Origin of the sequence: Geothrix terrae (assembly GCF_022808775.1) — a bacterium.
Classification (GTDB): Bacteria; Acidobacteriota; Holophagae; order Holophagales; family Holophagaceae; genus Geothrix; species Geothrix terrae.
In genome coordinates, this window is record NZ_JAKZLA010000004.1 from 1 (window position 1) to 110,414 (window position 110,414).

The following is a 110,414-nucleotide window of genomic DNA, read 5'->3' on the forward strand; positions in this document are numbered from 1 at the left end:
TGGTGCTGCCTGAGGCTCCCGCCGTGAACGTGATGCTGGTCGTGGTGGCACCGGCCGTGATGCTTCCATTCGTGATGGTCCAGGCATAGGTGCTACCTGCCTGAGCCGGAATTGACGCGGTGTAACCGGCCTGGCTGGCAGTCACATTGGCTGGGGCCGTGACCACCGGAGTCGCCGGCGCGGCCACGATGGTGCTGGTGGCTGTTCCCGCAGTGGAGGCCGTGCCGGCCGCGTTGGTGACGATGCAGGACGGGATGGTGCTGCCTGAGGCTCCCGCCGTGAACGTGATGCTGGTCGTGGTGGCACCGGCCGTGATGCTTCCATTCGTGATGGTCCAGGCATAGGTGCTACCCGCCTGAGCCGGGACCGACGCGGTGTAACCGGCCTGGCTGGCAGTCACATTGGCTGGGGCCGTGACCACCGGAGTCGCCGGCGCGGCCACCACGGTCACGGTCACTGGCAGAGTGACGGCGGCGCCCGTTGCGTTGGTCACGGTCAGGGTGAAAATCGTTGTGGTCGCCAAATTGCCCGTGGGCACGGCAACACCGCTGGTCACGGCACCGATGCCGTGGTCCACGGTGCCCGTTCCGCCCGTGAACACGGCCGTCAAGGTCGTGCCGGTTCCCGTGGTCGCGGGACTCTTGGCCGCGACGAAGCTGGCGATGACAGGAGCCGCGATCACAGTGAGCGTGGCCCCACTGCTGTTGAGCGTTCCAACGGCGTTGGTCAAGGCACAACGATACTGGGTACCGGTGTCGCTCAAGGCGGTGGCGGCTGTCGTGTAGCTGGCGCTCGTGGCGCCCGTGCCACCGGACACGTTCGCCCAGGTGGTTCCGTTCGTGCTGGATTGCCATTGGTAGGTAGCGACCGGGCTGGCATCCGGTACCACGGTAAAGGTGGCCGTAGCACCGGCCGTCACACTTGCGTTGGCGGGTTGGGTGGTGATGGCGAGCCACCGTACGGTCAGTGTGGCGGCTGTGCTGGTGGCATCCGGACTAACTGCGTTGGTGGCCACCGCACGAAACTGGGCGGCATTGTCCGCCTTGACCGTGGCGGCGGTGGTATAGGTCGCGCCGGTGGCACCGGGGATCGCTGTCCAGGTGGTGCCACCGTTGTTGCTGCGCTGCCAAGTGAAGGTGGGCGCAGGCGTGCCACTGGCTGCAACCGTGAAGATGGCAGTACTGCCCGCGTTCACGGTCTGGCTCACTGGCTGGGTGGTGATCAGGGGAGCAGTGTTCGGGGTGGTAGTTCCGCCTCCACCTCCGCAGGCCATGGTCAGGATGAGTGCCGCCTGGGCCAGAAACAGCCCCGCGGAACGCCAGGAGAATGGTGATGAACCACTCTTGGTGGATAGTGGTGGCCTCTGCGCTGCCATGCACATAACCGGCTCCTGGTTTGTTGAATACAGTGAATTCCGGCTGGGTCCTCGTCAAGGAATGTTAATAAAATTAATGATTTATCGACCATGTAAACAATTCATACCCCTGAAGTTTTTTTCATGTAGCTGTACCCAAAATGATCTCAAATTAATAGTTGAGCCTTAACCGTAGAGCCTGAATCAACAACCATTGAGGTTGATATTCAGGATCCTGAATGGCTGTACCGAAGGGAAGTTCGTGGATCTTTGCAAGACTTCCTGACTGAAGATCCATATGGATCCAGCGAGAAGTCCCATGCCCTGCTTAGGTTTGACGGGAATGCGAGTGCTTGGATTCTGGCTACAGGGCGGGGTTGAAGCGGAGACCCGGAAGCCCCTATCCCCCTGCGAGGATCCGGTCACGAAAAGGTGGCGTGTGGTGGGGCCTGGCCTCACCCCACAAAGCGCTCCGGTTTGCACTGTGCGACGACCGCCAGGATGTCACCGTGTCACACACACCGAATCCAAACGGGCTCAAGACCCCGAACTGTTGTACTTGTTCTTCTGGTTTCGCGACCTGCCCGAACCCGATGACACTCCTGGCCGGAAAACCAGGTGGCCTGGTTTGGGAAATCACAGATCAGCAGGAAAGGCCGCTTCGAGAGGTTCCGAAGCCTTGGCCCACGGCTCACTGAGGTGCAAGGCAAGAGCCAAGAGGGCCGGCACCAGGATCAAGACACAGACACCGGCCCAACCTCCTGCCATCCATGCAGGCCTTGCCAGAGCCGCTCCCAGGGCTTGGCCCACGAAGAAGGAGCTGGTGAACAGGCCATTGATGCGGCCGCGCGCTTCGGGTCGGACCATGTTGACCGCACGACGGCCCAGAGCCTGGTCAGCGATGACACCGGTGTCTAGAAACATGGCCGCAACGGCCATCAGCCCAAGCGGGATCCACCACGTCCCAATTGACCCCACATAGGTGTTCGTTGAGGTTCCTGCGTATGCGGCCAGGATGGCTCCCGCCACCACGGCCGAGTGGGCCCATATCGTGGCGGATCTCGTGAATCCGCGGTCGCCTGCCTGGCCGGCAACTGGGGCAATGATGGCGCTGCCGACGGCAACGAAGGCGAATATCGCGATGCCCCGAGGACCCAGCGTAAACGGCGGCTGGACCAATCGCCACGGGATGGAAGTCCAAAAGGCGCCGAAGGAAACCATGATGGTGGCCTGATAACAGGCGCGTCGCCTCAGGATGGGCACACGAGTGAGCAGGGGCCCTAGCGATTTCAGGGACTCCAGATAGGGCAGAACTGCGGTGGGTTGGACAGCCGGCAGCATCCGAAACAGCGCCAACAGCAGGGCAGCCGAAAAAATGGCCAGGGTCAGGTACACGTTCCGCCAGCTCGAGGCCGCAGCAAGGAGCACTCCAGCAGGCCGGCACAGCAGGCCCCCGACCATGACACCACTCATCACGGTGCCCACGACCTTTCCTCGCTCCGATTCGTCGCAAAGGGTCGCCACCATGACGACGGCCATCTGTAAGGTGCAGGAGGTCACTCCAACAAGGAAGATGGCACAAAGGAAGGTTGCGGCCCCACGGGCATACGAGGCTCCTAGAAGGGCTAGGACCGAGGTAGCCAGGGTCCCCAGCATCAGCCTTCGGTTCTCCAGCCGATCAGTCAGCGGCAGCAGAAAGACCAGGCCGGTTGCGTACCCGAGCATGGTCAGTGTGGACACCAGGCCCGCCCATCGCGTCGGCATGCCGATTGATGCACTGATCTCTGCCACGATCGGCTGAGAGGCGAAGAGATTCGAAACGATGACGCCGGCCGACACCGCCAGCAGGAATAGAAGACCAGGTGTTATTTCATTCTTTTTTATTGATTTTGAAAGGCTTGAAACGTTTGCCGAAAGAGTCTGCATCACTCCACTCCTAGGCCAAGGGTTGCCTTGGAGGTTCAGCTTAAAAATTCGTTTGTCATGCGTCTATTGAATAATTAGAATAATACATATGAGGATTACGCATGAATACCCGAGACCTTGAAGCCTTTGTCGCGGTGGTCGAATCCGGTTCAGTCGTGGCGGCATCCACGCGCCTGAACCTTACTCAGCCAGGTGTGACCCGCCGAATTCAAAGTCTCGAGCAGCTCCTGGATGTTCAGCTTCTGGAGCGCCTGTCGAAGCCACTGCGGCCGACCGAAGCTGGGCGCCGAGTCTACGAACTCAGCCGGAGGGTGCTTCGCTCGATCGAAGACCTGCGCGCGTCCGTCGTCCAATCGAATGCCTTGACTGGTGAGTTGAGGCTGGGCATTTCTCAATTCGTCGCCGAGACCGCGCTTGCCGGGCCTCTCGATGAGTTGCGGACCGCCTTCCCCCTACTGACCGTGCATGCCACTTCCGCGTGGTCACCCGAGCTTGTGGAACAGGTCCGTCGCAGCCAATTGGACGCCGCGGTGGTGTATTTGCCACATGATGAGAAGCTCCCGATTGGCCTTCATTCAGAATCCGTGGGGGAGCAGGCGGTCGCGGTCGTGGCCCCGCTGGACAGCCCTTTGCCCGACCGGGTGCCGTTGAAGCAGCTGCGCGACATGCCTTGGGTGCTGAATCAGGAAGGATGCGGCGTCCGCAGGATGATCAGGCGAGCGCTTGAGCGGGCCGGACTTCCATTCGAGATCTCAGTCGAAGCCAGGAGTGAGGATCTCCAGCTTTCCCTCATATCCCGCAAAGTCGGGCTTGGCATCGTGCCCCTGCGTATCGCGCAGGCGTCACCGTGGCGGGATCTGGTGCGGGTGATTGACGTGCCTGAGCTGAAGAAGGCGATCGGTATTTCGGTTGTTTACACGTCACCTGAAGGCTGGCTCTCACTCCCGATCAGGCACTTTCGCGATTCGCTGGTGGCTGCCTACGCGAAACCGATCGAGGTGGGGGGCCCAAATACCTGACGTTGCTCCAACGGGTCAGCCAAGGCTCGAGGCCGGGCCACCCACGGCTCCTCCGACGACAGCCGCCTGAGCACGCGGCAGGCCTCCTCCTGACCTGCGCGCAGTCCCGGAAGCAGGCGTATGAGCCATTTTCGAGCTGTAGGCGACTTCGCCCAGTTGCCTCGCCCGGGCCTCGACACGTGGGTTCCATGCGGACAATCAGCTCTTCGAGATGGTCTAGCAGCTATTTCAAAAGTGGAACTTTTTCATAGACCAAACAACTGGAGACTTGGGAGGTGACCTGGTGGTCCAACTTCCCAAGGATGTTTATGCGCAACATTCCGCCTACCACTTTTGTGGACACCACCCAGATCGGTTGGATTCCACTCTCCAAGGGGTTGTCCTTCAAACCTATTTATATATTCCCGGACCTCAGTGGTTGGCAGCTCCTGCTTCGGCTGGAACCTGGAACGGTCATTTCCCGCCACCGCCACACCGGAGAGGTCCACGCATTCAACCTTTCTGGCACCAGGCGGCTGGATACCGGCGAGATCGTAGGTCCCGGCATGTACGTTCACGAACCTGCGGGGAATGAGGATAGTTGGGAGGCCATCGGCGATGAACCCTGCATTGTTCACATCGAAGTGAACGGCCGGAATGAATACCGGGATGTGAAGGGGAATCTGATCCGAGTCGCGGATGCGCTTGGTGCTCGCCAGGATTATCTGAATTGGTGCCGCACCGAGGGCGTGGAGCCGCTACCAGCCCTCGCGGGGGAAGCGTGAGCCAGGGTAACCAAACAAGAGCAACCGGCCTGGGCTTGTCGGATGCATTGAACCGGTCCATTGAATTTATCCCTCCCATCGGGGCGCTCGTTTATCCATACGTACTCGTGGGATTCCACACGTCCTTGGAACACAGAGGAGGTGGATTCGGCTTGGTCCCAGCCGCCTTACTATTGCTGGCCTTCCTCATGCCTGTCGCAGCTCTGCTCGCCGCCATGCACCTCGGAGGAATTCAGGCACCCAATTTGGCCGAACTGAGGGCCCGCAGAGTGGCCCTGCTTGCAGTCGCCTCGCCCGCCATTTTCACCCTGACCAGTGTCGCCCTCTACATGGTCGGCTGCCCCCAAATCTGCAACTGGCTATTGAGCCTCATGTGGGCCGGCTTCGCTTTCCTGATCGCCTTGAGCGATCGGACGCAACCCGTGACCTTGCTCTCTGCGCGCCCACGCATCAAGCTGCGAAAGTTCCACGGATATACAGCCCTTGGAATCCTCCTGGTTTTTCTGGGAAGTCATCTGGCCAACCATCTCCTCGGTCTGATCGGACCAGAGGCTCACGCTGCGATGATGCGGTCCCTGCGCCATATTTACCGATCATCGGTGGTAGAACCGCTCCTTATGATTGGTTTTTTCGCCCAGATTGCCACGGGAGCCATTCTTGGATGGCAATACACGAAATGCGCCACCGGCCGGTTTCGGACCTTCCAGCTCGCATCGGGAATCTATCTCATCTTCTTCATCATCAGCCACAGCAACGCTGTCTTCATCCTGGCTCGCAGAATCCTCAACATTGACTCCGGCTGGGGGTTCGCCACCGGAGCCCCTTCGGGGCTGATTCATGATGCGTGGAACATCCGTCTGGTCCCACTTTATTGGCTGGCAGTATTCTTCGTCCTTTCTCATTTGAGCAGCGGCCTTCGGGCCATCATGCTTGCCCATGGAGCACGGAGGGAATTGGCGAATGGCGTGGTGGTCTGGGGGGCCGTAGCCTCAGCCCTTATCGCTACCGCCATTCTGCTTGGCATGTGCGGCCTGCGACTCCAGTTCCTTTGAGGGGGCCGCTCTTGGTTCCTTTGACCTCGATTGTTGGCTTCTCCCGCAGGCGGGGCCGAGGTCAGCTCAACTCGGGCTTCGTCCGGCAACAGAGGCTGGTTAGGAGGATCGACATCCATGCATCTGGTTAGCGGGCTTTCTCTCGAGGAAGCCGGTCACGTTTGTATGCACCATTGCAGGGCCATGTGCTGCCGTGGTCCCCAGTGCCTTCGACTGACCTCTGCAGAAGTTGCGGCGCTTAGGAACCAAGCCGTCCATCTCGGCGTGGCGATCCACATCATCGAATCCCCTGATGGTGCCGGAATAGTCCGGTTTCTCGACCACCCCGGTGAACACTGCCCAATGTTGGATCATTCCACATCCGCGTGTCGAATCTACTCAAGCCGACCCTCGCCCTGTCGCGAATTCCCCGAGAAACTGCGGCCGGGTTGCGCAATCTCAGGCGGGTAAGTGTGGATCCGCATCCCATGCCTGCCTAACCTCCCGCTCAGCTCGGACCCGGCCTGCATGGCCCTGGCGCTTGATTCGGCTGAAGCCTTGATTGGCCTTAGCTATGCCCGAATCCGTGAGGGAAATCGCCATGAAATGAAGCAGCTCTTTACAGATAAGAAATTATCGGATGTCACATCTGCCAGCACGCCCTTCAATCCCTGGAATTCCCTCCAATGTTGCCTTCCAGGCAGACTTTCCTTGGGCCACATAGACCATCTGGAATCATGGAGCAGATATTGAGAACTTTACTTATTCTATTGCTGCCAATCCTGCTCGTGGCGGCCCCGCCTTCCAAGGCCGTTCACGAGCATTATGAGCAAAGCCTAGCGCCTCGGTTGATTCCACTTCTTTCTGAAATCATCCGATTCCCTACCGTCGCAGGCGCCGCAAAGGCCTGGGAAGATCAGAAGACCTGGATCATGAGGCAAGCCAAGGACCTGGGCTTCTCAACGCGGGATGCGGGCAAGATTTTGGAAGTGGACCTCCCATCCTCGACGGCAGAGCCAGGCATGGCTCCCGTCATCGGGCTCCTCGTTCATGGGGATGTGCAACCGGTTGGTACCAACTGGACCATTCCACCCTTCGAAGGTGTTGTTAAAGACGGCATGGTGCTAGGCCGAGGTGCCGCCGATGACAAGGGGCCTCTGATCCAGGCTCTTCTCGCCATGAAGGCGCTTAAGGAGGCGGGGCCGATTCGTACGAGCACCATCCGGCTTCTCATCGGCAGCGATGAAGAGAGTGCCAATACAGACATTACCGACTACCTGAAGTTGAACCAACCGCCCTCATACAGCCTGGTGCTCGATTCCAATTTCCCGGTGGTCGTTGGCGAAAAAGCGTGGAATGAGATCAGGGTCGGGTCCACTCGAATCACGGTTCCGACGAAAGAGAAACCGTGGACGATCGAGGATCTGGAGGCGGGTCTTTCACCGAGCATTGTCCCGGATAGGGCGACCATTCGGCTGGGTTGTCCGGAAGGAGAAGGGCCCCTCATGGATCTTCGGCGCCGGTTGGAAAAGGTCAGATTGGATCCTGGTTGCCGGGTGACGTTCGAAATGGGGTCCGATCCCGTGAAGGCTGGGGCCTTCCTCAACATAACGGTCACCGGTAAGGCCGCTCATGGAGGCATGAACCTCGAGGGTGGACGGAATGCCCTAGTGGCGCTGGCAAGGCTGTTGGCTGAGGAACTGCCTCCAGGTGGTCCGGATGACCTGCTCGCTTTCGCGCGGGTTGCGGGAAGCGACCTATACGGAACCGGCCTAGGCCTTGTGGAAGCAGATCCGCTATGGGGGCGTTGTGCGGTGAATGTTGCCACCCTGAAGCCAGATAGGAAGGGCTGCCCCACGCTGACCATTAATATTCGTGTGACTCCAAAGCTGTTTGGTCCTGCCCTCGAGGCACATCTGCGACAAGTAGTCGCAGATTTTGCGGCACCCCGGAAGGCCTCATTCACGGTGGGAGGTTCTTATGGTGATGTTCCGCTTGCCTTCGATCCCCAGGCGCCGTTAATTAAGAGACTTATGGCCAGCTACACCCGAATCACAGGAAGGTCGCAGAAACCCGCCATTTCCGGTGGGGGAACCTATGCAAAGCGTATGCCTCACGCCATCGCATTCGGCATGTGGTTTCCAGGGACCCCGTACCCTGGGCATGACGTGGACGAGCAAATATCCGTGGCTGACCTGCACCTAGGCACTCACGTGCTCATCGAGGCCTTGTTCGACCTCGCATGTGGGGTTCCGCTTAAGAATGCTTTCAACGAGGGCTCGCCTCATGTCCGACCCGATTCTCCTCGATCTTCCTTCACACATTGAGACACCCCGTCTCCTGCTCCGGGTTCCGCAAGCCGGAGATGGCCCGGCGCACCTTGATGCCGTGTCTGAATCATTGCCCGAATTGAAGCTGTTTCTTTCATTTTTGCCCTGGGTCGCAAACGAGCCCACACCCGAGTCCTGCGAGGCACGCTGCCGTACGGATCAGGCCAATTTTCTTGCACGAAAAAACTTGGTATTCCTGATGTTCGAGAAAAGCTCAGGACAGCTGCTTGGTTCAGTTGGCCTGTATCGAACCAACTGGGAAACGCCGAAAACGGAGGTGGGCTATTGGTGCCGAACTTCACGATGCGGCCATGGGTTTGCCCGTGAGGCGGTGGCTGCGCTTACCGACTACGCTTTTTCTCATATCCATGCAGTGCGCGTTGAACTCATCACAGACTCAGAAAACTCGGCGTCGCGGCGGGTTGCTGAACGTTGCGGCTTTTCGCTTGAGGGTATTCTTCACAACGAGTTTCGTGCGCCAAACAACTCGCTCCGGCATACGTGTGTCTATGCGCGTGTGCCGAGTGCGCCCTGACCTCTGGGCTCGCCCCGCACCCTTCTAGCTCCGGCCTCTCTCATCTGTTGGCTGCCCCGTATTCCATCAAGTCCCATCCCTTGGCCAGGTGTTGTTGAGGTTTTATTTAATTATCGATTCGAGTGAGGTTGGATCTTGATGCTTCTCCTCCCTGCACCCCATTTCCTCATACCGAGCATGGCTCAAGCGTCTCGAATCTCGGCGGAGGAAGTATTGACCAAAGCCAAAGCCGCCATGGGTGGGAACGCCTGGAACAGCGTGATCCACCTTGAACGCAGGGGCCGATTGAAGACTGGTGGATTAACTGGCACTTTGCACGAATGGGAGAGCCTTCTGGATGGACGATCCACCAGCCAATATGACCTCGGGGTGACCAAGGGGGCCCAAGGATTCGACGGGAAATGCCAATGGTTCCAGGACGCGACTGGTGACCTCAGGACGGAACCTGCGGAGGCTCCAGGAAATCAGGCCTACATGACTTCCCGGGCGTATTGGTTTCCAGAGCGAGGCCAAGGGCAAATCGCTTATAAGGAACTATATGAGGGCCGTTACCATGTAATCACCCTCAAGCCAGACGGCCTGGATGCTATCGAACTTTGGATCGATGGCCGCAACTGGCTGCCCGACCGTGTGGTGACAAATCCAGGCCCTGCCTCCGAGACGACGTTCTTCCAAGACTATCGAAACGTTTCGGGAATGATGATGCCATTCCGTCTATATACGCCAAAGCCGGATCCAGGGCAGGAAACGGTGATCGAGTACACATCGATTTCCGTGAATCCCAAGCTCGCGAAGGGGGTTTTCTCCCGCCCCGTGCCCAATCTTCTGGATTCGGGTGTTGAAGGAGGAGGAACCTCCACATCTGTGCCTCTCGAATACCTGGCCGATCACCTCCTCATCATGGCGACGCTGAACGGCAAGGGCCCCTTCCGATTCTTCCTGGATACCGGTGGGGTGAATGTTCTGAGCCCTGGCACCCTTAAAGCTCTTGGGCTACACGCAGCCGGCGCAGTTGAGGGAACTGGAGCCGGAGAAAAGGCAGAATCGTTTGGATTGACCCATGTTTCCCGTGTTCAGGTCGGTGCTGCCTGGATGAAGGACCAGAGTTTCTATGTGGTCCCCAGTTTAGAGAACATTAATAAGGTCATGGGCGTGGAGGTCGCCGGCATTCTTGGGTACGAGCTCCTTCGACGCTTTGTGGCACGGATAAATTATCTTCCTGGACGTCTGACACTGACGATTCCAACCGGATGGACCTACCAAGGGCCTGGGGTGGGTGTGCCATTCACATTCAACGGGCATCACCCGCGCGTGAAGGGCGAACTCGATGGGATACCCGGACTCTTTGACATCGATACCGGCTCCGGAGCCACGCTCGACGTTTACACCGCTTTCGCCAGCACACATGGGCTGAAAGAACGAGCAAGCCGGAGCATCACACTCATGGCCGCCAGCATGGGCGTTGGGGGTAAGGTCACGAGTCATATGATCCGCGCCAAGGAATTGAAGCTGGGTGGAGTCCGCATGAAGGCTCCAATCGTCGGCCTCTCCACCAGCACGGCAGGTCTATTTGCCGACGCGAAGGCGGCGGGTAACGTGGGACAGGGTTTCCTTCGCCGCTTTGATCTGACGTTCGACTATGGAAATCAGATGATCTATTTCGAGCCGAACAAAAACGGCGAAAGGCCCGATCGGTGGAATCTGACCGGATTGATTCCTGACCCATTGGATTTGGGCCGTATCGCCGAGGTCATTCCGGATTCCCCAGCCTGGGAGGCAGGCATCAGGAAAGGTGATCGCATCCTGATGATCGATGGCAAGCCCATGGATCGCTGGACCCTCATCACGCTCCGGAATCATTTCGCCGAACGTGTTCCCGGCGATCACCTCTCAATCACCGTGAAATCGGGCAACCAGGATCGCCGCCTCAGTTTGCTACTCCGAGACCTTTTATAGATCGGAAGGACATCTCCCCGCATCGGCCGCCGAGTCGTCAGGCGCCTCCCGGGATTCCTTCGCTTCCGGCCAGGAGGTCCGCCCACTCGGCCTTCTTGGCCTTCAGCGATTCCTTGAGGATCAGGGGGCTCATCTCTTCTTCGAGGACTTCGAGGATGACGTACTCGAAGGCGGCTTCGCCGTGCTGGTTCCAGGCCGCCTGCAGCCCGCGATCGAGGTGGCGGCCTTCATTCAGCTGATGCCACAGTCCGTTCCGGGTGGTGTCGAGGTTCGGATTCGCGCCGGCCCACGCGCGACCCGACGCCAGGTGGCGCACCGCATAGATGCCGGGCCGCGGCTTCCGCTCCTTGTAGGCCCGAAGCGCCGCTTTCCGATCGAAAGAACCGTCCATGTCCTGCCCTCCCGTCTCCCAGGTCCGCGCCCTCAGGGCTCGGACACGAATGCCGCCTGCGCGAGCTTCCGGGCATGCTCCCGGATGTCCTCCGGCCATGGCTGGATGTGCGTCTCGAAGGCCGTCGCATTCCCGGCGTAGAGCGCGCGCAGGGCTTCCTCGTACCCGGGGGCATCGCCGGCCATGGCCGCCATGAAGCGGTAGGCGCGCTCCTGGGCCAAGCGTCGGCGCTCGCTGGCCGTCCCCGTCCGGCGGGCCTCTTCCACGAGCTTGCGCAGGGCCACCGAAGCCCCGCCGGGCTGGGCGCTGAGCCACTCCCAATGCCGCGGGAGGAGGGTGACCTCCCTTGGCACGACGCCAAGCCTGGGCCTGCCCCTTCCCCGCGGCTTCTCCGGCTGCTCCTGCGGGATGCCGAGGCGGGCGACCACGTCCTCGGGCGTCCCGCGCAGGTCGAGGTCGATGACGCGGCCCGTTTCATCGTCGAACACCAATACACTTTGCCCCAGGCCCTCCGCCCGACCCCCAACCTGACCTTCTGCCTGACCCTCTGCCTGGCCGCCATCCACGCGGGCCTTCACGGCCACGGCCACCTGTCCGAGCGGGCCAGAGGCGAGGCGGCGCGGGCCGTCGAAGGCGGTGCAGGGCGCCATCGTGCGATCGAGCATGGGTGGTTCCCTTTCCCTCGCTGTCTATTATTACCCGTATTAAAATCACTCGACAATAACATCCGTATAAAATTAATCTCACCGGTTTTTGCCAGATCACCCCAAGAGTGGCCGCAAAAAAGACGGCTCCCCTCGAAACTCACCATGGCGTTCGCCGGGTGACTCGGACACAATCCTTGCCGCCATGGACGCCATGACCTTGCATGTTCCGGGATTCGGCCCGCTCCTGCTGGAGGGAGAGGACGGCCGGACCTGGCATTTCGGCCGCTCGCACCAGAACGAGGTCGTGATCGCCGATGGGGCCCTGAGCCGGCGCCACGCCCGGGTCGTGATGCACCGGGGCATCCCCTTCCTCGAAGATCTGGACAGCCGCAACGGCACCTTCATCAACGGCGAGCGGGTCCACGCCCCCCGTCCCCTGCGCGGCGGGGACGAGGTGCACCTCGGCTCCGTCCACATCCGGGTGACCGGCGGAACCCTCGGTCCCGAGGTCCGGTTCCGCGACGAGAGCGGATCCTCCCCCCAGTCGAGCGTGGTCCTTCCCATCGACGAGGCCTGGAGGACCTGGCTGCCCTCGGGCGCGCCAGACCGCATGGGGGCGGTGATCCGGGACCTCCAGGACCTCAGCCTGGAGCTCATCAAGGACGTGCCGCCCGGGACGCTGCTCGACCACGTGCTGGATCACCTCTGGAACCAGCTCCATCCCTGGCGGGCGGCGATCCTCCTCTCGGGCCCCGGCGGGAATCTTAAGCCCGTGGCTTCCCGCGCCAGCGAAGGACACGCCACCATCAGCCTCTCCACGCATCTGGTGGAGTCCGCCCTGGCACGGCGGCAGGCCGTGCTCTTCCGTGATGTCGAGGCGGGCACCGGGAGTCCTTCCCTGCTCCTCAGCGGCATCTCCACGGCCATCGTGGCGCCCCTGGAATTCGAAGGCGCCATCCTCGGCCTGCTCTACCTGGATGCCAAGGCCCCGCGCGCCCCCTTCACCGAGCAGGACCTGGGCCTCGCCAGCACCTTCGCCCACCTGGCCTCGGCGAAGCTGGAGCAGGTCCGCATGCAGGAGGAGGCCCAGAGACGGCGCTCCCTGGACCAGGAGCTGGACCTGGCCAGGCACATCCAGCAGGGCCTCCTTCCGGGCCTGCCTCCGGAGATCCCGGGCTACGAGCTCCATGGCAACAACCTGCCCAGCCGCCAGGTGAGCGGCGACCTCTTCGGATGGTGGCTGCGGGAGGATGGCCGCTGGCTCCTGGCCCTGGCCGACGTCAGTGGGAAGGGCCTGGGGCCGGGGCTCCTCATGGCGAGCCTCTCCGCGTTCCTCGAAGCCTTCGGCGAGCGGGACATCGCACCGGACGACCTCGCCTTCCACCTCTCTCGCGCCCTGGCCCGGCACACGGACGGGAAACGGTTCGTGACGGCCTTCCTGCTGCTCTTCGAGCCCGCCACGGGCGAGGTGACCTTCACGAACGCGGGTCACAACCCGGGCTATCTGGTGAGCGCCGACGGGACTTTCCGGGCGCTGGAATCCCAGGGGCTGCCCCTGGCCATGCTGCCGGGGCAGCCGTACGGCTCCGGCTCCTTCCGCCTGGAGCCCGGCGATCTCCTGGCCCTCTACACCGACGGCATCACGGAAACCGCGGCGCCGGACGGCGAGGAGTACGGCGAGGATCGCCTCCAGGCCTTCCTGCGGAGGAGCCAAGCCCTCGGGCTCGACGCCATCGACGCGGGCCTCATGGCGGACCTGGAAGCCCACGCGAAGGGGGGCCCATTCACGGACGACCGCACCATCCTCCTGCTGCGGCGGGCCGCTAGCTCTTCTGGATGAAGGGCCGGAACAGCTCGCTGGGCAGGGGGATGAAGCTGGTGGTGTTGTGCTCGCTGGAGATCTCCACCATGGTCTGGAGGAAGCGCAGCTGGAGCGAGATGGGCTGCTCCGCCATCATGGCGGCGGCCTGCACCATCTTCTCCGCGGCCTGGAACTCGCCCTCGGCGTTGACGACCTTGGCGCGCCGCTCCCGTTCGGCTTCGGCCTGCTTGGCCATGGCGCGCTTCATCCCATCGGGCAGCACCACGTCGCGCACCTCCACGGTGCTCACCTTCACGCCCCAGGGCGCGGTCTGGCGGTCGATGATCTCCTGCAGCTGGACATTGATCTTTTCGCGATGGGCCAGGAGCTCGTCCAGCTCGGATTGGCCGAGCACTTTGCGCAAGGTGGTCTGGGCGATCAGGGAGGAGGCCTTGAGGAAGTTCTCCACCTTGACCACCGCCGACTCCGGATCCACCACCCGGAAATAGACCACGGCATCAACCGTCGCGGGGACGTTGTCGCGGGTCATGACCTCCTGCTTGGGCACGTCGATGGTCACCACGCGCAGGTCCATGCGCACCATGCGGTCGATGAAGGGGATGAGGAAGATCAGGCCCGGCCCCTTGGCGCCCCTGAGCTTGCCCCAGCGGAAGATCACGCCCCGCTCGTACTCGCGCAGGATTCGGGCGGCCTGGGGCAGGACGATCAATCCCAACGCCACCAGCACGACGATCCAGGGTCCCAGGTACATCACGTAGGCGTTCATGGCCGCTCCTCCTCGGAAGTCCCCGCGGGTTTCACCGTCAGGGTCAGGCCGTTCAGCGCCACGATCTCCACGATCTGCCCCGCCGCGATGGGCACGGCACTGACGGCATCCCAGTATTCGCCTTCGAGGAACACCTTCCCCCTGGAGGCGTCGATCGGTTCCACGGCCGCGACGGCCCGGCCCAGCATCGTCTGGGCGCCGGCCCTGGCCGGGAGCCGCTGGGCGCGGATGCCCGCGCCGGCCACGAAGATGAAGAACAGGGCCGTCACGGCGGTGGCCGGCACCAGCCACATCAGCGAGAGCCGCAGGAAGGGCTCGCTCCGATCGAACAGCATGAACAGCCCGAGGAAGAACGCGATCACCCCGCCCCCTGTGAGCACCCCGTGGGTCGGCGCGAAGGCGTCGATGGTGAACAGCACGAGGGCCACCGCGATCAGCGCCAGCCCCGTGATGTTCAGCGGCAGCACCGAGGACAGGTACAGCAGCAGGAGCAGGGCGATCACACCGACCACGCCCGGCAGGATCGCGCCGGGGCTGGTCAGCTCGCCGATGATGCCGTACACCACGACCAGCATCAGGATCAGCATCACCTGGGGATGCGCGAGGCCCTGGAAGGCCCTCTCCCGCAGCGACAGGGGAATCTCGACGACGGTCGCCCCGGCCGTCTCCAGTCGCCGGGTCCCGGCCTGCCGGCCATCCAGCCGCCGCAGCAGGTCGGGCAGATCGTCCGCGAGGAGGTCCACCACGTTCAGTTCCAGGGCCTTGTCCGCCGTGATGGAGGCGCTCTCGCGCACCGAGGCCCGAGCCCACTCCACATTGCGGTGCCGCTTGCCCGCGATGGCCTCGAGGTAGCTGGCCGCGAAGTTCTCCAGTTTCTGCTTCATCACCTCGTCCTGCTTCTCGCCGCCGCCGATCCCCACGGGATGGGCCGCCCCGATGCTGGTGGAGGGCGCCATGGCCGCCACGTCGGCGGCCATGGTGATGAAGCAGCCCGCGCTGCCGGCCCAGGCCCCCTGGGGGGAGACGTAGACGACGGTGGGCACCGGCGAGCGCAGGAAGCTCTGGATGATCTCCTTCGTGGAATCCAGGAGCCCGCCCGGCGTATCGAGCTGGATGACCAGGCACTGGGCCTTCTGGCCCGCGGCCTCCCCGATGGCCCGCGCGACGTAGGTCGCCGTGGCCGGCCCGATGGTGCCCTGGACCCGGGCCACGCAGACCCGCCGATCCAGCGTCTCGGGAGCCCGCAGCAGCGAGGCGGTCGGGACAGCGAGCGCCAAGACGATCAGCCCGCGGAACCAATCCGCCAAGTACGCCGGGAACCCTATCCTTCCGCGACCAGTTCGCACAGCGACCTCGCGGGAACACACCAAGTTTAATCCCCCGTGTCCAGCCGGCCTCATACTCGTCCCATGTTCGTGGCGGTGGGTCGGATTCCTGGAACTCCCGAGGCCGTGGCCCGGGCGGCGCGGCTGGCGGGCCTCGCCCTGCCGGATGCGGCGCGGATGCTGGCAGGCACCCTGCCCCGGATCCTCGTCCGGGCCACGCCGGACGGCGAAGGCCTGGTGGCGGCCCTGACGGCGGAGGGCTTCCTCGCCTGGGCGGCCGAACCCTCCGCCGTTCCCACGGATGGAACCCGCGTGGTGGTGCGGAGCCTGGACTGGGAGCCGGGAGGCTTCCGGGCCGTGGACGCGAAGGGCCAGATCCACCCATGCCCCCTGGGCGCCGTCCGCCTCCTGCAGCGGGGGGCCCGGACCCAGAGCACCACCGAGATCCTCAAGACCAAGGAGACCCGCTTCGATCTGGGGAAGGCCGTCCTCAGCGGAGGGCTCCTGCTGACCAAAAAGGTGGAGAAGGTGGAGGCGCGCACCACCCACGCCAAGGAGCCCTTCCTCCTGGTCCAGCGCGGGGATGGCCGCCCGGACCTGATGGTCTATGAACACGCCATGGACTACCGCTGCCTCGGCGCGGACATGCGCCCCGCGACCCTGGCCAACCTCGCCCTGCTGACCACCCGGTTCCAGTCCATCTGCCCGCAAGCGCCCCTCGATGACCGGGTGGGCCGCCCCGGTTTCGTGGCTGGGCTGCCCCACCTTCCCCTGGACCCGGTGGACCTGGCCCTGGACCTCGTGTCCGAGGCTCGGCGGAGGGGCTGCTGAGTGCGCTACGACGAGCCCCTCTTCCGCCCGCCCAGCGAAGCGGAGTCGTTCATCCTCCAGGCGACCCTGGGGTGCTCATGGAATGCCTGCACCTACTGCGCCATGTACCGGGGGAAGCGGTACCGGGAGCGGCCCCTGGAGGACGTGCTGGCCGACATCGCCGAGGCCGGGGCCCGCTTCGCGGACGACGTGCGGCATGTCTTCGTGGCCGACGGAGATCCTCTGGCCATGGACACGGACCACTGGGAGCCCATCCTCCGGGGCCTGGCCGTGGCCTTCCCCCGGCTGCGGCGGGTCAGCACCTACGCCACCGCGCGCAACCTCCTGGAGAAGTCCGCCGGAGAGCTGAGCCGCCTCCGGAAGCTGGGGCTCTCGCTCCTCTACATCGGCCCCGAATCGGGAGATGACGAGACCCTCCGGCGCCTCGCCAAGGGGGCCACGGCAGCCGAACATGCCGAAGCGGCCCTGAAGGCCCGTGAGGCCGGGATGGAGCAGTCGTTGATGTTCCTGCTTGGCGCGGGCGGACGGGAGCGCAGCGAGGCCCATGCCCGCGCCTCGGGGCGGCTGGCGACGGCCATGGATCCCCGGTTCCTCTCCACGCTGACCCTGACGGTGGTCCCCCGCACGCCTTTGGCGGCACTGGAGGACCAGGGGCGCTTCGAACTCCCCGACCTGCGGGGGCTCCTGATGGAACTGCGCTGGTTCCTGGAGGGTGCCCATCCCGGCAACGCCATCTTCCGGTCCAACCACGCCTCGAACTACCTGCCCGTGGGCGGAAGGCTGCCCCGGGACCGGGAGGCCATGCTCGCCCTCCTCGACGCGGCCCTTGAAGGCAAGGTGCCCCTGCGGCCCGAGTGGGCGCGGGGGCTCTAGGCCCTCAGCGTCGCCGGGCGGCGGGACAGCCGCCGGAGCTGCAGTGGGAACAGGCGTTTCCCGCCTTCAGGTCCTGGTAGGCGCCCCGCAGGAAGTAGAAGGCCGACCAGCTGACGGCGGAGGCGACGAGGACGATCTGGAGGTTCATGGGCACCTCACGCGAAGCCGAGGGCGCGGCCGGCGGCCACGGTGACCCAGGCCAGGCCCCAGCCCAGGACCAGGCCGTAGGCGATGGTGAAGCCCGCCCAGCCCCAGCTGCCCGCCTCGCGGCGGATCATGGCGACGGTGCCCAGGCAGGGCGTGTAGATGAGCGTGAACACCATGAAGGCCAGGGCCGTGAGGGGGCTCAGGCCCGAGTTGTCGCGCAGGGACACCTGGAGCGGGCTGAGGCGCTCGCCCGGCTTGGGCTCGTCGCTGGCCTGGTGGATGACCGCCATGGTGGAGACCACGATCTCCTTAGCGACGAAGCCGGCGGTGAGGGCGATGACATCCTTCCAGGCCTCGGCGCGCTTGTGGTCCGGATCGAGGATGGGCCGGAGGAGGGGGGAGGCCTTCTGGCCCAGCCGCGCGGCCAGGCTCGTGTTCACGATGCGGCTCTCGTGGGCGAGTTGGAGGGCCCTGAGGCGGTCCTCCTCCTCGGCCCCGGGCAGCTTCAGGGCGGCCACGGCCTGCCGCTGCTCCTGGTACTGGGCCGTCCACTCCTGGTTGGCGATGCCGGGATAGCGCGAGAGGAACCAGATCAGCGTGGCGCCCGCGAAGATGGTCGTGCCGGCGCGGGTGAGGAAGACCGAGCCCTTCTCCCACATGTGGATGAGCGTGGCCTTCAGGACCGGCAGCCGGTAGGGCGGCAGCTCCATCACGAAGGGCGAGCTGGGACCGGCGAACAGCGCGCTGCGCAGGACGCGGCCCATGAGGACGGCCAGGCCCAGGCCCAGGAAGTGCATGGCGATGATGGCCAGGGCCGCCTTGAAGGGCGTGAAGAAGGTGCCGGCGATGACGATGTAGACCTGGAGGCGCGCGGAGCAGCTCACCAGGGGCGTGACGAGGATGGTGATGAGGCGGTCCTGCCGGCTCTCGATGGTGCGGGCGGCCTGGATGGCCGGCACGTTGCAGCCGCTGCCCATGATGAGGGGGATGAAGCTCTTCCCGTGGAGGCCCATGACATGCATGAGGCGGTCCATGATGAAGGCCGCCCGGGCCATGTAGCCCGTGTCCTCCAGGAAGGCGATGCAGCCCATGAGGATCATGATCACGGGCACGAAGACGATCACCGCGCTCACGCCGGGGATCACGCCGTCCACCAGGAGGCTGGTCAGCTCGCCGGCGGGCAGGTGGGCTCCCGCGAAGTCCGACAGCGCCTTGAAGCCCTCGGCGATCCAGTCCTGGGGGATCTTCCCGAGGATGAAGGACACCGAGTACACCAGGGCCAGGATGCCCACGAAGATGGGGATGCCCAGCCACCGGTGGGTGAGCACCGCGTCGAGCCTGGCGGTGGGGGTGCGGCCCTCGTCCGGCGCCGTGGCCACCTCCTTCACCAGGCCGTGAGCGAAGCCATAGCGGCGCTCGGCGATCAGCGTCGCGCCATCGGCGCCCAGGTGGGGTTCCAGGAAGGCGAAGCTCTTCGTGAGCTGCTGGCTGATGGCTTCGCTGGCGTGGCTCTCCGCCACGCGCCGCTTGGCCTCGGCATTGTTCTCCAGCAGCTGCAGGGCCAGCCAGCGGGGCGGCATGGTCGCCTCGAGCTTCTCATCGCGGCAGATCTCCGTCTCGAGCTTGGCCAGCTCGCCCTCGATGTCGTGGCCATAGTCCACGGTGATGCGGCGGCAGCGGGTGGACTCTCCGCGGGCCAGGACCGCCAGGAGGGCCTTGAGCTCGGGAATGCCCTGGGCCCGGTTGCCCACAGTGGGGATGACCGGGCCGCCCAGCAGGGTCTCCAGGGCCGCCACGTCGATGTGGACACCCCGGTTTTCGGCGTCATCCACCATGTTGAGGACGAAGGCCACGGGCTTGCCCAGCTCCAGCAGCTGGGTGCTGAGGTAGAGGTTGCGCTCCAGGTTGGAGGCGTCCAGCACGTTCAGGACCAGGTCCACCTCCGGGGAGGCCAGAAACTGGGCGGCGACCCGCTCATCCTCGCTGCGGGCTGCCAGGGAGTAGGTTCCGGGGAGGTCCACCACCTCCAGGGACAGGCCATCCTGCTCGAAAGCACCGCTGCGTCGTTCCACCGTAACGCCGGGCCAGTTGCCCACGTGGTGGCGGGCCCCGGTGAGGGCGTTGAACAGCGTCGTCTTGCCGCAGTTGGGATTGCCCGCCAGGGCGATGGTGAGGGACATCAGGCCACCCGGTGGACGAGGATGCAGGCGCTCTCGTCCCGCCGCAGCGACAAGTGGTAGCCCTTGATCACGAGTTCCATGGGATCCCCCAGGGGGGCCAGCTTCTCCACCCGCAGGCGCGCGCCCCGGATGAAGCCCATCTCCAGCAGGCGCTGGCGGATCTGACCCTGCGCCTGGACCTGGATCACCTCCCCCTGGTCCCCCGGTTGGAGGTCGCTCAGCGGGATTGATGGATTCTGAGTCATAATCTCAACTCCAAACCATAGTCTAACTCCCCATTAGGGTGCTACAAGGTCCAAGTCAAAGGATGTGATCTCCGTCTAAACTGGATCCGATGCCCACAACCAGCCCCCTGACCCTGCCCAACGCACTGACCCTGCTGCGGATCCTGGCCATCCCCTTTTTCGCCATCGCAGTCTGGTACGGACATCACTGGCAGGCCTTCATCATCTTCGGGGCCGCGGGGCTCACGGACCTGCTGGATGGGCTCATCGCCCGGGTCTTCGACCAGGGGTCGGACCTGGGCGCCGTGCTGGATCCGGCTGCCGACAAGCTGCTCATGACCACGGCCTTCGTGCTCCTGGCCTGGCGCACCCAGGGCATGACCGCCCCCATCCCGGTGTGGGTGGCCATGCTCGCCATCACGCGGGACCTGGTGATCTCCTTCTATGCCTTTGCCTCCGTGGACCGGCTCAGCGACAGCAAGTTCCACCCCAGCCTCCTGGGCAAGGTGAGCACGGCGGCGCAGCTCGTGGCCGTCTCCCTGGGCCTGCTGTTCAATGCCCTGGGCTACCGGCGCTGGATGGACCCCTTCCTGCCGGAGATGTACTGGGTGGTGGCGGCGCTGGTGCTGGCCTCGGGCATCCACTACTTCGTGCGGGCCACCCGGACACCGGCCGCGGGATGACGGAGCGGGGCCGGATACCCCTCCGCTTCGCCCTGGCCGCGACGACCGCCCTGCTGGCCCTCTGGCTGCTGCGGCGGGCCCTGGCCCCCTTCTTCTTCGCCATGGTCCTGGCCTACCTGCTGGGCCCCCTGGTGGACCGCCTGGCAGGGCGACTGGGCCGGCCCTGGAGCGTGGTGGCGGTGCTCAGCGGCTTCGTGGTCGCGGTCGCTGGCCTCCTGACGATCCTGGTGCCCTGGCTGGTGGACCAGGGTGAACGCCTCGCCGCTTCCCTGCCGGGCTGGAAGCAGGCCCTGGAGGCGAGGCTGCTGCCCTGGTTCCAGGCCCACCCGGCCTGGCAGGCCCGCCTGGAGCGCGGCCTGGAGGGTCTGGACCCGGGTCTGCTGCTTCGCGGCCTCCACGCCACGGGTGGCGGTCTCCTGGGGTGCTTCCTCGACCTGCTGGCCCTCATCCTCGTGCCTCTGATCCTCTACTACCTGCTCCTGGAGGGCCCCCGGCTCGTGGCCAGCCTCCGGAGCCTGGCGCCCCCGCGGCACCGGGAGCGCATGGACCGCATGGCCGGAGCCATCCACCAGCGCCTGGGAGGCTACATCCGCGGCCAGGCCGCCGTGGCCGCCGCCATGGCCCTGCTCCAGGGGCTGGCCTTCACGATCCTCGGCGTGCCCTACGCCTGGCTGCTGGGCCTGGTGGCCGGCGTGTCCAACGTCGTGCCGTACTCCCCCTACCTGACCGCCCTGCCGCCGGCCCTGGTGCTGGCCTATCTGGACGGGGGGCGCACGGGGCATCTCGTGACCCTGGCCCTCGTGTTCATCGCCGTGCAGAAAGCCGAGGCCTTCTACTTCACGCCCGTCTGGGTGGGGCGCGCCAGCCGCCTGCATCCCCTGGAGGTGCTGCTGGCCCTCACGGCCTTCGGCTTCTGGTTCGGCGTGCTGGGACTCATCTTCGCGGTGCCGCTGGCGGTGGTGCTGAAAGTGGCGGCCGAGGAGCTGCTGGCGGACTACCGGGCCCATCCCTGGTTCGGCGAGGAAGCCTGATAGACTGGATCTTCCGCGTCGGGAGACGCCGAAGGAGCCGCCATGAGAAAGCCCGCCCCGAAGGGGCCCCGCACCGCGCCCGCCACCCGCAAGCCCGCCGCCGCCCGGCCGGCCACAGGCTCGGCCCGGCCAACAGCATCAGCCCGACCAGCTACAGGCTCGGCCCGGTCATCCTCGGCCTCCCGCCCCTCCTCGATCTCCCGCCCGTCCTCGGGTCCTGCCACCCGCTCGGCTTCTGGCGCTCCCACGCGGCGGCCGGTCATCGACAAGACCCGGCCCGCGGCCAAGCAGGCCCCGCGCAAGGCCGCGACGCCCCGCCCCGGCGGAACCTCGCCTCGCCCTCCGCAGGCCGGCCAGGAGCGCCTCCAGAAGATCCTCGCCGCCGCCGGCATCGACAGCCGCCGGGCCTGCGAGCAGATCATCCTCGACGGCCGCGTGCAGGTGAACGGGAAGACCGTCGCCGAGCTGGGCGCCCGCGCCGATCCGCGTCGGGACGAGATCACCGTGGACCTGATCCCCATCCACAAAGAGGCCCCGGTCTACATCCTCATGAACAAGCCCAAGGGCTACGTCACCACCGTCAAGGACGATCAGGGCCGGCCCACCGTGATGGCCCTGCTCAAGGGCGTGCCCGGCCGCCTCTACCCGGTGGGGCGCCTCGACTTCAACTCCGAGGGCCTGCTGCTCATGACCAACGACGGCGCCCTGGCCCAGGTGCTCATGGGGCCCGAGCACGAGATCCCCAAGGTCTACCTGGTGAAGGTCCACCGCACCCCGAAGCCCGAGCTGCTGAAGGAATTCGAGGCCGGCTTTCTGCTCAGCGGTCGGCGCCTGAAGCCCTGCCACATCGAGATCGCCGAGAAGGGCGACAACCCCTGGCTGAAGGTGACCCTCACCGAGGGCAAAAATCAGCAGATCCGCCGCATGTTCGCCGCCGTGGGGCATCCCGTGAGCAAGCTGCGCCGCGTGCAGTTCGGCCCCCTGTCCGACCCGCTGCTGAAGCCGGGGGCCTGGCGCTTCCTGCACCCCCAGGAGATTGCGGCGATCAAGAGCCTATAGAGCTACAGCAGCGACGAGATCGCCCCGCCATCCACCGCCAGGGTGCTGCCGGTGATGTAGGAGGCTCCGGGTCCCGAGAGGAAGGCCACGGCCTCGCCGAATTCCCTCGGCTCGCCGTAGCGCCCCACCGGAATGCGGGCCCCCTGCTCCGCCCGGATGTCCTCCATGGTCCGGCCGCTGGCCTTCGCGGCTTCACCGTCCAGGAAGCGGACGCGGTCCGTGAAGATGCGCCCCGGAGCCACGCAGTTCACGGTGATGCCGTCCTTCGCCACCTGCCCGGCGAGGGTCTTGGCCATGGCGGTCACCGCGGCCCGCAGCGAGTTGGAGAGCACCAGCGCGGGGATGGGCTGCTTGACGGCGCTGGAGGTGATGAAGAGGATGCGGCCCCAGCCCCGTTCCTTCATGCCGGGCACCACCGCCCGCGCCAGGCGCACGGCGGGCATGAGGAGGCTGTCGAAGGCCCCCTGCCAGGCGGCGTCGTCGAAGGCCATGAAAGGCCCCGGTTGCGGCCCGCCCGTGTTGGAGACCAGCACGTCCACGTGGGCGTAGGCGGTCAGGGTGGCTTCCACCAGCCGCTGGACATCCTCGGCGCGGCCCAGGTCCGCCACCACCGGCAGGACCGCCCGCCCCGTGGCCCGGCGGATCTCCTCCGCCGCCTTCTCCACCGCCGCCTGTTCCCGGCCGCAGATGGCCAGGTCACAGCCGGCCCGCGCAAGGGCCTCGGCCGAGGCCCGGCCCAGGCCCTTGCTGGCCGCCGTCACGAGCGCCACCTTGCCTTCCAGTTCCTGCCCCATGGGTGCCCTCCTGCGGGGCATTGTGGCATCCGGAGGCGGGGAGAGGTCAGCGAATCAGGCCAGGTGCAGGCTCCGCACAGCCAGGAGGATCTCCCGCAGGAAAAACACCAGGGCCGCCACGAAGGCCGCCATGGCCAGGATGAAGAGCAGGGCCACGGGCACGGCCACGCTGGCCTTCAGCACGGCCCCCAGGAACACGGTGGCGATGCTGACGCAGACCAGCAGCGCCGCGGTGGTGCCGGAGGTGATGGCCAGGTTGATGAACCGCCTGCGATGCGCCAGGGTGTGCATCTCGTCGTGGATGGCCGGGTGCCGGCGTTCCGGCGCCTGCTCCAGTAGATCCTTCAGGGCCCGGGCCCGGTCCACGATGCGCGCCAGCCGGGTGGACAGCACCCCGAGGATCGTCCCGATGGACGTGAGCAGGAAGACCGGCGCCACCGACAGCTGGATGACGTGGGAGATATCGGTGATGGTCTGGGCGGAGACGGGGGGCGCGGGAACGGGCATGGCTCTATAGCTATCAGCTGTCAGCTGTCAGCTGTCAGAAAAAAATGCCGCGCCCCTCTTGAGCCGAAAGCTGAGAGCCGATAGCTGACAGCTCCTACAGCGCCTCTTCCTCGAAATCCAGCATGTGCCCGCTCTTGCGGGCCTTGGTCTTGAGGTAGCGCAGGTTGTGGGGGTTGGAGGCCAGCTGGTGGCGCTCCCGCTCGACTTCGATGCCTGCGGATTCCAGGGCCCCGATCTTGCGGGGGTTGTTGGTCAGCAGCTTGACCTTGGTGATGCCGAAGAAGTTGAGCATCTCCACAGCGCAGTCGTAGGTGCGCAGATCGTCCGGGAAGCCCAGGGAGTGGTTGGCCTCCACCGTGTCGAGGCCCTGCTCCTGGAGGGCGTAGGCCTTGAGCTTGTTCAGGAGGCCGATGCCGCGGCCCTCCTGGCGGAGGTAGAGCACCATGCCGCCGTGTTCGGCCACGTGGCGGAGCCCCTCCTCCAGCTGCTGGCGGCAGTCGCACCGGAGGCTGCCCAGCACGTCGCCGGTCCAGCACTCGGAGTGGATGCGCACGGGAATGCGGCGACGGGCGTCGATCTCGCCGGCCACGATGGCCAGGTGCTCCTTGCCCGTGGCATGCTCCAGGAAGCCGTAGACCGTGAACTTGCCGAAGATGGACGGCACATTGGCCTTGGCGATGAAGGGGACCTTCTCCGCCTGGAGCTTGCAGAACAGTTCGAGTTTCGGGGCGCTGCTGGGATCTTTGGGCGACATGGGGGTCCGGGAGAAAGTGCGGCTGATCCATTGGATGCCGCCCGGGAGGAAAATGAAGTCTGGGGCCTGTACTTTTTCGGGGCAACCGGTTCCCGGCCCGTCCTGCACTAGACCATATCGCGGTCCATCTGGGCCAGCACCGCCGTCTCCACCTGGGCGATGAAGGTCTCTAGGGGCATGGCCGCCTTGGCGCCGGAGGCCAGGCGGTGGCCCCCACCCCCGAACAGGCGGCAGACGGCGTTCACGTCCACCTTCTCGCGGGAACGGAGGCTCACCTTGGCGCGGCCGTCCGGGGCCTCGGAGAACAGGGCGGCCACCTCGACGCCCTTCAGCTTCCGGGGCTCCTCCACCAGCTCGTCCAGATCCTCGTGGGTGGCGCCGCAGGCAGCCAGGTCGGTCCTGGTCACGGCCACGTAGGCGAAGCGGCCCCTGTCCCGCAGTTGGAGCCCGCCTATGGCCCGGCCGAAGAGCTTGAGCTTGGCGGGGGTAGCGGTCTGGTAGAGGGCATTGTAGGTGCGCGCCGGGTGGACCCCCTGGGCGATGAGGTCGGCCGCCGCCTGGTGGATCTTGGGCGTGGTGTTGGAATGCCGGAAGTTGCCCGTGTCGCTCACCATGCCCGCGTAGAGGGCCTGGGCCATCACCGGGGGCAGGTCGCCGCCGATGCGGGGCCGCACCAGGTCGTAGACCAATTCCGTGCTGGCGCTGGCGGTGGGATCCGTGAACTCGTCGTCGAAGCCCTGGGGGGCATCCTTCAGGTGATGGTCCAGGCAGGCCCGTTCGGCCCTCGTGCCCTCGAAGGCGGCATAGAGCGCCCCCATGCGGTGGGGTTCCGACGCGTCGATGAGCAGCCAGGCATCCGGCCAGGCAGCCAGGTCCGCATGGGCGCCCGCCGGGTCGTAGGCCTCGATCCAGCCTTCGGGATCCAGGAACCGCAGATTCTCAGGCAGGACAGGCGCCACGACGATGCGCGCCTCCTTGCCCTGCCCTTTCAGATGCGCGGCCAGGGCCACGGCGGCACCCACGCCATCCCCATCCGGGTTCTCGTGGGTGGTGAGAAGGACCTTGGCGTGGCCTTCGAGAAAGTCGGCAAAGCGATCGAGCATGAATCCTGACCTCGGTAGTCAGGATATCAGAGGTGTTTCTTCTCCTTGGTATCGGCTTCGTCGATACGCGAGACGGTGCCGACCCATCGGAGCCTTACAGGTGCTCCTTCTTACTCTCCAGGCTGCCCGGCTTGAAGGCCTTCAGCTCGTGGACCACTTCCGCCAGCAGGGCCCGCTTGAGGGCATAGGGCAGGAAGGCGCTCTTGAAGCCCATGATGATGAGCTCCTTGATCTCCTCCAGGTTGAAGTTCAGCTCGTCGTGAATGACCTGGAACTCGCGGCTCACCGTGGTGTTCGTGACCATGCGGTTATCCGTGTTCACGGTGACGCGGAGTCCCAAGTCGTAGAACAGGCGGATGGGGTGGTCGGCCATCTTCTTCACGGCCTTGGTCTGCACGTTGCTCGACGGGCAGCACTCCAGCGGAATGCGGTGGTCGTTCACGTAGTTCAACAGGTCGCCGTCCTCGATGAGCCGCACGCCATGGCCGATGCGGTGGGCGCCGCAGAGGTGGATGGCCTGGTGGATGCTCTCTGGGCCGTAGGCTTCGCCGGCGTGCAGGGTGCAGTTGATGTTGTTCTGAAGCACGCGGCCGAAGGCGTCCTTGTGGCGCTTGGCGGGGAAGTTCTCCTCGGCCCCCGCCAGGTCGAAGCCCACCACGCCCTTGTTCTTGAAGGCCACGGTGAGGTCCGCCAGGCGCAGCGAGATGTCCGGCGAGATGTGGCGCATGCCGCAGAGGATGACGCCGGTCTTGATGTTGTACTGCTTCTCCGCCTGGGCCAGGCCCTCCAGCACGGCCTGCACGATGGCGTGGAGCGTGAGTCCCTTCTGCTGGTGGAGGATGGGACTGTAGCGCACCTCCATGTAGCGCACGTTCTCCTTGGCCGCGTCCTCCGCCAGCTCGAAGGAGGTGCGCACGAGGCTCTCGTAGGTCTGCATCACGGAGAGGGTGACGTCGAAGGCCTTGAGGTACTCGACGAGGGACTTGCACTCCTCACCCACCTGGACGAAGGGCCGCAGACCCTCAGGCGTGTCCGCGGGCAGCTTCACCTTCTGCTGCTCGGCCAGGTCGAGGATGGTGGTGGTCCGGAGGCTGCCGTCCAGATGGACGTGCAGGTCGGTCTTCGGAAGGCGCTGGAGATCCTGGATCGTGAGTTTCGGCATGGCCTAGCCTAGCGCTTCGCGAGGCGGGCGACCATCCGATGAGGACCTTGGAATAAGCAGAAGCCCGGCTTCGCCGGACTTCTGCGCGGGGGCCCGGGGGTGTGCGCGCAGCGCGGAACCCCCGGAAAGCATCACACGTTGAGCTGGCTCATCCGATGCGCGAGCGTCGGCGCATCCGTCTCCCGGCTCTGGCACTCCTTGCACAGGCCGAAGATCTGGTGGCTGTGGTGCATGGGCCGGAAGCCGTATTCCCGGCAGATGGCCTCCTGGAGGGCCTCCAGGTCGGGGCGGAAGAACTCGATGATGGCATCACAGTTCAGGCAGATCAGGTGGTCGTGGTGCTCGTTGCTGCGCACAGCCTCGTAGTGCGCGTGCTGGTCGCCGAAGCTGCTCTTCCGGACCAGGCCGCACTGCACCAGCAGATCCAAGGTGCGGTACACCGTGGCCCGGCTGATGGCCTTGCCCTTCTGCTTGAGCGCCATGTGCAGCTGGTCTGCGTCGAAGTGGTGGACCTGGCCGAAGACCTCCTCCACCAGCTCCAGGCGCTCGCCGGTCAGCTTCAGCTGGCGCGACCGCAGGAAGGTTTCGAAGCGCTGCTGTTCCTCGGGGCGTTCGATCTTGGGTTTGCGCATGGAATCCTCGGTGGCAAGTCTAACCGGTCCAGTCGACAGATCGTATTTTACAGATGAAAACCCAAAGCGTATTATGTATCAACCGTATGCATATTGGAGTTCCCATGGCCATCGTTATTATCCAATCCCCCAATCTATCATCGGAACAGAAATCTCGCGTCGGGGAGCGGATCATCACGGCGCTCCAGCAGGAAGGCCTGCCGCCCGGCTCCGTGGTGGTGCTCTTCCGCCCCGAGCGCGGCGACATCTACCTCGATGGCCTGCTGGTGCAGGCCCAGACTCCGGCGCCAGTCCAGGCCGCGGCTCCCCCCGCGCCCAGGCCCGCCGCCCCCGCGCCCGTGGCCGCCCCGCCGGCCTTCAAGACCAAGGCCCGCCGATCCAAGCCCGAACTGGAGGATCTGAAGGGGGACCTGATGCGCGCCCTTCAGGACAAAGGCTCCCTCAGCAGCTTCGAGGCCCAGGTGGCCCTGGACCTCAAGGATTGCGACTGGGCCCCGGCCACGCTCCGCCGCCTCTTCACCGAGCTGGAGGAGGCCAAGCTGATCACCAAGAGTGGCCAGAAGCGCGGCACCCGCTACGTCTGGAAGGGCATCGTCAACACGCCCCAGTCCACGCCCATCGTGAAGCTCGTGAAGGCGGACACCGACGAAGCGTGATGCTCTCCGGGGGTCCCCCGCACAGAGGGCCGGCTCAGCCGGCCCTCTGCTTTTGCCCCGGAGCCCTGCCACACTCGGGCCATGGACTGGTTCGCCTGGGACTTCGACCACCCCGCCTACTTCCAGATCTACGCGGACAAGGACGCGGAGGCCGCCACCGAAGGGCCGGCGCTCGCGGCCTTGCTGGACCTGCCTCCGGGCAGCCGGATCCTGGATCTGCCCTGCGGCTGGGGCCGCCTCCAGCCCCACCTGGTGGCCCGGGGCTGGGAAACCGCGGGGGGCGACCTCAGCCGGCTGAACCTGGACCGACACAGGAAGGACCACCCCGCCGCCCTGACCCGCCTCGACCTCCGCGCCCTCCCCTTCCGGACGGGCTGCGCGGATGGCGTCTTCTGTGCCTACACCAGCTGGGGCTATTTCGCCACGGACGCGGAGAACCTCCGCCAGCTGGCCGAGTTCGCCCGCGTGCTCCGGCCCGGTGGCGCCCTGCTCCTGGATCTGGTCGGTCGCTCCTTCCTGCGGCGCGCCATCGCGGAAGTCGAAGGGCAGTGGCTTGAATTCCCGGATGAAGGCTACGAGGAACGCGCCACCTGGAGCCCGGACGGCCGCCGCATCCGCACGGAGCGCCGCTGCCAGGGCGAGGCCTTCCGCCACGACATCTGGATTCCCACGGACGCCGAGGTCCGGGCCGGCCTGGCGGCCGCAGGCTTCGGATGCGTGGCGGCCTACGGCGGCCTGGATGGCCGGCCCTGGTCGGAGGAGGCGGAGCGCTGGATCTACCGGGGGATCAGGCGCTGAGGCTCCGCGTGGCCAGCAGGTAGGCGCCGAAGCCGAGCCCCGAAAGCCCCATGGCCAGTGGCAGGCCCAGTCCCTGCACCAGGGCGCCACCCACCAGGGGACCCACCATCAGGCCCACGGAGTACGCCAGGTTCAGGATGGAGAACGCGGAAGCGAAGCTCTGGCTGCCCTGGCGTTCCACCTGGTCGGCCACCGCGGGACTGCAGGGGCTCATGATGAAGCTGGCCGTGCTGCCCAGCCCCATCATGGCCAGCACCACCATCCAGGGCCGGGGCAGCAGCACCGGCAGGGGGATGAAGACCACCGCCAGCACCAGCCCCATGCGGAGCACCCGCACCCGCCCGATGCGGTCCGAGAGGGCGCCCATCAACGGCGAGGTGAACGTATGGGCCAGGGCCGCCGCCGCGAAACAAAGGCCGATCTGGGTCGGCGACTGGCCCAGGCGCCGATCCAGGTCCAGCGGCAGGGTGGATTCCAGCAGGGCCCACAGGCAGGAGCCCAGGGCCATGGCGCCGGCGAAGACCCGGATGGTCGGATTGGACAGCAGCTGGCGGAAAGGCAGCTGCAGCCCCTGGCCGGAGCCGGTCTCCGGCAAGAGGAAGGCGCGGCCCGCCGCATCCAGGGCCACCAGGATCGCCCCCAGCACGAAGGGCGCGGTGGGGCCCGCATGCTGATCGAGGAAGCCGGAGAGCGGGGGCCCGATCAGCACGCCCAGGTTCGCGGCGGCGAATGCGGTGCCCATGGCCTTGCCCCTGGATTCGCTGGGAAAGATGTCCGCCAGCAGCGCCATGCCCGGAAGCCAGGTGGCCGCTCCCGCCACGCCCTGGAGGAAGCGGGCCAGCACCAGCAGCCAGTACTGCTTCGACACGGCGAAGACCAGAGTGGTGACCCCCAGCCCCGCCAAACCCCAAAGCATGGGCGAGCGGCGGCCGAAGCGGTCCGTGAGGAGGGCCACGGGAAAGGTGGCCGCCAGCAGGGCCACGGCGTAGCTGCCGAAGAGGATCCCCACCTCCATCTGGTTCAGGTGGAGATCCCGCGCGTACCTGGGCAGCAAGGGCACCAGCAGGTAATAGAGGAGCATGTCCACGTGGAAAGCCAGGGCCGTCACGAGGAGGGCGGCGGTGGGGGGAGCGGGGCGGCGCATCCCCCCACTATCGCATCGGGTCCTCAGCCCCGCGCCATCTCCACCTTGGGGTAGGCGGCCCGGAAGCCGCAGGCCTCGTAGGACCGCTGACTGGCCGTGCCCGGGGCCGTGGAGGCGCAGGCGAGGTTGCAACCGCATGCCCGCGCAAGGGCCAGCCGCGTGCCGATGAGGGCCTTCTGCAGGCCGCGGCCCCGGAAGCGGGGCAGCACCGCGTCGCCCGAGAGCAGGGCCACGCCCTCCACGACTCCCAGCATCCCGCCTCCGGCCAGCTCCCCGCCCTGGAAGGCCAGGAAACCCCAGGCGTCCGGCACCTCAAGGGATACCTCGAAAGGCGGCGCCAGGTCGTGCCAGTCGTCGCGCTCAAGAAATCCTGCCGCGACCACTCGGTTGAAGATCCCGGCTTCGTCGGGCCGGGCCGGTCGGACCAGGCCTTCCGAACCCACGGCAGATGGGTCCTCCAGGGATCGTACCCACAGCTGCTGGAAGGCGTGGAGACGGTAGCCCCGGCGTGCCAGCAGGGACCACAGGGATGGATCGGCACCGGGACTCAGCTCCAGCACGGTGGGCACGCCAAGGAAGGCCTCGACGGCCTCCAGCTCGCGTTCAGAGATCGGATCGATCAACCCCAGCGCCTGGTTGAGGGGGTGGGCCTCGCCGCGGAGGTGTGCGAAACCGCTGCCCACCGGCAGGCTGCGACCCCCGGCGGCCTGATTGAACCGTTCGTTCTGAAGGGCCTGGGCGCGCTCGAGACGGCGCGCCAGGCAGGTCAAGTCATGGAACATGGGAATCTCCGAAAAGGGGTGATCCGCCCGCCCGGAGGCGCGGCGGCAGGCACAGGATCGCGTCCTTGCGTCAGCCCAGGCGCAGGCCCCCGGCGCCAAGTTCAGGCGCGGGACCAACGGAATGACGGAAGCAGGTCAGAGGCCTATCCAGAGAAGCCACCAGCATATCTGAATCTTCGACGGCCCCCCGGAGGACATAAGCGAAGCCCGGCTTCGCCGGGCTTCGCGCGGGGGCCCGGGGGTATGCGCGCAGCGCGGAATCCCCGGAGGACATAAGCGAAGCCCGGCTTCGCCGGGCTGAGCGCGGGGGCCCGGGGGTATGCGCGCAGCGCGGAATCCCCGGAGGACATAAGCGAAGCCCGGCTTCGCCGGGCTGAGCGCGGGGGCCCGGAGGTATGCGCGCAGCGCGGAATCCCCGGAGGGCATAAGCGAAGCCCGGCTTCGCCGCGCTGAGCGCGGGGGCCCGGGGGTATGCGCGCAGCGCGGAATCCCCGGAGGGCATAAACACGGCCCTCTTTCGAGGGCCGCGGTGGATCGGTAAGCCGGGTTCTGTCGTGGGACGTCATTCCTCTGGGATGGATGTCGCCATCCAACTCAAGCGACCTACCCGCCGGCTCGGTCGGGTCAACCCTCGCCGCTTGCGCGGTGCGCCGGCCTATTTGGTCTTGCTCCCTGGGGGGTTTACCGTGCCCGTCCTGTTGCCAGTCCGGCGGTGGGCTCTTACCCCACCGTTTCACCCTTGCCTGTGATCCGAGGATCCATCGGCGGTCTGCTCTCTGTTGCACTTTCCGTCGGGTCGCCCCGCCCTGGTGTTACCAGGCCCAGCACCCTGTGGAGCCCGGACTTTCCTCTGCCCTTGCGAGCAGCGACGCCCTGATCCACAAGGGTCGAGGCTAGCACGATCCAAGAGGTCGTACCAAAACCCCGCAGCTAGGTGCCCTCCGGAATGGCGATCAGGGCGGGCAACGCTTCCGGCCGGCCCGCCTTGACGGCGTCGAGGACACCCGTGGCCCGGTGGAGCGGAAGCGAAGGGTGGACCCGGAGCACCACCTTCCCGGTCGTCGCGTGGATCCGCGCGGGCAGTTCAGCCAGCGTGATCTTCACGCCGTCCAGGTCGAGGGAACCGTCCGCCGCGAGGGTGAGGCGGAGGAGCGGTCCCGGAACCCCGGCCCCGGCGCCTCCGGGAAGGGAGGCGTCGAGGGCCCGGGGCAGGACCGGAACGAGGGTGATGAAGACGATCAGGAGCACCAGGACGATGTCCACCAGGGGCGTGATGTTGATGTCGCTGCGGATCTTCGTGGTCATGGCGTCCTCACCTCAACCGGAAGTTCAGGGTGAGCCGGAAGCTCGCCACCACCGGGCGGCCATCCATCTGGGCGGGCTCGAAGCGCCACTGGCGCGCGGCCTGCAACGCGGCGTCCTGCAAGGCCGGATGGCCGTCCAGCACCCGCACCTGCATGGGCACGCCCGACTCGTCCACCACCATCATCAGCACCACCGTGCCCTGGACATGGGCCCGGCGGGCCAGATCCGGATAGATGGGATCCACACGCCGGAGGATCGCCGGTGCGATGGCCGTGAAATCGTGGATCACCGGACCGGAAGCAGGCCCCGCCGGCACGGAAGTCGGGACGGCAGGCCCTGGAAGCGCGGGGCCACCCGCAGGGACCTCCGAGGAACGATCAACCGTGGGAAAGCCCGCCGCGGCCTCATCCGGATCCGCCCTCGCGGGCGCGCCGGAAGGGGCTGCGAGGGTTCCGCTTCCAGTGCCCCCTGCGACCGTGGGGAGCATCCGTTCGACAGGACGAGTGCGCGGGGGCCCGTCAAGCTCCACGGGTCTCCAGGGAGGCGCGGGCGGGAGCACCGGCGCCAGGACGGCCTTCGGCCCGAAGGACGCGAGGATCACCGCGCCGCCGGCGAGCAGGAGGTAGGTCAAGGCGGACAGCGAGGCCGCGCGGAAGGTATCGGAAGGCGGCGCCGAAGCGAGAACGGCGTGGGGCTGGAGGGTGGGCGGCAGGTCCGGGAAGGCAGGCCCCCGGCCGCGCCGGAGCGCGAGGATGGACATGGGATCTCCTGTGGGCGGCGACTGTGGCCTTCCGCAGAACCCACGCCCACCGCAAGCGGCGGACGTCAGGTTGGTGGCAATCCCGGGCCCTGGATCACACACCGTCTGGAGGAGGTCCAAAGATCGCTTGAATCAGGTATCGGCGGCGGAGCACTGCTGTCAAGGCACCTACCTGGATTAGGTCTGGGAACCCTCCAGATCACTCCGCGGAGGGCAGCGGCAGCACCCACCCCTTGCGCTGGAGATCCTCCAGCAGCTGCCAGGCGGCCCGGTACGGATCGGGGCTCTGCCCGCCGAGCACCTCCGACTGGAGACGGGCCCGGAGCGGGGCCAGCTCGGGATGGGGGGCGCCGGCCATGCCCGTTCCGGCCTGGAAGAGCCGCAGGAGCAGAGCCTCCGGATGGGCATGACCCAGAGCTGCGGCGCAGAGGACCGCTTCCCCCTCCCCTTCCTCCGCCCCGGCCTGGAGCAGGCGGTTCAGCAGGGGGCGAAGGCTTGCGGCGTCAGCCCCCAGGCCCAGGCACCGCACCTTCGGCAGGGCCTCGAGGCGCTCGCTCGGATCGCTCCCCGCGAGCCAGGGGCAGGGTGGCCGGCGCCCCTCGTAGGGCAGCTCGAGCAGGAAGTTCTCATGCTGCGGGTCGTCCCGGACCCAGGCGTGGACGAGGCGCATGAGGCTGCTCCGCCGGGCGGGCTCCATGCCCGGCCCGCACCAGAAGAGCCGCTGCACGGGGGCCATCCGAGGGCCAGCCTCGCGGAGCGGGGCTCGCCAGGCGGCTGAATCCACGGTCATGTCGAGCCCGAGGCCCGCCAGGAAGCGGGGAAATCCCGGGTAGGGGAAGGGCAGCCGGACATCGACCCCCTCAGCGGAAACATGGATTTCCGTACCCGGAAGGCAGGCTCGCAGGGGGCTCTCCCGGAGTGTCTCCTGCAAGGCATGCCGATGATCCTCGGCGCCGAGGCCTTCGGCGAGGAAGAGCCGCCATGCCTGACCATCCTCGTCGCAGGACCAATCCGTCACGGCAGAGGGTTCGGGACGTCCGAGGGCATCCAGCCCCAGGAGAAGCATCCGGATCCCCCCGGCCTGGTCCGGACGGCCGAAGGGACGCGCGCGCCCGCCGCATTCCAGCAGGCGCGGGCGGCGCTGGGCCCTGGCCCAGGCGACCCGGTTCCAGACGGGATCCGTCCGATCCTCAGGCCCCAGCAGGCCAGCCAGGTCGCCGTGGGCGATCTGGCGGTAGGCCTCGCTCTGGCGCAGGGCCTGGTGGCCCTCGAGGATCCCCCAGATCTCCTCCATGTTCTTCTGGGCGATCCGGGAGAGGTCGCGACCTGCTTCAGCCATGTGCCTGCCGGTCCTGACCAGCTGATCCATCTCGGTCGCCGCCTTGGCCTCCACGCCCCATTGACGACTCAGGGCCGATCGGATGGCCGCGGAGCACTCGCCGATTTGGAGGAGGGAGTGTTCCGCGCGGGCCGAGGCCTCCTGCACCTGCGCCACCAGGGCCACCTGGGCCTCCAAGGTCCGTTCCAGGTCCTGCCCCTGCTGATCCAGATGGCCCGCCGCATGGAGGAGTTCCTGGATGCCCGCGCCAAGGCGCTGGGTCACCTCCTGGAGGTCCCACAGCCCCGCGCTCTCCCGCTCCATGCCCTGCTGGTGCTCGTCCAGGGCCCGCCCCAGGTCCGCCGCCCCCTGCGAGGTCTGGTCCGCCAGGCCGCGGAGCCGCCCGCCGATGGTCTGCAGGCGGGGCCCACCGCCACCCTGCTGGGCGAGAATCGCGGTGTTCACCGCCAGCAGGCCGGCCTGCTGGGCCGCCTGGTCGATGACGTGGATGGCTCCCTGGGCGCCGCCGAAGGATTCGATCCGCCGCTGCGATTCGACCCTGAAGCCTTCGATGCGGCGGGCCAGGGCCTCCGCCTGGTCCCGCAGGTCATCTGCGGAAGTCCGGAACCGCCGGAGCTGTTCCGCCCGGATCCTGGTCTCCTCCACGAGCCTCGGCGTGTGGGTCGCCAGGCCTTTGACCGCCAGGTCGAGACGCGCCCCCTGACGCACGCCGGCGTCCGCCAGCCGCCCCAGGGACTCCTCGCCTTCCCGCAGGCGGGGGAAGGTCTCCTTCAGTTCGCCCATCAGCCCTTCAACCTTTTCGAGCCGCCCCTGCGCCTGTTCCATGGCGGCCCGGAACGCCTGCCCCCGGATGCGGTGCTGGTCCGCCCTGAGCCGCAGCTCCAGCTCGATCCGGTCGACCTTCATGGAGCGCTCCACCCCTTCACGGAGTTCGCGGCCGAAAGTCACCAGCCTTTTCCGGACCGCGACCTGCGCCGCCCGGTCCTCGCCGGACCGCTGCTGGACCTGTCCCAACAACCCATCCAGGTCCGTCCACTCCCGGAGAACGGCCCGGTGGAGGGACTCCAGGCGCCCACCCATCCGGCGGCCTTCCTCCAGGAGGAGGTTGAGCGCCTTCGTCACCTCAAGGTCCGCCGGCTCCATGCCCGCGGGGGGCGCGAGCGGCGCGCGGTCGCCCCGGAGGATGCGGCCGGCCCAGTCCGCCAGCAGGCTCTCCGGCGCCAGACTGCGCTGCCAATCGAGCCACCGGCGTCCCAGCAGCACCAGCCCCGCAGCCACCATCATCAGGACCGCGGCCTCGGCCGGCCGCAGCGACGTCGAGGCCGTGAAGAGGAGGTAGGCCGCGGCGCCCAGGATGGGCAACGCCACGAGATCCGCCAGCCAGGAGCGGATGCCGCCCAATCCCACGAAGACGCTCCCCAGCCTCATGCCCATCCTCAAGCCATGAGGTCCCATCGGCCGGCGACCCCGCCAAGGCAAATTTGGGCCATCAAGGGCCGTCCGACCCTCGCGCGGGCCTTGTGGATTTTTTCTAGATCGTCCGCCAGAGCACCTCATAGCTCCGGAGGCCGCCCCCCAGTTCCTGGATGAGCCGGGAGCGCAGCAGGGCCGTGACGGCCGCCTGGGCCTCGTTCGCCGGATCCAGGCGCGGAGCCTCGTCGGCGCCGCCGGTGCGGAGGCGCCGCAGGTGCTCGCGCGTCCCGGGAGGCAGGGCCTCGGCGGGATCCACCGGCGTGCAGTCCGCACAGCACCAGCCGTGTTCGAGGCTCAGGAGGACCAGCGGCGCCGCCTCGTTCCCGCAGCGCCCACAGACCCGCGGGTGGGGCAGCAGGCCCAGGCAGTGCAGCAGCCAGTGCTCGGCGTAGGCCAGGATGCCCAGGGCGTTGTCCGGGTCGGCCTTGAGGGCCCGCCCGCAGGCGCTCAGCAGCCGGTAGAGGCGGTCGTCCTCCACGCCCTCCCTGGCCACGCGGTCGAAGAGGTCCGCCAGGCAGGCCATGACGAGGCTGCACTCCAGGTGGCCGAGGGTCAGCGGGCTGAAGGCCAGCTCGCAGCGGGTGACCCGCTTCAACTCGGTCTGCTCCTTGCCGAAGAAGCTCACCCGCACCATGCCCAGAGGCTCGAAGGCCGCCACCCACTTGGCCGTGGGCTTCTTCACCCCCTTGGCCAGGCCCGACAGCCGCTCCCCATGCTCGGACAGGAAGGACACCACGGCTCCGCCCTCGGCGAAGGGCACGGCCTTGAGGACGATGGCGGCGCAGGTGCGGATCACCTTTCCAGTCTGCCCGGAATCAACCGCCGACCCGGAGCCGTGTCTCACCTAGCGAGGCCCCTGAGCCTTCCCGCCGAAGGAGATGGCCATGAAACCGTTGTTCCGGACCTTCGCGGTCCTCGCTCTCACCGTGTTCCCGGCCCTGGCGCAGCCCGCCCCACGCCGCGGGGACGGCCGCATGGGCCGGGCCCTGGCCCTCACCGACGCCCAGAAGACCAGCATCCAGGCCATCCGCGAGAGGCGTCGGCCAGACCTGGCGGCCCAGCGGGACGCGGTGCGGGAGGCCCAGGCCGCCTTCCGGGCCGCGCTCCGGGATCCCGCCACCCCCGAGGCCCAGCTGCGCCTCCTCCATGACAAGGCCGCCTCCGCCCGGTTCGGGATGCTGATGGCGGGCCGGGCCATGCGTCAGGACATCCAGGCCGTGCTCACGCCGGAACAGCGGACCAAGGCCGCCCAGCTGCGCGAAGAGGCCCGGTTCCGCCGCCAGGAGCGCCTGCGCCACTTCCGCATGGCCATGGACAGGCAAGGCTGTCGATAGACTGGAGGGATGCGCGCATTCCTCCTTTTCGCAGCCGCCCTCAGCGGGATCCTCCTCGCCCAGGACGCTTCGGTCCAGGACGCTCCAGTCCGGACCTACCGCCAATGGGTGGGAGGGCAGGAAGTGGGCGGGGCCTCCCAGGAGACGAAGACCCGCAGCGGCGTCCGCGAGGTGCGGAACCGCGAGTGGCTGTCCATCTCGCGTCTCGGCCAGGAGATCCGCCAGGAGGTGGACCAGACCGCCCGCCGCGCCCCAGACGGCGCCATGACCTTCACCTGGCGGCTTCAGCTCTCCAAGGAGCCCTTCGAAGGCCGCGCGGAATGGTCGCCGTCGGATCCCCACGCCTTGAACCTCCATCCCCTGAATGGGGCCGCCCTGCGCACCCAGGTGCCCGACGGCGCGCTGCTCTGGCCCGAGGATCTCGACGCCCGCCTCATGGAGGCCGCGCGGCTTCGCCGTCCCGTGAAGGCGGTCACCTACTCCTTCCCGGTCCAGCAGTGGAGCACCCTCAGCCTCGAACCGGCGGGGGCGGTGCCGCTTCCAGGCTTTCCCGACGCGGTGCGCTTCACCGGCCAGGAGACCCAGGGCGCTTCGTCGGCGCCGGTGGAAGTCTGGATCTCGCCCACCGCGGGCGAGCTGCGCCAGAAGACCGAACTGGGCGGCCTCGCCATCCTGATGCAGCGCGCCGAGCTCCCCCCGCCCGAGGCCCGCGCCGGCGATGCAACGGGGTTCTTCGAGCGCACCCTCCAGACCCTGCCGCCCCATCCCTTCCAGCCCTGGCTGCAGAGCCTGACGTTGCGGGCCGAGGGATCCCCGCCCTCCCTGCCCGAGGACGCCCAGCAGACGCGGCTTCCCGATGGCCGATGGCGCCTCTCCCAGGCGGCGCCGCCCAGCCTCGCGGAGGCGGCCCAGCTCCCCGTGACGGGCCTTCCGGCGGCGGAAGAGGCCCGCTACCTGGCCCCCAGTCCCCTGGTGCCCTTCCGGGATCCCGCCTTCGACGGCCTCCTCCGGCGCATGGCCCTGCCTCCGGGCCTGCCGCGCTGGGAGGTGGCGAAGCGGGTGACCTCCTTCGTCTTCGACTGGATCACCGACAAGGACTTCACCGTGGGCTTCGCCTCGGCCCTGGAGGTCTGCCGCAACCCCCGGGGCGACTGCACCGAGCACGGCGTCCTCGCCGTGGCCCTCCTGCGCCGCCTGGGCGTCCCCGCCCGCGGCGTCACCGGCTGGGTGGGCCTGGGCGAGACCCTCGGCCTGCACTTCTGGGTCGAGGTGAAGCTGAAGGACCGCTGGGTGCCCGTGGACCCTACCTTCGACCAGGCCCCGGCCTCGGCCCTCCGCATCAAGCTCGGCGACACGGATCTCGCCGATCTCGGGAGCGTGGGTTGGGAGGGCGCGGCCCAGGCCTTCTCAGGCGTCCGCTGGATCCCGGAGCGCGAAGGCCCGACCTCCTGGGGCAAGGGCATCCGCATCGAGGGCGACCAGGTGACGGCTTCCGACGGAAGCTCTCTGCGCCTGCCGGGCGGACGGTGGGACCTGCGGCAGGGCACCCTCACCTTGAACGGAACCTGGAAGGTGGAGGCCGTCTCCCGCCCCGGGCAGGCCCAGCTCAAGGGGAACCGGCGGCTGGCGGGCGCCCGCACCTTCCGCCAGGGCTGGTGGGACCCCGCCTCGCGCCTCCTGTGGATGGACCTCGGACAGGGCCGCTGGCTGCGCCTGGACGGCGTGACCGAGACGGCCGCCTATCACCTGCTGGATCAGTTGATGGCGCCCACCAGGTCTTCCTGAACCGTCTCCTCCTGATGGAGGCAGTGCTCCCGCAGGCGCTCCAGCCAGAGCGACATGTTCAAGCACTCCTGCTCGTCGCAGCAGCTGGTCATCTGGGCGGCCATGCCGCGCACGGGCTCGTCGAGGCGCTCCATGAGCCGCCGTCCCTTGGGCGTGATGACCACGCGGCTCACGCGGCGGTCCTTGGGATCCGCCACCCGCTTGAGCAGCCCCTGCGCCTCCAGGCGGTCCACCAGGCGCGTCACGTTCGCGAAGCGGTAGATCATGCGCCGCTCGATCTCATAGATGGGGTGCCCCTTGACCGGGCCGCCCCGGGCGATGCGCAGGACGTTGTACTGCTGGATGGTGAGGCCATGCGCCTCGAAGAGGCGTTCCTGCACCCGGACGACGGCCTCTCGCGTCAGCATCAGCTGCAGCACGAGCTGGACTCCCGGGGACGGGAGCTTCGACATCTGGAGTTCTTCCTGAAGGGACATGACGACCTCACGGATTCTTTGCGGGCAAGGATCTCCCCATCCATGGGATTCTGGAAGGTCTTAGGAGCCCTTCTTGCCTTCTATCGCCCTGAGTTTGATCAATGTCACGAAACGCTATGGCGCGACAGCCATTCTGGACGGACTGAGCCTCGGTCTCTTCCAGGGCGAGAAAGTCGGTCTCATCGGGCGCAACGGCGCGGGGAAGAGCACCCTGTTCCGGCTGCTGACCGGGGACGAGACCCCCGATTCCGGCGACGTGGTGATCACCCAGGGCCTCCGCGTCGCGCGCCTGAGCCAGGAACCTCATTTCGCTCCGGGCGCCAGCATCCGGCAGGCTCTGGAAGCCGCCCTGGCGGACCATGCGGCCCTGCTGGCCCGCCACCAGCGGATCCACGAGACGCTCCACGGCGCGACCGGCCCAGAGGAGGCCAGGCTGCTTGACGAACTGCAAAGCGTGGAGCATCAGATCGAGCACTGGGGCTGGGATCTCGAGCCGCGTCTCAAGGCGGCCGCCACCACCTGGGGTCTGGAGGATCTGGACGCCGAGGTGGAATCCCTCTCCGGCGGCTGGCGCAAGCGGGTGGCCCTGGCCCAGGCCTGGCTCAAGGAGCCGGACGTGCTGGTGCTGGACGAGCCCACCAACCATCTCGATCCAGACCAGGTGGAGAAGCTGGAAGCCTGGCTCCAGGCCTTCGGAGGCGCTCTCCTCCTCATCACCCACGACCGCCACCTGCTGGATGCCGTGGTGTCCCGGATGCTCGAGCTGGAAGACGGCGGGCTCCGCAGCTACGAGGGCGGCTACAGCGACTACCTGCTGGAGAAATCGGACCGGGAGTTCCGCGAGGCGCGCCTCACGGAGCACATGCAGAACCGCCTGCGGCGCGAGATGGCCTGGCTGCGGCGCGGCGCGAAGGCCCGCACCCGCAAGTCCAAGCTTCGCATCCAGGAAGTGCTGGACCTGAAGGACACGGTGGAGGACCGCACGCGACTGGAGGTGCGCCAGGGGCTCGCCTTTGCCGCCGGCGGCAACCGCAGCGACGCCCTGGTCCGCGCCGAGGGCCTGCGCTTCGCCTATCCCGGCGGGTCCGAGCTGCTGGATGGCCTCGACCTGAGCCTCCAGCGCGGCATGCGCGTGGCCCTGCTGGGACCCAACGGCTGCGGGAAGTCCACCCTGCTGAAGGTGCTCCTGGGGGACCTGGAGCCGGTCGCGGGCGAGGTGGCCCGGCATCCGAAGCTCGCCACCACCACCATCTCCCAGGGACGCGGGGAACTCGACGGCACGCGCAGCATCCTCGACAACCTGGCGGACCGCGCCGCAGTGGTGGACACCGGCAGCGGCACCGTGCTGGCCCACGTCTATCTCACCCGCTTCGGCTTCCCCGTGGACCAGCAGGCCCGGAGCGCGGCCACCCTCAGCGGCGGCGAGAGGAACCGCCTCCTGCTGGCCAAAGCCATGCTCAGCCCGGCCGATCTGCTGGTGCTGGACGAACCCACCAACGATCTGGACATCCCCACCCTGCAGAACCTGGAGGAGGCCCTGCTGGGCTTCCAGGGCACGCTGCTGCTGGTGAGCCACGACCGCTTCTTCCTGGATCAGGTGGCGACCCACACCCTGGCCTGGAACGGCGCCGGGACGCCGCGATGGGAGCTCTACGAGGGGGCGCCTTCCACCGTGCGCAGCCTGCGGGAGGCCCGGGAGGCCTCCCTGGAGGCGGCCAAGCCCGAGGTGATCCGCCCCGGGGCGAAAACCGGGGCTCCGCGCGCCCGCAAGCGGGGGCTCTCCCAGAAGGAGCTGCGGCGTCTCGCCGAGGTGGAGCAGGCGATGGACGCCCTCCATGCCCGCCTGTCCGAGCTGGATGCGGCCCTGGCCGACCCATCGGCCTTCCTGCGGGCCGACAGCCCGGGCCATCAGGCCCTGAAGGACCGGGATGGGGCGCGCGCGGAATTGGAGGATCTCGAGATCGCCTGGCTGGAGCTGGAGGAAAAGCGGCAGGAAGGCTGATCCCATCACAAGTTGCCCTTGGGGCGGGCAGGCCTCAGGCCTTTTCGCTACCCTGGAGCCTGGACTTTTACGGAGTGCCCATGCGCCCGATGCCTCTCATCCTCTTCCCCGCCGTGGCGCTGGTGGCTCAGGCCCCCGCCCCCATCGACCTGACCCAGCGGTTCAATGCCGAGCTGCCTGGGATCAACCAGATGCTCAAGACCTTCCAGGCCCAGGAGGCCATGAAGAAGGTGGAGGGCCTGATCCCCGCCGAGCGCCCCGCGTTCAACGGCGCCAATCTCCAGACCATCGGCCAGAGCATGGACAATGCCCAGGGCCTCCTCTCCTTCTATCGCCTCTGGGCGAACGCGGCCTCCGAGGCCGGCCAGTGGGAGAAGGCCATCGAGATCCAGGAGAAGCGGTTCAGGACCGCCCAGGCGATCAAGGCGGACCTGGAGAAGGCCCAGGCCCCCATCGCCGCCCAGTGGAACAAGGCCGCCAAGGATTCCCAGGACTACATCGCCAAGAGCGAACCCCGGAAGCAGGAACTCGAGCCTGAGATCAGCGCTTTCAAGGCCGAGTACGAGGATCTCAAGGCCGGCAAGAAGAAGCTGACCAAGAAGGAAGCCGACGAGTTCAACGCCCGCGGTGCCAAGATCGGCCAGGACGAGCAGGAACTCGCCCAGATCAACGCGGCCCTCCCGGTCCACAAACAGAACATCGCCAACGCCCCCAAGGTGCTCAAGATCCTGGCGGACAACCGCAAGGAAGCCGAGGGCATGGTAAAGGCCGCGGAGACCTCCCTGACCAAGGCCAAGGAAGTCCTGGCCAGCCAGAACGACGAGATCACCAAGTTCAACACCGAGCAGGTGGTGAAGAAGGTCAAGGTCGTCGGCAAGAAGAACTGGGTGGACGCGGTGCTCCGCAACCACGAGAACGTCACCAAGCTGAACGGCACGCAGACCCAGGCCGCCTTCCTCAACCGCCTGCTGGTGCTGGATCCCGGCAACGCCACCGCCGCGAAGGCCCTGGACAACCTGAAGCAGGGCAAGGAACTCTTCGCCAAGGAAGCCAAGCCCGCCAAGAAGGCCGGCAAGAAGAAGTGAGCACGCCGCGTACGACCTGGAGGGAGCGACCATGAGCCGCCTCGGAATCCTGTTTGCCTGCGCCCTGGCTGCCAGCCTTAGCGCCCAGAGCCTCACGGATCGGTTCAAGGAGGTCCGGGGCCCGTGGGAGCTCCAGCTGGAACGGGGTGACGCCTCGACCGTCCGCCGCGGGGTGGAGGCCCTTCTCGGCCGGGAGGGCCTCACGGTCAATCCCTCCGACTACAACGATATGCACGCCCTCGCGGCCCTCCGCAGCCTGGCCGCCCGGGCCTGCGTGGCCGAAGGCAGCTGGGAGGAGGCGGTCCTCCACCTGCAGAAGGCGCAGGCCGCCGCCGAAGAGAACCTGGCCACCGCTGAGCCCCTCCTGGCCAAGACCCGCGCCGAACACGAGGCCAAGCTCCAGGAATTCCGGAATGCCATGGACAAGCAGGCCCCGCGGCTCAAAGAGCTGGACGAGGCGCCCGGCCTGACCCAGGAGCAGATGAAGCTCCGCCAGCAGCTCCGGATCTTCATGGACGAACAGAAGGCCGCCATCGCCCACAGCGAGCGCGCCCTGAAGGACATCGACAGCATCCTCGAGCGACTGCGCCAGACCAAGGCGAACACCACCAAGGCCGCCGCGGACTGGAAGGCGTTCCTGGATCGCGAAAAAGCGGAGATCACCGAGGCCGGCGGCACCGCCCGCTTCGTGGCCGGGAAGGTGGAGCAGGTGAAGGCCGACGATGCCCGGCCCCAGCAGGAGCGCCTGGCTTACGCCCGCCGCCTCCAGAAGCTCGATCCCGCCAACAAGGATGTCACCCGCCTCGTGAACGGCCTGCTGGGCAAGGATGAGCCGACCGAGCCGGCCAAGCCCAAGGCCCGGAAGAAAAAGGCCGCTCCCAAGAAATGAGCAGCTCCCCGGACGAAAAAGCGGCCCGCACGGGCCGCTTTTTCGTAGGCGGGGGGACCCTTAGAACACGAACCCGAATCCCACCTTCACGAAGTCGGTGGCGGGGGGATCGCCGGCGTCCACGTCGTGGGACGTGAGGGTCTTGTGGTAGGTGGCCTCCAGCGTGAACCGCAGCCCCGCGTCATAGCCGAAGCTGTGGCCGAAGCCGAGGGAGCCGCCCATGCGGCTCTTGCGGGTGGTGTCGGTGTAGTCGTAGAGCGGATCACCGAAGCTGCGATCGAACTGCTCGAAGTCGGCCGAGAGCCCGGCCACGAAATAGAAGCCGCGGTGCCGGTAGGCGGTCCCCTCGGGGAAGATCTGCAGGTCCCCGCCCAGGTTGAACATGGAGTGGCGCAGGTTGATGGTGGTCTCGCCCGGGGCGCGGTTGGTCCCGTTCTCGGCGGATCCGCTGAAGTTCAGGCGGATCGCCAGACTGCGGTCGACGGGGAAGCTGACCGTGAAGCTTCCGCCGAGGCCCACATCGTAGGTCTCCTTCTGAGGGGGGATCACGTACCCCGCGGAGGGGCTGTAGTAGGCGGGGTAGGTCTTGCTGGAGAACTCCCCGGTGGGGATGGTGAGGTTCAGGCTGAAGCCCATGTGCGGGGACTGGGCGTGGAGCGCGGCGCCCGAGGCGAGGAGCACGGGTAGCAGGAGCATCGAGATTCGGCGCATAGGGCCTCCAGGAGAGTGGGCATGGAACCTACGGAGCGAAGGACGTGCCAGCTTAGGGCAAGCCCCGTCAATCCTTGGATCCAGCGCAGCATACTCCGGTTGAAGCCCTGGCGCGATCGCGGCGTTTTGCCTCGGTTGCGTGCCGGATTGCAACAGCAGGCTTTGGGCCTGGACCGCGATGGCCTACTCTGGACAAGACGAGGATGGTTCATGGCGTGGAAGCAGGATCTGGCGAAGTTGAAGCAGCAGCTGGGAGCGCAAGGGGTCCCCGCCCCGGCGCCGAAACCCCCTCCCAAACCTGCCCCGAAGCCCTTGACCCCCACCAGCCTGGATGACGAGGACGAGGTCTTCCTGTCGGCCATGGGCCTGAAAGCCAAGGCCCCCCGCCCGGCCAAGACCGCCCCGGAGCCCCCGACCGCTCCCTCTGACGCCCCCGTCGCGGCTGCGCCACCTCCCCCCGAGACCTTCGAAGAAGCCCTCAAGGACCTGAAGGGCCTGAAGCCGCTCGCCCGCGGACCCATGGCCCCGGCTTCCCCGGCCTCCCTCCCGGCGATCAACCCGGCGCAGGCTCCAGCCCCTCTCCTGGCGGAGAAGGCGCCCATGCCACTTCCTCCGGAGCCCCCGAAAGCCGCCGCGGAGGCCGCGCCCGCCGGCATGCCGGAGGTTCCCCCGCCCTCCCCGGTGCGGTTCCAGCTGGCGGCGGGGATGGCCATCGACGTGGACGGCGTGCTGGACCTCCGCGGCCACACGCTCCAGGACGCCATGGACCGCCTGAAGGACCGCCTGGAGGATGGCCTCGTGCTGGGCTGGCGCAGCCTCCAGGTCATCCTGGGCCCGGAGCCGGCGCTCCATGAGGGCCTGCTGGCCCTGCTGGCCTCGGGCAAGACGCCCATGGTGGCGCGGTTCGCCCAGGCGCCCGTGCCCATGGGCGGCAGCCAGGCCTGGCTGCTCTATTTCACGCCATCCCAACCCCAGTCCTGACCCGGTTGCCTGGTTCGAATCACATGGAGTTCCCCCGATGAGTCTGTTGGTGGTTGGCAGTGTGGCCTTTGACGACCTGGAAACGCCCTTCGGCAGCCGCGAGCACGCCCTGGGCGGCTCCGCGACCTACTTCTCCCTGAGCGCCAGCCGCTTCCATCCCGTCCGCATCGTCGCCGTGGTGGGAGAGGACTTCGGCCCGGACCAGATGCGCGTCTTCGAAGGGCGCCCCATCGACCTGGCGGGGCTGTCGAAGGTCAAGGGCCTGAGCTTCCGCTGGAAGGGAGCCTACGGCTATGACCTGAACGAGGCCCAGACCCTGGCCACGGACCTCAACGTCTTCGCCGACTTCAAGCCGGTCCTGCCCGCCGGCTACCGAGAGTGCGAGTACCTGTTCCTCGGGAACATCGATCCCGTCCTGCAGCTGGACGTGGTGCGCCAGATGGCGAAGCGGCCCAAGTGGATCGCGCTGGACACCATGAACTATTGGATCCGGGGCGCCCGTCCGGCCCTGGACGCGGTCCTGAAGGAAGTCGACATCCTCCTGGTGAACGATGCCGAGGTCCGGGAACTCACCCAGGAATACAGCCTCATCAAGGCCTACAAGAAGGTCCGGGCCCTCGGCCCCAGCACCCTGGTGGTCAAGCGCGGCGAATACGGCGTGGCCCTCTTCACGCCCGAAGGGATCTTCGCCGCCCCGGCCTACCCCCTCGAGAACGTGTTCGACCCCACCGGGGCCGGAGACACCTTCGCCGGCGGCTTCCTGGGCTATCTGGCCTGGATCGAGCGGGCAGATGTGACCGCCCTCAAGCACGCCACCCTGGTGGGGTCGGTCATGGCCAGCTTCACGGTGGAACAGTTCTCCACGGAACGCCTCGAGCAGATATCCCAGGATGAAGTTCGCAACCGCTTGGCATTATTTTCAGATATGATCCGCGTCGAAGACCTATAATCAGCACCACCTAATCCCCTGGGGGTCCCTGATGCACCAGCCCAATCGTCTGCCTGTCGGTCGGCGGCGCGCCCTCGCGATGGCGCCCGGTCTCTTTATGGCCCTGACCTTCGCTGTTCCGGCCCTTGTGGCCCAGGAGCCCGCTGGCACGATCAAGGTCGAGACCCACAGCTCGAAATGGGATTATCCCAAGGAAATCAAGGTGCCGGAAGGCTCCCGCACCCACATCGTGGAGAAGGGGGACACCCTCTGGGATCTGGCCGGGAAGTACCTGGGCAATCCTTACGCATGGCCCCAGATCTGGGAGCTGAACCAGTGGATCAAGGATCCGCACTGGATCTACCCCGGGGACCCCTTGGTCATCGACCTGACCCGCGCGGTCGCCACCGCCGGTTCCGTCCCAGAATCCGTCTCCGGCCTCCAGCCGGACCGGCGGGGCGCCTACACGGCCGCCCGGCGGCCCGAGCTGGGCTTCGCCTTCCAGGACTTCATCCAGCTGCCCTTCTTCGCCCCCGACGGCGCCGAGGCCCACTACAAGAACCAGGGCGCCTTCACCCTGACCGGGAATCGCCGGGATGACCGCCAGCACCTCGCCGAAGGCGAGACCGTCTACATGAACGGCGGCAGCGAGCAGGGCGTGAAGGTCGGCGACCGCTTCCTCATCCTCAAGACCGTGGCCCGCAAGGTCAAACATCCCGCCACCAAGCACAAGCTGGGCGATGTGGTGCAGCAGGTGGGCGTGCTCCGGGTGGTGACGCCCCAGCCCAAGGGATCCGTCGCCATCATCGAGCGCTGCCTCGACGGCGTGGAAGTGGGCGATCACCTGGTGCGCTTCACCGAACCGGCGAACCTGCCCCTCCAGCTCCGGACGGACATCACCGATCCCGTGAAGGTGGCCCCGAACTCGGCCGTGATCGTCTTTGCCCGCGATGCCCACCAGCACACGGCCAACGGCGATATGGTGATCGTGGACAAGGGCGCCAACGACGGCCTGAAGGTGGGCGACGTGCTGCTGGCCGTCCGCACGAAGACCTTCCCCGTGGGCCCGGACGACGACCGGAAGAAGGCCACGGAGACCACCACCCACTACATCGGCCAGGCCCTGGTGGTCCGCACGGACGCCCAGTCGGCCACCTGCCGCCTGCTCAGGACCACCGAGGAGATCCTCCTCGGTGACACCCTCACCCACTGAACGCCTGAACAGACTGGCGAAAACCGGGGCCCCTTCGGGGGCCTCAGTCGTTCCGGTGTTTCAGCAGCACCACCACGCGCCGCCCCCGGGTGGGCAGGACATAGGGGTGGGGGGTGGCCCCCCACCCCGGAGGAAGGGCCTCCCCGGACCAGTCCGGCCCCTTGAGCGCCAGAAACGGGGCGCCTGGCTTTCCGTGCCGGTCCCACCAGGCCGCCAGCTGCCCCAGGGATCCCAGGGCCTTGGCGGTCCCGAGATCCGCCTCGAGGGGGGGCAGATCCTCCAGGCGGCCATGCACCGGCTTCAGGTTGGGCAGCGGCAGCTCCAGGGCCACCTGACGGACGAAGGCCAGCTTCTTGGTGGAGGCATCCACAGCGAGCACTTCCAGGTCCGGGCGGGCCAGGGCCAGCACCACCGCAGGGCAGCCCATGCCGGTTCCCAGATCCGCCACCCGGCTTCCCGGGGGAAGAGCCTCGAGGAAGGGGAGGAGCGCCGCCGCATCCAGCAGCAGCTCTTCCCGCCGCTCGGAAGGGGAGAGGGAGGTCAGGGCGTGGGTGCGGTTCCACCGCTCGAGCAGGTCCAGGTAGCGGCCCAGGGGCGCGGACAGGGAGGTGGGCAGGCGGGGCTCCATGCCTCCAGGATGCCAGGGATCGGCCCAGGACATTGAATCCTCGGATGGTCGATCACTTCTCTTTTATATTCAATATTTTTACGTCATTTTGGTTCAGGTTGGCCAACACCCCGGTCTATCATCTGAAAGGTGAACATTGATGTATTTCATGCTTCTAGAATGAAAACATTGACGAATAGCTCAATAGCCCCCATGATGTATTCCCTTTGACTGATCTTCCACAGGAGCCGGCCATGACTGATACCAAGCTGCCCTTCCAGATCGATTGGTCGAGCCGGAGCAAAATGCGTGGACCCGGTGAGCAGTCTCTCGGGAAGCTGCTTCATAGCCTTCGGGATCGGCTTGCTCCAGGCGCTCAGGGTGTATCGCTGACTTATGTCGATGATCGCGGCATGAGAAAACTCAATCGTGAACACCGCGGGAAAAACATGACGACGGATGTGCTGAGTTTCCCCTCAAGCGCTGAAAAGGGGGCATTCCCGCACCTCGGCGACATCGTGATCAGCCTTCCCACTGCCGAGAAAATGGCCAAGAAGTTCGGCGTCAGCCGGCGCCGTGAAGTCGAGACGCTGGTGATCCATGGCTTCCTTCATCTCTGCGGTCACGATCACGAAAAAGATCAGGGCGAGATGATGGCGCTCCAGGCCCAGCTTGAGCGCGAACTGCTCGAAACCGAACCCCTGTCCATGAGCCTCAAGCGGGGCCGCAAACCGGGCAGCAAGGTCAAGAAGCTCAAGGACGGCACCCGGGTGGTGGTGACGGGCCGGGCCGCCGCGGCCCTCGTCCGCCGCGAGCGCGTGAAGAAGGAAAAGAAGGTCAAGGTGCGCAAGGTAGCCAAGCCAAAGGAGGCCGTCGCGAAGCGCGGCCCCGGCCGGCCCCGCAAGGAGGCCGCCGCGGCTCCCGCGAAGCGCGTCCTCCGCCGCCGCCGGCCGAGCCCGTCCCGGAGCGGCGTCATCGCCTGAAGGTCCGCGTGGAAAAAGGGCGTGAGGGCCGATAAAATGGCCCTTTGGCCCGGTTCCGGGCCCCCATCGGAGCCCCTGTGATCAACCTCCTGCTCGGCCTGGGCGCCGCCCTCGCCGTGATCCTGCTGTCCACCTTGCTCAGCATCAAGCTGTGGATCAGCGTGCCCATCGGCATCCTCGCGGGTGCCGGCCTCTTCATCTGGCAGGGCCGCAAGGTCCAGCAGGAACTCGAGAAGATCTTCACCCGCGCCGGTGATCAGCTGAAGAAGCAGCAGTTCGATAAGGCCATCGAGATCATGAAGGAGGGCTACCGCTTCGCCTCCCGCCAGTTCCTCGTGAAGGGCAGCATCGACGGCCAGATCGGCGTGGTGCAGTACCTCCGCAAGAAGAACGAGGAGGCCGAGCCCCTGCTGGCCTCCGCCTCCATGCAGCACTACATCGCCAAGGCCATGCTGGGCATCCTCCAGTGGAAGCGCGGCGAGAAGAAGAAGGCCAAGGAAACCTTCGCCCTGGCCCTCAAGGCCGGCAAGAAGGAGAGCCTGCTCTACGCCGTCTACGCCTACGTGCTGGTGGAGATGGGCGAGCGCGATAGGGCCATCGAGGTCCTCAACCAGGGCCTCGGCGTCTGCAAGGGCGACGAGCGGCTCATCACCAACCGGAACCTGCTGCAGAACGGCAAGGCCCTCAAGATGAAGGTCTACGGCGAACAGTGGTACCAGTTCATGCTCGAGCGCCCCATGATCCGCCAGGAAGCGCCGGCCTTCGCCCGGGTGTCGCGCCGGGCACTGCGCGGGTGACGCTCCTTCGGGATCACCGCTGCGCGCCGATTCCGCAGCCTTGAAAGATTCTTTTCACTCTTCAGCAAACGCGAAGCGGTTGCTGCACGGAACGAACGATTGAAGGAGCCCACCCCATGTCCGGCCACAACAAATGGTCCACCATCAAGCACAAGAAGGGCGCTGCGGACGCCAAGCGCGGCAAGCTCTTCACGAAGATCCTCAAGGAGATCACCGTGGCCGCCCGCCTCGGTGGCGGCGATGTGAACAGCAACCCCCGCCTTCGTCTGGCGGTGGACCAGGCCAAGGGCAGCAACATGCCCAAAGACAACTGGGAGCGCGCCATCAAGAAGGGCACCGGTGAGCTCGAGGGCGTGACCTACGAGGAAGTGGTCTACGAGGCCTACGGTCCCGGCGGCGTGGCGATCCTCGTGGAGGCCATGACCGACAACAAGAACCGCACCACCCCGGAGGTCCGCAGCTACTTCACCAAGTTCGGAGGGGAGCTGGGTGCCCAGGGCTCCGTGGCCTACCTGTTCACCAAGGAGGGCCAGATCGTCGTGGAGCCGGAAGTCTCCGAGGACAAAGTCATGGAGGTGGCCCTGGAGGCCGGCGCCGACGACGTGGCCAACGAGGGAGATGCCTGGGTCATCAAGACCAGCCCCGAGTCCTACCAGGCCGTGAAGGATGCCGTCGACGCCGCCAAGCTCCCCGTCATCGAGGCCAAGATCATCATGGCCCCCAGCACCAGCACTGCCCTCGAAGGTTCCAAGCTCACCAGCTTCCTCAAGCTCGTGGACCTGCTGGAGGACAACGACGACGTGCAGAACGTGTGGCACAACGGCGACTACGAGGAACCCGAGGACTGAGGTTCCGTGCCCCACGCCCTCCGGGCGGACGCTGAGCGGCCGGGTCTCCCGGCCGCACGCGTTTCTGGCTGCCCCCGATCGCACGCCGCACCGCGGCCTGCTCCCACTCCCCCGCTGCGCGGGCTCGCGGAGCGGGGCCCCCGGCACAACGGCGACTACGAGGAACCTGAGGACTGAGGTTCCGTGCCCCACGCCCTCCGGGCGGACGCTGAGCGGCCGGGTCTCCCGGCCGCACGCGTTTCTGGCAGCCCCCGATCGCACGCCGTGCTGCGGCGCGCTCCCAACCATAGAGATCGGCATGCTCGGGGTGCCTACTGGCGCCCCGAGCTATTCCTGCGCCAAAGGCGCAGGAGAATGCTGGGTTGTCACAAGGCCAGCATCCCCCTGTCCCACCGCCAGGATGGGGAACCTGGGCGGTTCGCCCCACATGCCGTTGCCCCGGAGGAGGACCGTGTGGAAGAGGCCCCAGAACACCAGGCTGTCGGTGCTGCGAGGATCCAGCAGGTAGAAGGCGAGGCGGCCGAGGGGCTGATCCAGCGACACGTAGAGCGCCCGGTCCAGGTCCGCGGGCGTCCAGGGCAGTTCCATCGGCTTCGGCGCGGCCCCCGCCTTCCAGGCACCCTGGAGTTCCAGCGTGAACACGCCCTGGTAGGCCGAAGGGGAGAGCTTGCGGCCTGTCTCCTCGAAGCGGAGGAGGGGCAGGGTCCGCGGCCGCGCGCGGCCTTCCAGCACCCTCAGGCCGTGGGCCTCCAGGAGGGGGCGGACCATGGCGGCGAAGGCCGGATCCACCAGGTAGCCGGCCGGAACCGTCACGAAGTCCTGCCCCTCGAAGCCCACGAAGCTGGGCAGGATCAGGTGGGTGCGGCTCTTCTCGCCAACCACGCGGCCCTTTTCGTCACGGATGGGGTCCACCCAGTCGAACGCTGCCCGTTCGACTTCCTTCAGCTTCGCTGAAAGGGGAAGGGATACGGGTTTCTTCAACCAGGCTTCGGTCCATCGGGCCTGGGCCATCTGGATCTCACCTCGGATCTCGCCGCGGTGCTCCGCCATCCAGGTCAGGCAGGCCAGCACGAAGCGTCGGGTGTCGGCGATGCGGTCGGGCCAGCGGCGGTAGACGTAGCTCTCCGAGAGCACCGCCAGGCGGTTCCGCAGGGCCGGGTAGTTGGTCAGCAGCCTGGGATGGGCGTCGTAGGTCTCCCAGGCGGTGGGCGGCTTCTCCGGCGTGGGCTTGTAGGGCACGAAGTTGCCGTAGTCGTAGGTGGGCATGCCCTCGGCCTTCAGGCGCTCGCGCACCTCCACCAGCATCTTCCGGTTGAAGGCCAGCAGGCCCTCGTCCGCGCCCAGGGTACAGGCCGGGCCGTGTGTGAGGTGGAAGCCGTGGGTGCTGCCGTCGGTGGTGTGGAGATCCAGCACCGCCGCCGGGTCGAAATCCCGCAGCATGGCCAGGAGCCAGCGGGTGTTGGGCGCGGCGGCCTTCATGAGGTCGCGGTTGAGATCGAGGCCCTGGGCGCTCTCGCGCCGGCCCACGCCGCTCTCCGTGGGGTTGGGCTGCCAGGGCCGGATGGTGGGATCCAGCGCGTCCGTGCCATCGGCGTTGTAGGCGGGCATGACCACCAGGTCGAGGTCCCGGCGCAGTTCGGGGTGCTTCCCCTGGAGCAGTTCGCGGACGACCTGCTGGATGGCCTCCTTGCCCTCCACCTCGCCGGCGTGGATGTTGGCGTTCACGTAGACCCGGAGCGGGTCCTTCCCCGTGCCCTTCAGGCGCCAGGCCAGCAGGGGCTTGCCGGTCTCCGTGGCCCGCGGCGCGCCTTTGGGCTGGTAGGGTTCCAACCCCGGGGCCTGCTTGCGCAGGGCCTCCATGAAGATCCGGACCTCCGCCACCGTGGAGGTCCGCCGGAGCTGCGTGCGTTCAGGGACAGTCTCGGGCCACCCGGCGAGGAGGCTCGTCCCCGCCAGGACCCACAGCAGGCGCCGCATGGATCAGCGAGCGGTAAAGGAACTGTCCGCAGTGGCGGGGATCACCGTGGCCGGGGCCGGGGTGCCGCCGAAGAGCCCCTTGTTGTAGACGATGAAGCTGGAGGCCAGGAAGAGCACCAGGACCAGCAGGGCGGACCCCCGCTTGCCGGCCGCCAGGGCCTTGGGCGTCATCTCGGACAGGCCCACCAGGACGACCACCAGCAGGAGCTTGATGTGGAAGTAGTGGCCATGCTTCAGGGGGTTCTGCCCGCCCTGGATCATCAGGATCAGGAGCCCGATGCCGGCGACCAGCGCCAGCCGGAAGGACCAGGCCACCACCTTCGCCCAGATCGTCGCCGCCAGGCCCCGGATCTCCTCGCGGCCCTCCTCGAATCCGGAAAGGAGCAGCGCCACCACGGCCGCCCCGCCACCCACGGCCAGGGTCACGAAGTGCAGCCAGCGGACAAGGTTCACAGCATCGAGCTTGAAGTTCATGGTCGCCCTCGCGAAGAGGACCCCAGGGTAGCAGCCCTGCTAGGCTCGAAGGACCGGGAGGCTTCCATGTCCAAGCTGCGTGTCGCCGTCGTGGGTGTGGGACACCTGGGCCAGCACCATGCGAGGATCGCCGCCTCCGCGCCGGATGCCGTGCTGGCCGCCGTGGTGGACCCGGACCCGGCCCGCGGCCCTGAGATCGCCGCGAAGTTTGGCGCGCCGTGGGCCGCCTCGCTCGACCAGGTGCTCGCGGAGGTGGACGCGGTCCAGATCGCCGCGCCCACGGGCTTCCATCATGCCCTCGGCGCCCAGGCGCTGAAGGCCGGCAAGCATGTGCTCATGGAGAAGCCCCTCGCCGCCTCCCTCGACGAGGGCGCGGCGCTCCTGGAAGCCCTGGCCGAGGCCCGGGTCGCGCGGCCGGCCCTTGTCGCGCAGGTGGGCCACCTGGAGCGCTTCAACCCCGCCGTGGCGGCCCTGCGCGACCGCGGCTTCAAGCCCCGCTTCCTCGAGGCGGTGCGGGTCTCCCCCTTCCCGGCCCGCAGCCTGGAGGTGGACGTGATCATGGACGTGATGATCCACGACCTCGACCTGCTGCGCGCCCTGGTGGGACGCCCCGTGGTGGACGTGGTGGCCGTGGGCGTGCCGGTGCTGACACCCTATGCCGACCTGGTGAACGCCCGCCTGAAGTTCGAGGGCGGCGCCTATGCCACCGTCACCGCCAGCCGCGTGGCCCGCAAGAAAGAGCGCACGCTCCGGGCCTTCGGCGACAAGGAGTACGCCAGCCTCGACTTCGCCGCTCAGAAGCTGGAGCTGCTGCGCCTCGTGATGGGGCCCGAAGGCCCCGAGGTCCGGCCCGAGACCGCCAGCATCGAGGAGGGCGAACCCCTGCGCCTGGAGATCGAAGCCTTCCACGCCGCCTGCCTGGGCAAGGGCCAGGAGGGCGTCACCTGGGAGGAGGGCCAGGAGGCCATGCGCGTGGCCGACCAGGTGCAGAAGGCCGTGGCCAAGAGCCTGGCGGAGATCCGGAATTCCTGATGGACGAAGCGGCAGGGGTCATCCCGTTCTACGACCTCGCCTCCCTCGCCAAGCCCCTGGTGACGGCGCCGCTGGCGCTGGCCTTCCTCGATCTGGACGCGGACCGGCGCTGGGCGCTGGGCTTCCATGACCGCGAGGCGCCGCTCACGGCCCGGCAGCTGCTGTCGCACAGCTCGGGCCTGCCGCCCTGGCGGCCCTTCACGGGCGAGCCCCTGGCCGCCCAGCTGCGGCGCCCCGTGCCCGACCATCCCCTGCTCCGCCCCGCCACGCCGGGCCAGGCCACCTACTCGGACCTGAACTACCGCCTGCTGGCGGAGCTGGTGGAGGCCGAGACCCGCGTCCCCTTCCGGAGACTCGGCTCGACGTCGGGCCTCAGCCCTGCGCCTTGGCCAACGGCCCCGGTGGCCCTTCCGGACGCCCCCGATGCCGAGGCCTGGCGGCTGGCCACTGAGCGGCCCCTGCCCCCGCAGGACCCGCGCCTGCCCCAGGACGCCAACGCCCGGGCGGGCATGCCCGGCCATGCGGGCTTTGGCGCCACGGCGCCGCAACTGAAGGCCGCCCTGGCCCGCTGGGTGGCCGCGGGCTGGCCGGAGCGCATGGCGGTGGAAACCGCCCCGGGCGAGGGGGGATCCCGCTGGGGCCTGGGTCTCCAGGCGCTCCCCTCGGGCGGCGGCCGATTTGGACAGCTGCTGTCCAGGCTTCCGGCTGGCCTGGGACTCCAGGTCCTCGAGGAGCCCGCGACGGAGTTGCCGCCACCCGCGCCGGCCCTGGATTCCGAGCCGGGTCCCCTCTCGGGCTGGTGGTTCCACCTGGGCTACACGGGCCCCGCCCTCTTCTACCGGCCCACGGACGAAGCCTGCGTGGCCCTCCTGCTCCACCGGAGCGGGCCGGCCGGAACGATGCTCGACATGGAGGCGCTGCGGGCCCGGCGCTGGCAGGCCCTCTCCCGTTTCGTGGGACAATGCGGCGGATGAAGCCCTTCCTCGTCCCCGCCCTGGTCCTGCCCCTCGTCTCCGCTCCCGCCGCCCAGCCTCCGCTGAAGATCGGGCTCGACACCCAGGCCACGGAATGGATCGTGTCCCTGGAGGGCGGCGGCCAGATCTGCGACCGCGCGGGGAAGCCGGTCCTGCGGCTGACCCCGGACGAGAAGGTCCGCATCTGGTGGGACAGCCGGGGGGCCTCGGACCCCACCAGCGAGTACCGCATCCAGGTGGGGCGACCCCTCGGCGCCGACGAGGCCGCGGCCCTGATGGCCCGCCTCCGGAAGCTGGGGGAGCCATCCAACCGCGTGAAGGTGCCGGATGCCGACACCTGGCGCGTCCTGGCGGGCCATTTCCCGGAGGCCGCCAAGGCTGAGCCGCTGCTCCAGAAGCTCCAGGACCTGGGCTTCGAGGAACTGTGGGTGGCCTCGGAGCCCCGCGATGCCCAGCCCCGCAAGGGCCGCGCCCTCTACGCCGTCACCGAGCGCTACGAACGGCGCCCCCTGCCCCTCGGCGGGGTATGGCTGAAGCCCGCGGGTGAGCTCACCAGCCTCAACGGCAAGGGCCGCTACCGCGGCAAAGTGGAGATCTTCCCCAACGCGCAGGGCCGCCTGACGGTCGTGAACACCCTGGACCTGGAGACCTACCTGCGCGGCGTGGTGCCCAGGGAGATGGGCGCCTGGGAATTCCCCGCCCTGGAGGCGCTGAAGGCCCAGGCCGTGGCAGCCCGCACCTATGCCGTGGCCAATCGCGGCAAGCGCGCGGCGGACGGCTTCGACATGGGCGATACCGTGGCCGACCAGGTCTACGGCGGGCGGGACGGGGAGCAGGCCCTCACGGACCGGGCCATCCAGGAGACCGAGGGCCTCTTCGCCACCTACGGCGGCAAGCCCATCCTGGCCCTCTTCATGGCCAACTGCGGCGGCCACACCGTGGACGTGTCCCAGGTCTTCGGCGGGGATGCCCCCTACCTCAGGGCCGCCACCTGCTATCCCGCCAAACCCCTCACCCTGCCCTTCGCCTCCGGCGTGTCCGTCACCCCAGAGGCCCAGCAGCCCTGGCTCACCTGGGACCTGCTGAGGCTGGCCGCGGACATCGTGCCGGTGGACTGGCTGAGCGGCGAGCGCCTGGCCCGCCCCGCCACCGCGGAGGATCTGGCGGCTCCTGTCCTGGCCCTCCAGCAGCGGCTGGGCCTCGCGCCCGCGCCCCTGTCCCGCCAGGGCTCCCTGATGCTCGCCATGGCGCGCGCCCTGGGCCTGCAGCAGGTGGTGGAAGGCCAGGAGCGCCCCCAGGATGCGGCCTACTTCCTGCCTTCCGAGCTCCCCGCCGCGGATCGCCTTCTGGCCACCTTCCTCACCCGGCGCGGCCTGGTGCCCGCGGCCGCCTGGGCCGCCCAGGAGCCACCCACCCTGCGTCAGGCCCTCGCGGCCCTGGGCCGGATGTGGCAGGACCTGGAGCCCCTGGCGCTGGGGGAGGGCAGCCTGCTGATGGACCGCCAGGTCCGGCGGAAGCGGGGCGGCCCCGAGCCCCTGGCCCTCTCGCCCCGGCTGCTCCTCGCGGAGGAGGCGCCGGACGGGAGCCTGCGCCTGGTCCCGAAGGCCGACATCCAGGTGGGCGACCGCCTGAAGTGGATCCCCGACGGCGGGCCGGCCGCCGTGCTGGTGCGCCGCCTCGATCCCGACGGCGCGGCCTGGGACCGCTACAGCCCCACGGCCCACTGGCGGGTGGAGTACACCGAGGCGGACCTGCTGGCCCTGGTGCGCAAGCGCATGAAGGTGCCCGGCATCCGCGAGCTCCGGGCCCAGCACAACGAGGAGGGCCGGGTGCTGGACCTGGCCCTGGTGGATACCCAGGGCGCGGTCCATCGCGTGCGGGGCATGCACATCCGCGGTCTGCTGGGCCTCAAGGACAACGTCTTCCGATTCCTCACGCTCGGCCAGGGCGCGCAGCGCCGCTGGGTGTTCTACGGGCGCGGCTGGGGGCACGGCGTGGGGTTGTGCCAGACCGGGGCTTACGGCATGGCCCTGGAAGGCGCCACCTTCCAGCAGATCCTCCAGCACTACTACCCGGGGACCGAGCTCCGGAAGGTCGATTGATTTCTGACCATGAAATCCCATTCTGGGATTGACGGAATGCCATGGTGACCCCAGGTTAGCCTCCCCGGGAGGTGGTGATGTCCATGGACGCCTGGATCCTCGGCGCGCCGCTGAAAGTGCTGCGGCAGGAGGACCATCCGTACCGGGAGACCACCCTGGCCACCCTGGGGCGCCATGAGCTGGGCCTGAGCCGCCGGCGGTCCGCCGCCGGCCTTCCGGCCTGCGAGATCTTCCTGGACGGCCGCTCCATCTACCTGCCGGGGGCCGCGGCGCCGGACCGCGCCTGGTTCGACCTCTGCCGCGAGCTGGGCTACGAGCCCGCCCGCCATTGGGACTGGGATCCGGCCCTGATCCTCTTCCAGCAGGTGCTGCCGGCCCTCGCCGCGGACTGGCACGAATCGCCCCTGGCCCTCGACGCCCAGGGCCTTCCGGAAGGCGTCCTCAGCCTGGCCAGCCTCCGCCAGACCTTCGCGGAGGCCGTCGCCGACCTGCGCCGGAACAGCCTCGGTCCCGTGGGCGCCAAGGTGGCCGAGACCTTCGAATGGCTGCCCCTCCGCGCGGTGGTCTTCCATGACGATGCCCAGCTGCCCCTGGATTTCGAGGGCGCCGGCGCCTGCGGACGGGTCTCCCTCTGGCTGGGGATCCACCGGGACCGGGCCGTGGCGCTGGACGGGCCCGCCCCCTACGGGCGCGGCCTCCGGCGCTGGGTGGCCGGAGGTTCCGGCGACCTGCCGCCCACGGAGGCCTTCCTCCGGGCCGCCGGCCTGGACCCCGAACCGCCCAAGGGCTTCGACGCCGCCTTCGACGCCGCCCTCCATCGCCTCTGCCACCAGCTCGAGGGCCCCCTGGACGCCTACCGCCGCACCTATCCCGTGGGCATCCCCTGGCAGCGGGACCACCACGAGCGCCTCCTCGGCCGCACCATCGTCGACCTCCGGCCGGGGGATCCCCCCGTGCTCATCCTGGACGACGGCACCGAGGTGGCTCTGGAGAACAAGCCCCTGCCCTCCTGGGAGCACGGCGGAATCTGAGTTCTGCGGAGGGCGCTGGGAGCCGGGGCTCAGGCGCCGGCCGCGGGCGACGGCTCGGGCGAGGGTTCGGGCATCCGCCTCATCCGCCGCACCAGCGCCACCACCAGCATGGTGAGGACCGCCCCGATGGCGGCGGCCGTCATGTCCTTCTGGGCGTCCCAGATGTCCCCCTGGGTGCCGAGGAATGCGTCGCCCAGCTCCGGGGCGGCGAGACGGGCCGTGAGGCTCTCGATGATCTCGTAGACGGCGGAGGCCGCCAGCACCACGTCCAGCGGCAGGTAGTAGTTCCAGAACCCCCGGGTGCGGGCCACCCGCATGAACACCTCGCGGGCCGGGTAGGCCATCAGCAGGCCGAAGCTGAAGTGGACGATGCGGTCGAAGGGGTTCCGCGCCAGTCCCCAGTGGGCCTTCATCCAGAAGCCGAGGGGCACGTTGGCGTAGGTGTAGTGGGCCCCGACCGCGTGCAGGGACAGGAACACGGCGATCAGCAGGTAGCTGAGGTCCGACAGGGGGAAACGGCGGTAGGTCCATGCCAGCCCGGCCACCGCGATGACCACCAGCAGGTTCTCCATCCGCCAGTCGCCGGGATAGAGGGGCCGGATGGCCGTCACGATCCAGACGAGGGCGTAGAGCAGGCACAGGACCTGGAGGAACCGGTTCTCGCGGAAGGGGCGCGGGTTCGGCTGGGCGGCATGGCTGAGCATGCCCCAGGTTACCGGACCTTCGAGTCGGCGGTAGGGCGCAGGCTGACCGCCGTGACCTTGTATTCCGGCGTCCCCGTGACCGCGTCCCGGCCCGGGCCCGTGGCCAGGTTCACGTAGGCGGCCACCGCATGGAAGGTGGCGAAGGGCTCGCCCCGCCGGACCCGGTCCGTGGGGCGGACCCGGAGCGTGAAGGCGCCGTGGCGGCTCCGCACCTGCACCGGATCACCCGTCGAAAGCCCCAGTTCCATGGCATCGTCGGGGTGGAGTTCCAGCTCATCGTCCGCCCGCAGCTCGTGGTTCCGGGTCCGCCCCGTCATGGTGGCGGCATTGAAGTGGAACAGGCTGCGGCCCGTGTTCAGCAGGAAGGGGAACTCGCGGTCCGGAGCCTCCGGCGAAGGCGTCCAGGCCAGCGGGCGGAAGGTGGCGCGGCCTTCGGGGAAGGCACCCGCGTGAAGCACCGGCGTGCCGGGATGGTCCTCCGCCGGGCAGGGCCACTGGAGGCCCCCCTCACGGTCCAGCCGTGCATGGCTGATGCCCGCGATGGCCGGCCAGACCTGGCGCGCCTCCTCCCATACGGCCGCCGCATCCGGATGGGCGAACTGCGGGCCGGCGCCCAGCCGTTCCGCGAGGGCGGCCAGGATCGCCTGGTCCGTGCGGCTGTTCCCCCTCGGCGGCAGCACACGGCGGACGCGTTGGACGCGCCGCTCCCCGTTCATGAAGGTGCCCTCCTTCTCGAAGGGGCTGGCGGCCGGCAGGAAGACCGTGCCGAAGGCCTTGGCCGTCTCCGTGAGGAAGAGATCCACCACGATGAGGGCCTCCAGCCCGTTCAGGTTCTCCGCGGTCTCCCGCGCCCCGGGATGGCTCAGCAGGGGGTCATAGCCGATCACCAGCAGGGCCTTCAGCCGGCCCTCCCCCGCGGCGTCGATCATCTGCAGGGCGTTGAGACCCGGCACCTGCGGCAGGTCGGCGCCCCAGACCTGCGCGTGGATCCCTTCCGCGTGCTCCACCTTCTGGTAGCCCGTGAGGCGGGAGGGCTCGCAGCCCATCTGCGCACTGCCCTGGACGTTGTTCTGGCCCCGCAGGGGATTCACCCCGCCACCCGGAATGCCCACGTTCCCCGTGAGCAGCGCGAGGTGGGCCAGGGCCGCCACGCCATCCGTGCCCTGCCGGTGCTCGGTGACCCCCAGGCCGTGGAAGGTCATGGCCGGCTTGGCTGTGGCGTATAACCTTGCCGCCTGCAGGATGGCCTCCGGATCGATCCCGCAGAGGGCGCCCGCCCGCTCCGGAGTCCACGCCCGCAGCGAATCGGCATAGGCCTCCAGGTTCCGGGTGCGGGCCCCCAGGAAGGCCATGTCCGCGAGGTCCCCGGCCAGGATCACGTTCGCCATGGCCTGCAGGAGGGGCAGGTTCGTGCCGGGCCGCGGAGCCAGGTGGTGCGTGGCCATCGCGGCCAGCTCCGTGCGGCGCGGATCGATCACGATGAGGGGCACGCCCGTGCGCGCGCGCTGACGGAGGCGGGCGCCGACGATGGGGTGGTTCTCCGTGGGATTGGCGCCCACCACCATCAGCAGGCCGGCCCGCTCGATGTCCGCATAGCTGTTGGTGGCCGCCCCGGTGCCGAAGGTCTGGCCCAGGCCCGCGGCGCTGGGGGCGTGGCAGACCCGGGCGCAGCAGTCCACGTTGTGCGTGCCGAGCGCGAGGCGCGCGAACTTCTGCGCCAGGTAGTTCTCCTCGTTGGTGGCGCGGCTGGAGGCCAGAACGCCGACGGCTTCTGGCCCGCCCGAGGCCATCCCGGCCCGGAGCGCCGAGGCGGCGGCATCCAGCGCCTCCTCCCAGCTCACGGGCTCCCAGACACCGCGGCGGCGGAGCATGGGCTCGGTGATCCGGTCCGGCGCCTCGTTGAAGCCCCAGCCGTAGCGGCCCTTCACGCAGAGGTGCCCCCGGCTCACCGGCGAGGCGACCACCGGGCGGGCCTCGGTGATGCGTCCCTCCGCCACCCCCACGTCCAGCTCGCAGCCGGTGCCGCAGTACGGGCAGGTGGTGCGGACCCAGCGCTCCGGAAGCCCCGCGGCCAGGCGGGAGACATCCTCGATGGCCCCCGTGGGACAGGTGTCGGCGCAGGCGCCGCAGCTCACGCAGGCGCTCTCCCGCAGGCCGGGCGAGAGCTCCGGGGCCAAGGCCAGGTCCCTGCCGCGCCCCGTGAACGTCCAGATGTTCTGCCCCTGCACCTCGTCGCAGATGCGCACGCAACGGCCGCAGGCCACGCACCAGGACAGATCCACGTCCAGGTAGGGATGCTCCGGATGCCTCGCCTCGGGCCTGCGCGCGCCCGAAGGCACCAGGCCGTAGGCTTCCAGCAGCTTCCGGAAGGGCTTCCCCGCCAGACGCGCCGGATCCTCGGCGGGGATGCGCTCGGCCAGGCGCATCAGCATGGCCCGGCGGAAGTCCTCCAGGGCGGGCGTATGGGTCTCCACCACCATGCCCTCCTCCGCCGGGGTGGCGCAGGCGCAGGGAGGGCGCTCGCGGCCCTCCACCTCCACCTCGCACAGCCGGCAGCTGGAGGCCGGCTTCAGCCGCGGGTCCGAGCAGAGGGTGGGAATCTCGATGCCGTTCCGCCGGCAGGCCTCCAGCAGCGTGGTCCCCGGCTGCGTCGCGACGTCGCGGCCATTCACCCGCAGGCGGATGGGGGTTCCGGTCACCAGCTTGTCTCCTGAAGGAAGGGGCGCTCAGCAGTATGCGCCGCCTGCCCTGGAGTTCAAGGCTGGCCGTGGTGCTCCCACTTCACGCCGAAGTGGTCGAGGATGTGCTGGCGCTCCACGCGTTCCTGCTCGGCGATGCTCGCGTAGGGGTGGCGGAACACCACCCGCCGCACGCCGCGGCGCACCAGCGCGCGGCAGCAGGTGAGGCAGGGCTCGTGGGTGACGTACGCCGTGGCCACAGGGCCGTCGCAGAACCCGAGGGCGTTCTCCTCCGCGTGGCTGGTGTGCAGGCAGCGCTGGCCCGGCCTGCAGGTCTCCGGCGTGCAGTGGGGCATGCCGGGCAGCGCGCCGTTGAAGCCCGCCGCAGCAATGCCGCCATCGCCCCGCAGCAGGACGGCACCCACCTGGAGGCGGCAGCAGGTCCCCAGCCGGCTCAGCTCCAGCGCCATGTTCATGAAGACTTCGTCCTTCAGCTGGGATCGCGTCACGTCCGCCCCTCGGGAAACCTCCATCATCGCAAGAAGCGAGGGGTTCCGGGGCCCGTCGGGGCCTCTCAACAGATCTGAATGTCTTTGGAATAAATCGTGCGCTTCGTCACAGGGAGATGGGTTTGACTGAAGTCGCAGATAGGCATAATAAAATATAGGCAGGTAATTTATGAGACTCCGCCTTCTGACCTTCTTTGCCACGCTGGCCCTCTGCGGCCCCCTTCCCCTGGACGCCCAGGCCCGGGCTTCGGCCCAGAGCTGGGATCCCGCCCGTGCGACGGGAGGATGGGCCTTCCAGGAAGTGGACGGCTCGCTGGTCTTCTTCGATCCGCCCACCCGCTCCCTGCGTTCCTGGATGAAGGGGAGCGGCCTCCTGTCCACGCTCCAGATCACCCTTCCCGAAGTCCGGAAGGCCGCCGCGGCGCCGAAACCGGCACCGACGGCGAGCAGCCCCGTTGCCACCGACTATGACGCGGCCGGCGCCCTCCTTTACGGGATTCCGCGCCACCGGCCCCACGCCGCAGCCGCGAAGCCCGCCGCGCAGCCTGCCCCGGAACCCGCTTGTGAAGCCGTGCCCGAGCGCTGGGTGGTCGACTCCTACAGCCGGACCTGGATGGCCTGCGACGGCCGCCTGGTCATCCTCAACAAGGACGGCCAGATCGAGAACGCCCTGGCGGTCCCCACCGCCATCGAGGACATGGCCGTGGGCCGCGAGGGCATCCTCGTCCTCTACCGGACCCTGAAGCCCTACCTCGAGAAGCGCGACCTGAGGACCGGCGCGGTGCTCTGGTCCTACGGCGACCGCACCCAGGTGAAGGACGCCGCGGCCCAGCCGCTGCTGGTTCCGCTCAACCGCATGGCGCTGGGAACGGATGGGACGGTGTACCTCGCGGAGGGCCCCAGCCTGGCCTTCACGGTCCTCGATCCCGCCCGGGGTCCCAAGGAGCCCGGTCAGACCTTCTTCACCTGCCGTGACGCGCTGCCCGGCCGCGCCATGCTGGGCTCGGTGGGCCGCGGGCCCATGTTGTCATGGGCAGGCAAGGACGTGATCTTCAGCGTCTTCACGCCAAGCCAGATCAGGTCCTGCGGCGCCCCTGAATCCAAGGGCCTCGTGCTCGCCCGCTTCGACCTGCTCAACGGCGCCCTGGAGTGGATCCCGACCGAGCTTCCCGAAGGTCACCGGCTGGTGGGCCTCCTCGATCACGAAGCCGTCTTCCTGGCCCCCGGCGGAGGGCTGGCCTACGCCCCCATCCGGTGAAGGGGCAGCGTTTCCCCCGTCGTCCTGGCCTACGAGCAAAAGCTCCAATGGAGCTTTTGCTCGCTTTGGAAATGCCCGGGGCGGGCCTGGACAAGAGTGGTGGCCCCGATGCGATTCGAACGCACGACCTGCTCCTTAGGAGGGAGCTGCTCTATCCAGCTGAGCTACGGGACCCACGCGGGTTTGCGAGTCTCCCAGTCTAGCAGTTGTGCCCATGTTGTGGCTCGGCCAGAGGCGCGGGCCTCCACCGCCAGGGCACCCGCGCGCCTCCATCCCCGGGAGGCGCCATGGCGGCACCCTGATCTCCCCGCGGAGCCCTGGGGAGATTCGGGTAGGCTCAACCCATACCCCCTCCCACAGGACCTTCCGTGCTGCGCGCCAAGATGCCTTTCCTCGCCTTGATCCTGCTGCTCGGAGGCCCCTTCCGGCTCGCCGCACAGGCGCCCCGGGCGACCCCCGGCCGACCGGTCCCGAACAAGCCGATCCCGACCAAGCTCATCCCGGCGCCCTGGGTCCTCGGGGCGGAGACCGTCGATCACTGGAAGGGACTGCTGCCCACGGTGAATGCGCCGAAACAGCGCACCCGGGCCTATCCGGGACAGCGCCTGACCCTCGCCATCGCGGCCCAAGGCGCGGATCGCGACCTGCTGCTGAAGGGGGGGACCTATGCCTTCACTGTGACGTTCGGGGGTTCCGCGACGACCTTCAGCGACCTCCATCCGTCGCAAATCCGGGGCATCAAGGCCGAAGGGGCCGACTTCGCGACATACGTCATGGAGCAGGCCAACGTCGAGGCGAAGGGCCTGGAGGATGCCTTGTCCATGGTGAGCCTCGCGCTCTTCGACCTGGATTGGCAGGTTCCCGCGGATGCCAAGGATGGCACCGCAGCCATCCAAGGCGCCATGACCACCCCCGGTGGAAAGGTCACGCAGCTCAAAACCGCTCATCTGGAGATCTGGTCCTCCGACCGGGCGGTCAAGGAGGGGGCCTTCCAGAACCAGGAGGAGGTCGGCGCGTGGACCATGACCTACTACCAGGCTCCGGAGCCCTTCCGCCTCCTGCACGCCCTGAGGCTGTCCAAGGATGACAAGTCCGGCCCGCGGCCCAATGTGATCACGTTCTACGTCCAGGTCCTGAAAGCCGCCCCGCCGGCCGCCCAGGACCTGATGCGGCGGCTCGCCCGCGAGGACCGCGTCACGCGCATCTATGCCCTTCTCCTGCTGAGCGAGGCCGGCTACGACCTGTCTTCCTGCCTCACGACCCTCCCCGTGGAGGACCACCAGGCCTTCCAGCAGGTGCGGACCCAGGCGGTGGCCCTTCCGGATCCCTACGATTTCAGCGTCAACCTGGACGACCCGTACCAGATCACCACCCGCATGGACATGCTGTGGAGCATCTTCCTCGCCACGGGCGACCAGAAGCCCGTCCGCGCCATCGCGGACACCCTGGCCTGGCGGGAGGACGGCAAGGCGGTCCTGGACCTGCGCAGATCCGGTAAGAAGATCGAGAGCATCACGCCGGGCCTCCTCCATGGGCTGGCCTATGGGGCGGGCGGCTGGTCCCTCGGCTCCTTCGTGCGGAACCACGGGCTCGTGGCGGATTTCGTGGAGGCCTGGAAGCGGGATCCGAAGACGCCTGCCGTCATCAAGGAGGAGCTGGGGACGCTGATCACCAATGAGGCGTTCAAGGTCAAGTAGGCTCCTCGGGTTCCGGCGATCTGGACGTGGCGGGGCTCCCCCACCCAGGTGTCCGGTTGACGATCGCCCCGGAAGCAGAGCAAATCGTGCCCTGTTTTTGACAACTGACCCTCAATCTGGCTGCACCGATGCAAGGACATCATTCCATCCATGTACTCGCGATCCGGCTTATCATGGAGGGAAGGAACCTGGATCGCCCCGATCCACCCGCCGAGCGAATGTCATGCCCCCTCTCTTCGATGCCCACAGCCACCTGCCGAGGGTCGGCGCACCGGAGTCTGTGGTGTACGGCCGGGACCACCGGCGCGTGGTCTGCGGAACCTGCGAGGCGGACTGGCCCGCGGTGCTGGCCCACGCGGCCTCCCATGCGGAGGTTCTTCCGATGCTGGGCCTGCATCCCTGGTTCGTGAGGGAAGCGGGTCAAGGCTGGGAAGTGCGGCTCGAGTCCCTGCTCCGCTCCCATCCCGCCGGCGTGGGAGAGTGCGGACTCGACTTCGCGCGCAAGGAAGCGGACCGGACCGGACAGGAAGCGGCCCTGCGCATCCAGCTGCGGCTGGCCCATACCCTGCGCCGGCCCGTGGCGATCCACGCGGTCAAGGCCTGGGGGACACTGCTGGAGGTGCTCCGGGAGGAGACGGTGCCTCCGGCCGGCGCCCTGGTCCATGCCTTCTCCGGAAGCCCGGAGACCGCCCGGGCGCTCCAGGCCATGGGTGTCTTCCTGTCGTTTTCGGGTGCCCTCCTGAAGCCTGAACAGGCGGGCGTGCGGGAGGCTCTGCGGTCCGCTTCACCCTCCCACCTGCTCCTGGAGACGGACGGCAGCGTGGAGCTGGAGCGGGTGATGGAGGCCGCCGCGACGATCCGCGGGATGAGCGTGACGGATCTCGAGCTCCTGGCCTGGGAGAATGGGGGCCAGTGTTTCAAGGAGCTCATGGCATGAGGTGGTATTCCCGGAGTGAGCTGCTGCTCGGAGAAGCGGCCCTGGAGCGGTTGCGTGTCGCGCGCGTGACGGTCTTCGGCTTGGGCGGCGTGGGTTCCTTCGCCGTGGAGGCCCTGGCCCGGGCGGGGGTGGGGCACCTGCGCCTGGTGGACCACGATGTCGTCGGCCCCAGCAACCTCAACCGCCAGCTCTTCGCACTCCGTTCCACCATCGGCCAGCCCAAGGCCGAGGTGGCCGCCGCACGGGTGCGGGACATCAATCCCGACTGCGACGTGGATCCCCGCATCACCTTCATCCACACGGACACCCTGCCGGAGCTGCTCACGCCGCGGCCCGACGTGATGATCGACGCCATCGACTCCATGTCCTGCAAGGTGGCCCTCATGCGCACCGCGCGCGAGCAGGGCCTGCCCATCATCTCCGCCATGGGCGCCGGCGGACGCACGGACAGCAGCCAGCTCCGCGTGGGCGACCTCAGCCACACGCGCCTCTGCCCGCTGGCCGCCCGGGTGCGCAAGGAGCTCCGCAAGGTCGGCATCACCGAGGGCATCCGCTGCGTCTACTCGCTGGAACCCGCCGACAACAAGCGCCCCGCCAACCCCATCGACATCGAGCCCCACCGCGGCCCCGGCCGCCAGCGCCGTCCCGTGGGCACCATCTCGTACATGCCCGCCATCGTGGGGATGAAGGTGGCCGAGGAAGCCCTGCGCCTCCTGCTGCTGGGTCAGGACTGACGTCCCTCCACGGCGCGCCGGATCACCGCCTGGAACTGCGCGCTCTGGTAGGGCTTCGCCAGGAAGCCCGCCAGGCCCCGGCCCAGGAAGTCCGCCACCACATCCTCCTCGCTGTAGCCGCTGGTGAGCACCACCGGCACCCCGGGATCGATCTCGTGCATGCGGAGGAAGGCCCGCCGGCCGTCCAGGTGGGGCATGGTCAGATCCATCAGCACGGCGGCCAGCTCCTGGTGGCGCAGCTCGAAGAGGCCCAGGGCCTCCTGTCCGTCTGCCGCCTCCAGCGCCTGGAAGCCGTAGGCCTCCGCCAGCTCCCGCGCCACCGTCCGGGCCGCGGGCTCGTCATCCACCACCAGCAGCAGGCCGTGACCCCGCCATCCGGCACCGATGGGCCGCGGCGGCCGAAGAACCTCGCCCTCGACATGCGCGGGGAAGAACAGCTTGAAGACCGATCCGCGACCCGGCTCGCTGTAGACCTTGAGGCTGCCGTGGTGGCTGCGGAGGATGCCCAGCATGGCGGAGAGCCCCAGTCCCCGGCCGGTGAACTTGGTGGTGAAGAAGGGATCGAAGATGCGCTCCCGCACTTCGGCGGACATGCCGCAGCCGGTGTCACTCACCTCCAGGGTCACGTAGTGGCCCGGGGAGAGCGGAAGGGCCGGCAGCAGGCCCACGTTGGTGGCCTCGTCCACCGCCTGCAGGCCCGTCCGCAGCGTGATGAGGCCGCTGACCTCCTCGCCGATGGCCTCGGAGGCGTTGGTGACCAGGTTCATGACGAGCTGCTGCATCTGCGAGGGGTCGCCGGAGATCCGGGGCAGATCGGGTGCCAGGTCGTAGCGCACCACGGCCTTCTTGGAGATGGAGACGGTGAGCAACTGGGTCATCTCCGTCACCAGGCGGTTCAGGTCCACGTCGATGACCTGAAGGCGGCCCTTGCCCGCGTAGGCCAGGAGCTGCCGGGTGAGGTCCGCGGCCTTCAAGGTGGCCTGTTCGATCTGATGCAGGTAGGGCAGCGCCGGGCTCTCCGGCGGCAGGTGCATGGCGCCCAGGTTGGCGTTGCCCAGGATGGTGGTGAGCAGGTTGTTGAAGTCGTGGGCGATGCCGCCGGACAGGACCCCGAGGCTCTCCAGCTTCTGGGACTGCCGCAGCGCATCCTCCGCCTCCTTCCGCTGGGTGATGTCAGCCCGGATGGCCACAAACTGCTCGGGCCGCCCGTCCTCGCCCAGGAAGGGGACGATGGTGGTGTCCACCCAGTAGAAGGAGCCGTCCTTCGCGCGGTTCTTGATCTCGCCCTTCCAGACCTTCCCCGCCAGGATCGTCCGCCATAGCTGGGTCATGAAGGGCTTGGGGTGGTGGCCCGAGTTGATGATCCGGTGGTCCTGGCCCAGCAGCTCCTCGTGCGAGTACTGGGAGATGGCGCAGAACTTCTCGTTCACGTAGGTGATCCGCCCCCGGGCGTCGGTGACCGCCACGATGGCGTGCTCGTCGAGGGCCCGCTTGAAGTTCTCCAGTTCCCGCAGGAGCCGGGTGATGCGCGAAGCCGGTCTTCCCGACCCGCCGGGATCCGTGGGCTCATCTTCCGGGCCGTGGCTGGTTCCCTGCCGAAATGTCACGTAGGGGCCTCTTCATCAGATCCGGAGCCGCTCAGACCAAGTCTCAATATAGACATTCTGATCCACTGGGCAAGATAGACCCAAAGCACTAGCGGCAGGCCTGGGGCCCGCCGCTGGTGTCTGCCCTTCGGAGTCTGGATTACCGTCCCGTTGGGGCCCCGTACTCCGCGTAAGTCCCTTGGAAATCCTCGATGCCCTCGTCGGTGAGGTGCCAGATGCGAGTGGCCACCTCGTCGATGATGTCCTCATCGTGGGTCACGAAGAGGATGGTGCCCTCGTAGCGCTGGAGCGCGTCGTTCAGCGCGATGACCGCCTCCAGGTCCAGGTGGTTGGTGGGCTCGTCCAGCACCAGGATGTTGGGCTTCTGCAGCATCAGCTTGCAGAAGAGCAGGCGGCAGGACTCGCCGCCGCTCAGCACGTCCGTCATCTTGTTGCCTTCCTCGCCGCGGAAGAGCATCTGCCCCATGACGCCGCGGATCTGCTCCTTGGTGGCGTCGGGGTCGAACTGGTGCAGCCAGGTCACCAGCTCGTAGCCCTTGGGGATGCTCTCGGCGAAGTCCTGCGAGAAGTAGCCCACATTGGCCTCGTGGCCCCACTTCACCTCGCCCGCGTCCAGCTTCAGGCCCAGCTCGGTCACCTGCGGCGCGTTGGCCAACAGGGCGTTCAGCAGGGTGGTCTTGCCGATGCCGTTGCGGCCCATGATGGCGATCTTCTCGCCGCGCTGCACCATGGCGGTGAAGCCCTTGATGACCTCGTGGCGACCGCCCGTCCCGTCCTTGTCGGTGTCGTAGCCCTTCCGGATGTTCTCGAACTCCAGCGCGTAGCGGCCGCCGGGCTTGCCGAGGTTGAACTTGATGAAGGGGCGCTGGATGTTGCTGCGGGCCAGATCGCTGGGCTGGAGGCGCTCCACTTCCTTGCGGCGGCTGTTCACCTGGCTGCTGCGGGTGCCCGCGGCGAAGCGCTGGATGAACTCGTTGAGTTGGGCGATCTTCTTCTCGCGCTGGGCGTTCTCCGACTCGATACGGCTGCGCACCTGCATCTTGGCCATGACCATGTCGTCGTAGCCGCCGGTGTACTGGATGATCGTCTGGTAGTCGATGTCGGCGATGTGGGTGCAGACGTTGTTCAGGAAGTGGCGGTCGTGGGAGATCACCACCACCGTGCCCTTGTAGCGGTCCAGGAACTCCTCCAGCCAGTGGATGGAATCGAGGTCCAGGTGGTTGGTGGGCTCGTCCAGCAGCAGGGCCTGCGGATTGCCGAAGAGGGCCTGGGAGAGCAGCACCCGCACCTTCTGGCCACCCTGGAGCTCGCCCATCTTGCGCTCGTGCAGGGCTTCGGGGACGCCGAGGCCATCCAGCAGGACCGCCGCGTCGCTCTCGGCCGTGTAGCCGTCCTCGTCGGCCACGATGCCCTCGAGCTCGGCCACGCGCATGCCGTCCTCGTCGGTCATCTCGGCCTTCGCGTAGATGGCGTCCCGCTCCTGCAGCGCCTTCCAGAGCCCCGCGTTGCCCATGATCACCGTGTCGATGACGCGGAACTCGTCGAAGGCGAACTGGTCCTGGCGGAGGATGCCCATCTTGCGGGGGCGGATGACGTTGCCCGTCTGCTGCTCCAGCTCGCCCGCGAGGATCTTCATGAACGTGGACTTCCCCGCCCCGTTCGGCCCCGTCAGGCCGTAGCGCCGGCCCGGGTTGAAGGTGGTGGTGACGTCCTCGAAGAGGATCTTCGCGCCATAGCGCATGGTGACGTTCTGGACTGCAAGCATGGAATCTCCCGAACCCACCATTGTACGGGAGGAACCCTGTTTCTCCGAGAGCCTTGCTCCAATCGGCGCCTCGCGGGCCGCCGTTTGGAGCTACGACGGCTTCGCCGCCGGAAATCTTTCCCCCAGCTGCAACACGGCGCCCGTTCGGGCGCCGTGTTGCAGCCTTCCGAGCCGCTCAGAACGGGATGTCGTCGTCCGGGAAGCTGCCGCCAGCGGCGGGGCTGGGGGCGCCGTGGTCCTCGAAGTCCTGGGCGCCGCCGCGGCTGTAGCCGCCTTCCCGGCTGCCGCCGCCGTCCTCCATGCGGCCCAGCATGACGAAGTTGTCGCAGCGGATGTCGCAGGCGGTCTTCTTCACGCCAGCCTGGTCCGTGTACTCGCGGTACTGGATGCGGCCCTCGATCATCACCTGCTTGCCCTTGCGCAGGTACTTCTCGGCGATCTCGGCCTGCTTGCCCCACACCACGATGTTGTGCCACTCGGTCTTGCTCTGCTTCTCGCCGGCCTGGTTCTTCCAGGTCTCGGTGGTGGCTACGGAGAACCGCGCCACGCTCTGGCCCGAGGGCGTGGACTTCAGCTCGGGGTCGCGCCCGAGGTTGCCGATGAGCAGAACCTTGTTCAATGAACCGGACATGATGTCCTCCTTTGTACCGGCGGAGCTCTCCGCCTCACCGTCGACTCAGACCATCTGAGGGGGTGGTAGGGTAATCACGATTCCCCCGGGGCCCAGGCATGTCAAGCGGCAACTCAAATCTTCTGGTGAGCTGTAAAAACAAGTCCGGCGCCGAGAAGCATTACCTTCCGGCCCTGAAGGCGGCGGGCTGGACGGGGCCCATCCAGTTGGTGGCTCCGGGCGATCCCCTGCCGGATCTTGCAGGGATTGCCGGCCTCCTGCTGACGGGTGGCGACGACATCCACCCCCGGCACTGGGATGAGGCTGAGGCCATCCATCCCAAGGCCGACGTGGACGCCGGCCGCGATGCCTTCGAGATCCCCCTCATCCGGGCGGCCTGGGAGCGGCGCCTGCCCATCCTCGGCATCTGCCGGGGCGAGCAGGTCCTCAACGTGGCCCTGGGCGGCAGCATGATCCAGGACATCCCGGACCACTACGGCTGCGAGCCCACCCGCCACCAGCACGGCACGCCCGAGATCCCGGACATGCGCCACCGCGTGCAGCTCGCCCCGGGCTCGCGCCTGCGGGCCCTGCTGGGCGAGGACGTCTTCCTCGTGAACAGCCGCCACCACCAGGCCGTGAAGCGCGTGGCGCCGGTCCTGGCGGCCGTGGGCTGGCACCTCGACACCGTCCACGCGGCCACCGGCCCTCTGGTGGAAGCCGTGGAGGCCACCGATCCCGGCCGCTGGGTCTTCGGCGTCCAGTGGCACCCCGAGAACCTTGTCGGCCTCAGGGGCCCCGCTGGCGACGCCGCCCGCGACCTCTTCGCGGCATTCGTGCAGACCGCCCTCCGCCTCTGATCCTCTGGAGTCTCCATGCCCTCTCCCATCCGCTTCGAGATCCGCGACCGCATCGCCACGCTGACGCTGGACCGGCCGGACAAGCTGAACGCGTTGGTACCCGAGATGCAGGAGGGCTTCGAGGAGGCGCTGGCGAAGGCCGCGGAGCCGGGCGTGAAGACGCTCTTCCTGCGGGGCGCGGGACGGGCCTTCTGCGCGGGCGGGGACCTCGGGTGGATCTCCGCGGCCCTGGCCGAGGGGCGCTGGACGGAGCTGGAATCCCTGCTGGACCTGGGCGCCGCGGTGGCCCACGGCCTGGCCACGCTGCCGAAGCCCGTGGTGGCCGTGGTCCAGGGCCCAGCGGCGGGCGCGGGCATGAGCCTGGCGCTCTGCGCGGACCTGCGGATCGCCACGCCCGTGGCCGCCTTCGGCATGGCCTTCGTGAAGATCGGCCTCCACCCGGACTGGGGTGGCAGCGTCATGCTCTCGCGTCTCGTGAATCCCGCCGTGGCGGCGGAGCTGATGATGACCGGCGACACCCTGGACGCGGCCCGCGCCCAGACCCTGGGCCTCGTGAACCGCATCGTCCCCGCGGACCAGCTGGAGGCCGCCGTGGAGGCCCTGGCCCAGCGGCTGGCCGCCGGTCCCGCCGAGACCTTCACCCGCATCAAGGCCACCCTGCTCCGCAACCAGGGGCTGGATGCCGAGACGCTGCGGGCCCGGCTCCAGGCCGAGGGGGCCCAGATGAAGGCGGCCATGCGACACCCCGACGCCAAGGAGGGCCTGGCAGCCTTCTTCGAGAAGCGGGCGCCCCGATTTGCCTGATCCTCCATCCGGGGTGGTGCAAACCGGCATTGTGCTAGATTTTATCGTCTATGCCGCCCATCCTCACCATCTGTGCCGATTGCGAACGCCAGGCCCTCCGCAGTCCCCGGCGCGGCAAGGCCATGACCGAGGCCCTGACCTGCCTCACCCAGATGCTCCTCGGCCGCAAGCGGCTTCAGGGGCTCCAGATCGTCCGGGAATCCTGCCTGCAGAACTGCCCCTTCGGGCGGATCTGCGTCGCCCTCAGCCAGGGTGACCAGGAAATACGGCATCACCTCTCGCCGGAGGAGGACCTCAAGGCCGTGGCGGCGAAGCTCGCAGGCACCGCTCGCACTTGACCCGCGCTAGCGGGCCTCCGCCAGGAAGGTGGTCCGTGCGGCCTCGAGTTCGGCCCGGATCTCCGGAGCCTGACGGCTGGGATCCTCGGTCGCACGCACCAGCTCGGCCAGGGCCGCCTCGCGCTGGCCCGACCGGGCCGCCAGCCAGGCCTTGGCCCGGTGGACGTAGGGCGAGTCCGCGGACCCGGCCGGAATGGCGAGGAGCCACTTCCCGGCTTCCTTCAGATCGGGCCGGGGCTTGCGGACCAGGCATTCCGCGGCGGCCGCCTGGGCGTTCGCCCGGACATCCGGAGTCACCCCTTCCGGCAGGAGCTCGAGGACCTGCCGGTAGCCAGCCAGGGCCGGGCCGAACCGCTGCTGGAGGCGATCCAGCTCGGCTGCGTAGAACCGGCACTCGGCCTCGATGGTCCGCAGCCCCGAGGTCTCCGCAAGGTCGAGCGCGCGGCGGTGGAAGCCCGCGGAGCCGGGCAGGTCCCCCTTCATCTGGGCCAGGATGCCGAGGTTCCGCAGGCAGGTGATGCGGCCCACCCGATCGCCCACGGACTCCCGGGTCGCCAGGGCGGCGGTCAGCCGCGCTTCGGCCGCCGGCAGGTCCCGGGCCATGAGCGCGACCACTCCCAGGTTGTTCTGGGCGAGGGCCTCGCCCCACCGGTTCCTCAGCCCCTGCTGGAGGTTCAGGTTGCTCTGGTAGAGGGCTTCGGCGGTCCCGAGATCGCCCTGCTTCAGCGCGAGGTTGGCCAGGTTGTTCTGGGCCAGGGATTGGTACACCTTGTCTCCGGTCTCCTGGCTGAGCTGGAGCGAGCGCTCGTAGAAATCCCGGGCCGCCTTGGACTTCCCCCGCTCGGCCGCGATCAGACCCAGGTGGTTGTAGGCGATGATCTCCCCATCCCGGTCGCCGATGGCCTGGGCCAGAGCCAGGGTGGCCTCCCGGAGCTTCTCGGATTCATCGAGCTGGCCGAGATCCTTGGCCAGGTAGGCCTTCAGGCCCAGGGTCCGCCCCTCGGCCCACCGGTCCCCGGTGGCCTTCGCGGACATGAGCGCCCAGTTGGCGACCGCGGGCGCCTGATCCCGGCCGAGGCGGCGGAGGCAGGCGGCATAGGCCGACACGGCGCTGGAGAAGGCCGGGGCCTTCATGGCGGCGTCCTGGAGATAGGGCTCGCTGCCCTTGAAATCCCCCTTCAAGAACAAAGCCTTTCCCTGGGCATAGGCGGCAAAGGCTTGCGGTGGCACAGGCGTGTTCTGGATCGTGCTCGCCCGAAGTGGATCCACCTTCCGAAGCAGGTCGTTGGCGGCGGGATCCACCAGCTCGTAGGGGGCGAACGAACCCTGGCGGGGGGCCCGCGCCGCCCCCGAGAAGCGGATGCGTCCCGATCCGTCCACCAGCTCGTAGGTCAGCACGTTCACCTGCCCGGCGGGGTCCCGGCCCAGGGTTCCCCGGAGGAACAGCTGGGCGCCCAGGGCGTTGGCGATCCGGGGCTGGCTGGCTGGATCCAGGGCCTCTGAGGCGGAGATGCGGAGGGTGGACAGCACCCGGGCCACGGATTCGGGCTCCACCACGTCCATGTGGGGCGAGCCTCGCAGGGCCGTCGACAGGAGCTCCGTCATGCCCACGCCCACCTGGGCGTCGAAGGCCGGATCCCCCGTGGCGTTGCGGATCGGCATGACCGCCATCCGTGGCGGGCGTCCCCTGCCCAGGTCCCCGATGATGCTGCGTCCGAACAGGTAGTAGCCGCCCCCCGCCACCACGGCGAGACCGATCGCAAGGCCGGCGGCCCACCTGGCGGCCGGATTCCCCGCCAGGTGGCGGCCGATGGCATCGGCCACCTGGCGGCTCGTCGGCCGCTTGGCCGCCTCCCGCAGGAGCATGGTCCGCAGCAGGGCCCCCAGCCATCGGGGCAACCCCCGGCCGCGCAGCGGCCTGAGGTCGCCCTGGATGGTGGCCACCATCCTCTCCCGGCCCTCGCCCGGAAACGGGTGATCCCCCAGCAGAAGCTCCCAGGCGACCACGCCCAGGGAGAACACGTCGCTCGGCGGACCGGCGCGCTTCCCGCGCATCTGCTCCGGAGACGCGTAGGTGGGACTGCCCATGAACACGCCGGCTTCCGTCATCTCACCCCAGTCGGAAGGTGACGGAGAGGGAGGCGCCGCGCCCACGCTCGTCCGTTCCTCCCGGGTCGGGCCCGGGACAGCCGCCAGCGTCGGTCCGCCATCCTGTGGGTGGTTCAGGCCCGTGAGATTGAGGGCGTTCCCGGTCGGATCCTCCCCCTCGGCCGAGGTTGAATCCACGAGTCTGGCCAGACCGAAATCCAGGACCTTGACCTGGCCGTCGGCATCCACCATCACGTTGCTGGGTTTCAGGTCCCGGTGGATGATCCCCTTGGCGTGGGCTGCCTCCAGGGCGTAGGCGATGGCGCGCAGAATCAAGAGCTTGCGCCGGAGATCCAGCCCCTTCGCCAGCTCGGCCAGGGTCTTCCCCTCGATGAACTCCATGGCGATGTAGGCACTCCCGTCCGTCTCCACCCAGTCGTGCACCTGGCACACATTCCGGTGGTTGAGCTGGGCCAGCGCCTTGGCCTCCCGGCGGAACCTGGCCTTGGCCATGGCCTTCCCGTCCTCGCCCAGGTGGATCGCCTTGAGAGCGACCCTCCGCTCCAGCACGGGGTCCCAGGCCAGGTACACCGCCCCCATGCCCCCCCGCCCCAGGAGGGCCTGCACCTCGAAGCGGCCGATCCTGGACCCCGCAGGCAGGACGCCGGCCCCGGAAGGCCGCCGGGACTCCGGATCGGGAGGCGCTGGCGTCGCTGGCGGCATGATCTTCCCTGTTAGCGCATGCCCCGGCTCTGCGCGGCCTCGATGAGCTCCTTGATGCGGCGGGCGTCGGCCTTGGTGTGGCCGTGGCTGGTCAGCGGGTCGCTGCCGCCGGTGCTCTCGACGGTGATGTCGGACCAAAGCAGGCCGGTCTCGATGCGGACGCTGGCCACCTTGGAGAGGTGGATGCTGATCTCGTTCACCGTGAACCAGGACCGCTTGCGGCGGATCACGGCGGTATCTGTCACCTCGATCACGGTGGTGAACAGGTGGTTGCCCTGGGTCCAGCGGCTGGCCTGGAAGGTCTCGGTGGACATCAGAGCGCCGCCTTCGCCGCGGCGGCCACGGCCTGGGGCGTGATGCCGTAGGCCTCCAGCAGCTTCTCGGGCTTGCCGCTCTGGCCGAACTGGTCCTGCACGCCCACGCGCCGCACCGGCATGGGATGGGCTTCGGACAGGATCTCCGCCACCACGCCGCCCAGGCCGCCGTGGGCCTGATGCTCCTCGCAGGTGACGACGGCCCGGTGGGCCTTCGCCAGCCTCACCAGCGTCTCGCGGTCGAAGGGTTTGATCGTGGGGCAGTGCAGCACCGTGGCCTCGATGCCCTCGGCGGCCAGCAGGTCCGCCGCCGCGAGGCAGAGGGAGGTGCCCAGGCCGCAGCCCACCAGCAGCACGTCCGTGCCGGGGCGCATCATCACGGCCTTGCCGATCTGGAAGCGGTAGTCCTCGGCATGGATGCGGGGGAACTTGTCGCGGGTGAGGCGGACGTAGACGGGCCCCTGGTGGGCGTAGGCGGCGCGGATGGCCTGCTTCGTCTCGATGCCGTCGGCGGGCGAGATCACGGTCATGCCCGGGATCATCCGCATGAGGGCCAGGTCCTCCAGGCACTGGTGGGTGCCGCCGTCCTCGCCCACGGTGAGGCCGGCGTGGGTGGCCACGATCTTCACGTTCTGGTGGCCCACGCCCACGGCCTGGCGGACGAACTCGTAAGCGCGGCCCGTGGCGAACATGGCGAAGGTGCTCACGAAGGGCACCACGCCCGTGGTGCTGGCCCCCGCGGCGGCGGCCACCATGCCCTGCTCGGCGGCGCCCATGTTGAAGAAGCGCTCCGGGAAGGCCTTGGCGAACTTGCTGGTGCGGGTGGAGCCGGCCAGATCCGCGTCGAACACCACGAGGTTGGCGCCTTCGTTCCCCAGCTCCACCAGGGTGTCCCCATAGGCGTCCCGCAGGCTGTCCATCACCACGCCCGCCTTGCCGCCCACACCCGCCGTCTCCATGCCCGCCATGCCTGCTCCCGTCGAAGGATCCATTCTACGCGAGCGGACCGGAGCACGTCTCCGCGGGGCGGCCGGAGCAGGCAGGTCGCCGGTGGACCCGCTGGTTTTGCCCAGAAGGCTTTAGGCTGGGGGCATGGTCGCATTCTCGTCCCGGGCCTCGACCTGGATCCTGGCTGCCCTGCTCGGGCTGGTGGCCGTGCGCCTCGCCGTCCTGCTGGCCCGATGGCGCCGCGGCGCCCTCCCCGGCACGCGCCTGCTGCTTCCGGCCGTGGTGCTGGCCGAGGGGCTGGGCCTCCTGCTGTCCGGCGGCACGAGCTGGGTGCTGCGGCTCCGCCTGGGGACAGCCCTGGCCCTCGAGCTCCTCCTGGCCGCTCTGGCCATGCGCGCCTGGCGGCAGGCAGTCGCCCTCCCCGGCGTCTGGCCCGAGACCCGGATCGCCGCCGCCTTCGAGGCCTTCGTGCCCCCGCGGGCCGCCCGGCTCATGGCCCTGGAGCTGGTGATGCTGGCCGGCGCCCTCCGCTTCCTGCTGGGCGGCTTCCGCGATCCCGCCCCCGTAGGGTTCAGCCACTACCGGGAATCCGCCCTCCGGAGCCTCCTCCCGGCCCTGCCCCTCCTGCTCCCCGGCGACGTCCTGCTGCTTCACGCCCTCTCCCCCCACCTTGCGCCCGGCCTGCGCTGGGTGCTCCACGCCTCCACGGCCTACGCGGTGCTCTGGCTCTTCGGCCTCTACGCCTCAATCAAGGCCCGCCCCCACCAGGTCCAGGATGGCGAGGTCCGCCTCCACCAGGGCCTGGTGAAGTCCGTGGCCTTCCCGGCGGCCTCGGTGCGGTCCGTGGCGCCCCTGCCGGACTTCGACGACGACTGGGCCCGCCACGCCCACCTCCAGGGCGTGGCGAGGCTCGTCGCCACGGGGGCCCCTCAGCTGGAGCTGGCCCTGGCGGCCCCCGTCCGCGTGGACGGGATGCTGGGCCCCGGCCGGCCCACGCAGCGGCTGCTGGTCTCCGTGGACGACCCGGCGGCGTTCCGCACGGCGCTGGGGTGCTGATGCGCACGTCCCTTCCCATCGACCCCCTGCTGCCCCGGATCGTCGCCAGCCTGCAGGGAAACCCGAACCTGGTGCTCCAGGCGGATCCAGGCGCGGGCAAGACCACGCGGGTGCCCCCGGCGCTGATGGAGGCGGGCCTGCTGGATGGCGGGGAAGGCAGGAACGGAGGCGAGTGCTGGATCCTCGAGCCCCGGCGCCTGGCCGCCCGCCTGGCCGCCACCCGCGTGGCGGACGAGCTGGGCGAGGCGCTGGGCGAGCGGGCGGGCTACGCCGTGCGCTTCGAGCAGAAGGTCTCCAAGGCCACCCGCCTGCGCTTCGTCACGGAGGGTCTGCTGCTGCGGCGCCTGCACGGCGATCCACAGCTGCGGGGCATCGCCGCCGTGGTGCTGGACGAGTTCCACGAGCGCCACCTGCACACGGACCTGGCCATCACGCTGCTGCGGCGCCTCCAGCGCGCCTCGCGGCCGGACCTGAAGCTGCTGGTCATGTCCGCCACCCTGGACCCCGGTCCCGTGGCGGCCTACCTGGACGCGCCCGTGCTGCGGAGCGAGGGCCGGGCCTTCCCCGTGGACACCACATTCCTGTCCCGCCCCGACGACCGGCCCATCGAGCAGCAGGTCGCCGACGCCCTGGACCGCCTCTACGGCGAAGGACTGAAGGGCCACACGCTGGTCTTCCTGCCCGGCGCGGCGGAGATCCGGGCCTGCCTGAGGGGCTGTGAGGCCGTGGCAGTCCGGCGGGGCCTGAGCCTGCGGCCCCTGCACGGCGAGCTGTCGCCGGAGGCCCAGAGCCACGCTCTGGAGGTGACCGATACGCCCAAGGTCATCCTCAGCACCAACGTGGCGGAGAGCTCCGTGACGCTGGATGGCATCGGCGCCGTGGTGGATTCCGGCCTGGGCCGCGAGGCCTCGCACTCGCCCTGGTCCGGCCTCTCGGGCCTGCGCACGGTGCGCATCAGCCAGGCGCGCTGCGTCCAGCGCACGGGTCGCGCCGGGCGCACGGGACCGGGCCGCTGCCTGCGCCTCTACCCGGAGGCCGACTTTCAGGCCCGCCCCGCCTTCGACACGCCGGAGCTGCAGCGGGCCGACCTCGCCGAGCCCATCCTCGCCCTGCACGGCATGGGCATCACACGGCTTTCCGATCTCCACTGGTTCGAGGCCCCACCCGAGGCCGCCGTGGCCGCCGCCGAGGGCCTGCTCGCGCGCCTGGGCGCCCTGGCGGACGGTGCCCTCACGACCGTGGGCCGGCGCATGGCGGACCTGCCCCTGCACCCGCGCCTGGCGCGGCTGGCCGTGGCCGGAGAGGACCTGGGCATCCCGCGGCTGGCCCTCCGCGCCGCGGCCCTGCTCGAGACCGGCAGCCTGTCGGCCCGGCAGGGTTTGGATCGGGCACCTGTGAAGACGGGCCATGGCGCCGATTCGGACCTGCTGCTGCGGCTGGACCAGTTCGAGGAGGCCGAGGCCGCGGGCTTCGGCGCGGGCGCCTGCCGGGCCGCGGGGCTGGACGCCTCTGCCGTGCACCGCGCGAAGCGGGCCGTGCAGTCTCTCGCGCGCCTGCTGCCGGCCGCGCCGGAGCCCCCGGATGCCGAGCCGCGCCTGCTGAAGGCCCTCCTCGCCGCCTACCCGGACCGCGTGGGCCAGCTCTCCGCCAACGGCACCTGCGCCTTCGCGGGGGGCGGCGGGGCGAAGCTGGATCCCGCCAGCCGCGTGCGGCGCCCCGGCCTCATCCTGGCCCTGGAGGCCGAGGCCCAGAAGCAGGGCACGGGCGGACAGACGCTCATCCGCCTGGCCTCCCGCTGCGAGGCGGACTGGCTGCTGGACGCCTTCCCGGAACGGCTCGAGGACGTGGACGAGCTGCGGTTCAACGCTTCGGCCGGGCGCGTGGAGCGGCAGTCGGAGATCCGCTACGATGGCCTCCCCATCGACAGCAGCCGGGGCCCCGCGGATCCTGCGGATCCGCGCGTGGCGGCCATGCTGGCCGAGGCCCTGCGCGGCCGCCCCCTGGACGAAGCGCCCACGAGTTACCTGGCCCGCCTCTCCTTCCTGCGGAAGCACCGGCCGGACCTGGACCTGCCGGAGGATCTGCTGGGTCCCCTGCTGGCGGGCGCCTGCGCGGGCCGCACGACCCTGCGCGAGGTGCAGGACGTGAACTGGCCCGCGGCCCTTCGCCAGGCCTTCCCCTCCGAGGTTCTGCGTCTCCTCGACACCTGGGCCCCGGAGGCCATCCAGCTGCCCAAGGGCCGGCCCACGAAGGTCCACTACGAGAACGATCCGCCCTGGATCGCTTCGCGGCTCCAGGACTTCTGGGGCCTCAAGAAGACGCCCGCCGTGGCCGGCGGTGCCGTGCCCCTGGTGCTGCACCTCCTGGCGCCCAACATGCGCGCCGTGCAGGTCACCACCGACCTCGCCGGCTTCTGGCAGCGGGCTTACCAGGAGCTGCGGCCGGGACTGTCGCGGCGGTATCCCAAGCACCACTGGCCGGAGTGAGGCTCAGCCACGCAGCTCAGCCACGCAGCTCCGCCAGCAGCGCCCTCGCCCCGGCCTCCAGCAGGGTGCTGTCCAGGCCGGTGGCCAGGAGGGTGAAGCCGGCGGCGGCGTGGGGTCGCATTTCGGCGGCGGTCATGCGGAAGATGCCAAGGGGCATGGCGGCTTCGCGGCAGGCGCGGGCGATGCGATCCACCGCCTCCAGGAAGACGGGATGGCCGAACTCCTCGGAGATCCCCAGGCTGGCACTCAGGTCGTAGGGGCCCACGAAGACGGCGTCCACGCCAGGCACCCGGGCGATGGCGCCGATATCCGCCAGGGCTTCCCTGGACTCAGCCTGCACCACCACCAGGCCCCGGCCCCGGACGGCGCGCACGGCCGCCTCCGCCTGGGCCGAGCTGTCCACGTGGGGCACGATGAGGCCCTCGGCGCCGACGGCGGCCGCGTCCGCGAGGACCTCCGGATCCAGCGAAGGCACCCGCAACAGGCAGGGCACGGCGCCCTTCAGGGCCGCCAGGGTGCGGGAGGTTTCCGCCGGCCCGAAACCCCCATGCTCGCCGTCGAGAAACAGCCAGTCGAAGCCCTGTCGGGCCAGGGCCGCGGCCACCTCCGGCCGGGGGATCTGCACCAGGGTCCCCAGCAGTGGTTCGCCGGCGCGCAGGCGGTCGGGGAAGGGGGTCGGGGACATGGGCACCTCCACATCCAAGATTGGACCAGATCGGATCCGGATGAGCCGGTTTGGTAACCTGGAACCCATGCTGACCTTCCGCCCCATCCAGCCCCAGGACGACGCCGCCGTGGCCGCCATCATCCGCGCGGTAATGCCGGAATTCGGAGCGGACGGCCCAGGCTTCGCCCTCCACGATCCCGAGGTGGACCACATGAGCCGGGCCTATGCCGCCCCCGGCGCGGCCTACTTCGTGGTGGTGGACGAGGACGGAACGCTGGTCGGCGGCGGCGGCATCGCGGCCCTGGAGGGCGGCGAGCCGGGCGTCTGCGAGTTGCGCAAGATGTATTTCCTGCCCCGGGCCCGGGGGAAGGGTACGGGCGAGGCCCTGCTGCGCCACTGCCTGGCCGTGGCGAAGGACCTGGGCTACCGCACCTGCTACCTGGAGACCCTCACGGGCATGGACCAGGCCATGAAGCTCTACGGCAAGCTGGGCTTCCAGCCCCTGTGCGCCCCCCTGGGCCGCACCGGCCACGGCGGCTGCGACCGCTGGTACGCGCGGGAGCTCGCATGATCCTCGGACTGGGCACCGACCTCTGTCCGCCGAGCCGCTGGCGGCACCTCACCGAGCGCTTCGGGGCTGAGAAGGGCGCGCGGCGGATCCTCCATCCCGAGGAGGCGGACTACCTGCTGGGGGGCAACCGGGAGCGGCTGCCCGAGCGCCTGGCGGGACGCTGGGCCCTGCGGGAGGCCTTCGGCAAGGCCCTGGGCACGGGTCTGGACGGCTGGTCCTGGAAGGAGCTGCGCTACGTGAACGGGCGCCTGTGGGCGGTGGGGGCCCTGGCGGACCTGCTGGCGGCACGCGGCATCCGGAAGCTTCACGGCAGCGTGAGCCACGACGGGGACCTCGCCGTGGCCGTGGTCATCCTCGAAGGCTGATCAGGGGCCGATCAGCCCTTGCGCAGCTGCTTCATGAGCCGCGGCAGGCGGTTCAGGGCGGCCTGGGCCTCGGTCCACTCCTTGTGGGGCCGGGCGGGGAAGCCGGTGACGAAGCTGCCCTCGGGCAGGCTCTTGGCCACCACGCTGTTGCCGCCCACCACGCTGCGGCTGCCGATCTCGATGTGCCCCACCACGCCCACCTTGCCCGCCAGGGTCACATAGTCCCCCAGCTTCGTGGAGCCGCTGATGCCGGTCTGGCTCACCAGCAGGCAGTGGTTCCCCACCTGCACGTTGTGGCCCACCTGCACCTGGTTGTCGATTTTGGTGCCCAGGCCGATGCGCGTGGGGCCCAGCACGCCGCGGTCAATGCACACGCAGGCCCCGATCTCCACATCGTCGCCCACCTCCACCCAGCCCACCTGGGGGATCTTGGCGTGGCGGCCCTCCACCAGCACGTAGCCGTAGCCGTCGCTGCCCACCACGGAGTTGGCGTGGATGGCCACGCGGTTCCCCAGCCGCGTGCGGCGGTAGAGCACGGCGCCGGGGAACAACTCGCAGCCTTCGCCCAGCACGCAGTCGTCGCCCACGTGGGCGCCGGGGTGCAGCACGCAGCCCTTCCCCAGCACGGTGCGGGCCCCCACGGTGGCGCCCGGCGCGAGGCGGCAGTCCTGGCCGATCACGGCCGTGGGATGCACGGGGCGGTCGCTCCACTCGGGGGCCGGCTCCGGGTGCAGCCAGCCGATGGCCTGGGCGAAGGCCCAGTAGGGATGCTTCACCCGGAGGACGGGGTGGTCGCCCATGTCCGCCGTGGCGTCCACGAAGATCAGGCCCGCGGCACTTTCCCTGGCCTTCGCGGCATATTTGGGATTGGCCAGGAAAGATACCGACCCCGCCCCGGCCTCTTCCAGGGGCTTCACTTCGGAAATGGGCCGATCCGGGGGACAATGCTCAAGGCTGCCGCCCAGACGCTCCGCCAGGTCCCGGGCTGTGATGATCGGCATGGCACCCTCCTCGTCAATCTTCAGTCTTCAGCCTTCAGCCTTCAGTTTCCAGTCTCCCGTCGGGATCCCGCATGCATCCAGTTCTTTTCGAGATCGGTTCCTTCCCCCTGGGCACCTACGGGCTGCTGCTGGCCATCGCCTTCTTCGCGGGCACCGCCCTCGCCAAGCGGCAGGCGAAGCTGGACGGTCTGAACCCGGCCGCCATCACGGACATGGCCATCGCCGTCCTCATCGCCGCCATCGTGGGCTCCAAGCTGCTGATGATCGTCGTGGGCCTCTTCACGCCCGCCGGCCAGGAAGGCGCCATGACCTTCCGCGAGGTCTTCACGATGTCCACGCTGCGGGCCGGCGGGGCCATCCACGGCGGCATCATCGCCGCCACGGCCACCTTCTTCTGGAAGCTCCGGAAGGGTCAGGGCCTGCCTCTGCGCCTCACCGGCGACGCCCTGGTGCCCGGGGTGGCCCTGGGCCAGGCCATCGGCCGCCTGGGCTGCTTCTCCGCCGGCTGCTGCTACGGCACGGAGACCCACGTGGCCTGGGCCGCCACCTTCACCGACCCCATCGCCCACGCCTTCAGCGGCACCCCGCTCGACGTCCCCCTGCACCCCGTGCAGCTCTACAACAGCCTCGCCAACCTCACGGTGATGGCCATCCTCCTGCTGGCCCGCGGAAAGCGCCGGTTCCAGGGCCAGATCTTCTCCCTCTACTTCCTGGTGGAGGGGCTGGGCCGCATCGTCACGGAGACCTGGCGCGGCGATGTGGACCGCGGCACCGGCTGGCTGGGCTGGGCCTGGCTCAGCACCGGCCGCCTCACGGGCGTGGCCTTCATGATGCTGGGCCTGGGCCTCTGGCTGTTCTGGAGCCGCAGGAAGGAAGCGACCCGATGATCAGCCTCCGCGCCGAGGACGGCGCCCCCCGCCTGGACCGCTTCCTGGCGGACCGTTTTCCCGAAGTGCCCCGGGCTCGCTGGGATGCCCACGTGCGCACGGGCGAGGTGAAGGTGAACGGACAGCCGGTGTCCAAGGGCGGCGTGAAGCTGCGCCCGGGGGACCTGGTGGAGACGGAGCTGCCCATCCTCGCCGCCCCGGCCGCGCACCTGGAGGCCGAGGCCATCGACCTGCCCACGCTGTTCGAAGACAGCCAGCTCTGGATCGTGGACAAACCCGCGGGCATGGTGGTGCACCCCGGGCCGGGCCACGCCGGCGGCACGGTGGTGAACGCCCTGCTCCACCGGCTGAAGGCCCCCGTGGTGCTCGAAGGGGCTGACGACGAAGGCGAGGACGCCGAGGAACTGGCTTCCGGCTGGCCGGGCCTCGTGCACCGCCTGGACCGCTACACCACCGGCTGCCTTTGCCTCGCCAAGACTGCCGAGGCCCAGCGGGCCATCCAGGCCCAGTTCAAGGCCCGCACCGTGGAGAAGCGCTACCTGGCCCTGGTGCGCCACTCGCCGCGCCTGCCCCAGCTGGGCAGCCTCCTCATCGACGAGCCCATCGCCCGCCACAAGCAGGACCGCCTGCGCATGGTGGTGGCCGAGGGCGGACGTCCCGCGCAGACCCGCATCCGCGTGCTGGCCCGCACCACCAGCGTGGCCCTGGTGGAGTGCGAGCTGCTCACGGGCCGCACCCACCAGATCCGCGTGCACCTGGCGCACCTGCGGGCCCCGCTCATGGGCGATCCGCTCTACGGCGGACCGGGCCGCTGGAAGGATGTGGACGGCGGGGCCCTGCTGCTGCCCCACCCGGCCCTCCACGCCTGGAAGCTGTCCGTGGACCACCCCCTGACCGGCGCCCGCATCGACGCGGTGGCGCCAGTCCCCGAGGCCTTCCGGGCCCTCGCGGCCGCTCTGGGCTTGCCGGAGGTCTGAGGCCGGGGCATCATCCCCGTACCGGGAGGTGCCATGTCTCCGTTCGCACAGGCCCTGACGACGCTGAGAGGCTGGATGGAGACGTACCCCTTCCTGCCGGGCCTGGTCTTCGCGGCCCTCTGCCTCCTCCTGCTCTTCGGGGTGGCCCTGCCGCGCCTCCGCTCCTGGCGCCGGGGCCAGGGGCGCCCCGTGCTCGATCCTCTCCAGGTCGAGGAACTCCTCCAGGGCCCCGGCGTGCTGCTGGTGGACCTGCGGGATGAGGCTGCCTTCCGGCAGGGCCACATCCGGGGCTGCCTGCACGTGCCTTTCGCGGAGCTCACCCGGCGCTTCAGGGCTCCGGACCCCCAGGCCAAGCGGGCCCTCGTCCTCGTGGACGAGACCGACGCCCTCTCCCACCGCGCCCTGCGCCTGCTCTTGGCCCGGGGCTTCGAGTGGGTCTATGTCCTCAAGGGCGGCATGCGCGCCTGGCGCGGAGCGAGCCGGCCGATCGTGCGGTGATCAGGCCCCTTCCCGCTCCTCCAGCCCCCAGCGGTCCCAGAGCAGCAGCAGCAGCAGGCCGGGGATGGCCGCGGCGGCGCAGACGGGGAAGTACAGCTTCCAGCCGTACCAGTCCGCCATGAAACCCGTGAGGCCCGCGAAGAGCGTGCGAGGCAGAGCCATGAGGGCGCTGAACAGCGCGTACTGGGTGCCGGTGTAGCTGCGGTTGCAGGCGCCCATGAGCAGGGCCGCGAAGGCGCTGCCCCCCATGCCGTAGGCCAGGTTCTCCAGCGTGTTCGCGGCCACCAGCAGGGGCAGGTGGCGGCCCAGCAGCGAGATGGTCCAGAAGCCCAGGATGCTGCCGGCCTGCACGAAACCGCAGATCCAGAGCGCCTTGCGCAGGCTCATGCGCGTGAGCATCCAGCCGCCCAGCAGGCCGCCCAGGATGATGGCCACCATGGCCGTGGTCTTCTGCACGAAGCCGATCTCGGTCTTCGTGAAGCCCATGCCCCGCAGCAGGAAGGGGATGGTCATGGACTCCGCCAGCCAGTCGCCCAGCTTGTAGAACACGGCGAAGGCCAGCAGGTAGACGATGCCCCGGCGCTGGAGCAGGTCCTTGAGGGGTCCGGAGATGGCCTCCCGCAGCGTGCGCGGGGCCCGGGCCACCGCATCGGTGTTCTCCGCCAGCCAGGTGCCGGCCATGCCCAGGACCGTGAGGCCGGCCATGGCCAGGTAGGTGGCCCGCCAGCCCAGCTTGTCCGCCAGGATGAGCGCCAGGCCGCCGCTCACCAGCATGGCCACGCGGTAGGCGGCGATGTGGATGCTGTTGCCCAGACCCAGGTGCTTCTGGTCCAGGGCTTCGGCCCGCCAGGCATCCACGGCGATGTCGAAGGTGGCGCTGGTGACGGCCACGGCCAGGGCCAGGACCACCACATGAAGCAGCTCCAGATGCGGCTGGGTGAGGGCCAGCCGGGCCAGCGCGAGGGCCATGCCCGCCTGCATGACCAGCATCCAGCCCCGCCGCCGGCCCAGTCCCGGCAGGGAGAAGCGGTCCAGGAAGGGCGCCCAGAATACTTTCAGGCTGTAGGGCAGCGTCACGAAGCTGAAGAGGCCGATGGTGGCCAGGCTCAGCTTCTCATCCGTCATCCAGGCCTTCAGCGTCGAGCCCGTGAGGAACAGCGGGAGCCCCGACGCGAAGCCGAGGAGCAGGAGGACGGCATACTGGCGGGGCTTCATCCCACCAGCCTACCCGGTCGCGGGCTCAGGGCTCTCCGCCGTGGGTGTGCAGGTCGTGGACCATGTGGCCGCCCAGGTGGCCCGTGCGGAGCAAGGCCGCGACCCCCACGGCGCTGGCCAGCAGCCAGAGGATGAACAGGATCCGGGCCAGGCGCGGCGGCAGGTCCCGATGGAGGAACCGGGACGCCCCCAGGTGAAGGACCCAGGTCCCCGCCAGAATGCTGAAGATGGCCACGGTCCACTCGGCCGCCTCCTCATGCTGCTCCAGCGCTGCCCGCAGCGCCGGCGTCCGGTGCGCGAGGTTCTCCGCGGCGTCCCCGGTGGCCAGGGCCAGCAGCGCCCCGGCGAGCCCGAGCAGCAGCAGGAGCAGCGCCATGGCGTGGATGCCCCGGCGCTGGGCGGGCCAGAGCCCGCCGATGAGGAAGAGGAGCGGCGCCATCATCAGCAGCGCGATGGGGAAGTGGACGATGGCGGGATGGAGGTGGTTGAAGGGAGGCACGGGAGCTCCGGGGCGGAATCGGCGGGATGTCCCGAACAGGATGCGCCCACGGCCGGGGCGGACGCCAGACCGGAGGGGCCGGTTTCTGCCATCCGGATCTGGGACCGCTGCGGGCGGCGCCGCATCCTCGCCTGCAGGTCCCGTGGCCACGGCCGCGGTCACCGCTGAGGAGGTTCCATGTCCCGCCCCGAACCATCCACCCCCACCTCCACCTCGTCCAGTGGCCTCGACCGCCGGGAGTTCTGCGCCTGCGCCCTCGCCGTGGCTGCCGCGGCCGCGGTCGTCTCCTGTGGAGGAGGCGGGGGGGGGTCCGCCTCGGCGCCACCGCCGCCTCCTCCACCCCCGCCCAGCACGGTCACCACCTCGGAGACGAAGGCCAGCATGCTGGCCCAGCCGTCGGGGACGGTGAAGGACTACACCACCACCGCCTCCGGCAGCTGCCCGCTGGTCTTCGGAGCCGCCCAGGGCTACTACCTCGTCCGGGACAGCGCCGGCATCTACGCCTTCAATGCGAGCTGCCTGCACCAGGGTGGGCGCCTCGGTCCGACGCAGACCGGCTTCAGCTGCCCCTGCCACGGCAGCCAGTACGATCTCAACGGCACCGTGACCCAGGGACCGGCTCCGGTGGGGTCGACCCTCCAGCACTACGAGGTCAGCGAAGCCACGCCGGGCGGGGCCCTGGTGATCGATCCCTCCAAGCCCGTCTCCGCCGCCACGCGGCTGACCTGACCCGGCCGGTGCCACCCATGACACTCCGGTCGATCCTCCTGTTCCTCTGCTTACCCCTGCTCCTTCCCTCCGGTTTGTCGGCCCAGGATCCAGATCTGCCCCTGGGCCTCAACCTGCCCACGGCAGACCACCTCGAGGGCTGGCAACCCGCCATCCGCTTCACGCACCGCTTCACCGAATCCGCCCGGGGGAACTCGAAGGATCTCTATGGCCTGGATGGCGGAAACTTCCCGGGCCTGGGCTTCGATCTCGGCATCGCCGCGGTGCCCGGGCTCAACGCCCAGGTCTATCGCACGGCGGATGGCAAGACCGTCACCCTGGCCCTCCAGGAGCGGATCCTGAACCGTCCCCATGTCCGCCTGGCGGTCCGGGTGGAGCGCTTCGACGAGACCATCCAGCGAACCACCTACGCCTTCGGGACCGTGGGCCTCACCGGCGCGGCCGTGCAGCTCCCCGCGGAATTCACGGCGGGCCCCTTCACGGTCAGCCTCGTGCCCACCTGGCTGTCCCGCACCACCACCCGGGACCAGGCGCTCTTCACCGCCGGTGCCGGCCTCCGCTGGCGCTTCCTCGAACGCCAGTCCCTTCTGGCCGAGTACTACCCCCGCCCCTCGCGCCTGGACAGTGCCAACTACGAGCAGGGCTTCGCCGTGGGCTACCGCTTCCAGACCAAGGGCCATCGCTTCACCCTCCTGGCCACCAACGTCCAGGGCACCACCGCCCACCAGGTGCTGAGCGGCGACTACGCCGGCGGCCCCAGGCCCCCCGGCCGCTGGGCCCTGGGGTTCAACCTCGTTCGGATTTTCTGAAGACACGAGCCTGGAGGCACTGCTTCCCGATGCGCCGCCCACCGGAGGGCAGGAGAAGGCCCGGGGGGTGCGCGCAGCGCGGGACCCCCGGAAGGTGGAAGCTCGGCGCCCGGGGGGAGGCTCCACCTCCGCGAGCCGCCGGCGAGCGGCAGCCACGCGCAGCATGGCGTCAGGTGGAGGCGCGCAGCGCGACCTTAGATCCCCGCGGCGCACGCGCCGCGGGGAGAACCCCCGGAGAGGATCAATCCGCCAGCGTGCTCAGATCTCCCGGATCCTGCCCCAGGGCCCAGGCCTTGAGGGCGCGGCGGACGATCTTGCCTGACCGCGTCTTGGGCAGGCTGGCGCGGATCTCGATGTCCGAAGGGGTGGCGATGCCGCCGAGATCCTCGCGAACGTGGTCCTTGAGGCTGGCGATGAGACCGGGACCCGCCTCGATGCCCGCCTTGACCACCACGTAGGCCTTGATGCTCTCGCCCTTGATGGGGTCGGGGATGCCCACCACGGCGCTTTCCGCCACCGCGGGATGGCGGATGAGCGAGCCCTCCACGTCGGCGGTGCCGATGCGGTGGCCCGCCACGTTGAGCACATCGTCGGAGCGGCCCAGCACGGCGATGTAGCCATCGGCATCCCGCACGGCCACGTCCCCCGCGCTGTAGCAGCCCGGGATGTCCCGCCAGTAGTCCTCGTAGCGGTTGGGATCGTTCCAGACTGTCCGCAGCATGTAGGGCAGCGGGAACTTGATGACCAGCAGGCCGCCCTGGCCATCCGGCACCGCGCTGCCATCGCGGTTCACCACCGCCAGCTGGGCCCCGGGCATGGGCTTGCCCGCCTTGCCGGGCCGGGCCTCGAAGGTGGGCAGGGTGCCGATGACGGGCCCGGCGATTTCGGTCTGCCACCAGTTGTCCACCACCATGCCGTTGCCCTGGCCCACCAGGTGCTGCTGGGCCCAGCGGTGGGCCTCGGGGTTCAGGGGCTCGCCGGCGCAGGCCAAGAGACGCAGCTTGCTCAGATCGAACTTCCCGGGGGCCTCGGCCCCGTGGCTCATCCACATGCGCACGGCCGTGGGGGCCGTGAACATGACGTTCACCCCGAAGCGCTCGCAGAGCTCCCAGGTGACTTCCGGGCTCGGATAGTCCGGCGCGCCCTCCCGGCACAGGACGGTGGCACCGATGCTCAGGGGACCGTAGACGATGAAGCTGTGGCCCACGATCCAGCCGATGTCGGAGGTGCTCCAGTAGATGTCCCGCTCCTGGATCTGGTAGAAGGCCTTGCTCAGGTAGTTGACGCCCACCATGTAGCCGCCGGTCGCATGCACCACGCCCTTCGGTTTCCCGGTCGTTCCGCTGGTGTAGAGGATGAACAGCGGGTGTTCGGCGTCCACCATCTCGGGCTCGCAGTGGATGTCGCGGCCCTGCTGGATGTCGTAGAAGTCCTTCTCGCGCTCGCTGGCGAAGGTGACGGGGGCGTCGCCCGGCCGCGAGCCACGGCGATGGACGATGACGTGATCCACGGTGGTCAGGTCGCGCACCGCCTCGTCCACGATGGGCTTGAGGGCGATGGCCTTGCCGCGGCGGTAGGTGAAGTCGGAGCACACAACGACCTTGGCGCCGGCGTCCTCGATGCGGGTGCGCAGCGCCAGCGCGCCCATGCCCGCGTAGACCACGCTGTGGATGGCGCCGATGCGGGCGCAGGCCAGCATGGAGATGATGCCTTCCGGCGTGAGGGGCATGTAGAGGATCACCCGGTCGCCCTTCTTCACCCCCAGTCGCTTGAGCGTGTTGGCGAAGCGGTTCATCTCGCGGTAGAGGCGGTTGTAGGTGTAGGAGCGCTCGTCGCCGTCCTCGCCCACCCACAGCAGGGCGGCCTTGTTGCGGCGGTCGCTGTGCACGTGGCGGTCGATGCAGTTCACCGTGGCGTTGAGCTTGCCGCCCAGGAACCAGGCGTGGTTGGGGGCGTTGAACCGGAAGACCTCCGTCCAGGGCTCGGCCCAATCCAGGCTCCGGGCCTTGTCGGCCCAGAAGGCCGCGGGATCCGCCTCTGCCAGGGTCCGCTCCACCTCGTAGTCGATGGCCGCCTGCTTGGCCAGCCAGCCCCTCATCGGAATGGGGGCCTCCCCCTTCTGCAGCGCCTGGATGGTCTTCTGCTGGGTGATGCTGATTTCCACGTCGCTCATGGAAGACTCCGAGAACGGGGTGAGGTGGATTGGATGGGAAGGTTGGGAGGGAAGGTAGCACGGTCGTGGAACCTGGAACCCATGACAGGGATCACAGCTAGACTTCCGGGCAGGAGCCTCCATGGCCGTTCAATCCCAAGTCCCCTGTCCCTACGACCTACACCCCAGCGTGGCCCACATCCAGGCCATCCTCGCCAACCTCGAGCGGAGCTCGGGCCGTGGCCTGGCGGCCTGGGTGGCCTTGGCCCGGAAAGAGGCCCCGGCGGATCTCAAGGGCTGCGCCGCCTGGCTGAGGGCCCAGGGCCTCGGCGGCAACCAAGCCAGCCTGGTGGCCCAGAGGGCCTGCGCCGCCCACGGCCACCCCTTCGACGACACCCCGGAAGGCTACCTCGCGGCGGCGCCAGGCTACGTGGACGCCCAGTACGCAGGGAGGAAAGCCGCCCTGCGGCCGCTCTTCGAGGCAGTCTCCGCGCTGGCCCGAAGCCTCGGACCGGACGTGAAGGTCTGTCCTTGCGAGACCATCGTCCCCTTCTACCGGCATCACGTCTTCGCCGAAGTGAAGCCCTTCGCGTCGCGCCTGGACCTGGGCCTGGCCCTGGGCGATCCCGCCACCGTCGAAGACACCTCCGGGCGACTCAAGGACACCGGCGGCTTCCGGAAGAAGGACCGCATCACGCACAAGCTGGAGATCACGATGGAAGGGGACCTCGAAGAGGCCCTGCCCTGGCTCCGGCGCGCCTATGAGCGGGATGCCAAAGCCTGACCGCCGGGCCTCCGGCACAACTCAGTACCGGCTGGCGGTCTCCAGCGCGGCCATGTCCTCGGCGTTCAGCGTCAGCGACGCCGCGCGGATCAGGCTGTCCAGCTGCTCCAGGCTGGTGGCGCTGGCGATGGGGGCTGTGACGCCGGGGCGCGCCATGAGCCAGGCCAGGGCCACCTCCGCGGGCCGGGCCCCGTGCCGCGCGGCCACGGTGTCCAGCGCGCCCAGGATGCGAAAGCCGCGCGCGTCGAGGTAGCCCTTGACGCCCTTTCCCCTCGGGCTCTTCCCGAGATCCGCCTCGCTGCGGTACTTTCCGCTGAGGAAGCCCTTGGCCAGGCTGAAGTAGGTGATGACGCCCAGCCCCTCGGCCATGGCGAGGTCCCGCAGCGCCCCGTCGTAGCTCTGGCGGTCATACAGGTTGTACTCGGGTTGCAGCACCTCGTAGCGGGGGAGGCCCTTGGCGGACGCGCTGAGGGCCGCGCCCAACTGGCCCGCGTCGTAGTTGGAGGCCCCGATGGCCCGCACCTTCCCGGCGGCGATCAGCTTCTGGTAGGCGGCGAGACTGGCTTCGTGGGGCGTGTCCGGGTCGAACTTGTGGGACAGGTAGATGTCGACGTGGTCGGTCTGGAGACGTCGCAGGGAGTCCTCCACGGCGCGTTCGATCCAGGCCGCGGACAGGCCCTTCCGGTCCGGCCCCATCTCCATCCCCACCTTGGTGATGAGGACGATCCGGTCGCGGCAGCGGCGGTCCCGCATCCACTCGCCGATGATCGTCTCGGATTCGCCGCCCTGGTTCCCGGGCTTCCAGATCGAGTAGACGTCGGCCGTGTCCACGGTCTCGAAGCCCGCCCCCACGAAGCGGTCCAGGATCTCGAAGGAGGTCTTCTTGTCGATGGTCCAGCCGAACACATTGCCGCCGAAGACCAGCGGCGAGATGGAGAGGCCTGTCCGGCCGAGGGGTCGCTTCATGTGCGTCATCGGAACCTCCGAAGGTCCGTGGCGAGGCGGACCAAGATAAAGATAAGGCTCAACCGCCAGATGTATGGACGTCTACGGGATCGCCACGTACACCCGGACGATCTTCAGCACCCGCTCCAGGTCCTTCGGATCCAGCCCCACGAGGAAGCCGCGGCTGCCGCCGTTGAGGTAGATGCGCGGCAGCTCGAAGATGCTCGCCTCGGCATGGATGGGCATGACCTTCTTGGTGCCAAGGGGGCTGGTGCCGCCTACCAAGTAGCCGCTGTGCCGGTTGGCCGCCTCGGGCTTGCAGGGCTGCACGGACTTCGCGCCGATCTGGCGGGCCAGCTCTTTCGTGCTCACCTCGCGATCGCCGTGCATGAGGATGATGAGCGGCACGCCCTTTTCGTCCTCCATCACCAGCGTCTTGATGACCGCGTGCTCGTCCACGCCCAGCTCCCGGGCGCTCACGGCCGTGCCGCCATGGTCCTCGTAGCGGTAGAGGTGCTCGGTGTAGGTCACGCCCGCCTGCCTGAGCAGCCGCGTGGCGTTGGTGGATGGCGCCTTGGCGCTCATGGCGCAACCTTGGTCATGGCACCATGATCCCACGCTCCGGCAGGAGACTCCGTGTCCATCTCGCCGCCCGACCCCCTCCTGGCCCTCGCCCTCGTCGTGGTGGCCCTGGGCCTGCTGGACCGGCTGGGGCTCTGGATGGAGGCCCGCGGCTGGATCTACTGGCGACGGCGGCGGGCTCAGGGCTCCGCCCTGGGCGCCACCCTCCTTGAGCTGCAGAAGATCTTCGAATCGGAGAAGGCCGAGCACCTCATCGCCGCCCGGGAGGCCGCTGGGAAGGAGAGCCCGGATCCCATCGCAGCCCACCTGGCGGCGGACCATGCCGAGATCGATGCGCTCTTCGGAGAGGCCCGGATGGCCATGGATCGTGGTCTCCAGCCGGAGGCGCACCGCGCCCTGGACCGGATCTGGATGCGCCTGGCCGTGCACATCCGCGCGGAGCACAAGGCGCTGTTCCCCGCCGTGGCCGAGGCCCGCCCGGACCTGGCGGAGGCCCTCCGGACCCTGCGCGAGGATCATGACTTCTTCATGGCCACCCTGGCCACGGCCGTGAACGCCCTGAAGGGGTCCGGATTGGACTGGGCCGCGGCCCGGGTCGCGGCGGAGGCCGTGCAGCAGCGCCTGGCCGCCCACAACGCCTTGGAGGAGGAGCGGGTCTACCCCGTGGCCGACCGGTTCCCCGAGGCCCAGAGGCGGCATCTGGCCGGCGAAGTGTCCCGGGAGCTGGCGGCACTCCCCACGCGCTACGGGGATTGAGCGGGGTCAGCTCTCGAAGGCCCGGAAGCTCGCCCCCTCGGGCACGTCCAGCCCGAAGACCTCCCGCAGGAGGGGGATGACCTCTTCCGGCGCCAGCTCACGCCCCTCAATGGCGTCGCCTCGGATCTCGGCGTAGGCGCGGTTGCGGAGGATCCGTCGCACGTCGGGGCCTGGAAGCTGCGCCGTGAGGGTGGCCACGAAGCGGGACTCGGGATAGGTGCTGGTGTAGTGGTTGGCCATCTCGTAGTCCACCGGGAACCGCTCCTCGGCCCGGAAGGCATAAAAGTCCACCCAGGCGCCGTTCTGGAGGCACTGGAGCACGTTCAGGGGTTCCCCATCCGTGTCCTCAACCACGCGGTAGCGGTGCAGGAACTGGACATGGGGCTGCCCATCAAGCGGCAGGGGTTGCAGCAGCCCCTCCCCCCCGAAGCCCACGTCGCAGAGCCAACGGCGGCCCTCCAGCAGCACCAGCAGCAGCATGTGGGTGCGGGGAAGCAGCGCGGTCGCGCCCCGCCGCACCCGGGCCTCGCAGGGGATGACCTCGAAGCCCACCCGCCGCAGCACCGCCAGGAACAGGCCGTTCTGCTCGAAGCAGTAGCCGCCTCGGCGGCGCTGCACCAGCTTGGCCTGGAGCGAAGCCAAGTCCAACCGGATGGGCAGCCCCATCTGGATGTCCAGGTTCTCGAAGGGGATGGTGGAGGCGTGGGCCAGATGCAGGGCCCGCAGCGTGGCCAGGTCTGGCCGTGGCTCGCCTGCGAAGCCGATGCGCCGCAGGTAGGCATCCAGGTCGAGATCAGCGGACATACTGGGCTTCACCCTTCCCGAAGGACCAGTCGGCCAGCTCGTTCTCCACCAGGCAGATCATCACGTCCTCGGGACGGAGACCGGGATCCTTCGCCAGGTTCTCCACGATCCGGCGGTACAGCGCCTGCTTCATCTCCACGGTGCGTCCCTTCCGGAGCGTGATCTGGATGGCCACCCATTCCGGCGATCGTTCGATGCCCAGGTAATGGGGATCGAAGATCAAGCCCGAGGCGTGCTCCGTGAGGATGTGGAAGCGATCGTCGGCCGGCGCGTTCACCGTCGCGGTGAGCGCCTCCTGGACGCCATCCGACAGGGCCTGCCGATAGGCGTCACCCACGCCGGAACGATGGGAAATACGTACGAGAGGCATGAAATCTCCTTCTGCGAGTCGCTCATTCTAGCCATGGCCGACGAGGGTGTCGCGACACTTGCCGATGGAGGTTCAGCGATTGTTCCAGGCCGCCACATTCCGCTGGATCTGGGCGACGTGGAGCTCCAGGTGGGCCGCGTAGTTCCGGAGCCAGTCATCGGTGCCGTAAGTACCGCTGTGCGTGTGGCGCCCCACGCGGCCCCAGGCCGATTCCGGCAGCCGCTCGAGCGTGGCGATGGTGTGCGCCCTCGCCGCCTCGATCAGCCGCAGGGCCAGCTCCGGGTCCGAAGCGTGGTAGTCGAAGCGCTGGGCCCACGCGTTCTCGTCGTAGCCCACGATGAGGGGCTCGGGATCCGCCAACAGGAGCCGGATGCGGATGGCCGAGTAGGTCTCGGAGTCCGCGCAGTGGACCACCACCTCGTGGGCGCTCCACTTCCCCTCGGCGGGCCGCCAGGTGCGGGCCTCCGCCGGCACCTCCTCCCAGGCCCGGCGCAACAGGGCGGGGCCCGTGCGGTAACGCAGGAGATGGGCTTCCCGGGTGGCAGCATCGAACGTCATGGGACACCTCGACACCAGCATGCCGCAGCGGGCCCCGAAATGAAGCCTCGACTTGCGAGGCAACCGTGATTTCATTAAGGGCCATCGTAGGAGGTTCCATGCGCATCCCGTCGGCATGCCTCGCCCTTCCCCTGGCCGCCCTCTCCCTGTTGGCCGGCGACCGCGTCACGGGCCGGGCCTTCGCCACGCGCTCCGAGGTGGCCGCCCAGCACGGCATGGCCTGCACCAGCCAGGCCCTGGTCACCCAGATCGCCCTGGACATCCTGAAGCAGGGCGGCTCCGCGGTGGACGCCGCCATCGCCGCGGACGCGGCCCTGGGCCTCATGGAGCCCACGGGCAGCGGCATGGGCGGCGACCTCTACGCCATCGTGTGGGACGCGAAGGGCAGGAAGCTCCACGGCCTCAACGGCAGCGGGCGCTCGCCGAAGTCGCTCACCCTCGACCACTTCAAGAAGCTGGGGCTCAAGCACATTCCGCCCCAGGGCCCCCTGCCCGTGAGCGTGCCCGGCTGCGTGGACGGCTGGTTCGAGCTGCACCGGAAGTTCGGCAAGCTGCCCATGGCCCAGGTGCTGGCGCCGGCCATCAAATACGCCAGAGAAGGGTTCCCGGTCAGTGAGCTCATCGCCTACTACTGGGACCGCAGCGTGCCCGTGCTGGGCAAGTATCCGGGCTTCCTCGAGACCTTCACCGTGGATGGCAAGCGGGGCCCCGTGAGCGGCGAGGTCTTCCGCAATCCGCGCCTGGCCAAGACGCTGGAGCTCCTGGCCAGGGATGGCCGCGACGCCTTCTACAAGGGCGAGATCGCCCGGAAGATCGACGCATACATGAAGGCCAACGGCGGCTTCCTCAGCTACGAGGATCTGGCCGCCCACCACTCGGACTGGGTGGAGCCGGTGAGCGTGAACTACCGCGGCTACGACGTGTGGGAGCTGCCTCCCAACGGCCAGGGCATCGCGGCCCTCCAGATGCTGAACATCCTCGAAGGCTACGACTTCTCGAAGATCCCCTTCGGCAGCCCGCAGCACGTGCACCTGTTCGCCGAGGCCAAGAAGCTGGCCTTCGAGGACCGGGCCAAGTTCTATGCTGACGCGGCCTTCATGAAGGTGCCGCTCTCCTGGCTGCTGTCGAAGGACTACGCGGCCCAGCGGCGGGCCCTCATCGGCGACCGCGCCTCGCGCCGCCTGGAGGCGGGCCACCCGCCCCTCAAGGAAGGCGACACCGTCTACCTCACCACCGCCGACGGCGAGGGCAACATGGTGAGCCTCATCCAGAGCAACTACCGCGGCATGGGCAGCGGCATGACGCCCGGCGACCTGGGCTTCTGCCTCCAGGACCGCGGCGAGCTGTTCAACCTCGAAGAAGGCAACGCCAACACCTACGCCCCCGGCAAGCGGCCCTTCCACACCATCATCCCGGGCTTCATCACCAAGGACGGCCAGCCCTTCCTCAGCTACGGCGTCATGGGCGGCGAGTTCCAGCCCATCGGCCACGTGCAGATCGTCATGGGCCTCATCGACTTCGGCATGAACGCCCAGGAGGCCGGCGATGCCCCCCGCATGAGCCACGACGGCTCCCCGGAGCCCACCGGCGAGAAGGAGAAGCTGCCAGGCACCATCCAGCTGGAGAGTGGCTTCCCCTACGAGACGGTCCGCGAGCTGATGAACCGCGGCCACGGCGTGGGCTGGATGTTCGGCGGCTACGGCGGCTACCAGGCCATCCGCTGGGATCCCAGGCAGAAGGTCTACTTCGGGGCCAGCGAGTCGCGGAAGGACGGCCAGGCGGCAGGCTACTAGGAATTAGCCTCGAAGACGGCGCCGATGGGCGCTCCCCCAGGGCCGCCCATGTAGAATGGACGTGGCGGGAGTCTATGCCTGCCCTCCGCGGGGGATGGTGCCCCGCCAAAGCCATATCGTTCGCGCCGAGCGGCGTTTCCAGGGGAGTTGACCGTGCTGCAAGCCTATCGCCAACACGTTGCCGAGCGTGCCGCCCTCGGGATTCCGCCCCTGCCGCTCACCGAGGCGCAGACCGACGAGCTCACCCATCTGCTGGCCAATCCCCCCAAGGGCGAAGAGGCCTTCCTCCTCGACCTGCTGACCCACCGCGTTCCCGCCGGCGTGGATGACGCCGCCCGCGTGAAGGCCGCCTTCCTGGCGGCCGTGGCCAGCGGCCGGGAGAAGGTGGCCCTGGTCTCCCGCGAGAAGGCCACGGAGCTGCTGGGCACCATGCTGGGCGGCTTCAACGTGAAGCCCCTCATCGACCTGCTGGACGACGCCACCGTGGGTGGGATCGCCGCCGAGGGCCTCAAGAAGACGCTGCTGGTCTTCGACGCCTTCGCGGACGTGAAGGCCAAGGCCGACAAAGGCAACAAGAATGCCCAGACCGTGCTGACGTCCTGGGCCGAGGCCGAGTGGTTCACCAGCCGGCCCGAGGTGCCCCAGAGCCTGACCCTGACGGTGTTCAAGGTGACCGGCGAGACCAACACCGACGACCTCTCTCCGGCGCCGGACGCGTGGAGCCGGCCCGACATCCCGCTCCACGCCCTGGCCATGCTGAAGAACGCGCGCCCCGGCATCAACCCCGACGACCCCGGCAAGGTGGGCCCCCTCAAGCAGCTGGAGGCCCTCAAGGCCAAGGGCAACCTCGTGGCCTACGTGGGCGACGTGGTGGGCACGGGATCGAGCCGCAAGTCCGCCACCAACTCCGTGCTGTGGTTCACGGGCGAGGACATCCCCTTCGTGCCCAACAAGCGCTTCGGCGGCGTGTGCCTGGGCACCAAGATCGCGCCCATCTTCTACAACACCATGGAAGACGCCGGCGCCCTGCCCATCGAGCTGGACGTCAACAGCATGGAGATGGGCGATGTCATCGAGCTGCGCCCCTACGAGGGCAAGGCCCTGAAGAACGGGAAGGTCATCGCCGAGTTCAAGGTGAAGTCCGACGTGATCTTCGACGAAGTGCGCGCCGGCGGCCGCATCCCCCTCATCGTGGGCCGGGGCCTGACCACCAAGGCCCGCGCGGCCCTGGGCCTGCCCGCCTCCACCGTCTTCCGCCTGCCGGCCGTGCCCAAGGACACTGGCAAGGGCTTCAGCTTGGCCCAGAAGATGGTGGGCCGCGCCTGCGGTGTGACGGGCATCCGCCCCGGCACCTACTGCGAGCCCAAGATGACCACTGTGGGTTCCCAGGACACCACGGGCCCCATGACCCGCGACGAGCTGAAGGACCTGGCCTGCCTCCAATTCTCCGCCGACATGGTGATGCAGTCCTTCTGCCACACCGCGCCCTACCCCAAACCCGTGGACGTGAAGACCCACCGCGAGCTGCCGCCCTTCATCACCAACCGCGGCGGCGTGTCCCTGAAGCCCGGCGACGGCGTCATCCACAGCTGGCTGAACCGCCTGCTCCTGCCCGACACCGTGGGCACTGGCGGCGACTCCCACACCCGCTTCCCCATCGGCATCTCCTTCCCCGCGGGCTCGGGCCTGGTGGCCTTCGCCGCCGCCACAGGCGTCATGCCCCTGGACATGCCGGAATCCGTACTGGTGCGTTTCAAGGGCGAGCTGCAGCCCGGCGTCACTCTGCGCGACCTGGTGAACGCCATCCCCTACTACGCCATCCAGCAGGGGCTGCTCACCGTCGAGAAGAAGGGCAAGAAGAACATCTTCAGCGGCCGCATCCTCGAGATCGAGGGCCTGCCCAAGCTGAAGGTGGAGCAGGCCTTCGAGCTGACGGACGCCTCCGCGGAGCGCTCCGCCGCCGGCTGCACCGTGCGCTTGGACAAGGAACCGATCATCGAGTACATGACCTCGAACATCACGCTCATGAAGTGGATGATCGCCAACGGCTACGAGCACCGCGAGACGCTGGAGAACCGCATCAAGGCCATGCAGGCCTGGATCGCCAAGCCCGAGCTGCTGGCCCCCGATGCGGACGCGGAGTACGCCGCCGTCATCGAGATCAACCTCGCGGACGTGAAGGAGCCCATCGTGGCCTGCCCGAACGATCCGGACGACGTGAAGCTGCTGTCCACGGTGGCCGGCGACACGATCGACGAGGTGTTCATCGGCTCCTGCATGACCAACATCGGCCACTTCCGCGCCGCCGGGAAGCTGCTGGACGGCAAGACCGACCTCTCCACCCGGCTCTGGATCGCCCCGCCCACCAAGATGGACGCCTACATCCTCACCCAGGAGGGCTACTACGGCATCCTCGGCCGCACCGGCGCCCGCATGGAGATGCCCGGCTGCTCGCTGTGCATGGGCAACCAGGCCCAGGTCCGCAAGGGCAGCACGGCCATGTCCACCTCCACCCGCAACTTCCCGAACCGCCTGGGCCTCGACACCCGGGTGTACCTCGGCTCCGCCGAGCTGGCTGCCATCTGCGCCCTCCTTGGGAAGATCCCCACGGTGGAGGAGTACAAGGCCCAGATCGGCATCGTGGACGCCAAGGCGAAGGACATCTACCGCTACATGAACTTCGACCAGATCGCGGACTTCCGCGAAGTCGCGGACACCGTCACAGTCTGACGGCAAGCCCTCCTGCCAAGATCCCCGGGTCCTCTCCCCCGGGGGGCCTTGGTCCACTCAGAGATACCCCTCGCCTTCACGCCCTCCCGAGAAACCCCTCGCGGAGCGCCTGGAGGGCCCGCATAAAGGGACCCGTCTCGCCCAGGCCCCGCGCCAGGACAAGGCTGCCCTGGAGGGACACGAGCGCCGCCTCGGCCCGCGCCCGGGCCGTCCCGGCGGGCAGCCCCCCATCCAGCGCCAGCTGCTCGAACCCGGCCAGGAGCCGCTGGAGGATGGCCTTCACGGCGGCCCGCACCGCGGTCCCCCCGGTGAGTGGCATGACATCGAGCAGGCAGGACTTGGAGCCGCCTGCGTAGAAGCCCTCGAGGGCGTCCAGCACCGTCGCCAGGCGGGTCGCGGGGTCCGCCCCGCCTTCCAGCGGTCCGAACACGTGGCCCTCCAGCCAGCTGGCCGCCAGGTCCATCACCGCCTCCGCCATCTCCCCCTTCCCGCCGGGGAAGTGATGGTAGAGGCTGGCCTTCCCCAGCCCGGTGACCTCCGAGATGCGACTGAGGGAGACGCCGTCGAACCCGCACCCGCGGAATTCCTCCAGCAGGGTCAGAAGGATGCCTTCACGGTTGGATCGCTCACTGACCATGGCGAAAGCATACACCGAACGATCGGTTCAAAAACGGTTGACACCCCGGGATTGAGCTTCATGATGGGCCAATACCGAACGTTCGGTACACATCACGGAGCTCCCATGACCAAGACCGCCATCGTCCTCTTTTCCGATCCCAAGGCCGGATCCGAGGAGGCCCTGGGCCGCCTCTTCAACGCCCTCTTCCTGACCTACGATCTGAAAGAGCGGGGCCAGGAGGTCGCGCTCATCTTCCAGGGCGCGGGCACCCGATGGGCCGCCGAGCTGGTCAAGGCCGACCATCCCGCCGGCCCCCTCTTCCGCGCCGTACAGGACCGGGTCACTGGTGTCTGCGGCGGCTGTGCCGACGTGTTCGGCACCGCGGAGGAGGCCAAGGCGACTGGCCTACCCATGGGCCGCGACCTGCAGGTCCCCGGGGTGGGCGGCGTCATCAGCCTCGGCGACTACCTCGTCAAGGGCTACAGCCTCGTCACCTTCTGAGCCTCCCCCGCCCACCCGGACGGCTCCCCCACGACACCACCGGCCCCGGGCCCCCCCCCGGGCCCCCGGGCCACCCGCGGGGGGCGCCGGGCCTCCCGGAGGACGGCATGACCCACCAGGATCTGTTCCACGAAGGCGAGCGCGCGGTCCAGGTTCGGGCCGGGGAGGTCCACACCGCCCTGCTCAATGCCCGCATGATCTCCCCGAGCATCATGCAGGGCGCCATCCCGTTTATCGCCCGGCAGCCCTGGGTGATCCTCGGGGGGGAGGACGCGGCGCACCGCCTGTGGTGCTCCGCCCTCATCGGAGAGGGGGGCTTCGCCCAGGCCGAGCCGGACGGCTCGGGGGTGACCCTGGACCTGGACCGGGCCCCCGCCCATCCTGCCAACCCGCTGCTGGCCACCCACCTCGAGGGTCGCCCCACCGGGGCGCTCTTCATCGAACCCGCCACCCGGCGCCGCCTGCGGGTGAACGGACGCATCGCCACGGCGGGACTGCGCCGGCTTCGCCTGACCGTGGAGGAATCTTTCCCGAACTGCTCGAGGTTCATCCAGAAGCGCAGCTTCGACGGCATCCAGAGTACCGCAGTTCCCCTCTCTGCCCCACGTAGCGGCACCAGCCTCGGCCCCGACGAGCTGGCTCTCATCGCCGCCGCCGACACCCTCTTCTTGGCCACCCGGCATCCGGACCGGGGGGTCGACGTCTCGCATCGGGGCGGCCGACCGGGCTTCGCGCAATGGCTGGACGACCGCACGCTTCGCCTGCCGGACTATCCCGGCAACGGGCTCTTCCAATCCTTCGGGAACCTGGCGGTGGACAGCCGAATGGGGATCCTGGTTCCCGACTTCGACTCCGGGGCGCTCCTGCACCTGACGGGCTTCGGGCAGGTGCTGTGGGATGTCCCCGGCACTGAGGCGGAGACGGGCGGAACCTCACGCTTCCTGGTGTTCCAGGTGGCGGGCTGGGTGCTCACGCCGCCAGCTGAGGGAGCCCCGCGCTGGTCCTTCGTGGAGGCCTCGCCCACTAACCCCTGAGGACAGGGCTGCAGCGCCCGAACAACGCGGCGGTCCTGCCGGAGCCGGGGTGGAGGGATTCGGGCTTGGCTCAACCTCAGGCCGTGCTAGACTTTTTCCTCTTCAACCACCTTTCGGGGGGTTCCCATGGGGATCTTTGAGGGCCACATCCGCGTCCACGACGGCGACCGTTTCGCGCTGGTGGCCTCGCGTTGGAACGACTTCATCGTGGACCGCCTCATCGAGGGCGCGAAGGACTGCATCCTCCGCCACGGCGGCACCGATGACCAGATGGACCTCATCCGCGTCCCCGGGAGCTTCGAGCTGCCCCAGGCGGCCAAGCTGGCGGCCCAGAGCGGCCGCTACGCCGGCGTCATCGTGCTGGGCTCGGTGATCCGGGGCGGCACCCCCCACTTCGACATGATCGCCGCCGAGGTCACCAAGGGCGCCGCCCAGGTGGCCCTGGACACGGGCCTGCCGCTGTCCTTCGGCGTGCTGACCACCGACAGCGTGGAGCAGGCCATCGACCGGGCCGGGGCCAAGATGGGCAACAAGGGCTGGGAGGCCGCCCAGAGCGTCCTCGAGATGGCCGACCTCGCGCACACCCTCAAGGGTTCGAAGGGAAAGTAGGACCTGCCTTCAAATTGGGGCGCGTCCGCGCAAGTGGCGCCGCCCAAGCGAGACAAGGAAAGCGACGATGGCCATAGCGGCACTATTGACGAGGAGCTTGACGCGGTATCGCGCCGGGCGCCGCCACTTGCCCTCCGGGACAAGGCCAGCCGCACCCCTGGCTACGTTGGCGGCCTTGAACGATGTGCCGCATCGCCCTGCGGCCGCCGCCTGCCCAGGTGCGCGGCTGGCCGCCGTCGCGGGCACGTCCCAATTTGAAGGCAGGTCCTAGATGGGTGTTCGCCGCCGGGGGCGCGAGTACGCCCTTCAGATGCTGTACGCCATGGACCTCACCGGCTACCAGCCGGACCAGGTGTTCGCCGGGTTCTACGCCATCCAGGACTTGAACCGGGATGCCTTCTACTATGCCCGGCGCCTGGTGGACGGCGTGTACGGCCACCTGGAGGAGATCGATGATGTGCTGGCCAAATACGCCGAGCACTGGAAGATCCACCGCATGGCGGCCGTGGACCGCAACCTGTTGCGCCTGGGGCTCTTCGAGCTGATGTACGTCAAGGAAGTGCCCTTCCCCATCGTCATCAACGAGGCCCTGGAGATCGTGAAGGAATTCAGCGACCAGGAAGGCACGCAATTCCTCAACGGCATCCTGGATGCCGCGCGCAAAGAATTCCGCCCCGAAGAAACCGGCCCCCGGCTGCGCAAGAAAACCGTGGCCGCCGATCCCCCGGATGAATCGTGACCTGACCCTGTCCGGCTGGTTTGCTATGCTCGTTCCCTTCCCCAGCCTGATCCGATCGTTGGAGCATTGATGAGCACCTCACGCAAGAAATCCCCTGCAGCCAAGAAGCCCGCCCCGGCCCCCAAGCCCGCTCCCTCGAAGCCCGCCTCCAAGGCCGCGGCCCCCCGCACCGCCCCCGGCGCCCCCCTGGGTCTGGAGGAGATCAAGGCGCTCATCGCCCTGGTGGGCCGCGAGCCCTTCCAGGAGTTCGAGTTCGAAGCCGGCGACATGCGCTTCCGCATCCGGAAGGACGGCCCGGCCCCCGTGGTCCAGGCCGCCCCCATGCCCGCCCATCAGATGGTGATCGCCGCTCCCGCGTCCCAGCCCTCCCCCGCCGCGGCGGCCTCCACGGCCCAGCCGGCCGCGCCCGCGGATGAGCCCGGCATCCACTACGTCACCAGCCCCATCGTCGGCACCTTCTATCGTGCCTCCAACCCCACCGCCGCGCCCTATGTGTCCCCCGGTGATTTCGTGAAGCCCGGCCAGACGCTCTGCATCGTCGAAGCCATGAAGCTCATGAACGAGATCGAGTGCGACGTCTCCGGCGAGGTCGTGAAGGTGCTGGTGGAGAACGGCACCCCCGTCGAGTACGGCGAGCGTCTCTTCGCGGTCCGGATCGGTTAGCCATGGCCTCCGCCATCAAGCGCAAGGGCTCGCAGCCCGCACCCACCGCGCCGGACGAACCGCCGTTCAAGAAGATCCTCATCGCCAACCGGGGCGAGATCGCGCTCCGCGTGATCCTGGCCTGCAAAGAGATGGGCATCCAAACCGTGGCCGTCTACTCCGAAGCGGATCGCAATGCCCTCCACGTGCGGTTCGCCGACGAGGAGGTGTGCATCGGGCCCCCGCCGTCCTCCAAGTCCTACCTGAACATCCCCCAGGTCATCGCCGCCGCCGAGGTCACCGGCGCCGAGGCCATCCATCCCGGCTACGGCTTCCTCAGCGAGAACCCCCACTTCGTGGAGGTCTGCCAGGCCTGCGGGATCACCTTCATCGGCCCCAACGCCGAGATCATCCGGAAGATGGGCAACAAGGCCCAAGCCAAGGCCACCATGCTGGCGGCGGGCGTGCCTCTCATGCCCGGCAGCGACGGCATCGTCGAGACCGTGGAAGAGGCCCTGGTGGTGGCCGAGCAGATCGGCTACCCGGTCATCGTGAAGGCCAGCGCCGGCGGCGGCGGACGCGGCATGCGCATCGTCAACTCCCCCGAGGAGCTGCCGGACCTTTACAACACCGCCCGCAGCGAGGCCAAGAGCGCCTTCGGCGACGACGCCGTCTACATGGAGAAGTACCTCCTGGAGCCGCGCCACATCGAAGTCCAGATCATGGGCGACCTCTTCGGCAACGTGGTGCACCTGGGCGAGCGCGAGTGCTCCATCCAGCGCCGCCACCAGAAGCTGATCGAAGAGAGCCCCAGCGCGGCGCTGACGCCGGAGCTGCGCCAGCGCATCTGCGCGACGGCCGTCAAGGCCGCCCAGGCCGTGGGCTACTACAACGCCGGCACCATCGAGTTCCTCCTCGATAAGCGCGGCGACTTCTTCTTCATGGAGATGAACACCCGCGTCCAGGTGGAGCACCCCGTCACGGAGCTCGTCACGGGCATCGACATCGTGAAGGAGCAGCTCCGCATCGCCGCGGGCCAGAAGCTCAGCTTCCGCCAGGAGGACGTGGTCCAGAAGGGCCACGCCATCGAGTGCCGCATCAACGCGGAGGACCCCTTCAAGTTCACGCCCTGTCCCGGCCGCATCACGGCCCTGCACTTCCCCGGAGGCCCCGGCATCCGCGTGGACACCGCCATGCACCAGGATGCGGTCATCCCGCCCCACTACGACTCCATGGTGGCGAAGCTCATCGCCTTCGGCGCCAACCGCACCGAGGCCATCGCCCGCATGCGCCGGGCCCTGGACACCCTGGTCATCGAGGGCATCAAGACCACCGCCCCCCTGCACCGCCGCATCATGGACCACCCCGACTTCATCGCCGGCACCTTCTCCACCAAGTGGATGGAGACCTTCATGGAAGACCTGAAGCGGGATCCAGCTGGGGATCCGCGCTGACGGGTCGAAGCGGATGCGGGTCAAATTTCAGGCGACTGAATGTCGCCTGAAATTTGGGGCCCCGCACCGCTGAGAATAATGTCCAGGTTAGCCACCGCCTTCCCCGGCACCATTCGGGAAAGCCACCAAATCCGATAGACTGAATCTCGTGCCGCTATAGCTCAGTTGGTAGAGCGCCCGCCTTGTAAGCGGATGGTCGTTGGTTCAATTCCGACTAGCGGCTCCAGTCTCAGGGAACCTCATGGTCCACTCCATCCCGATCCAACCGTGAGCGACCCCACCCCCACCCGCCCCAGCCTGCTCCGCTCCGCGGGAGTCGTGGGGTTCATGACCCTGCTGAGCCGCCTCACGGGGCTGCTCCAGACCTTCTTCCTCAGCCACGTGCTGGGAGCGGGAGCCGCGGCGGACGCCTATTTCGTGGCCTTCCGCCTGCCCAACCTCCTGCGTCGCTTCACGGCCGAGGGCACCATGACGGCCGCCTTCCTGCCCACTCTGGCGGAGGCCGAGGCGGCGGAGGGCGAAGCCGCCGTGCGGGCTGTGGCCGCCCGCTTCCTGGGCACCCTCCTGGCCATCCTCCTGATCGGCGTGGCCCTGGTGCTGATCTTCATGGGCCCCCTGGCGGGCCTGCTGACCCTGGGGCGGCCCGAGGTCCAGGGCGAGCTCACCACCCGTCTGGGCCGCATCATGTTCCCCTACCTGGCCCTGGTGAGCCTCACGGCGGGCTTCGGCGGCCTGCTGAACCTGCGGCACCGCTTCGCGCTGGCGGCCTCGGTCTCCATCTTCTGGAACGTCGCCTTCATCGCCTTCGGCTGGACCTCGCTGCGCGTGCTGGAGCGGTCGGGGCGCGTCCCCTACGAGACGGTGGCCGTCGTCTGCGCCCTGGCCGTGCTGGCGGGCGGCGTGCTGCAGCTGCTGGTGCTGCTGCCCGCCATCCGCAAGGAGAGCTTCGGCCTCTCCTTCGGCCTCCACCTGCGGGATCCCTGGGTGCTCAAGGCCCTCAAGCGCATGGGCCCCGGCCTGCTGGCCGCGGGCATCTACCCCATCAACGCCCTCGTCAGCACCACCCTGGCCTCGAAGCTGCCCAACGGGGCCCAGACCGTCCTCTTCAACAGCGGCATGATGAGCGAGATGGTCATGGGCCTCTTCGCCATGAGCCTCGCCACCGCAAGCCTGCCCGCGCTGTCCCGCCAAGCCGAGGCCCGGGACTGGTCCGGCATGAACCGCAGCCTCACCCAGTCCATCTCCGCATCGGCCCTGCTGGTGCTGCCCGCTTCCGTGGGCCTGGCCGTGCTGTCGCGGCCCATCTGCGCCCTGCTCTTCCGCACCGGCGCCTACACGCCGGCGGCTTCGGACTGGACGGCCCTGACCCTGGTGTTCCAGTCCGTGGGCCTGGTCTTCGTGGCGGCCCAGCGGCTGGGCAACCAGGCGCTCTATGCCCTCAAGGACTATCGCGGTCCCGCCGCCCTGGCCGCCGGCACGCTGCTGCTGAACGTGGCCCTGAGCCTCGCCCTGCTGCGGCCCCTGGGCACCGGCGGCCTGGCCCTGGCCAATGGGGTGGCCAGCCTCGCGGGCCTGCTGGGCGTCCTGCTGCGTCTGCGCCCACGCCTGCCGGGCCTGGATCTCCGCCCCCTCCTGAACGCCACCGCCCGCGCGCTGGCCGCCTCGATCCTCATGGGCCTGCTGGCCTGGGCCGGGGCGGGCCTTCTGGGGATGGACGCCCCTCATGGGTTCCGCCGGGCGGGCTTGGCCCTGCGGTTGCTGCCCCTCATCGGCGCCTGCGCCGCGGCGTATGGACTGGCCGCCGTGGGCCTCGGCCACCCGGAAGCCCGGCAGCTATCCGGCAAGATCCTGCAGAAGCTGAGGCGATAGACGAAGGGCCGGGCGAGGGCCCGGCCCTTCTCAGTGCATCGTGCCTTCCTTCAGGGCTGCAGTTCCACCGTGACCACCGCACCGCCCATCCGGGGGCTCGTCTCCACGGTCTTGAGCAGCCTGCGGCTGGTGGTGTCCAGCCACAGCGTCTTGCTGCCGGGATCGCCCTCGGCGGAGGTGAGCTCCACCTTCCAGGCCCTGAAGCTGCCCGCAGGCACCTTCAGGTCCTCCTGGCCCAGCACCTTGGCCTGCTTGAGCTGGACCTTCTGGCGTTGGATGTCCACGTTGCGGAAGGTGACGGTGTAGCCCTCCGCCAGAGGCAGACAGGCCAGGGCGTCCTCGGCGCCAGAACCTTCGGCGTAGGCGCCGCCGCCCAGCTCGATGCTGAAGGGCTTGGCGTTGCCGCCCATGGCCATGGTCCCGGTGGCCTTGGCGCCCTCGAAGGCCATCTCGATGACCACGGGGCCCTGCTTCACCTGGCGCTTCAGGGGCGCCAGGGTATCCAGGGCCATGGTGGTGGTGTCCATCGCTTCACCTCCCGGCAGCTTGGTGGCATCGGTCACCACCCAGGAACCACCCTCCTCTTTCACCGTCCGGACCATGGTGATGGCCATGGAGCGCGGTCCCATGGCGAAGGTGCCCGCGTAGGTGAAGGTGCCGGCCGTGGGCTTGGCGACGGGCTTGGGAACGGTCACGGACGCCGCGTCGGCCTTCTTCGCCAGCACCACGGTCTTCGGATCGACGGTGATCTCCGGCAGGCGCTTCATGACATCCGGCTTGCCGCCTTCCTGGTAGCGGCCCTTGAGGTACTTGGCCAGGAAGGTCTCCGCGGCGGCGAACATGGCCTGGTTGTTGACAGGCCGGGCGAAGCCGTGGCCTTCGTCCGGCGCGCAGAGGTACTCCACCGGGAAGCCCCGGTCCCGCAGGGCGACGACGATCTGGTCGCTCTCCGCCTTCTTCACGCGGGGATCGTTGGCGCCCTGGATCACCATGAGCGGCGTGTGGATCTTCGCCGCGGAGTTCAGCGGAGACTGGCGCTCCAGCTGCTTCTTGCCCTCGGGCGTGTTGGGGTTGCCCATGCGTTCGTGGAAGATGATGCGGCCGGCCTCCCAGTAGGGCGGGATGGTCTCCAGCAAGGTCAGCAGGTTGGACGGCCCGACGATGGACACGGCGGCGGCGTAGAGGTCCGGCGTGAAGGCCACCCCGGCCAGGGTGGCATAGCCGCCGTAGGAACCGCCCAGGATGCCCACGCGCTTGGGATCGGCGATGCCCTGGGCCACCAGGTGCTTCACGCCCCAGGTGAGGTCATCCTGCATGAGGTCGCCCCACTGCTTGTTGCCGGCGTTCAGGAACGCCTTGCCATAGCCCGTGGAGCCTCGGAAGTTGGGCTGCAGCACGGCGTAGCCGCGGTTGGCCAGGAACTGGGCCAGGTTGTTGAAGCCCCAGCCGTCCCGGGCCCAGGGGCCGCCGTGGGGTACCACCACCAGGGGCAGCCCCTTGGCGGGCACACCCTTGGGCAGGCTCAAGTAGGCGGGGATCTCCAGGCCATCGCTGGACTTGTAGCGGATGGGCCGCATGGGAATCATGTCCTTCCGGGGCAGGTCCTCCCTGGACACGTACTCCAGGCTCAGCTTCTTGGTGCGGCGGTCGAAGAGGTAGCGGCTGCCGGGATCCTGGTCGCTGTAGGCGGCCACCATCACCAGCTGCTCATCGTTCGTCATGGAGGCCAGGCCGATCTCGCGCCCGGGGAGCTTGGCCTGGATGCGCTTGAAATCCGCCTCCCAGGCCTTGTCCTTCCAGTAGATCCGGGTGCGGTCGTCCTGGTAGGTCGTGGCGATCAGCTCGTCCGTCAGGTCCGAGAACAGGGCCGAGCCGAAGTCCACGCGATCTTTGGGATCGGATTCGAGCTTCTCCTCCTTCCCGGTGGCGGGATCGAAGAGCACCAGCTCCGTGAGATTCCGGGCGCCCTTGTTCGTCTCGAGGTAGACCCGCTTGCCGTCCTTGTGGAAGTTCACCGGTGCCGCGGACTCGAAGACCGAGCACTCGTAGACCTTGGTGAAGCCCTCGGGGTCCACGCGGAGGATCTCGGTGTCGCCCTTGTCGGTGGTGCGCAGGGCCAGGCGCAGGTTCGCCTGCTTGTCGAAGACCCAGCCGGCGATGCGCTCGGTGTTCTTGCGGAGGAGGGTCCGCTCGCCCGTGGAGATCTTCACCTTGTAGACGTCATGCCAGGCGGCGTCGCGGTCATTGAGGCCCACGTAGATCGTGTCGGGATCGGCCTTGGGCACCGCGTAGATCATGGCGCGGGCGCCCTTGGCCGCCGTCAGGTTGCGGGCCTCGGGCACCTCATGGCCGGCCGCCGCGGGAGCTGCCGGGTCCACGGCGTAGACGTTGAAGTTCTCGTCGCCGTCCTTGTCCTGCACGAAGAGGATCTGCTTGCCGTCCCGGCTCCAGAAGAAGGCCGGAATGGGGCGCTTGGGGTCCGCGGTGATCAGGTGTCCCTTCGCGTAGGACTCACCCACCTTCTTGACCCAGATGTTGCGGGTCTCCTTGTACGGCTTGAGGAAGGCGATCCACTTCCCGTCGGGAGAGATCTGGGCCGCGGCGATCTCGGGATTGCCGAAGAACTTATCCCGGTCGATGAGAGGCGGCAGCTGGCTCTTCTTGGCTGCGGCGGCGGCCGGAGCCTTGGCCCCCTGGGCGGCCAGGGGCAGCGCCAGAGCCAGGACAAGGCCAGACCACAGGAGGCTGGACAAGGACACATGACGTTTCATGGGCTCGAGCTCCTTGGAAAGAATGGGTGAGAAACC

Annotated in this window: 104 protein-coding genes, 2 tRNA genes and 1 other RNA gene; 58 read left to right on the forward strand and 49 right to left on the reverse strand. The window is 68.5% G+C overall.

Annotated features, from left to right (window positions below; translation table 11 throughout):
- Positions 1–1,381 (reverse strand): immunoglobulin domain-containing protein (locus MLE42_RS08710; RefSeq protein ID WP_243287494.1); only part of this gene is annotated, 1,381 nt, incomplete at its 3' end.
- Between the two features lie 609 nt (positions 1,382–1,990).
- A complete protein-coding gene (locus MLE42_RS08715; protein WP_243287495.1) occupies positions 1,991–3,280 on the reverse strand; it encodes an MFS transporter in 1,290 nt (429 codons plus the stop codon).
- 101 nt (positions 3,281–3,381) lie between these two features.
- Between MLE42_RS08715 and MLE42_RS08720 the strand changes: the two genes are divergently transcribed.
- The 7 genes from MLE42_RS08720 (at position 3,382) to MLE42_RS08745 (ending at position 10,915) form a co-directional block, all read left to right on the forward strand.
- Positions 3,382–4,299 carry a LysR family transcriptional regulator gene (locus MLE42_RS08720; RefSeq protein WP_243287496.1) on the forward strand — a complete coding sequence of 306 codons (918 nt, stop codon included), beginning with the start codon at positions 3,382–3,384 and terminating at the stop codon, positions 4,297–4,299.
- A gap of 308 nt (positions 4,300–4,607) precedes the next feature.
- Complete coding sequence (locus MLE42_RS08725) at positions 4,608–5,063, forward strand: cupin domain-containing protein (protein WP_243287497.1); 456 nt, start codon at positions 4,608–4,610, stop codon at positions 5,061–5,063.
- A 152-nt stretch (positions 5,064–5,215) separates the two neighbouring features.
- A complete protein-coding gene (locus tag MLE42_RS08730; RefSeq protein ID WP_243287498.1) occupies positions 5,216–6,115 on the forward strand; it encodes a hypothetical protein in 900 nt (299 codons plus the stop codon).
- 165 nt (positions 6,116–6,280) lie between these two features.
- Positions 6,281–6,565, forward strand: a complete 285-nt coding sequence (locus MLE42_RS16380; RefSeq protein WP_420843089.1) for a YkgJ family cysteine cluster protein — start codon at positions 6,281–6,283, stop codon at positions 6,563–6,565.
- Between the two features lie 266 nt (positions 6,566–6,831).
- The gene (locus MLE42_RS08735; RefSeq protein WP_243287499.1) at positions 6,832–8,421 is read left to right on the forward strand and encodes a Sapep family Mn(2+)-dependent dipeptidase; all 1,590 of its coding nucleotides are present in this window, start codon (positions 6,832–6,834) and stop codon (positions 8,419–8,421) included.
- Entirely contained in the window at positions 8,381–8,959 is a 579-nt protein-coding gene (locus MLE42_RS08740; protein ID WP_243287500.1) for a GNAT family N-acetyltransferase, read from the forward strand. The genes MLE42_RS08735 and MLE42_RS08740 overlap by 41 nt, the downstream gene beginning before the upstream one ends.
- Before the next feature lie 213 nt (positions 8,960–9,172).
- Positions 9,173–10,915 carry an aspartyl protease family protein gene (locus MLE42_RS08745; protein ID WP_243287501.1) on the forward strand — a complete coding sequence of 581 codons (1,743 nt, stop codon included), beginning with the start codon at positions 9,173–9,175 and terminating at the stop codon, positions 10,913–10,915.
- A gap of 37 nt (positions 10,916–10,952) precedes the next feature.
- Here MLE42_RS08745 and MLE42_RS08750 read toward each other — a convergent pair whose 3' ends face one another.
- Entirely contained in the window at positions 10,953–11,306 is a 354-nt protein-coding gene (locus MLE42_RS08750) for a GIY-YIG nuclease family protein (protein WP_243287502.1), read from the reverse strand.
- 32 nt (positions 11,307–11,338) lie between these two features.
- Complete coding sequence (locus MLE42_RS08755; RefSeq protein WP_243287503.1) at positions 11,339–11,971, reverse strand: DUF2239 family protein; 633 nt, start codon at positions 11,969–11,971, stop codon at positions 11,339–11,341.
- A gap of 193 nt (positions 11,972–12,164) precedes the next feature.
- Here MLE42_RS08755 and MLE42_RS08760 point away from each other — a divergent pair, with 193 nt between their 5' ends.
- A complete protein-coding gene (locus MLE42_RS08760; protein WP_243287504.1) occupies positions 12,165–13,793 on the forward strand; it encodes a SpoIIE family protein phosphatase in 1,629 nt (542 codons plus the stop codon).
- Here MLE42_RS08760 and MLE42_RS08765 read toward each other — a convergent pair.
- Positions 13,777–14,541, reverse strand: coding sequence for a slipin family protein (locus tag MLE42_RS08765; RefSeq protein WP_243287505.1), 765 nt, complete (start codon positions 14,539–14,541; stop codon positions 13,777–13,779). The genes MLE42_RS08760 and MLE42_RS08765 overlap by 17 nt on opposite strands.
- Entirely contained in the window at positions 14,538–15,818 is a 1,281-nt protein-coding gene (locus tag MLE42_RS08770; protein ID WP_243287506.1) for an NfeD family protein, read from the reverse strand. The genes MLE42_RS08765 and MLE42_RS08770 overlap by 4 nt, the downstream gene beginning before the upstream one ends.
- A gap of 105 nt (positions 15,819–15,923) precedes the next feature.
- On the opposite strand from MLE42_RS08770, the gene MLE42_RS08775 reads away from it, so the two are divergent.
- Together MLE42_RS08775 and MLE42_RS08780 are read left to right on the forward strand one after the other, a co-directional pair.
- A complete protein-coding gene (locus MLE42_RS08775; RefSeq protein ID WP_243287834.1) occupies positions 15,924–16,697 on the forward strand; it encodes a hypothetical protein in 774 nt (257 codons plus the stop codon).
- Positions 16,698–17,570: a radical SAM protein gene (locus MLE42_RS08780; RefSeq protein WP_243287507.1), complete on the forward strand. Its 873-nt coding sequence runs from the start codon at positions 16,698–16,700 to the stop codon at positions 17,568–17,570.
- Positions 17,571–17,574: 4 nt separating this feature from the next.
- On the opposite strand, the gene MLE42_RS08785 is transcribed toward MLE42_RS08780, so the two are convergent.
- From MLE42_RS08785 to MLE42_RS08795, 3 genes are read right to left on the reverse strand one after another with little or no spacing between them, the layout of a single operon-like run.
- Complete coding sequence (locus MLE42_RS08785; RefSeq protein WP_243287508.1) at positions 17,575–17,718, reverse strand: hypothetical protein; 144 nt, start codon at positions 17,716–17,718, stop codon at positions 17,575–17,577.
- A gap of 7 nt (positions 17,719–17,725) precedes the next feature.
- Positions 17,726–19,897, reverse strand: a complete 2,172-nt coding sequence (gene feoB, locus MLE42_RS08790; RefSeq protein WP_243287509.1) for a ferrous iron transport protein B — start codon at positions 19,895–19,897, stop codon at positions 17,726–17,728.
- Positions 19,897–20,142, reverse strand: coding sequence for a FeoA family protein (locus MLE42_RS08795; protein WP_243287510.1), 246 nt, complete (start codon positions 20,140–20,142; stop codon positions 19,897–19,899). The genes feoB and MLE42_RS08795 overlap by 1 nt, the downstream gene beginning before the upstream one ends.
- An 89-nt stretch (positions 20,143–20,231) precedes the next feature.
- On the opposite strand from MLE42_RS08795, the gene pgsA reads away from it, so the two are divergent.
- Genes pgsA through MLE42_RS08810 form a run of 3 tightly spaced genes read left to right on the forward strand, consistent with a single transcriptional unit; the run spans position 20,232 to position 22,894 of the window.
- Positions 20,232–20,804 carry a CDP-diacylglycerol--glycerol-3-phosphate 3-phosphatidyltransferase gene (gene pgsA, locus MLE42_RS08800; protein ID WP_243287511.1) on the forward strand — a complete coding sequence of 191 codons (573 nt, stop codon included), beginning with the start codon at positions 20,232–20,234 and terminating at the stop codon, positions 20,802–20,804.
- On the forward strand, positions 20,801–21,835 hold the full coding sequence (locus MLE42_RS08805) for an AI-2E family transporter (RefSeq protein WP_243287512.1): 1,035 nt from the start codon (positions 20,801–20,803) through the stop codon (positions 21,833–21,835). The genes pgsA and MLE42_RS08805 overlap by 4 nt, the downstream gene beginning before the upstream one ends.
- Positions 21,836–21,877: 42 nt before the next feature.
- The gene (locus MLE42_RS08810) at positions 21,878–22,894 is read left to right on the forward strand and encodes a pseudouridine synthase (RefSeq protein ID WP_243287513.1); all 1,017 of its coding nucleotides are present in this window, start codon (positions 21,878–21,880) and stop codon (positions 22,892–22,894) included.
- 2 nt (positions 22,895–22,896) lie between these two features.
- On the opposite strand, the gene MLE42_RS08815 is transcribed toward MLE42_RS08810, so the two are convergent.
- From MLE42_RS08815 to MLE42_RS08840, 6 genes are all read right to left on the reverse strand, one after another.
- Entirely contained in the window at positions 22,897–23,688 is a 792-nt protein-coding gene (locus MLE42_RS08815; protein ID WP_243287514.1) for an SDR family oxidoreductase, read from the reverse strand.
- A gap of 54 nt (positions 23,689–23,742) precedes the next feature.
- A complete protein-coding gene (locus tag MLE42_RS08820; protein WP_243287515.1) occupies positions 23,743–24,195 on the reverse strand; it encodes a DUF2721 domain-containing protein in 453 nt (150 codons plus the stop codon).
- 94 nt (positions 24,196–24,289) lie between these two features.
- Positions 24,290–24,949, reverse strand: a complete 660-nt coding sequence (gene ribA, locus MLE42_RS08825; RefSeq protein WP_243287516.1) for a GTP cyclohydrolase II — start codon at positions 24,947–24,949, stop codon at positions 24,290–24,292.
- A gap of 107 nt (positions 24,950–25,056) precedes the next feature.
- On the reverse strand, positions 25,057–26,052 hold the full coding sequence (locus MLE42_RS08830; protein ID WP_243287517.1) for a DHH family phosphoesterase: 996 nt from the start codon (positions 26,050–26,052) through the stop codon (positions 25,057–25,059).
- A 94-nt stretch (positions 26,053–26,146) separates the two neighbouring features.
- Positions 26,147–27,214, reverse strand: a complete 1,068-nt coding sequence (add, locus tag MLE42_RS08835) for an adenosine deaminase (protein ID WP_243287518.1) — start codon at positions 27,212–27,214, stop codon at positions 26,147–26,149.
- Positions 27,215–27,345: 131 nt separating this feature from the next.
- Entirely contained in the window at positions 27,346–27,846 is a 501-nt protein-coding gene (locus MLE42_RS08840; protein WP_243287519.1) for a Fur family transcriptional regulator, read from the reverse strand.
- Positions 27,847–27,950: 104 nt separating this feature from the next.
- Between MLE42_RS08840 and MLE42_RS08845 the strand changes: the two genes are divergently transcribed.
- Both MLE42_RS08845 and MLE42_RS08850 read left to right on the forward strand, forming a co-directional pair.
- Positions 27,951–28,502, forward strand: a complete 552-nt coding sequence (locus MLE42_RS08845; protein WP_243287520.1) for a hypothetical protein — start codon at positions 27,951–27,953, stop codon at positions 28,500–28,502.
- Between the two features lie 81 nt (positions 28,503–28,583).
- A complete protein-coding gene (locus tag MLE42_RS08850; protein ID WP_243287521.1) occupies positions 28,584–29,300 on the forward strand; it encodes a class I SAM-dependent methyltransferase in 717 nt (238 codons plus the stop codon).
- On the opposite strand, the gene MLE42_RS08855 is transcribed toward MLE42_RS08850, so the two are convergent.
- From MLE42_RS08855 to recO, 7 genes are all read right to left on the reverse strand, one after another.
- The gene (locus MLE42_RS08855) at positions 29,290–30,444 is read right to left on the reverse strand and encodes an MFS transporter (protein WP_243287522.1); all 1,155 of its coding nucleotides are present in this window, start codon (positions 30,442–30,444) and stop codon (positions 29,290–29,292) included. The two genes, MLE42_RS08850 and MLE42_RS08855, sit on opposite strands and share 11 nt — an antisense overlap.
- A gap of 23 nt (positions 30,445–30,467) precedes the next feature.
- The gene (locus MLE42_RS08860; RefSeq protein WP_243287523.1) at positions 30,468–31,226 is read right to left on the reverse strand and encodes a GNAT family N-acetyltransferase; all 759 of its coding nucleotides are present in this window, start codon (positions 31,224–31,226) and stop codon (positions 30,468–30,470) included.
- A gap of 522 nt (positions 31,227–31,748) precedes the next feature.
- Positions 31,749–32,111, reverse strand: an RNA gene (rnpB, locus tag MLE42_RS08865) — RNase P RNA component class A.
- A 45-nt stretch (positions 32,112–32,156) separates the two neighbouring features.
- Positions 32,157–32,531, reverse strand: coding sequence for an ExbD/TolR family protein (locus MLE42_RS08870; RefSeq protein WP_243287524.1), 375 nt, complete (start codon positions 32,529–32,531; stop codon positions 32,157–32,159).
- A 7-nt stretch (positions 32,532–32,538) separates the two neighbouring features.
- Positions 32,539–33,291: an energy transducer TonB gene (locus tag MLE42_RS08875; RefSeq protein WP_243287525.1), complete on the reverse strand. Its 753-nt coding sequence runs from the start codon at positions 33,289–33,291 to the stop codon at positions 32,539–32,541.
- Positions 33,292–33,490: 199 nt separating this feature from the next.
- Positions 33,491–36,058: a coiled-coil domain-containing protein gene (locus MLE42_RS08880; RefSeq protein ID WP_243287526.1), complete on the reverse strand. Its 2,568-nt coding sequence runs from the start codon at positions 36,056–36,058 to the stop codon at positions 33,491–33,493.
- Between the two features lie 103 nt (positions 36,059–36,161).
- Entirely contained in the window at positions 36,162–36,899 is a 738-nt protein-coding gene (recO, locus tag MLE42_RS08885; RefSeq protein ID WP_243287527.1) for a DNA repair protein RecO, read from the reverse strand.
- 88 nt (positions 36,900–36,987) lie between these two features.
- On the opposite strand from recO, the gene MLE42_RS08890 reads away from it, so the two are divergent.
- Together MLE42_RS08890 and MLE42_RS08895 are read left to right on the forward strand one after the other, a co-directional pair.
- Positions 36,988–37,437, forward strand: coding sequence for a Spy/CpxP family protein refolding chaperone (locus MLE42_RS08890; RefSeq protein ID WP_243287528.1), 450 nt, complete (start codon positions 36,988–36,990; stop codon positions 37,435–37,437).
- A gap of 9 nt (positions 37,438–37,446) precedes the next feature.
- Positions 37,447–39,222, forward strand: a complete 1,776-nt coding sequence (locus MLE42_RS08895) for a transglutaminase family protein (RefSeq protein ID WP_243287529.1) — start codon at positions 37,447–37,449, stop codon at positions 39,220–39,222.
- Here MLE42_RS08895 and MLE42_RS08900 read toward each other — a convergent pair.
- Positions 39,192–39,698, reverse strand: a complete 507-nt coding sequence (locus tag MLE42_RS08900) for a MarR family winged helix-turn-helix transcriptional regulator (RefSeq protein ID WP_243287530.1) — start codon at positions 39,696–39,698, stop codon at positions 39,192–39,194. The two genes, MLE42_RS08895 and MLE42_RS08900, sit on opposite strands and share 31 nt — an antisense overlap.
- 73 nt (positions 39,699–39,771) lie before the next feature.
- On the opposite strand from MLE42_RS08900, the gene MLE42_RS08905 reads away from it, so the two are divergent.
- From MLE42_RS08905 to MLE42_RS08915, 3 genes are all read left to right on the forward strand, one after another.
- Complete coding sequence (locus MLE42_RS08905) at positions 39,772–41,700, forward strand: ABC-F family ATP-binding cassette domain-containing protein (protein ID WP_243287531.1); 1,929 nt, start codon at positions 39,772–39,774, stop codon at positions 41,698–41,700.
- An 80-nt stretch (positions 41,701–41,780) separates the two neighbouring features.
- Positions 41,781–42,785 (forward strand): hypothetical protein, encoded by a 1,005-nt coding sequence (locus tag MLE42_RS08910; protein ID WP_243287532.1) that lies wholly within the window; start codon positions 41,781–41,783, stop codon positions 42,783–42,785.
- A 31-nt stretch (positions 42,786–42,816) separates the two neighbouring features.
- Positions 42,817–43,674: a hypothetical protein gene (locus tag MLE42_RS08915; RefSeq protein ID WP_243287533.1), complete on the forward strand. Its 858-nt coding sequence runs from the start codon at positions 42,817–42,819 to the stop codon at positions 43,672–43,674.
- Between the two features lie 60 nt (positions 43,675–43,734).
- Here the strand turns inward: MLE42_RS08915 and MLE42_RS08920 are convergent, their stop codons facing one another.
- On the reverse strand, positions 43,735–44,385 hold the full coding sequence (locus MLE42_RS08920; RefSeq protein WP_243287534.1) for an outer membrane beta-barrel protein: 651 nt from the start codon (positions 44,383–44,385) through the stop codon (positions 43,735–43,737).
- 210 nt (positions 44,386–44,595) lie between these two features.
- Here MLE42_RS08920 and MLE42_RS08925 point away from each other — a divergent pair, with 210 nt between their 5' ends.
- From MLE42_RS08925 to MLE42_RS08935, 3 genes are all read left to right on the forward strand, one after another.
- Entirely contained in the window at positions 44,596–45,366 is a 771-nt protein-coding gene (locus tag MLE42_RS08925; protein WP_243287535.1) for a Smr/MutS family protein, read from the forward strand.
- Between the two features lie 37 nt (positions 45,367–45,403).
- A complete protein-coding gene (locus MLE42_RS08930) occupies positions 45,404–46,315 on the forward strand; it encodes a PfkB family carbohydrate kinase (protein WP_243287536.1) in 912 nt (303 codons plus the stop codon).
- A 97-nt stretch (positions 46,316–46,412) separates the two neighbouring features.
- Positions 46,413–47,507 carry a LysM peptidoglycan-binding domain-containing protein gene (locus tag MLE42_RS08935; protein WP_243287537.1) on the forward strand — a complete coding sequence of 365 codons (1,095 nt, stop codon included), beginning with the start codon at positions 46,413–46,415 and terminating at the stop codon, positions 47,505–47,507.
- Positions 47,508–47,550: 43 nt separating this feature from the next.
- On the opposite strand, the gene rsmG is transcribed toward MLE42_RS08935, so the two are convergent.
- Complete coding sequence (gene rsmG, locus MLE42_RS08940) at positions 47,551–48,135, reverse strand: 16S rRNA (guanine(527)-N(7))-methyltransferase RsmG (protein ID WP_243287538.1); 585 nt, start codon at positions 48,133–48,135, stop codon at positions 47,551–47,553.
- 233 nt (positions 48,136–48,368) lie between these two features.
- Here rsmG and ybeY point away from each other — a divergent pair, with 233 nt between their 5' ends.
- The 3 genes from ybeY (at position 48,369) to MLE42_RS08955 (ending at position 50,742) form a co-directional block, all read left to right on the forward strand.
- Complete coding sequence (gene ybeY / locus MLE42_RS08945) at positions 48,369–49,097, forward strand: rRNA maturation RNase YbeY (RefSeq protein WP_243287539.1); 729 nt, start codon at positions 48,369–48,371, stop codon at positions 49,095–49,097.
- A 77-nt stretch (positions 49,098–49,174) separates the two neighbouring features.
- Positions 49,175–49,894 (forward strand): tetratricopeptide repeat protein, encoded by a 720-nt coding sequence (locus MLE42_RS08950; RefSeq protein ID WP_243287540.1) that lies wholly within the window; start codon positions 49,175–49,177, stop codon positions 49,892–49,894.
- A gap of 116 nt (positions 49,895–50,010) precedes the next feature.
- Positions 50,011–50,742: a YebC/PmpR family DNA-binding transcriptional regulator gene (locus MLE42_RS08955; protein ID WP_243287541.1), complete on the forward strand. Its 732-nt coding sequence runs from the start codon at positions 50,011–50,013 to the stop codon at positions 50,740–50,742.
- 327 nt (positions 50,743–51,069) lie between these two features.
- Here the strand turns inward: MLE42_RS08955 and MLE42_RS08960 are convergent, their stop codons facing one another.
- Both MLE42_RS08960 and MLE42_RS08965 read right to left on the reverse strand, forming a co-directional pair.
- Complete coding sequence (locus tag MLE42_RS08960) at positions 51,070–52,719, reverse strand: M14 family zinc carboxypeptidase (protein WP_243287542.1); 1,650 nt, start codon at positions 52,717–52,719, stop codon at positions 51,070–51,072.
- Between the two features lie 3 nt (positions 52,720–52,722).
- On the reverse strand, positions 52,723–53,193 hold the full coding sequence (locus tag MLE42_RS08965; RefSeq protein ID WP_243287543.1) for a hypothetical protein: 471 nt from the start codon (positions 53,191–53,193) through the stop codon (positions 52,723–52,725).
- 66 nt (positions 53,194–53,259) lie between these two features.
- On the opposite strand from MLE42_RS08965, the gene MLE42_RS08970 reads away from it, so the two are divergent.
- The 4 genes from MLE42_RS08970 (at position 53,260) to MLE42_RS08985 (ending at position 58,332) form a co-directional block, all read left to right on the forward strand.
- Complete coding sequence (locus tag MLE42_RS08970) at positions 53,260–54,225, forward strand: Gfo/Idh/MocA family protein (RefSeq protein ID WP_243287544.1); 966 nt, start codon at positions 53,260–53,262, stop codon at positions 54,223–54,225.
- The gene (locus MLE42_RS08975) at positions 54,225–55,199 is read left to right on the forward strand and encodes a serine hydrolase domain-containing protein (protein ID WP_243287545.1); all 975 of its coding nucleotides are present in this window, start codon (positions 54,225–54,227) and stop codon (positions 55,197–55,199) included. The genes MLE42_RS08970 and MLE42_RS08975 overlap by 1 nt, the downstream gene beginning before the upstream one ends.
- Entirely contained in the window at positions 55,196–57,301 is a 2,106-nt protein-coding gene (locus tag MLE42_RS08980; protein ID WP_243287546.1) for a SpoIID/LytB domain-containing protein, read from the forward strand. The genes MLE42_RS08975 and MLE42_RS08980 overlap by 4 nt, the downstream gene beginning before the upstream one ends.
- Before the next feature lie 77 nt (positions 57,302–57,378).
- Positions 57,379–58,332 (forward strand): hypothetical protein, encoded by a 954-nt coding sequence (locus MLE42_RS08985; protein WP_243287547.1) that lies wholly within the window; start codon positions 57,379–57,381, stop codon positions 58,330–58,332.
- 29 nt (positions 58,333–58,361) lie between these two features.
- Here MLE42_RS08985 and MLE42_RS08990 read toward each other — a convergent pair whose 3' ends face one another.
- The 3 genes from MLE42_RS08990 to MLE42_RS09000 are packed head-to-tail and all read right to left on the reverse strand — an operon-like array spanning position 58,362 to position 62,223.
- On the reverse strand, positions 58,362–59,036 hold the full coding sequence (locus MLE42_RS08990) for a DUF2238 domain-containing protein (RefSeq protein ID WP_243287548.1): 675 nt from the start codon (positions 59,034–59,036) through the stop codon (positions 58,362–58,364).
- Positions 59,037–59,044: 8 nt separating this feature from the next.
- Entirely contained in the window at positions 59,045–61,735 is a 2,691-nt protein-coding gene (gene fdhF, locus MLE42_RS08995) for a formate dehydrogenase subunit alpha (RefSeq protein ID WP_243287549.1), read from the reverse strand.
- 56 nt (positions 61,736–61,791) lie between these two features.
- Positions 61,792–62,223, reverse strand: a complete 432-nt coding sequence (locus MLE42_RS09000; RefSeq protein ID WP_243287550.1) for a deoxycytidylate deaminase — start codon at positions 62,221–62,223, stop codon at positions 61,792–61,794.
- Between the two features lie 169 nt (positions 62,224–62,392).
- On the opposite strand from MLE42_RS09000, the gene MLE42_RS09005 reads away from it, so the two are divergent.
- The gene (locus tag MLE42_RS09005) at positions 62,393–63,481 is read left to right on the forward strand and encodes a hypothetical protein (RefSeq protein WP_243287551.1); all 1,089 of its coding nucleotides are present in this window, start codon (positions 62,393–62,395) and stop codon (positions 63,479–63,481) included.
- 97 nt (positions 63,482–63,578) lie between these two features.
- On the opposite strand, the gene MLE42_RS09010 is transcribed toward MLE42_RS09005, so the two are convergent.
- Positions 63,579–63,655, reverse strand: a tRNA-Arg gene (locus tag MLE42_RS09010).
- A gap of 194 nt (positions 63,656–63,849) precedes the next feature.
- On the opposite strand from MLE42_RS09010, the gene MLE42_RS09015 reads away from it, so the two are divergent.
- The 3 genes from MLE42_RS09015 to MLE42_RS09025 all read left to right on the forward strand — a co-directional run bounded on the left by MLE42_RS09015 (position 63,850) and on the right by MLE42_RS09025 (position 66,849).
- A complete protein-coding gene (locus MLE42_RS09015) occupies positions 63,850–65,178 on the forward strand; it encodes a hypothetical protein (RefSeq protein ID WP_243287552.1) in 1,329 nt (442 codons plus the stop codon).
- 223 nt (positions 65,179–65,401) lie between these two features.
- Positions 65,402–66,115, forward strand: a complete 714-nt coding sequence (locus MLE42_RS09020; protein WP_243287553.1) for a TatD family hydrolase — start codon at positions 65,402–65,404, stop codon at positions 66,113–66,115.
- On the forward strand, positions 66,112–66,849 hold the full coding sequence (locus MLE42_RS09025) for a tRNA threonylcarbamoyladenosine dehydratase (protein ID WP_243287554.1): 738 nt from the start codon (positions 66,112–66,114) through the stop codon (positions 66,847–66,849). The genes MLE42_RS09020 and MLE42_RS09025 overlap by 4 nt, the downstream gene beginning before the upstream one ends.
- Here MLE42_RS09025 and MLE42_RS09030 read toward each other — a convergent pair.
- The 3 genes from MLE42_RS09030 to MLE42_RS09040 all read right to left on the reverse strand — a co-directional run bounded on the left by MLE42_RS09030 (position 66,840) and on the right by MLE42_RS09040 (position 70,852).
- A complete protein-coding gene (locus tag MLE42_RS09030; protein ID WP_243287555.1) occupies positions 66,840–68,456 on the reverse strand; it encodes a hybrid sensor histidine kinase/response regulator in 1,617 nt (538 codons plus the stop codon). The two genes, MLE42_RS09025 and MLE42_RS09030, sit on opposite strands and share 10 nt — an antisense overlap.
- A 139-nt stretch (positions 68,457–68,595) precedes the next feature.
- Positions 68,596–70,221 carry an ATP-binding cassette domain-containing protein gene (locus tag MLE42_RS09035; protein WP_243287556.1) on the reverse strand — a complete coding sequence of 542 codons (1,626 nt, stop codon included), beginning with the start codon at positions 70,219–70,221 and terminating at the stop codon, positions 68,596–68,598.
- Positions 70,222–70,396: 175 nt separating this feature from the next.
- On the reverse strand, positions 70,397–70,852 hold the full coding sequence (locus tag MLE42_RS09040; RefSeq protein WP_243287557.1) for a single-stranded DNA-binding protein: 456 nt from the start codon (positions 70,850–70,852) through the stop codon (positions 70,397–70,399).
- A 98-nt stretch (positions 70,853–70,950) separates the two neighbouring features.
- Here MLE42_RS09040 and MLE42_RS09045 point away from each other — a divergent pair, with 98 nt between their 5' ends.
- From MLE42_RS09045 to MLE42_RS09055, 3 genes are read left to right on the forward strand one after another with little or no spacing between them, the layout of a single operon-like run.
- Positions 70,951–71,691: a gamma-glutamyl-gamma-aminobutyrate hydrolase family protein gene (locus tag MLE42_RS09045; RefSeq protein WP_243287558.1), complete on the forward strand. Its 741-nt coding sequence runs from the start codon at positions 70,951–70,953 to the stop codon at positions 71,689–71,691.
- A 15-nt stretch (positions 71,692–71,706) separates the two neighbouring features.
- Positions 71,707–72,495 carry an enoyl-CoA hydratase/isomerase family protein gene (locus MLE42_RS09050; RefSeq protein WP_243287559.1) on the forward strand — a complete coding sequence of 263 codons (789 nt, stop codon included), beginning with the start codon at positions 71,707–71,709 and terminating at the stop codon, positions 72,493–72,495.
- A 50-nt stretch (positions 72,496–72,545) separates the two neighbouring features.
- Positions 72,546–72,833, forward strand: a complete 288-nt coding sequence (locus MLE42_RS09055) for a hypothetical protein (RefSeq protein WP_243287560.1) — start codon at positions 72,546–72,548, stop codon at positions 72,831–72,833.
- Between the two features lie 6 nt (positions 72,834–72,839).
- On the opposite strand, the gene MLE42_RS09060 is transcribed toward MLE42_RS09055, so the two are convergent.
- The 3 genes from MLE42_RS09060 to MLE42_RS09070 are packed head-to-tail and all read right to left on the reverse strand — an operon-like array spanning position 72,840 to position 76,926.
- Entirely contained in the window at positions 72,840–75,644 is a 2,805-nt protein-coding gene (locus MLE42_RS09060) for a serine/threonine-protein kinase (protein ID WP_243287561.1), read from the reverse strand.
- An 11-nt stretch (positions 75,645–75,655) separates the two neighbouring features.
- Positions 75,656–75,958 carry a PH domain-containing protein gene (locus MLE42_RS09065; protein ID WP_243287562.1) on the reverse strand — a complete coding sequence of 101 codons (303 nt, stop codon included), beginning with the start codon at positions 75,956–75,958 and terminating at the stop codon, positions 75,656–75,658.
- Positions 75,958–76,926: a transketolase family protein gene (locus MLE42_RS09070; protein ID WP_243287563.1), complete on the reverse strand. Its 969-nt coding sequence runs from the start codon at positions 76,924–76,926 to the stop codon at positions 75,958–75,960. The genes MLE42_RS09065 and MLE42_RS09070 overlap by 1 nt, the downstream gene beginning before the upstream one ends.
- A 124-nt stretch (positions 76,927–77,050) precedes the next feature.
- Between MLE42_RS09070 and MLE42_RS09075 the strand changes: the two genes are divergently transcribed.
- Together MLE42_RS09075 and hrpB are read left to right on the forward strand one after the other, a co-directional pair.
- Positions 77,051–77,962, forward strand: a complete 912-nt coding sequence (locus MLE42_RS09075) for a hypothetical protein (RefSeq protein ID WP_243287564.1) — start codon at positions 77,051–77,053, stop codon at positions 77,960–77,962.
- Positions 77,962–80,448 carry an ATP-dependent helicase HrpB gene (gene hrpB / locus MLE42_RS09080; RefSeq protein WP_243287565.1) on the forward strand — a complete coding sequence of 829 codons (2,487 nt, stop codon included), beginning with the start codon at positions 77,962–77,964 and terminating at the stop codon, positions 80,446–80,448. The genes MLE42_RS09075 and hrpB overlap by 1 nt, the downstream gene beginning before the upstream one ends.
- A 16-nt stretch (positions 80,449–80,464) precedes the next feature.
- Here hrpB and MLE42_RS09085 read toward each other — a convergent pair whose 3' ends face one another.
- The gene (locus MLE42_RS09085) at positions 80,465–81,133 is read right to left on the reverse strand and encodes an HpcH/HpaI aldolase family protein (RefSeq protein ID WP_243287566.1); all 669 of its coding nucleotides are present in this window, start codon (positions 81,131–81,133) and stop codon (positions 80,465–80,467) included.
- Between the two features lie 40 nt (positions 81,134–81,173).
- Between MLE42_RS09085 and MLE42_RS09090 the strand changes: the two genes are divergently transcribed.
- Positions 81,174–81,686 carry a GNAT family N-acetyltransferase gene (locus MLE42_RS09090; RefSeq protein ID WP_243287567.1) on the forward strand — a complete coding sequence of 171 codons (513 nt, stop codon included), beginning with the start codon at positions 81,174–81,176 and terminating at the stop codon, positions 81,684–81,686.
- Positions 81,683–82,051, forward strand: coding sequence for a holo-ACP synthase (locus MLE42_RS09095; protein ID WP_243287568.1), 369 nt, complete (start codon positions 81,683–81,685; stop codon positions 82,049–82,051). The genes MLE42_RS09090 and MLE42_RS09095 overlap by 4 nt, the downstream gene beginning before the upstream one ends.
- A gap of 11 nt (positions 82,052–82,062) precedes the next feature.
- Here the strand turns inward: MLE42_RS09095 and lpxD are convergent, their stop codons facing one another.
- Positions 82,063–83,052, reverse strand: a complete 990-nt coding sequence (gene lpxD / locus MLE42_RS09100; protein WP_243287569.1) for a UDP-3-O-(3-hydroxymyristoyl)glucosamine N-acyltransferase — start codon at positions 83,050–83,052, stop codon at positions 82,063–82,065.
- Between the two features lie 71 nt (positions 83,053–83,123).
- On the opposite strand from lpxD, the gene MLE42_RS09105 reads away from it, so the two are divergent.
- The 3 genes from MLE42_RS09105 to MLE42_RS09115 are packed head-to-tail and all read left to right on the forward strand — an operon-like array spanning position 83,124 to position 85,414.
- Complete coding sequence (locus MLE42_RS09105) at positions 83,124–83,939, forward strand: prolipoprotein diacylglyceryl transferase (protein ID WP_243287570.1); 816 nt, start codon at positions 83,124–83,126, stop codon at positions 83,937–83,939.
- Positions 83,936–84,916, forward strand: coding sequence for an RluA family pseudouridine synthase (locus tag MLE42_RS09110; protein WP_243287571.1), 981 nt, complete (start codon positions 83,936–83,938; stop codon positions 84,914–84,916). The genes MLE42_RS09105 and MLE42_RS09110 overlap by 4 nt, the downstream gene beginning before the upstream one ends.
- Before the next feature lie 33 nt (positions 84,917–84,949).
- The gene (locus MLE42_RS09115) at positions 84,950–85,414 is read left to right on the forward strand and encodes a rhodanese-like domain-containing protein (RefSeq protein WP_243287572.1); all 465 of its coding nucleotides are present in this window, start codon (positions 84,950–84,952) and stop codon (positions 85,412–85,414) included.
- On the opposite strand, the gene MLE42_RS09120 is transcribed toward MLE42_RS09115, so the two are convergent.
- Positions 85,415–86,629, reverse strand: a complete 1,215-nt coding sequence (locus tag MLE42_RS09120) for an AmpG family muropeptide MFS transporter (RefSeq protein WP_243287573.1) — start codon at positions 86,627–86,629, stop codon at positions 85,415–85,417.
- Positions 86,630–86,654: 25 nt separating this feature from the next.
- Complete coding sequence (locus tag MLE42_RS09125; protein ID WP_243287574.1) at positions 86,655–87,128, reverse strand: DUF2231 domain-containing protein; 474 nt, start codon at positions 87,126–87,128, stop codon at positions 86,655–86,657.
- Positions 87,129–87,305: 177 nt separating this feature from the next.
- Here MLE42_RS09125 and MLE42_RS09130 point away from each other — a divergent pair, with 177 nt between their 5' ends.
- Positions 87,306–87,857 carry a QcrA and Rieske domain-containing protein gene (locus tag MLE42_RS09130; RefSeq protein WP_243287575.1) on the forward strand — a complete coding sequence of 184 codons (552 nt, stop codon included), beginning with the start codon at positions 87,306–87,308 and terminating at the stop codon, positions 87,855–87,857.
- A 17-nt stretch (positions 87,858–87,874) separates the two neighbouring features.
- Complete coding sequence (locus MLE42_RS09135) at positions 87,875–88,666, forward strand: DUF5777 family beta-barrel protein (protein ID WP_243287576.1); 792 nt, start codon at positions 87,875–87,877, stop codon at positions 88,664–88,666.
- Positions 88,667–88,907: 241 nt separating this feature from the next.
- On the opposite strand, the gene acs is transcribed toward MLE42_RS09135, so the two are convergent.
- Positions 88,908–90,839 (reverse strand): acetate--CoA ligase, encoded by a 1,932-nt coding sequence (gene acs / locus MLE42_RS09140; RefSeq protein ID WP_243287577.1) that lies wholly within the window; start codon positions 90,837–90,839, stop codon positions 88,908–88,910.
- Positions 90,840–90,960: 121 nt separating this feature from the next.
- Between acs and MLE42_RS09145 the strand changes: the two genes are divergently transcribed.
- The gene (locus MLE42_RS09145) at positions 90,961–91,602 is read left to right on the forward strand and encodes a DUF5655 domain-containing protein (RefSeq protein ID WP_243287578.1); all 642 of its coding nucleotides are present in this window, start codon (positions 90,961–90,963) and stop codon (positions 91,600–91,602) included.
- Between the two features lie 21 nt (positions 91,603–91,623).
- Here MLE42_RS09145 and MLE42_RS09150 read toward each other — a convergent pair whose 3' ends face one another.
- On the reverse strand, positions 91,624–92,568 hold the full coding sequence (locus MLE42_RS09150; RefSeq protein WP_243287579.1) for an aldo/keto reductase: 945 nt from the start codon (positions 92,566–92,568) through the stop codon (positions 91,624–91,626).
- 81 nt (positions 92,569–92,649) lie between these two features.
- Positions 92,650–93,132, reverse strand: coding sequence for a Cys-tRNA(Pro) deacylase (gene ybaK / locus MLE42_RS09155; RefSeq protein ID WP_243287580.1), 483 nt, complete (start codon positions 93,130–93,132; stop codon positions 92,650–92,652).
- A gap of 51 nt (positions 93,133–93,183) precedes the next feature.
- Here ybaK and MLE42_RS09160 point away from each other — a divergent pair, with 51 nt between their 5' ends.
- The gene (locus MLE42_RS09160) at positions 93,184–93,885 is read left to right on the forward strand and encodes a hemerythrin domain-containing protein (RefSeq protein WP_243287581.1); all 702 of its coding nucleotides are present in this window, start codon (positions 93,184–93,186) and stop codon (positions 93,883–93,885) included.
- Positions 93,886–93,891: 6 nt separating this feature from the next.
- Here MLE42_RS09160 and MLE42_RS09165 read toward each other — a convergent pair whose 3' ends face one another.
- The 3 genes from MLE42_RS09165 to MLE42_RS09175 all read right to left on the reverse strand — a co-directional run bounded on the left by MLE42_RS09165 (position 93,892) and on the right by MLE42_RS09175 (position 95,617).
- Positions 93,892–94,689 (reverse strand): arylamine N-acetyltransferase family protein, encoded by a 798-nt coding sequence (locus MLE42_RS09165; RefSeq protein ID WP_243287582.1) that lies wholly within the window; start codon positions 94,687–94,689, stop codon positions 93,892–93,894.
- Positions 94,679–95,059: a tautomerase family protein gene (locus tag MLE42_RS09170; RefSeq protein WP_243287583.1), complete on the reverse strand. Its 381-nt coding sequence runs from the start codon at positions 95,057–95,059 to the stop codon at positions 94,679–94,681. Before MLE42_RS09170 ends, MLE42_RS09165 begins: the two co-directional genes overlap by 11 nt.
- A 72-nt stretch (positions 95,060–95,131) precedes the next feature.
- The gene (locus tag MLE42_RS09175; protein WP_243287584.1) at positions 95,132–95,617 is read right to left on the reverse strand and encodes a DinB family protein; all 486 of its coding nucleotides are present in this window, start codon (positions 95,615–95,617) and stop codon (positions 95,132–95,134) included.
- 98 nt (positions 95,618–95,715) lie between these two features.
- On the opposite strand from MLE42_RS09175, the gene ggt reads away from it, so the two are divergent.
- Both ggt and acnB read left to right on the forward strand, forming a co-directional pair.
- On the forward strand, positions 95,716–97,410 hold the full coding sequence (gene ggt, locus MLE42_RS09180) for a gamma-glutamyltransferase (protein WP_243287585.1): 1,695 nt from the start codon (positions 95,716–95,718) through the stop codon (positions 97,408–97,410).
- Positions 97,411–97,563: 153 nt separating this feature from the next.
- The gene (gene acnB / locus MLE42_RS09185) at positions 97,564–100,140 is read left to right on the forward strand and encodes a bifunctional aconitate hydratase 2/2-methylisocitrate dehydratase (protein WP_243287586.1); all 2,577 of its coding nucleotides are present in this window, start codon (positions 97,564–97,566) and stop codon (positions 100,138–100,140) included.
- A 76-nt stretch (positions 100,141–100,216) separates the two neighbouring features.
- Here acnB and MLE42_RS09190 read toward each other — a convergent pair whose 3' ends face one another.
- Complete coding sequence (locus tag MLE42_RS09190; protein ID WP_243287587.1) at positions 100,217–100,777, reverse strand: TetR/AcrR family transcriptional regulator; 561 nt, start codon at positions 100,775–100,777, stop codon at positions 100,217–100,219.
- A 105-nt stretch (positions 100,778–100,882) separates the two neighbouring features.
- On the opposite strand from MLE42_RS09190, the gene MLE42_RS09195 reads away from it, so the two are divergent.
- The 8 genes from MLE42_RS09195 to murJ all read left to right on the forward strand — a co-directional run bounded on the left by MLE42_RS09195 (position 100,883) and on the right by murJ (position 107,607).
- A complete protein-coding gene (locus MLE42_RS09195; protein ID WP_243287588.1) occupies positions 100,883–101,260 on the forward strand; it encodes a DsrE family protein in 378 nt (125 codons plus the stop codon).
- 107 nt (positions 101,261–101,367) lie between these two features.
- The gene (locus MLE42_RS09200; RefSeq protein ID WP_243287589.1) at positions 101,368–102,294 is read left to right on the forward strand and encodes a pyridoxamine 5'-phosphate oxidase family protein; all 927 of its coding nucleotides are present in this window, start codon (positions 101,368–101,370) and stop codon (positions 102,292–102,294) included.
- Positions 102,295–102,420: 126 nt separating this feature from the next.
- Positions 102,421–102,903, forward strand: coding sequence for a 6,7-dimethyl-8-ribityllumazine synthase (ribH, locus tag MLE42_RS09205; RefSeq protein WP_243287590.1), 483 nt, complete (start codon positions 102,421–102,423; stop codon positions 102,901–102,903).
- 271 nt (positions 102,904–103,174) lie between these two features.
- Positions 103,175–103,642: a transcription antitermination factor NusB gene (nusB, locus tag MLE42_RS09210; RefSeq protein ID WP_243287591.1), complete on the forward strand. Its 468-nt coding sequence runs from the start codon at positions 103,175–103,177 to the stop codon at positions 103,640–103,642.
- Between the two features lie 186 nt (positions 103,643–103,828).
- Positions 103,829–104,305, forward strand: coding sequence for an acetyl-CoA carboxylase biotin carboxyl carrier protein (gene accB / locus MLE42_RS09215; protein WP_420843090.1), 477 nt, complete (start codon positions 103,829–103,831; stop codon positions 104,303–104,305).
- Positions 104,306–104,307: 2 nt separating this feature from the next.
- Entirely contained in the window at positions 104,308–105,738 is a 1,431-nt protein-coding gene (gene accC / locus MLE42_RS09220; protein ID WP_243287593.1) for an acetyl-CoA carboxylase biotin carboxylase subunit, read from the forward strand.
- Between the two features lie 150 nt (positions 105,739–105,888).
- Positions 105,889–105,964: transfer RNA gene (locus tag MLE42_RS09225), tRNA-Thr, on the forward strand.
- Between the two features lie 41 nt (positions 105,965–106,005).
- Positions 106,006–107,607 (forward strand): murein biosynthesis integral membrane protein MurJ, encoded by a 1,602-nt coding sequence (murJ, locus tag MLE42_RS09230; protein ID WP_243287594.1) that lies wholly within the window; start codon positions 106,006–106,008, stop codon positions 107,605–107,607.
- Between the two features lie 50 nt (positions 107,608–107,657).
- On the opposite strand, the gene MLE42_RS16130 is transcribed toward murJ, so the two are convergent.
- Positions 107,658–110,378: an alpha/beta fold hydrolase gene (locus MLE42_RS16130; RefSeq protein WP_275975834.1), complete on the reverse strand. Its 2,721-nt coding sequence runs from the start codon at positions 110,376–110,378 to the stop codon at positions 107,658–107,660.
- Between the last annotated feature and the right edge of the window lie 36 nt (positions 110,379–110,414).

Excerpts from the sequence above, each read along its gene's own strand:
- MLE42_RS08715 (WP_243287495.1), bottom strand. The coding sequence starts at position 3,280 with ATGCAGACTCTTTCGGCAAACGTTTCAAGCCTTTCAAAATCAATAAAA.
- MLE42_RS08720 (WP_243287496.1), top strand. The coding sequence starts at position 3,382 with ATGAATACCCGAGACCTTGAAGCCTTTGTCGCGGTGGTCGAATCCGGT.
- MLE42_RS08725 (WP_243287497.1), top strand. The coding sequence starts at position 4,608 with ATGCGCAACATTCCGCCTACCACTTTTGTGGACACCACCCAGATCGGT.
- MLE42_RS16380 (WP_420843089.1), top strand. The coding sequence starts at position 6,281 with ATGCACCATTGCAGGGCCATGTGCTGCCGTGGTCCCCAGTGCCTTCGA.
- MLE42_RS08735 (WP_243287499.1), top strand. The coding sequence starts at position 6,832 with ATGGAGCAGATATTGAGAACTTTACTTATTCTATTGCTGCCAATCCTG.
- MLE42_RS08740 (WP_243287500.1), top strand. The coding sequence starts at position 8,381 with ATGTCCGACCCGATTCTCCTCGATCTTCCTTCACACATTGAGACACCC.
- MLE42_RS08750 (WP_243287502.1), bottom strand. The coding sequence starts at position 11,306 with ATGGACGGTTCTTTCGATCGGAAAGCGGCGCTTCGGGCCTACAAGGAG.
- MLE42_RS08755 (WP_243287503.1), bottom strand. The coding sequence starts at position 11,971 with ATGCTCGATCGCACGATGGCGCCCTGCACCGCCTTCGACGGCCCGCGC.
- MLE42_RS08760 (WP_243287504.1), top strand. The coding sequence starts at position 12,165 with ATGACCTTGCATGTTCCGGGATTCGGCCCGCTCCTGCTGGAGGGAGAG.
- MLE42_RS08765 (WP_243287505.1), bottom strand. The coding sequence starts at position 14,541 with ATGAACGCCTACGTGATGTACCTGGGACCCTGGATCGTCGTGCTGGTG.
- MLE42_RS08785 (WP_243287508.1), bottom strand. The coding sequence starts at position 17,718 with ATGAACCTCCAGATCGTCCTCGTCGCCTCCGCCGTCAGCTGGTCGGCC.
- feoB (WP_243287509.1), bottom strand. The coding sequence starts at position 19,897 with ATGTCCCTCACCATCGCCCTGGCGGGCAATCCCAACTGCGGCAAGACG.
- MLE42_RS08795 (WP_243287510.1), bottom strand. The coding sequence starts at position 20,142 with ATGACTCAGAATCCATCAATCCCGCTGAGCGACCTCCAACCGGGGGAC.
- pgsA (WP_243287511.1), top strand. The coding sequence starts at position 20,232 with ATGCCCACAACCAGCCCCCTGACCCTGCCCAACGCACTGACCCTGCTG.
- MLE42_RS08805 (WP_243287512.1), top strand. The coding sequence starts at position 20,801 with ATGACGGAGCGGGGCCGGATACCCCTCCGCTTCGCCCTGGCCGCGACG.
- MLE42_RS08810 (WP_243287513.1), top strand. The coding sequence starts at position 21,878 with ATGAGAAAGCCCGCCCCGAAGGGGCCCCGCACCGCGCCCGCCACCCGC.
- MLE42_RS08815 (WP_243287514.1), bottom strand. The coding sequence starts at position 23,688 with ATGGGGCAGGAACTGGAAGGCAAGGTGGCGCTCGTGACGGCGGCCAGC.
- MLE42_RS08820 (WP_243287515.1), bottom strand. The coding sequence starts at position 24,195 with ATGCCCGTTCCCGCGCCCCCCGTCTCCGCCCAGACCATCACCGATATC.
- ribA (WP_243287516.1), bottom strand. The coding sequence starts at position 24,949 with ATGTCGCCCAAAGATCCCAGCAGCGCCCCGAAACTCGAACTGTTCTGC.
- MLE42_RS08830 (WP_243287517.1), bottom strand. The coding sequence starts at position 26,052 with ATGCTCGATCGCTTTGCCGACTTTCTCGAAGGCCACGCCAAGGTCCTT.
- add (WP_243287518.1), bottom strand. The coding sequence starts at position 27,214 with ATGCCGAAACTCACGATCCAGGATCTCCAGCGCCTTCCGAAGACCGAC.
- MLE42_RS08840 (WP_243287519.1), bottom strand. The coding sequence starts at position 27,846 with ATGCGCAAACCCAAGATCGAACGCCCCGAGGAACAGCAGCGCTTCGAA.
- MLE42_RS08845 (WP_243287520.1), top strand. The coding sequence starts at position 27,951 with ATGGCCATCGTTATTATCCAATCCCCCAATCTATCATCGGAACAGAAA.
- MLE42_RS08850 (WP_243287521.1), top strand. The coding sequence starts at position 28,584 with ATGGACTGGTTCGCCTGGGACTTCGACCACCCCGCCTACTTCCAGATC.
- MLE42_RS08855 (WP_243287522.1), bottom strand. The coding sequence starts at position 30,444 with ATGCGCCGCCCCGCTCCCCCCACCGCCGCCCTCCTCGTGACGGCCCTG.
- MLE42_RS08860 (WP_243287523.1), bottom strand. The coding sequence starts at position 31,226 with ATGTTCCATGACTTGACCTGCCTGGCGCGCCGTCTCGAGCGCGCCCAG.
- MLE42_RS08870 (WP_243287524.1), bottom strand. The coding sequence starts at position 32,531 with ATGACCACGAAGATCCGCAGCGACATCAACATCACGCCCCTGGTGGAC.
- MLE42_RS08875 (WP_243287525.1), bottom strand. The coding sequence starts at position 33,291 with ATGTCCATCCTCGCGCTCCGGCGCGGCCGGGGGCCTGCCTTCCCGGAC.
- MLE42_RS08880 (WP_243287526.1), bottom strand. The coding sequence starts at position 36,058 with ATGAGGCTGGGGAGCGTCTTCGTGGGATTGGGCGGCATCCGCTCCTGG.
- MLE42_RS08890 (WP_243287528.1), top strand. The coding sequence starts at position 36,988 with ATGAAACCGTTGTTCCGGACCTTCGCGGTCCTCGCTCTCACCGTGTTC.
- MLE42_RS08895 (WP_243287529.1), top strand. The coding sequence starts at position 37,447 with ATGCGCGCATTCCTCCTTTTCGCAGCCGCCCTCAGCGGGATCCTCCTC.
- MLE42_RS08900 (WP_243287530.1), bottom strand. The coding sequence starts at position 39,698 with ATGTCCCTTCAGGAAGAACTCCAGATGTCGAAGCTCCCGTCCCCGGGA.
- MLE42_RS08910 (WP_243287532.1), top strand. The coding sequence starts at position 41,781 with ATGCGCCCGATGCCTCTCATCCTCTTCCCCGCCGTGGCGCTGGTGGCT.
- MLE42_RS08915 (WP_243287533.1), top strand. The coding sequence starts at position 42,817 with ATGAGCCGCCTCGGAATCCTGTTTGCCTGCGCCCTGGCTGCCAGCCTT.
- MLE42_RS08920 (WP_243287534.1), bottom strand. The coding sequence starts at position 44,385 with ATGCGCCGAATCTCGATGCTCCTGCTACCCGTGCTCCTCGCCTCGGGC.
- MLE42_RS08925 (WP_243287535.1), top strand. The coding sequence starts at position 44,596 with ATGGCGTGGAAGCAGGATCTGGCGAAGTTGAAGCAGCAGCTGGGAGCG.
- MLE42_RS08930 (WP_243287536.1), top strand. The coding sequence starts at position 45,404 with ATGAGTCTGTTGGTGGTTGGCAGTGTGGCCTTTGACGACCTGGAAACG.
- MLE42_RS08935 (WP_243287537.1), top strand. The coding sequence starts at position 46,413 with ATGGCCCTGACCTTCGCTGTTCCGGCCCTTGTGGCCCAGGAGCCCGCT.
- rsmG (WP_243287538.1), bottom strand. The coding sequence starts at position 48,135 with ATGGAGCCCCGCCTGCCCACCTCCCTGTCCGCGCCCCTGGGCCGCTAC.
- ybeY (WP_243287539.1), top strand. The coding sequence starts at position 48,369 with ATGACTGATACCAAGCTGCCCTTCCAGATCGATTGGTCGAGCCGGAGC.
- MLE42_RS08955 (WP_243287541.1), top strand. The coding sequence starts at position 50,011 with ATGTCCGGCCACAACAAATGGTCCACCATCAAGCACAAGAAGGGCGCT.
- MLE42_RS08960 (WP_243287542.1), bottom strand. The coding sequence starts at position 52,719 with ATGCGGCGCCTGCTGTGGGTCCTGGCGGGGACGAGCCTCCTCGCCGGG.
- MLE42_RS08965 (WP_243287543.1), bottom strand. The coding sequence starts at position 53,193 with ATGAACTTCAAGCTCGATGCTGTGAACCTTGTCCGCTGGCTGCACTTC.
- MLE42_RS08970 (WP_243287544.1), top strand. The coding sequence starts at position 53,260 with ATGTCCAAGCTGCGTGTCGCCGTCGTGGGTGTGGGACACCTGGGCCAG.
- MLE42_RS08975 (WP_243287545.1), top strand. The coding sequence starts at position 54,225 with ATGGACGAAGCGGCAGGGGTCATCCCGTTCTACGACCTCGCCTCCCTC.
- MLE42_RS08980 (WP_243287546.1), top strand. The coding sequence starts at position 55,196 with ATGAAGCCCTTCCTCGTCCCCGCCCTGGTCCTGCCCCTCGTCTCCGCT.
- MLE42_RS08985 (WP_243287547.1), top strand. The coding sequence starts at position 57,379 with ATGTCCATGGACGCCTGGATCCTCGGCGCGCCGCTGAAAGTGCTGCGG.
- MLE42_RS08990 (WP_243287548.1), bottom strand. The coding sequence starts at position 59,036 with ATGCTCAGCCATGCCGCCCAGCCGAACCCGCGCCCCTTCCGCGAGAAC.
- MLE42_RS09005 (WP_243287551.1), top strand. The coding sequence starts at position 62,393 with ATGAGACTCCGCCTTCTGACCTTCTTTGCCACGCTGGCCCTCTGCGGC.
- MLE42_RS09020 (WP_243287553.1), top strand. The coding sequence starts at position 65,402 with ATGCCCCCTCTCTTCGATGCCCACAGCCACCTGCCGAGGGTCGGCGCA.
- MLE42_RS09025 (WP_243287554.1), top strand. The coding sequence starts at position 66,112 with ATGAGGTGGTATTCCCGGAGTGAGCTGCTGCTCGGAGAAGCGGCCCTG.
- MLE42_RS09035 (WP_243287556.1), bottom strand. The coding sequence starts at position 70,221 with ATGCTTGCAGTCCAGAACGTCACCATGCGCTATGGCGCGAAGATCCTC.
- MLE42_RS09040 (WP_243287557.1), bottom strand. The coding sequence starts at position 70,852 with ATGTCCGGTTCATTGAACAAGGTTCTGCTCATCGGCAACCTCGGGCGC.
- MLE42_RS09045 (WP_243287558.1), top strand. The coding sequence starts at position 70,951 with ATGTCAAGCGGCAACTCAAATCTTCTGGTGAGCTGTAAAAACAAGTCC.
- MLE42_RS09050 (WP_243287559.1), top strand. The coding sequence starts at position 71,707 with ATGCCCTCTCCCATCCGCTTCGAGATCCGCGACCGCATCGCCACGCTG.
- MLE42_RS09055 (WP_243287560.1), top strand. The coding sequence starts at position 72,546 with ATGCCGCCCATCCTCACCATCTGTGCCGATTGCGAACGCCAGGCCCTC.
- MLE42_RS09060 (WP_243287561.1), bottom strand. The coding sequence starts at position 75,644 with ATGCCGCCAGCGACGCCAGCGCCTCCCGATCCGGAGTCCCGGCGGCCT.
- MLE42_RS09065 (WP_243287562.1), bottom strand. The coding sequence starts at position 75,958 with ATGTCCACCGAGACCTTCCAGGCCAGCCGCTGGACCCAGGGCAACCAC.
- MLE42_RS09070 (WP_243287563.1), bottom strand. The coding sequence starts at position 76,926 with ATGGCGGGCATGGAGACGGCGGGTGTGGGCGGCAAGGCGGGCGTGGTG.
- MLE42_RS09075 (WP_243287564.1), top strand. The coding sequence starts at position 77,051 with ATGGTCGCATTCTCGTCCCGGGCCTCGACCTGGATCCTGGCTGCCCTG.
- hrpB (WP_243287565.1), top strand. The coding sequence starts at position 77,962 with ATGCGCACGTCCCTTCCCATCGACCCCCTGCTGCCCCGGATCGTCGCC.
- MLE42_RS09085 (WP_243287566.1), bottom strand. The coding sequence starts at position 81,133 with ATGTCCCCGACCCCCTTCCCCGACCGCCTGCGCGCCGGCGAACCACTG.
- MLE42_RS09090 (WP_243287567.1), top strand. The coding sequence starts at position 81,174 with ATGAGCCGGTTTGGTAACCTGGAACCCATGCTGACCTTCCGCCCCATC.
- MLE42_RS09095 (WP_243287568.1), top strand. The coding sequence starts at position 81,683 with ATGATCCTCGGACTGGGCACCGACCTCTGTCCGCCGAGCCGCTGGCGG.
- lpxD (WP_243287569.1), bottom strand. The coding sequence starts at position 83,052 with ATGCCGATCATCACAGCCCGGGACCTGGCGGAGCGTCTGGGCGGCAGC.
- MLE42_RS09105 (WP_243287570.1), top strand. The coding sequence starts at position 83,124 with ATGCATCCAGTTCTTTTCGAGATCGGTTCCTTCCCCCTGGGCACCTAC.
- MLE42_RS09110 (WP_243287571.1), top strand. The coding sequence starts at position 83,936 with ATGATCAGCCTCCGCGCCGAGGACGGCGCCCCCCGCCTGGACCGCTTC.
- MLE42_RS09115 (WP_243287572.1), top strand. The coding sequence starts at position 84,950 with ATGTCTCCGTTCGCACAGGCCCTGACGACGCTGAGAGGCTGGATGGAG.
- MLE42_RS09120 (WP_243287573.1), bottom strand. The coding sequence starts at position 86,629 with ATGAAGCCCCGCCAGTATGCCGTCCTCCTGCTCCTCGGCTTCGCGTCG.
- MLE42_RS09130 (WP_243287575.1), top strand. The coding sequence starts at position 87,306 with ATGTCCCGCCCCGAACCATCCACCCCCACCTCCACCTCGTCCAGTGGC.
- MLE42_RS09135 (WP_243287576.1), top strand. The coding sequence starts at position 87,875 with ATGACACTCCGGTCGATCCTCCTGTTCCTCTGCTTACCCCTGCTCCTT.
- acs (WP_243287577.1), bottom strand. The coding sequence starts at position 90,839 with ATGAGCGACGTGGAAATCAGCATCACCCAGCAGAAGACCATCCAGGCG.
- MLE42_RS09145 (WP_243287578.1), top strand. The coding sequence starts at position 90,961 with ATGGCCGTTCAATCCCAAGTCCCCTGTCCCTACGACCTACACCCCAGC.
- MLE42_RS09150 (WP_243287579.1), bottom strand. The coding sequence starts at position 92,568 with ATGAAGCGACCCCTCGGCCGGACAGGCCTCTCCATCTCGCCGCTGGTC.
- ybaK (WP_243287580.1), bottom strand. The coding sequence starts at position 93,132 with ATGAGCGCCAAGGCGCCATCCACCAACGCCACGCGGCTGCTCAGGCAG.
- MLE42_RS09165 (WP_243287582.1), bottom strand. The coding sequence starts at position 94,689 with ATGTCCGCTGATCTCGACCTGGATGCCTACCTGCGGCGCATCGGCTTC.
- MLE42_RS09170 (WP_243287583.1), bottom strand. The coding sequence starts at position 95,059 with ATGCCTCTCGTACGTATTTCCCATCGTTCCGGCGTGGGTGACGCCTAT.
- MLE42_RS09175 (WP_243287584.1), bottom strand. The coding sequence starts at position 95,617 with ATGACGTTCGATGCTGCCACCCGGGAAGCCCATCTCCTGCGTTACCGC.
- ggt (WP_243287585.1), top strand. The coding sequence starts at position 95,716 with ATGCGCATCCCGTCGGCATGCCTCGCCCTTCCCCTGGCCGCCCTCTCC.
- MLE42_RS09190 (WP_243287587.1), bottom strand. The coding sequence starts at position 100,777 with ATGGTCAGTGAGCGATCCAACCGTGAAGGCATCCTTCTGACCCTGCTG.
- MLE42_RS09195 (WP_243287588.1), top strand. The coding sequence starts at position 100,883 with ATGACCAAGACCGCCATCGTCCTCTTTTCCGATCCCAAGGCCGGATCC.
- MLE42_RS09200 (WP_243287589.1), top strand. The coding sequence starts at position 101,368 with ATGACCCACCAGGATCTGTTCCACGAAGGCGAGCGCGCGGTCCAGGTT.
- ribH (WP_243287590.1), top strand. The coding sequence starts at position 102,421 with ATGGGGATCTTTGAGGGCCACATCCGCGTCCACGACGGCGACCGTTTC.
- nusB (WP_243287591.1), top strand. The coding sequence starts at position 103,175 with ATGGGTGTTCGCCGCCGGGGGCGCGAGTACGCCCTTCAGATGCTGTAC.
- accC (WP_243287593.1), top strand. The coding sequence starts at position 104,308 with ATGGCCTCCGCCATCAAGCGCAAGGGCTCGCAGCCCGCACCCACCGCG.
- MLE42_RS16130 (WP_275975834.1), bottom strand. The coding sequence starts at position 110,378 with ATGAAACGTCATGTGTCCTTGTCCAGCCTCCTGTGGTCTGGCCTTGTC.